Genomic DNA, 115343 nt, shown 5'->3' with positions numbered 1-115343 from the left:
GTCAGCAATTCCGTATGGCTACCCTGCTCCACCAGCTGCCCCCTGTCCATAGCAACAATTTTATCCGCGCCTCGGACGGCGCTTAGCCTGTGGGCAATAATCAGCACCGTCCGGCCTTGGCAGATGCTGTGCATATTGTTTTGGATAATGCGTTCAGATTCATAATCCAAAGCGCTGGTGGCTTCATCAAAAATCAGAATCCGTGGGTTACTTAATAGTGCGCGGGCGATGGCGATGCGTTGTTTTTGCCCACCGGATAAACCCGTGCCATGCTCGCCAACCATAGTGTCGTAGCCTTCAGGAAGCTCGACAATAAATTCATGAGCACCGGCTTGTTTTGCCACTGCAATCACTAATTCCATACTGGCCCCAGGCTCTGCCAGTGCAATATTGTCCCTAATGCTGCGGTTAAACAGCAGATTTTCTTGTAAGACCACGCCAATTTGCCGCCTTAGCCATGTGGGATCGGCAAGTCCTAAATCAATTCCATCAATGAGTACGCGACCTCGTTCTGGCACATATAGTCTTTGTAGTAATTTGGTCAGCGTGCTTTTACCTGAACCAGATCGCCCCACAATGCCAATCACTTGTCCTGCCTGTATGCTTAGGCTTACGCCACGCAAAATTTCTGCGCCATCGGGGCGATATCTGAAATGCACTTGGTCAAACTCAATCAATCCTTGAATCGGCGGCAGTTGCGCACGGCTTTGTTTGGCTTCGCTGCGGGTGTTTAATATATCGCCCAAGCGCTGCATCGAAATCCCCACCTGCTGAAAATCCTGCCAAAGCTGTGCCAAACGCATCACAGGGCTGGCGACTCGCCCCGCCAACATATTAAAAGCAATCAACTGCCCCACACTTAAATCGCCCTGAATCACGAGTTTTGCACCCAGCCACATCGTGGCCACGGTAACCATTTTTTGAATCAGGCTCACGCCTTGACTGCCGATATTTGCCAGATTGGCCACTTTAAAACTAGCCGCCACATAAGCTGCCAATTGATTGTCCCAACGCCGTGTTAGCTGAGGCTCCACCGCCATCGATTTAAGCGTTTCAATACCACTGACGGCCTCCACCAAAAAGGATTGATTCTCTGCACCACGGACAAACTTCTCTTCCAGACGCGCTTTCAACAAGGGGGTAATTGAGGCGAAAACGGCGATATAGCAAGGCAGGGAAACCAAGACAATTAAAGTCAGCCAACCGCTATAAAACGCCATCACGGAGAGGAAAACGATTGAAAAGAATAAATCCAGCACCGAAGTCAGCGCCTGGCCAGTCAGAAAATTACGGATGTTTTCTAACTCCCGCACCCTTGCCACCGAATCGCCTACGCGCCGCGCTTGAAAGTAAGCCAAGGGCAGAGCCAGCAAATGCCGGAATAATTTTGACCCCAGCTCAACATCGATGCGATTAGTGGTGTGGCTAAATACATAAGTACGCAGCGCGGTCATCGCCACTTCAAAAATAGAAATGACCAGCAAACCAATTGCCAGCACGTCGAGCGTGGTGAGCCCCCTATGGACTAACACCTTATCCATCACCACCTGAAAAAACAGCGGCGTTGCCAGCCCTATCAATTGCAAGACAAAAGAAAGCAGCAATACCTCGCCCAGCAAATGCCGGTATTTCACCACCGATGGAATAAACCAAGAAAAATCAAACCGCGCCAAATCGCCCGCTAAGCTTGCGCGAGAAGTAAATAAAATCAAACGCCCAGACCACATGCTTAACCATTCCTGCCGACTACATTGCAGTGGCCTGCCCTGCGCAGGCTGATAAAGCACCGTATCGCCCTCTACCTTTGCCAGAATCACCCAATCCCCATTCAGCGTTCTTGCCATGGCTGGCAAAGGCGTGCGCTCCAGCTTATCCATGCGAGTGTTGATTGCTTTAACCTTTAAACCCGCCTGCTTAGCCGCCAGCAAAGTATCCGCCTCAGCCAATACCCCGCCTGCATCGGCATATTGATGTTTGATTTGTTCTGGCTCGATGGCAATTTGATGAAAACGGGCGAGTAAGACCAGGCAAATTAAGGCGCTATCAATTGGGGGAGGGGAATTGTTTAAATTATTAAGCTTCATTACGGGGACTCAAATAAAAACCCAGCCAAGGCTGGCTGGGTGTTGATTTCTGATTCAACAATAAATTCAGGCTGGCTGCGTAAACGGGCTGTAGCAATTCTACATTTTGCGGATTTAGGCTAAGTGGGGCAGAGCCTGAAACTTTCATACCGGCCATGGATGAGATTAAGGAATCTAGATTAGCATCCACCTTGTTATCGCTAAAATTTGATGGCTCCATCTGTGAGCTAGGCGCAGAGAGATACCCCTTTTGCACTTCATTCTCAGCAGGAGAAGGTAAGGAACGCGGCGTCTCAGGAGGTCTTTTTCTCTTGGGTGGTTCGCCAAATTCACCGCCGCTTCCACCGCCACCGCCACCGCCACCGCCACCGCCACCGCCACCAATTATAATAATTGGCCCAACAATAACAGTGCCTGGGTGATCAATTCCACGCCCAGGCCCTACCTCAACAGCTGGCACTCCTCCAGGAATTTCAATATAACCAGTGTTGGTGTCACCATTGTTGCCGCCGCCTCCCCCTGTATTTGGGTCCTTACCAAAATCAGCATCTCGCGGCAAACGTCCCCAAGCATCCGTACTTGGACGCAATGCAATTTCTAACTCCTGCTTTAATACATTCCTTACCGCAGCTAATGGATCATATCCATTAATATGTTCACCACTTTCATAATAAGAGGCAACTTGTGAATAAGGGATTAATAGTTGTGCCAATTTATTGGCAGCATCTTTTCTGTCTGATTCTAAATTTGAATTTATTTGTTTTTCTATATCTTCAAATTCTTTACGATGCTCTTTTAACAAATTTATTACTGGCAAGACATTCTTTAATGATTCAGACAACTCATCAATATTTTTCGGAACATTAATATCCAGCTCTTTTTTACCTAAAACAATAGTTTTACCAAACACATTAACTGCAATATGCCCTTCAGCAACCCACTTTCCATTGTCTCTTGAGAGACTGACTGCACCACTCAATACTTTATCCGCTGAAATACTAACTCCTGTTACCCGGTTAAATCACCAACTTCTAATGTTCCAGTAATCATGCCATTGGTAAATGAAATACTCCCGCTTTTATCTGTCGATTGAGTAAAAGTAAATACACCAAGTTTCATGCTTCCAGTGAATTTACCATTTAAGTTTCCAACAATATAGCCAGTCGGGCCTTTAATGGAAAGTTGTCCATCATTTGATAGCTCAACAGTTCCACCAGTGCCATCCTCAATGGTGATTTTTTCAGCATCTCTGTATATTTTAGCCATATTTTTCTCTTCATATTAAAAGAATTTAATTAAAAATTAAATACATGAAAATCGATCAAGTCATGCCTTTCAATCCGATAAATTTCATCCCCTCCAACATCAACTAAATGCATTACATCATTGCGATCAAAAACAACAAAAACTCCTCCAGATTTTAATTTCTTACCTAAAAGTGTATTGAATGATATAGAAGTTACAAATCCATTTTTTGTGATTTTTTTTAATCTATTTTGATCAGAAACATAAGAGTTACCATGCATATCAACCGCAACCCTCATAGGCAAACCTAGTTTTGGTTTTTCTCCATCCACATTTCCATATTTACCCGATTCACCAGCCAAATTACTTGGTGAACCAGCTACATCTATTTTTATCACTCTATTCTTAGCAGATGACAAATAAATTTCATCGTTTTTTGAAATTGCAATATCAGTTATATTCTCCTTAAAAAAATCATTCTCATCCACATAATCATTATATGTACCTGCAATGGTGACTACATTACCATCCGTTAATAATTTTCGTACTACACCTAAATCAATAATATAAAGATTGCCTTGTTTATCTATTCTTACTCTGTCAGGTGCTACAAACAGCGCAGACAAAGCAGGTCCATCCCAACCACCATGAATATTTACGAGTTTTTTATCATCGCCAGCAATTGCACTAACTTGACCATCCTTAGATATTTTCCGAATACGCCGATTCCCGCTATCTGCGATATAAATATTTCCACCATCATCCATTGCTAAGCCATTAACATTATTAAAGAGTGCTGTTTTTATTGGCCCATCACGATAGGCGCAAACTCCCCTCTTTCCAGCAAACACCGACATTTTCCCTTTTACGTTTAGTTTTAATATATTGCAATGGCCCGTGTTAGATATATACATATCACCATTTAAATCAAACAAAATATCATTTGGCATATCAATGGGTACGTCACTATTTTTAGCAATCAAACTTTTAACTATCACTCTGCCATAATCAGTACGATCAATTGTATTGATCGCGGTAAAAGAACAATCAATTAAAAATATAGACATTAATAAAAAACGAACAAAAGCCATAAAGCACCAGTTGTATTTAAATGAATTTTTACAGGTAACGGTTAATTTATTTAGTTATTTTCTCTAACTATGGTCCGTCATCATATTTCTTCTCTAATTAAACCGCCTTTCAAAGCTCAAACTCAATGGGAATTGCATAGCGCAGGGTTGGCCATTACAAATGGCGGGTTTAAATTGAGTGATAAATAAAATTGAAATAACTAATTGAGTAAATTTCGGATCTGGCGAGCTAATGATTTCTACATTTTCACCTTCACCATTGGCATTTACGGTTAGCAGTAACTCTAAATTCCCTGTTACTAATATTTTCTTCGTAATTTTATTAACAGGATCAATAATAGCGCGCATACCTTTTAGTGGATAAGGTGGCTCATCGCCCGCTTTGATGTCTTGGTATAGGGCATGAATAGACAATTTTTCCTGCTCACTGAGTTCAGCATAGCTTTTATTTAATGGCAGGCCATTCCAGCGTTGTTTTTTCGCGATATTGGAACCAGTTACACTTTCTGCAGAAATTTCGTTATCTGCTAATCCAGCATGTGCATGAACCGATGCGCCCAGAACAAAACATAATAATAATAGTGAACGTATCATTTTTATTTTTCACTTTATAGTTTATAAAAAAATACTCTTATTTAATTTTGTTTTTTACATCCGGCGGGAATCCAAAATTTGTACTGAATCCCCGACAAAAAAACTCTGGGATGAAGATTTAATCAGCGCCCCCTAAAAAAACGTTTATTGCTGTATTCATTAAGTATCACCGCTCCCGCACACTCTCACTGACATGTGCAATCAATGGCGATAAAAAGTATTCAATAATTCGTCGATTGCCGGTTTTAATTTCCACCGTAATCGCCATACCTGGTGCAAGCGCTATGTTTTTTCCATCAACATTCATGCTGTTTTTATTCATTTTAATTCTTGCCTGATAAATCAATCCGCGTTTTTCATCGCTAATTGCGTCTAAGCTAATGTTTTTAACTATGCCATCTAAAAGACCGTATTTTGTGTAGTTAAAGGTTTCTATTTTAATGGCAGCGTTTTGCCCAGCATTCACAAAGCCAATATCTTTATTTTCTAAAATAGCTTCGGCTTCTAATTGCTCGGCTTTCGGCACAATCACCATTAGGGCTTGGTGGGCAGGGGTAACTACACCGCCCAAGGTATGCACGGCCAGTTGTTGCACCACACCGTCTACCGGCGAAATGAGGCGCGTTTGCTCTTGATAGCGCTCGCTTTTAATCACGTCCTGGCTTAAAGCGGCTGATTTTTCACTAGCTTGATTTAATACATCATTTTGCATGCGGCGAAATTCGGCGCGGGTGGCATCCGCTTGTAATTGCGTGCTTTTAATAGCGGCATCTAATTCTTTAATTTTATTGCTAAGCGTGGCGTAATCCTGCTCTGCCTCGATACGGGCCTGTTGTTTTTCTAACAGACCGTGCTTAGAAATAAAATTTTTATCGGCTAAATCTTTGAAATCACTTTCTCGTTGACGAACGATGGGTAGAGTGGCTTGTAATTTTTTGAACTGATCCAAACTACCCGCACACTCGGCCTGCTTACGGGCGTGCTCGCTATCCAACATGGCTAGTTTTGCTTGTAGCTCCTGCCAGATCGCATTGATTTCTTGCTGGGCACTGGCTCTGCGGGTGGCGATAATGGCGCTGCTATTAAGCTGAGGGTCTTCAGCCAAGACAGGCAGATGCTGCTCAGCTAATGCACTAAGCAGGGCTTGTGCTTTGAGTTGCGCCAGCCTTGCATCCAGCCAAGCACTGTGATTCTTAGTGCTATCTGCATCGCTAAGGGTGTTATCTAACTCAATCAGCAATTGGCCCGCTTTAACCTGCTGGCCGTCGCGCACATGGATGGCTTTGACCACGGCGGTATCGAGCACTTGTACGATTTTGCTTTGATTCGATACGACTAATTTGCTAGGTGCAACCGCCACAATATCAATCTGCCCAAGACAGGCCCAAATCAGCGCTAATAAGAAAAAGCTGATCAAAACCCACACGGTCCAACGTGCTGCTGGGTGCTGGGTGCGGCGGAGTTTCTTGTAGCTCTAAGGCGGCAGGCAAAAAAGCCAGCTCATGCTTATAGCCAGCCACACGCTCAAGCTGCCAAGCAGCCCTAAACACGGCAAAATAACGCTGAAACAAGGCAAATAAAGGTTGCAAAAACATAATTACATGCTATATGGATATTTATTCCATTGTAATATTTATGAAAAACAAAGAAAAGAAAAATCATGATTTAAATCAACAATTAGTCAGAAAGCAACAGCCATGTGTAATATTTAAACAAAGTGGTGAGCACTCGCCCAGCTTTAAGTTGGTAGCAATAAAACTGTATTCCTTTTTCCATAAAACCACGGTGCGGATCAAAAGAAACGAATTTAAATTCAATTTAATCAATATTATAGGTATTTATATAATGCGAAAAATGTACTGAGTTATAGGCTTTTATCCCAAGAAAAAGGACGATTTTTGACCATTCTTTGGCTAAAAACCCCCAATGAGTAGCAAAATTTTTCAAAAAAGTATTTTAAGAGTCTAAACCTTAAGCCACAGAGTAAAACGAGACACAGAGCCTGATACTTGGTGTCTGTATTCCTTTACACGCCCTGCAAAGCATCAGAAATATTTCCCCCTCTACTTAAGCATCGACTTGGCAGGAAGAAGTATTTATTACATGGCTTACACCGCATCATCTTTCTGCCAATAACCACTGGCCAGAAGTTGCTCGCGCACTTGAGCCCTGGCTCGGTGCAAGCGGCTTTTGACGGCCTCTAGGCTCAGGCCCAGTTCAGCGGCCACTTCCGGTGCGGTCAGCTCGTGTACATCGCGCAGCAGCAAAACCTCGCGATAAATGGGCGTGAGCTGTAGCAATGCGCGGGTTAAATCCATTCTCAGATCGGTGGGAACAAGCGGTGAATGGGGCATTTCACCTGCTATCAGCTCATCCAGTGATTCAGTAGATTGATGGCGGCGAAACAAGCGATAGCACTCGCGCTCAACAATACGAAACAACCAGCTTGCAAAGGTCGCCACGGTGCGCAGCGCACCGATCTGGCGATAAAGTTGCCAAAGCGCAATCTGCACCGCATCTTCAACGTCCTCGGTGCTTGAGCAGGTGCGACGGGCAAACCGCTTTAAGTCGGGCTGACAGGCGGTAAGCAAATCAGCAATTGCTTCCGAATCGCCCATACGGGCGGCTTCAATCAATTGTGCTTTGGCATGGATCATGTTTATTTTTCCAGGTAGCGACGGCCAGCAAGGGCGCAGGCAGGGCAAAAACCCACAAAGGCGGTAAGTAACATCGTTGCGGCTGTTGCCCCGGCAATCCAGCTGACGATCCCCATAGTCAGCCCCGCCCATACAGCCCAGACCATCCCTAAGCCAATGGTAATACGAAGGGCCCGTTCCCACTGAGGAAGATTGCGTTTAATAAAGAACATGGTGAATTCCTGTTTTGAAATGGATGACACTTAGCAAGAGTCGGCAAAATTCAAAAAGGATTCAGCGATCATCAAAAAAACAGCGGGCGCTTGCTCTTTGGCAGCGCATTAGATAATTGGCAAAGAAACGACAGCTTAGCAAGCTTATCCCTGTATATATTACGCCATCGCTTACAATAAACCTTGCCTGCACTTATTCCCTCCAGTAATCTCGATCAAAGCCGAAGTTTTCTGCCAAATCAGCGACATAAGAGAATATTGAATGAGAGACCAAATCCAGCAGGGAAATATATCCGCGGCCAGGCCTTTAAACAGGGAAGACTGCAAAATCTTAGGATTAGCATCGCTGGGTGGCGCTTTAGAGTTTTACGATTTTATTATTTTTGTGTTTTTCACCGTGGTTTTAGGCAAGCTTTTTTTCCCGCCAGATATTCCCGATGCGCTCAGACAAATCCAAACTTTCAGTATTTTTGCCGCAGGCTATCTGGCCCGCCCGCTGGGAGGGATTGCAATGGCGCATTTTGGTGATTTGCTGGGCCGCAAAAAAATGTTCACGCTCAGTATTTTAATGATGGCCCTGCCCACGCTGATGATTGGCCTCCTGCCCACCTATCAGCAAATCGGCATCTGGGCCCCGCTGTGCCTGCTTGCTTTACGTATTTTGCAAGGCGCGGCCATTGGTGGCGAAGTGCCCGGTGCATGGGTATTTGTTGCAGAGCATGCGCCCGAACGCCACACTGGGCTGGCCTGCAGCATCATTACTTCCGGGCTGACTCTGGGCATTTTATTAGGCGCATTAATTGCTATGGCGATTAACAGCCTCTTCAGCCCTGCGGAGCTGGAAGCGTGGGCATGGCGTGTACCCTTTTTAATTGGCGGTATATTCGGCCTAATCGCCATGTATTTGCGTAAATGGCTGCATGAAACCCCGGTTTTTTTAGAGCTGCAGGCTAAAAAGCATCTTGCCGACGAGCTGCCACTCAAAAAAGTATTGCGGGATCACCGCCTGAGTATTGTGATTTCAATGCTTGGCACTTGCTTGCTGGCAGTAGCTATTGTGGTTGCTATTCTGATGACGCCTGCCTACTTGCAAAAACAGTTTTCAGTGCTGCCGGTTGATTCTCTGCGTGCCAATTGCTACGCCATCGTGGCACTAAGTATGGGCTGTATTGTAGCTGGCTGGTCTGCCGATAAGCTGGGCAGCGGCCTTACCCTGCTGATTGGCAGTGTCTTGCTGGGCAGCAGCAGCTACGCCTTTTATCACACCATGAGCCATGACACGAGCCAGCTCACTCTGCTTTACCCGCTGATGGGCTTTACCGTTGGGATTGTGGGTGCAGTGCCACTTTTAATGATCAAGGCCTTCCCCGCTGCGATTCGCTTCAGCGGTTTGTCCTTTTCTTATAATGTGGCCTACGCCTTTGCAGGCGGGCTGACGCCCGTTGTTTTATCGCTCTGGATTAAATCCGATGTGCTGGCACCAAGCTACTATCTTTTACTGCTCAGCGCAGTTGGCGCGGGCTTAGGCGGCTATCTGCTACTTAATCAGCGTCGACACCTTTGCCACAGTATCCGCTGATCAAAAAGCCGTCCCTGCTAGGCAAGGGACGGCTTTTTTAAAGTAATTTTCAATTTAAAACAGCAGCGCTTAAATCTTGGCCTGTAAACCCAATCTCATCCACAACTCGGCCACGCCACTGGGCACTGGCTCGCTAAAGTAAAAGCCCTGCATGCATTGCACACCCAGTCCTTGCAGAAAGCGGGCGGTTTCTAGGTTTTCTACCCCTTCCACAATAATCTCTAAGCCCAGGCCCAAGCCAAGCTGGACGATGGCCTGCATAATACGGCGGCCATCTTCTGTGTGCAGACGCAGGGCAAATGAGACATCAATTTTAATAATTTGTGCAGGCATTTCGTGCAGCTGAGACAGCGATGAATAGCCGGTGCCAAAATCATCAATGGCGATTTCAAAGCCCGAAGCATTAAGCTGACGTAAATGACGCAGCTGGCGCGAGTAATCTGTCAGCGCAACCGATTCAGTGATTTCCAGCACCACATCTTCGGCCCGCAGGCGGTGCTGCATCAGTTTCTCATTCAGTTGAGTCACAAATTGCGGCTGAAACAACTGGCTGCGCGAAATATTGATCATCAATCTTTGCTTAAGGCCTGCATCCCGCCATTCGCGTAGCTTAATAAAGCTTTGCTCTATCACCAGCTCGGACAATTCCTGAATCAGACCTACTTTTTCAGCCATGGGGATAAATAATTCAGGGCTGATCCAGCCGCTTTGCTCATCCTGCCAGCGTGCTAGGGCCTCAACCATCAGCACCTCTCCCGTTCTAGCATCCACCACAGGCTGGTAAAACACTTGCAGGCGCTGATTGCGGATTGCGGTTGAAAGGCGGGATTGAATGGCAACATGTTCGCGGCCCAGTGCCTTTAAATGCACTATATCGCTGTAGAAACAGACATTATTACGCCCAGTATGCTTGGCGTGATACATGGTGTGATCGGCCGCAGAAAGAAGCTCTTCGCCCGATTCTGCGTTATCCGGAAATACAGCAAAGCCCAGCGAAATAGTCGGCTGGGTTTCCATGCCGTTAATGGTGACGCCTTTTCTGGCAGCGTTTTTCAGGCGCTCAGATAATTCCCGCATCACATTTAAATCGTTTAAATCGGGGATTAAAACAACAAACTCATCCCCGCCCCAGCGGGCGATCACATCATTTTCACGTAAAACACTTTCCAGCTGCCGCGCCACATTAACAAGCAGCTCATCGCCAACCTGATGACCAAATGCATCATTAATCTGCTTAAAGTGATCCAGATCGATAAAACCAAGCGCAACTTTGGTGTTTTGAATACGGGCTCTGTCGATCGCGCTGTGAATCTCGCTATCGAGCATCAGACGATTGGGTAGCTTGGTCAGCGTGTCGTAAAGCGCCAGCTGGGTAATATGCTGCTCATTTAAATGGCTGACAGTGACATCGCGTAATACCCCGCGAATTGCCGACAGCAAGCCATCAGGAGAGCGGTGGGCAATCAGGCGAGCCTCAACCCACAGATATTCGCCACTGCCCTGAACCAGTCTGAAGCGCTGGCTAACAGGCTCGGTTGTTTTGAGTATTTTTGAGAGTGCCTCAACCATCAGCATTCCATCGCCAGAATGCACCCAAGCAAATAGTGGCTGCCCTAGGTCTTTGGCCATTTCTCGCACATCCAGACCACGCAGCTTTGCCCATGCAGGCGTGGTGCGCACCAGCTCGCCGGTCGGCGCCAGATCGATCACCGCTTCTTCAAGTAAATTCAGCGTATCCAGCATGGTCTTGCGCTGCGCGTCTTCCAGCATTAGCGCCGTTACATCATGCACCAGTGCCACCGCGTGATTTTGCCCGTTTGGTGCTTGCACAGGCTGCAAACGAACCAATAAATACACGGGGCCGTTGATGGTTTGTACCGTGCAGTTAAATTGGGCGGTTTCTTTATTTTGCAAAATACGCGGCAAATAATGCACCAGCTCTGATGCCAGCTCGTAGGGCAAGACACTAATAATCGCCCGCCCCTGTAGCATTTCAGCAGAAGGCAAATCCGGATGCCCGGACCATACGCTGACAATCACGCTTTGCTGATTGCACTCAAACACCATATCTTGCAGCACGCCAACCAAGGCACGTAAGCGCTGCTGATTGCACAACAGCTCCTGCTCTACCCGTTTTTTAACCAGCGCCTGCGCCACATGATTACTCAGCATCGCCAGCAGGCGTAATTCACTGCGGCTGCGCTGAATTTCTGCATCATTTAAAAAACACAGAAAACCAAATGGCTCGCCTTTTTCAAGCAGGGGAATGCACAACAGCTGACGGACACCAATTTGTGCCATCAGCATTTGTTCAGCAAGGGGTAACTCTAAAAGAGATTTACTCAGCATCATGCCCACAGCCAGCGTGTCTGCCAGCAGCGGATAACTGCTGTAATCAAGCGAGCGGCAGGGGTCCGGTGTGAAATCAGCAAGGCGGGTCTCGGGGGAGCGCCATGCAGAAGTCAGATGCGAAACCTGATTATCAGGGGTATTCAGGTACAGGCAAGCCGCGCTGCTTTTAGAGGCTTCGGCCAAAATTTGCAAAGCCTCCAGCATGTCTTGCTTGCTGGTATCGAGCAAAGCCGCTACGGTGCTGTCAAAAGCTTCAAAGTAAGTTTGCAACAGCCCAAGTTCGCTCCGAAGTTCGAAATCAGGATCAGATAATACATTGCGCTGCACGGCAAACCTCTTTTGAAGAGTGCCCCAAAGTGCTGATTCGGGGCCTCTGAAACTAAGCATTGCGGATGATTTCCGCCCTACAAAGGTAATGAGGGTGAGCATTCAGCTCACCCTTGCACCTTACTCCGCCTCGGCTTTTTCAGCTTTTGGCGCAGGCCCTTCGATTACTTCCACATAACCACATTCTTTCTGTGGGCACACTTTTTCTGTACCACGACGCTTGGTTACCTTAATGGTCATCACTGGCCATTTACACTGCGGGCAACATTCGGCAATCGGCGGATTCCAAGTAGCGTATTTGCAATCCGGATAGGTATTACACGAATAAAAGAGCTTGCCGTAGCGGCTCTTTCTTTCGATCAGGCTACCCTTTTTGCATTCCGGACACTCAACACCCGTATCACGTGGTTTTTCAAGTGGCTCGATATGCTTACACTTTGGATAAGCCGAGCAGCCAATAAACTTACCATAACGCCCTACCTTGATATGCAGTGCCGATTCACATTTCGGGCAGGTGCGATCAGGTACAACTTCAGGCTCGGTCGGCGCGGTATCGGCGTCATCACCCAGATTGCGGGTGTAATCACATTCCGGATACGTGGTGCAGCCAATAAAACGACCGCGCTTACCTAAGCGGATCGCCAGTTTTGCCACGCCACATTTTGGACAATCTTCGTCCATTTCTTCCTGGGTGACTTCTTTACGCGATAAGCCGGCTTTTTCTTCGCATTGCTTGTGAAAGCCTTTCCAGAAATCTGCCAGCACCGGAATCCAATCCCGTTTACCGGTAGAGATCTCATCCAGCTTGTCTTCCAGCTTGGCAGTAAAGTTGTAATCCACATACTGGGTAAAATGCTCAGTGAGGAATTTATTCACCACTTCGCCGGTATCGGTCGGGGTAAAACGCTTTTTATCGAGGATCACATACTCGCGATCTTTCAGCGTTTTAATTGTCGATGCGTAAGTAGACGGACGGCCAATACCAAATTCTTCCAGCGATTTAACTAAGGAAGCTTCAGTAAAGCGCGGTGGCGGCTGCGTAAAGTGTTGCTCACCGGATAACTTATCTACCGGCAGCTTATCACCCACATTCAGTACCGGCAGACGCGCTTCGTCTTCTTCTTCCTCATCATCGGTGTCTTCTTGGTAAACAGCGATGAAGCCGGGGAACACCAAAGTCTGGCCAGTGGCGCGGAAAATAGCATCCGGGCCAACAGCAATATCAACCGCTACCGTATCAAACTTCGCCGCAGCAATCTGGCTGGCTAAGGTGCGCTTCCAGATCATTTGGTAAAGCTTGAACTGATCGGCTGTTAAATAGGCTTTAACCGCATCTGGCGAGCGATAAATCGAAGTTGGGCGAATCGCTTCGTGCGCTTCTTGTGCGTTTTTAGCTTTGTTTTTGAAAATAACCGGCGCATTAGGCAGGTATTCTTTCTCAAATTTTTCGCCAATATACGCACGGATTTCATCTAGCGCATCGTTGGCCAAGGCCACCGAGTCAGTACGCATATAGGTAATCAAACCGACGGTTTCACCACCGATGCTCATCCCTTCATAGAGCTGCTGAGCTGTGCGCATAGCGCGATCAGTGGTCATACCCAGCTTACGCACGGCTTCTTGTTGCAAGGTAGATGTTGTAAATGGCGCAGCAGCACTGCGCGATTTCTTTTTCTTGTCTACCGATTGAATCTCGGCAGTCTGGCCACTGAGCGCCGCAAGAATGCTTTCTTGCGAGCCGGTATCAGGGATATCAAACTGCTCGAGCTTCTTACCCTGCCATTGGGTCAGTTTTGCACCAAACTTGCTCCGGCCCTGATGGGTATCGAGGTGAACCGACCAGTATTCTTGCGATGTAAACGCACGAATCTCGATCTCACGCTCGCAAATCAGGCGCAGCGCAGGGCTTTGCACACGGCCAGCCGACAGGCCGGAGCGCACTTTTCGCCAAAGCAACGGAGATAAATTAAATCCAACCAAATAATCCAAAGCACTGCGTGCCTGCTGAGCATTTACCAGATCGCTGTCAATATCACGCGGGTTTGCCACGGCATTGAGTACGGCGGTTTCGGTAATTTCATGGAACACCACGCGCTTAAAAGTGCGACTGGCAGTCAGCAGCTTTTTAGAACGTAAAATTTCCATGATATGCCAAGAAATCGCTTCACCTTCGCGGTCCGGGTCAGTTGCCAGAAAGATATTGGTGGATTCTTTCACAGCGGCAACCAGAGCATCGACGTGTTTTTTATTCCGTTCGATCACCTGGTATTTCATTTTAAAGTCATTCTCGGGATCAACCGAGCCGTCCTTTCTGACCAATCCACGGACGTGACCATAGGAAGCAAGGATCTGGAAATCCTTACCAAGATATTTAAGCAGCGTTTTCGCCTTAGACGGCGATTCGACAATCAATAGATTTGCGGGCATGGGTCCCCGGCACGTTTATATATAATTAAAGGACTGACTAACAGTCTGGTTGCGTATTAATGACGGCAAACCCTTTTTTTACAAGAGCATACCTGAGCAAAAAAAACACATCCCTTACTATAAGCAGCGCATCTCACAACATTTTGCATACACATCCAAAGCAATCAGCTCTATGGATATAGCAGGAAATCGGGCGGGGCAAGCAAGCATCCAAAATGGACAGAGCAAATACTTACGCCCTGCTCAGGCAATCCGCTGATAGCGGCTACCGGGCAGGGCGACAATGCAACCTTCAAGCTCCAAGGTCAACAGCATCGCGGATAGCCTGTCTGTCGTCAAGCCGCTGCGTTGTGACAATGTTTCAATATCGACGGGATCGAAACCCATATTTTGTAAAAAAGGACTGCTTTTTGATGCTTTTTGCTTGCCAGGTTCTTGCACGGGGCTAGCCCAAGCCAGCTCGGATAATACATCCTCAGCTGACTCAACCAGCTTGGCTCCCTGCTTGATCAGCTGATGGCAACCTCTTGCCATGGGTGAGTGAATAGAGCCTGGAATGGCAAAAACGTCTCTCCCTATATCTGCGGCCTGTTTCGCCGTTATCAAGGAGCCGCTGCCGACGGTGGCCTCAACCACCAGACATCCCAGCCCCAAGGCGGCAATGATTCGGTTGCGTCGGGGAAAATGCTCTGCTTTGGGAGGACTGCCTAAGGCTAACTCAGAAAGGATCACGCCATCAGTGGCAATTTGATGTGCCAATTCACGATTGCTGGCCGGGTAAACCCGATCAAGCCCCGTCCCCACCACCGCAATGGTTGATGATGGAGCTGCAAGTGCTCCCTGATGGGCTGCTGCATCTATTCCTGCAGCAAGACCGCTCACCACACTCAGCCCGGCCCCACTAAAAGATTGAGCAAATTCTCTTGCATTCATGATGCCTTGCGGGCTGGCATTCCGGCTGCCCACAATGGCCAAAGCTGGCGCAGACAATAAATCTGTGCGGCCTTTTATATACAAGAGCACAGGCGCATCGGGTAAATCTAGGAGGCTGGGCGGGTAATCTGCGTCGCCAAGGCACAGCAGACGATTGCCTTCTTCTGCCTGCCAAGCAAGGGTTTGCTGAACAGTTTCTTCAATATCCGGGCTATCCAGCCAGGCTTTTAATACTAAGGGGCTCAGAACTTCAGCCAGCTCGGCCGGTTTGGCTGCAAACACGGCCTCTGGCGTACCAAAGCGGCTTAAAAGCGCAATTTGCTTTCTTGGCCCCACTTTGGTCACGGTGGTGAAGCGCAGCCAAAGCCGCACTTCATCCTCGCTCATCAAGGCGTTTTCACCTCGTCGCCCACATTCACCGCTCGAGTACTATCCAGCACCAAACCATAGGAAAACGCTGGGAAAACACGGTAAATAAATAAATTACCGTTTTTTTCTATCGGAGTATAACGATCAGGCTCGCTGCGATTTTCCTTGCGAATCAAACGGCCAGCCTTGTAGTTAAAAAACACACTCCCCACATCCACGCCCTGATCTGAGCCACGGTTAATCACAACCGTTGTCAGAGGTCCCGCTTCAGCCACGCCACCATAAGATGAAACCACACGGCCACTCACCGGAGTTTCCGGCACATGTGGTACAAAATTAAGGAAAGGCGCTTCATTGGCCCGAATCAGGCGGTTGCCCACCAGAATTTCTTCTTTTGAAGAAGTCAGGCGTAATGTTGCCACATCACCGGTGACTTCCAGACGGGCGTCCCCGAGATATTCAACCTGATGCCCGATCACCCGTTTTCTTTCAGGATCATCAGGATCAATCAGATTTTTACCATCACGGAAAACCTGCCAGTTATCACCCACTTCACCAGTCAGACCAACCGCATAGACCTTATCGCCACTGGCAAAAATCACACGCTCATCCGGACCAGCGGCAACGCGCGGTGCGGCGGCGAAGGTTTCGTTATCGATCACCAGCGGTTTATTCAGGAAGGGGCTGATTGCGGATAAAGGGATACTTGGTGTTGCGCCATCGGCCAGTGAGGTCGAGCGAATACGCGGAGACACCTTGCCCGAAACTGGAGCAGATGCAGGTGATTTTTCGTTCTTAAGCAAGCGCAGACGCGGCTCACCGCTGCTCTTATCCAGCAGCACCACATCACCTGGATAAATCCAATGTGGATTTTTAATATCCGCTTTATTAAGCTGCCAAATTTCCGGCCAGCGCCATGGTTGTTTCAAAAAATGACCCGATATACCCCAGAGGGTATCGCCTTTTACCACCACATAACGATCAGGCGCGTTATCCTGCATGGCAAGAGTATCTGCAACTGCAGACCCAGATAAAAGTACGCCTACCCAAAGTAGCGATATAATTGTTTTTCGCATGATGGCGATTTCTCTCCGCCGAAAAAGATGTTAGCCGAGTGCTTACATCAGTTTTTCGGAACATGTTTATTTGACTACTACTTATTTTACAGCCACAAGCAAGAAATTTGCTTGTAGCAATCACCGCTCTTACTTGCACAGACTAAAATGGCCATTCTAAATATTCTGCACTACCCCGACGACAGGCTGTACACCATTGCCAAGCCTGTTACTGTATTCGATGATCGCTTACAGCAGCTGGTTCGCGACATGAGTGAAACCATGTACACCGCTCCAGGCATCGGTTTAGCAGCCACACAAGTGAACGTTCACCAGCGTGTTGTTGTGATCGATATCTCTGAAGAGAAAAATAGCCTAATGGCGCTAATTAATCCTGAAATCGTGACGATGGATGGAAAAACCATGTGGGAAGAAGGCTGTCTTTCTGTTCCTGGCATCTACGAAGAAGTAGAACGCGCCGAACGGGTTAAAGTCCGCGCCCTTGATATTAAAGGCGAAATCTTTGAATTAGAAGCCGACGGTTTACTCGCCATTTGCATTCAGCATGAATTAGATCATCTGGATGGTAAAGTTTTTGTAGAAAAGCTCTCCAAGCTAAAATTGAGCCGTATCGTGCAAAAACTTAAAAAAAATCAGCGTAAAACCATGTAACTCATCGCCGCCCTCTGGCCTTGATTGCGGTATTTTCACCACAATCAAGGCCAGACAGCTGCCCACAGTGGCTCATACAAAATGAAAATAATCTTTGCCGGCACGCCGGATTTTGCCGCTTGTGCGCTACAAGCACTGATTGCGGCAGGTCATGACATTGCTCTTGTGTTAACACAACCTGATCGCCCCGCCGGGCGTGGAATGAAACTCACAGCATCCCCGGTCAAAGTACTGGCAGAGCAGCATGGCATCCGCGTTTATCAGCCGGAAAAGCTGCGTACTCCGGAGCAGCAGGCTCCATTAGCCGAAATAGAAGCAGACGTAATGATTGTTGCTGCATACGGCCTTATTCTGCCGCAGGCCGTGCTTAATTTACCAAAGCTTGGCTGCCTGAATATCCACGGCTCACTACTGCCCCGCTGGCGTGGCGCAGCCCCCATTCACCGGGCGATTCTGGCAGGGGACACCGAGACTGGCATTACCATTATGCAAATGGATGCAGGCCTTGATACGGGTGATATGTTATCCATCCACCGTACAGCTATCGAAGCGGATGACACCACGGCTAGCCTGCACGATAAGCTGGCTGACCAAGGGGCAAAGGCCCTTGTTGAAGCACTGGAAAATCTGCCCGAACTGCAGCAAACACGCCAGGTTCAGCCTGAAGCGGGTGTAACTTACGCCGATAAACTAAAGCGTGAAGAATCACAAATCGACTGGCATAAATCAGCAGCCGAGCTCGATCAGATGATTCGTGCTTTTAATCCTTTTCCATCGGCTCAAACCCTGCTAACAGGGCAAGCACTGAAGATCTGGCAAGCCACGGTTTGCCCGCAAAGCGGGGCACCCGGCACGGTGCTGGCTGCTGATAAAGACGGGCTGCTCGTAGCCTGTGGCAGCGGCTCGCTCAGAATTACCGAGCTGCAAAAAGCAGGCAGCAAACGGGTAACTGCGGCCGCATTTTTATCGGGCAATAGCATAGAGGCAGGCTTAAAATTAGGGGAATAAGGAAGCGCTTTGGGTGCAGCCAACGAGTAAAAGTCTGCCCCAAACGTGTTTAACATTCTCTTTCGGTGGCCATTTGGGCTGTCTGGAAAAACCTGAGGGAATGGTAGTTTAAGCAGCGCGAGCCCTGACTAACCTTGGTTTTAATTGGCATAAAAACAGAGATTGAATTTTTCTAAAAAAAAAGCATCTGATGGAAATCAATCTGATTTTCCGGGTAGAAAATGAATAACTGGCTAAAAACAAGCATTCTGATGGCGGGCATTATTGCCCTCTTTGCGATGATAGGCGCAATGCTCGGCGGCAAGAGCGGCATGCTGCTGGCCCTGCTTTTTGGGGGGGGAATGAATGTCTGGGCCTATTGGAATTCAGACAAGATGGTGTTGCGTATGTACAACGCTCACCCTGTTGATGCCCATAGCGCGCCCGAACTTTATGCAATGGTGGAAGAGCTTTCCAGAAATGCAGGCCTGCCCATGCCAAAAGTTTATGTTATCGATGAAGACCAGCCCAACGCTTTTGCTACCGGCCGCAACCCGGAAAATGCCGCCGTTGCCGCCACCACCGGCATTATGCGGGTGCTTTCTTACCGAGAATTACGCGGAGTGATGGCTCACGAGCTGGCACACGTTCAGCACCGCGATATTTTAATCTCAACCATTTCGGCCACCATGGCCGGAGCCATTTCTGCACTGGCGAACTTTGCCATGTTTTTTGGCGGCCGCGATGAAAATGGCAGGCCAATGAATCCGATTGTCAGCATTGCTTTGGCCATTTTGGCCCCGATTGCTGCCTCACTGATTCAAATGGCAATTTCCCGTGCACGGGAATTTGAAGCCGATGCCGGTGGCGCGCGTATTTCAGGCGATCCGCTGGCTTTAGCCGATGCTTTACAAAAAATTGAGGCTTACGCACGGGGCATTCCCATGCACGCTGCCGATGCCCATCCGGAAACCGCGCAAATGATGATTATCAACCCGCTGATTGGCGGTGGATTATCAGATTTATTTCGCACCCATCCACAAACAGCAGAACGCGTTGCAAGATTGCACGCCATTGCACGCGGTTAATTGTTAATTTAAACACACACAGTCACAGACGCTTCTGCCTTGCAGATCCAGCGTTTGAGCTGGCGGCCATTTCACAGAAAGAGAATATTTTGCTTGCTACTCAAAAATTTGCCAGCCGCATTGTCGCCGGTGTACTCGCCGGCCAAAACCTGACCGAAGCCTTAAATAAGGTCTGGCGCGAAGACCCTAGTCTGCTGCCGCGCCAAAAAGGCGCAATTCAGGATGTAAGTTACGGCACCCTGCGTCAGCTGGGCTTAATCGAAAGTATTTTAAAACAGCTATTGCAAAAGCCCTTGCACGAGCCAGAGCTGAAAGCACTGCTGCTGGTTGCAATTTACCAGCTGCAATTCAGCCGCTCTGCCCCGCATGCCATTGTGGATCACGCCGTTAAAGTGGCTATGCAAACAGGCGCGGGCCACGGTAAGGGCCTAGTAAATGGCGTGCTGCGTAACTTTCTTCGCCAGAAAGACGATCTCTTCAAAATGGCGCAAAACAGCGAATACGGCCAGTACTCGCACCCTGCATGGTGGATTTCGGCCATGCGCAAAACCTATCCAAAACAATGGCGGAATATCCTGCTGGCCAATAATCAGCATCCGCCAATGACCCTGCGGGTTAATCTGAACAAAACCACCAGTGATGCCTATATCGCCCTTTTAGCTCAGGATGAAATAGCCGCCAGCTCAAGCGACGGGCTGTCCATTCAGCTGCAAAACCCGGTTGGTGTTGATCGTTTACCACACTTTTTTGATGGCTGGGTTTCAGTACAGGATCTGGGCGCGCAATATGCCGCAAGGATTTTAGATGTAGCCGATGGCCAGCGTGTGCTGGATTCTTGTGCTGCGCCAGGCGGGAAAAGTGGCCATATTTTAGAGCTGGCCAAAGTCAGCTTAACCGCAATCGATAACGATGCAGCCCGACTTCGCCGTGTACAAGAAAACGTAGACCGGCTGGGCCAAACCGCCAACTTACAGCTGGGCGATGCCAGCCAGCCTGATACTTGGTGGGATGGCAAACAATTTGACCGGATTCTGGCCGATGTACCCTGCTCTGCAACAGGGGTAGTGCGCCGCCACCCGGATATCAAGTGGCTGCGCCGTCCTGAAGACTTTGCAGGTTTCGCGCGCCAGCAAGCCCAAATGCTCGATGCACTCTGGCCACTCGTAGCGCCCGGCGGCAAACTCCTGTACGCTACCTGCTCAGTTTTTGCGGCGGAAAATACCGAGGCAGCGAGCGCATTTTCGGCTCGGCATGCCAACGCAGAACGACTGCCTTTACCCGATTTTATTCCCGCAGATGGTCAACTCCTGCCGACACCGGAACATGATGGCTTTTTCTACGCCCTTTTTGCCAAAACGGCATAATCGTCACGAATTGCGATTATCTTCATGCTGAAATCCAGCATGACGCCCCGCCATGCACAAAGCCAGCCTCGTCTTATCAAGCTGGCTTTGTTTTGCATAGCCAGCCTGCTTTGCGCATGGGTCTGGGCCGATGCAGGTGATATTAAGGCACAAAAGGCCGAGGCGAGCTTTGCGGACAATCGCATTGAGATTGCTGCCCGCTTTGATGTATCGCTTTCTAATGATTTACAGGAAGCGCTCAAAAATGGTTTGTCTCTGACCTTTGTGTATGAATTTCAGCTAACCCGCCCCCGGATTTACTCATGGTATCGCCAGCTTTCAGATGGCTTTGGCCCCAATGCCATGCTGAGCTACCAGCTTTCTTATCATTCGCTGTCCCGGCAATACCGCCTGCACATTGGCAGCTTTTACCGTAATTTTCCCAATGTAAATGATGCATTGGCCGCCTTGGGCATCGTGCGTAACTGGGGTGTACTCACAGACAGCAATATTGCACGCGACCGCAGTCCTGATTTTGCGGGCAAAGTACGTTTAAAACTTGATCGCTCCCGCCTTCCCAAAACCTATCAGCTCACCGCCTTTGGCCACGAAGAGTGGCAATTAGAATCGCCATGGGTCGATCTGGCCAAGGTACGCACCGAAGACGCCGTCAGTAATGAGTAAACCTAAGCTGCTGTTTTTTGCCTCTCTGGGCGCAATTCTGATTTTCTTACTGGCCACCGCCAGTGGTAACACTTCGGCCTTTGCCGAGTATTACAGCCTGCTGCTGGTACTGAACTTGCTGCTACTGGCCGGCCTGCTGGTTTTAGTCAGCATTCGCTTAATCAGCCTTATTAAAAAAGTACGGGCCAAAGTATTTGGCTCCCGGCTCACGCTGAGAATGGTACTGATGTTTGCCCTTGTTGCCGTACTACCCGGCACGCTGGTTTATACACTGTCGGTGCAGTTTTTAAACCGCAGTATTGAAAACTGGTTTGATGTGCGCGTCGATCATGCTTTAGATCGCGGCCTGAACCTAGGGCATAACGCCATCGATTATCAATTGAGCGATCTGGCCAGAAAAGCCAGCGTCATTGCACTCGATATCAGCGAAGACAGCAGCTCAGGAATGCTGCTGAGGCTAGGGCGTTTGCGCGAGCAAACAGGCGTGCAAGAGTTATCACTCTTTAACGAATCAGGCCAGACGCTTGCCCATATCGGTGGCGAGAACGCCAGCCTTTTCCCCATACAGCCCGATCGCACCCAGCTGCGCTTGGCGATGCGTACCCCCTTTAAAATCATTGAGCCACTCAATGATCAGGGGCTGTCCATGCGTGTACTTGTGCCAGTGCGCGCCAGCAATTTCGGTGAAAAAATACGGTTGTTGCAGCTGGTCCAGCCTGTGCCTAAGCAGCTTGCAGCCGATGCAGAATTAGTTGAAAAAGTACGAAACGATTACAAACAATTATCGCAATCAAGGCGCGGGCTGAAACTAATTTACAGCCTGACCCTGACGCTTGCCCTGTTAATGGCCCTGTTGGGCGCGCTGGCCTTGGCCATTTACTTATCAGACCGACTTGCAGCCCCGCTCTCGGTGCTGGCAGAAGGCACCCGTGCCGTTGCTGCTGGCGACTACTCACAAATGCAGCCGGTGATCAGCAGGGATGAGCTGGGGATACTCACGCATTCGTTTAACCGCATGACCAGACAGCTGTCAGAGGCGCGCAGCACGCTGGAAATGCATCAGGCCGAACAAGCCGCAGGGCGGGCACATCTGGGTGCTATTTTGGGTTCTCTCTCTGCTGGCGTATTATCTTTTGATAACGCATGGCAACTGCGCTCATCCAACCAGAGCGCCTTAAGAATACTGGGAATAGACCCGGAAAGAATCGGTTCAGAGCCTCTTTCTAACTGGCATTTATTCTATCCGGCACTTACACCCTTTTGTGCTCAGATCGCAGATAGATTACTATCTGAGCAAGACCGTTGGCAGCATCAGTTAGAACTTGCTAATACAAAGCGCGTTTTGCATATCCGGGGCACGCATTTACTGGATCCGCAAGATGACAGTCATACCGGTTTTGTAGTGGTATTTGATGATGTCACCGATTTACTATCTGCTCAGCGTGATGCAGCATGGGGGGAAGTAGCGAGGCGTTTAGCACATGAAATTAAAAATCCGCTCACGCCGATACAATTAGCGGCAGAACGGATGGAGCATAAGCTGGCAGATAAGTTGGATCAAGCCAGCGCTGAGCTACTGGCAAGAAACACCCAGACGATTGTGCGGCAGGTGGGTGCCTTAAAAGATATGGTTGATGCGTTCAGAGATTATGCACGCCAGCCTAGCGGCAAAAAAAAGCCGCTGGATTTACAGCAGCTGCTAACTGAAATTTTAGTGCTGTATGAAGCTTCTCCGCTGATTTTAAATCAGGTCAGCGAGGAGCCTTTAATCGTGCTTGGCGACGCCACCCAGCTGCGCCAGGTGATCCATAACCTCTTGCAAAATGCTCAGGATGCCATCACGGGGCTGGAAAATTCCTCAAGTCCCAAGCTGATTTACCTTAAGATGGAAAAAAACGAACGTTTTGCAAGCCTAACCGTTACAGACAGTGGCAGTGGATTTCCAAATGAACTTTTATCTCGGATTTTTGAGCCCTATGTCACCACTAAAATTAAAGGGACAGGCTTAGGTTTAGCGATCGTAAAAAAAATAATCGAAGAACATCAGGGCCGAATACAGGCCGGCAACAGGGATGAAGGCGGCGCTTGGGTAAGAATCGAGCTGCCCCTCGCGGAGGAAGCAATTGGCTAGTCAGGATATTTTGATCGTCGACGATGAAGTCGGCATTCGCGAATTATTATCGGAAATTCTGCAAGACGAAGGCTATGGCATCGTGCTGGCCGAAAATGCAGAAGCCGCCCGTAAAATCAGAAATCAATCCCAGCCACGTCTGGTGCTGCTTGATATCTGGATGCCGGATACGGATGGTATTACTCTGCTGAAAGAATGGTCGCGTAATGGTCAGCTCACCATGCCTGTGGTGATGATGTCCGGCCACGCCACCATCGATACGGCAGTAGAAGCCACCCGCATCGGAGCGCTTGATTTCCTTGAAAAACCCATTGGTTTGCAAAAACTATTGGCTACGGTCAAGCGCGCCCTGTCGCTGCCCGCCGAGACATCTGTACGCGCCCCGACTTTAGAGCGTTTAGGCGCAGGGATTGCAATTCAGGAATTGCAATCCACCCTCAGCCCGCTGCGTGGCAGGCCGGGCCCAGTCCTGCTGCTAGGCTTACCGGGAGTAGGGTTTGAGCATTGCGCGCGCTTTTTAAATTTACCCAATGCACCCTTTGTTTCGCCGCCATCCAATGAAGATTTGGCTCAGGCACCGCAAGAGCTGCTGAATAAAGCCACCGGCGGTATTTTATTTTTGCGCGATTTAGCTTGGCTGGATCGCCGTGCTCAGCTGGGCCTGAAAAGCATTCTGCCTAAGCTGGAAAAACAACGTGTACGCCTTGTGTGTGCATCCAGCAAGCCATTAAGTGTTCTGGCTGGGCAGCTTGAGCCTGAGTTATTAAATTATATTTCCCAGCTCAGCATTGCCATTCCATCTTTGGCAGAGCACCGCGAAGATATTCCTCAGCTGGCTGAAAAACTGCTTGCTGATGCAATCAGCGTACATAAACTGGGGCCCCGCTACTTCAGCCCGCTAGCCTTGCAGCTGCTATCGCGCCAAGTATGGGCCGGTAATCTGGATGAATTAGCCAATGTGGTTAAAAGCGTCGCCATAACCAGCCGCGATGGCGAAATTGATAGCGCACCACTGGCGCGTCTTTTGTCTCAGTTTGCTCCAAATGGCAGCATCAGCGCTGAAAGCCACAGCCAGCATGTATCGGGCCTGCCCAATATTGATCTGAGCCTGCCCCTGCGTGAAGCGCGTGATCAGTTTGAAAAACTCTATATTGAGCGCCAAATTGATTTATCAAACGGCAATATGAGCCGCGTGGCCGAAAAAGTGGGCCTAGAACGCACCCATCTTTACCGCAAGCTCAAGCAGCTGGGTATTGCTGTACCTAAAAAACAGCGCAGCACCGAGGAAGAATAATGCTGGCAAGGCCCAAAGCCCTTCCCTCTGATATTGATCGCTTAATTGCCAGCGCAGATGAAATCCTTGCCACGCAGGCCAATGAAGGCCTGCAGCTGGCAGGGCATGCACTCTCACAGGCGCAGGCAACGGGCTATATCAAAGGTGAAGTGCTGGCGGGCCTCGTGCAGGGTAAAGCACAGCTGATGCTTGGCAAGCATCAGAGTGCTCTGGCAACCTTCGGCCAGGCTTTAGCGCTGGCTCAGTCATCTCCAAACGAAAAAGCACTGCTGCTTGAACAACTGGGCCGCTGCCATCTGGATTTAGGTGAGGCAACAGAAGCGGCCCGAATCTGGACAGAGTGTGCAGCGCTTGCGCTCCAGAACAATAACTTCACCACGTTTATTCTGGCCCAAATCGGGCTTGGGCAAGTGCATTTTGGCTTTGAAGAATATGCAGCAGCACTACAATGCCACTACAAGGCTTTTGATTTTTTGCACACCAGCCATGATCCGGTCTTGCGCTCTCAGGTGTATATCAATATTGCCGTTGATCTTTACAGTCTTGAGCGCTTGGATGAAGCAAAAACCATGCTGCAAAGCGCGAAAGACATGTCGCTATCCGTTCGCCTTTTAGATCACGAAACCGAAATTTACCGTGTCAGCGGTTTATTGCTTTTAAAGCAAGGTGATCTGGAAAACGCCAGAACCCAGCTTAATATCGCTTTAAAAATCAGCCTATTGCAAGACAATCCGTGGCATAAAGCCAGCAGCTTGCTGGGGCTGGGCCAGTGCGATCTGGCTGAGCAACGCTGGGATCATGCACGGGCTCAGCTGGATCAGGCTTTAGCCCTCGCAACAAAGCTGGCAAACCCACATTTACTCTGCAAAATCCACCGCGCGCTGTCTGAAGCCCATATCAACCTAGATGCAGATACTGCTGCCACGCATCATTTTGCATATACCCGGCATCAGCATTCACTGCAACGCCCGCTCTGAGCCCCTGAATCGTCTGCAAGTCTGCTGCCATCAATCCGGCACTATCAATATTTTTTCACTTGCTAAGATATAACAATCAAAGCAAGCTCTTTCCCCCGAAGGCTTGGCAAGTATTCTGGCCGCGTGCATTGTTCAGACTGCTTTTTTAAAGCCAGCCTTAACGATTTTAAGGCTGATGTCTGCATGTTTTGCTCATCAGATGGAAAAACACTGTGTCTAATATTTTGATCCTAGGTGCCGGCCGTGTAGGTGCCTCTGTTGCTGAACAGCTTGTTCACGAACGCTATAACGTCACCATTGTGGATGAAAACCCGGAAAGCTTAAAACCATTGGCAGACCGGCTGGACCTTCGTACCGTTGTTGGCCATGCAGCCAGCCCAGCGGTACTTGCTGCTGCCGGAGCGGCAGATGCAGATCTCTTGCTTGCGGTTACACCGCTGGATGAGCTCAATATGGTGGCGTGCAAAATTGCCTATGAGCTATTCAATATTCCTACCCGGCTGGCACGGATTCGTGACCCCGATTTGTTGGCTCACCCGGAGTTATTTATCGATAGCAACTTTGCAATCGATCATGTGATTACCCCCGCGCAAATTGTGACCGATTACTTAGTCAGCCTAGTTGAAACGCCTGAAGCCTTACAGGTACTGGATTTTGCTGATGGGAAAGCCCAGCTGGTGGCCACAAGGGTTGAAGCAGGCGCACATATGGATGGTCAGGATCTGGCCTCACTCAACCGGCTGCTCCCTAAAATTGATCGCCGTGTGGTTTCAATTTACCGTAAGGGCCACCGTGTTCACCCGGACGGCAATACCATTTTGCAAGTTGGGGATGAAGTTTTTTTTCTCGCTTCAACCGAACATATCCGAGATGTCATCAAGGAAATGCGCGGCACAGAAATCCCAATCAAGCGCATTACCCTCTCAGGCGGTGGCAATGTGGGCTTCAGACTGGCGAAGGCATTAGAAAAAGACTACCAGGTTAAAATCATTGAAGCCAATCGCGAGCGTGCCAACTGGCTGGCCGAAGCATTGCCCAATACACTGGTACTCAGGGGCGATGCAACCGATGAAGCACTACTGGAAAGCGAGCAGATTGAGCGCTGTGATCTCTATTTTGCCCTCACCTCAGATGATGAAGACAATATTATGTCCAGCCTCCTGGCCAAGCAGATGGGGGCACGTAAAACCATCGCCATTATTAATCGCTCTCGCTATGTGGATTTACTGCAAGGCGGAAAAATTGATGTCGCCATTTCGCCAGCCATTGCCACCATCGGCTCCTTACTTGCTCATGTCAGAAGCGGCGATGTCGTTGCGGTACACAGCCTGCGCCGTGGCGCTGCCGAAGCCATGGAGCTTATCGTGCACGGCACACCCGCCACCTCTCGGGTGATTGGCAAAAAACTGGACGATATTAAATTACCATCCGGCGCAGATTTAGCCGCCATTGTGCGCGGAGAAAAAGTGCTGATTGCCCATGGTGACACCATGATTGAAGCGGAAGATCACGTGATCTTATTTGTTGATAACAAGGCGCATATCAGAGAAGTAGAAAAACTCTTCGCCGTTAAAATGGGGTTTTTCTAATGTCGCTGGCCCAACGTATTTTCCCCACCGTCAATATTCTGGCGCGTGTATCGGGCATGTTCTCGCTGTGGATTACGCTGCCAATTGCAGTGGCATGGTTTGGCAATGATGATGGCCTAGCGCCCTTTATCACCTCGCTCACCTTTCTGCTGCTTGGCAGCGTGCTACTTGCCATTCTGACCCACGGCTATAAACGGGAGATGAAAGCAAGAGATGGCTTTGTTCTGGTGGTCGGCCTATGGACCGTGCTGCCCGCCGTTTCTGCCCTGCCCCTGCTGCTGTTTAACCCATCGCTCTCTTTTACCCACGCCTACTTTGAAACCATGTCGGCGCTCACCACCACAGGGGCAACGGTGCTGACTGGGCTGGATCAACTCCCCCCTTCAATTAATTTGTGGCGGCATTTACTCAACTGGCTGGGCGGCATGGGGATTATCGTGCTGGCCGTCGCCATCTTGCCCATGCTGGGCGTGGGTGGCTTGCAGCTGTTTAAAGCCGAAACCCCCGGCCCGATCAAGGACGCCAAGCTCACGCCGCGCATCAGGGAAACGGCCCGTAATCTATGGATTGTCTACGCAGGGCTGACACTGGCTTGCACCCTGCTGCTTAAATTTGCAGGGGAAATGAGCTGGCTAGATGCAGTGTGCCATGCCTTTGCTGCAATGTGTTTGGGTGGGTTTTCTACCCATGATGCAAGTGTGGGTTATTTTAATTCCCCCATCATCGAAGCCATCTTGATTGTGTTTATGCTGCTTGCCGCCACCAACTTTGCCACGCACTATGTGGCGCTTACTGGCCGCAAGCTGTCTGCCTACTTAAAAGACTCTGAATTTAAGGCTATGTTGCTGCTGATTTTGGTCAGTACGCTGGGCTGCGCAGCTTATTTACTTAAACAAAACACCTATCCGGATTACCTGACCGCATTAAGGCATGTGGCTTTTAATCTGGTATCAATTGCCACCGACTCAGGTTTCGCCAGCGTAGACTTTGGCATGTGGCCCATTTTTGTACCGCTTCTGATGCTATTTTTATCCTGCATCACTGCCTGCTCTGGCTCTACAGGTGGCGGAATTAAAATGATTCGCACCCTGATTATGGTGCGCGAATCTGGCCGGCAAATGTCCAGCTTGCTGCATCCCAATGCCGTGCACCCGCTGCGGGTCAATGGCATGGCGATTCCAAATCAAATTATTTTTGCGGTAATGGGTTTTGTCTTTTTATATGCCATGAGTATCGTTGGTCTTACTTTTTTACTACTGCTCTCTGGCCTTGATTTTCTCTCCAGCTTTACCGCCATTATTGCCTGCATTAATAATGCGGGCCCCGGCCTTGGCATCGTTGGCCCAGCATCTAACTATGGTGTTCTTAGCGATATTCAAATCTGGATTTGCAACTTTGCCATGCTGCTTGGCCGCTTAGAAGTCTTTTCTCTGCTGATCTTATTTAGCGTCGCCTTTTGGAAATCCTGAACACCTTTATCCGGATATGGCTGCACTGCTAAGGTAATACGTCATTTTAAGGCGCTGATGTAAGCTGTTAAACTGCATTAAGATTGGCTCACCCTGAGACCATAAAGTACATAACAGCGATCTGCAGAGTCTTAAAATGGATGTATTTGTCACCGGTTTTTTATTATCTATTTCTCTTTGCCTAGACCTAGGCATTGTCAATGTAGCCCTGATCGACACCAGCCTGAAACACGGCCCACGCCCCGCACTCTGGATGGGGCTGGGCTCTTGTTTTGGCGATATGGTATGGGCCGTGATATCCCTGCTTGGGATGAGTGTATTACTGCAATTTACCGCAGTAAGATGGATCACTTGGCTAGGGGGTGGCTCGGTCTTGCTCTACCTTGCCGTAAAAATGGCTCGCCAAGCTTGGCAAGATGCCAAACAAATCGAAAGTACAAGCCTGCCGCAAGCAGGCCGCCGGGGCATGTTTGGCCGCGGCATGATGCTCGCCATGGCCTCGCCTTCATCCATTCTTTGGTTTGCAGCCGTTGGTGGTAGCTTAATCGCCCAAGCCACCGATGGCAGCCTACTCTCTACCGCACGGTTTCTCTCAGGATTTTTTGCCGGTGGCATGGCTTGGACTTTACTCATGGTTTACAGCGCCACCCACGGTGCCAAGCTATTTGGTCAGCGCTTTACCCAAGGCTGCCTGTTGCTGTCCGCCCTGCTTTATCTGTGGTTTGCGGGCCTCGTTTTGTTTAATGGCTATCGTAATTTGCTATAAGTACGCCGACCAAAGCCGTCCTTCGGCTGGTCAACCGCTTATACCGAACTCGGCTTCATCGTTGTTGCAGTGCACACACTTTTAAATGATAACGATTATTGTAATTTCTGCGAATGAAATTGCCAGATATCCCATTTAAATATCAAAGAATTAAGTAATTTATTGCAGGGCTAACCTGAATAAATCTTACTTAAAAAAAGGTGCCCTGCCATGACGCTGATACGCCACGACTCTCTCATCGTCCGCCTAAATCTAATATTACTGGCGCTGCTGATTATCTTGTTTGGCGGCCTGTTCTGGGTGCTATCCACAGGGCTGGAACAACGCCTCACCCACACCGCCAGAGCCAATCTGCATACAACAAACCAGTCGATTGTTGATCTCTTAACCGCTTATCGTACCAATCTGGATCGATCGGCTTCTAGCCTCAATGCGGTTTGGGCTAATAATTTCAGCCCCGATTGGGATTTAAGCGATGGCAAGCTTTTGAATGATGGCAAAGTGATACTTGATGGGAATGAGCGTGCAGATCGCTTCACCCAAATCACCGGCTCAGTGGCCACCATTTTTATTCGGGAGGGACAGGATTTTCGCCGCTTAGCCACCTCACTCACCAAAACAGACGGTACACGCTCGGTTAACACCCTGCTTGGTGACGCCCATCCAGCCCGGCAAGGCTTACTCAGTGGCAAGTCCTATGTGGGTGTGGCCAATCTTTTTGGCCACGACTATATGACGGTCTACCGCCCCATCAAAAACAAGCAGGGCGAAATCGTTGGCAGTCTGTTTATTGGCTTTGATTTCTCGCTAGGCATGGCCGATTTAAAAAAGAAAATCGCCGCCATCAGGCTAGGTGAAAGTGGTTATTTGCTGGTTATTGATGCCGGTAAAAACGCAGGTAAAGCGCTGGTCCACCCCACCATGGCCAATAAAGATCTGCTTAAAGATCCTGATGCCCAAAGCTATATCAAGAGCATGCTCAAACAGGGTGAAGGGCAAATGGTTTATAGAGACCATGGTGAAACCAGAGAAGCTACTTTTGCCAAGTTAAGCGACCCCAACTGGCTAATTGTCAGCACGCAAAGCCAAAAAGAAGTATTGGCCGATGCCAAATGGACCCATGATTTAATTTTGATTGCCTGTATTGCAGGCGCACTTTTGCTCTCTGTTTCATTACATCTGGCTTTATCCCGCTGGTTAAAGCAGCCGCTCTTAATTGCCATACGCCATATTGAAAGATTATCAAATGGTGATTTCAGCGGTCATATTCCTCATCCCCGCAATGATGAAATTGGTGATTTGCTCAATGCTTTTGAAAAAATGCAAGAGCAGCTACTCAAGCTCTTTATGGATACCAAGGAAAGCGCCGATCATCTATTAAAGGGTGCCGAGCAAATCAGCAGCAGCTCCGAGCAAGTTTCAGGCGGCGCTAAAGAGCAAAGCGAAGCCGCAGCCAGCATGGCAGCAGCAGTGCAAGAGCTAACTGTCAGCATTAATCTTGTCGCCAATAATGCCCGGGATGCCCATCTCACCTCCACCGAATCAGGCCGCGTTTCCAATGAAGGCGGCGAAGTCATCCAGCAAACGGTAGCGGGTATTCAGGCGATTGCCTCCACTGTACGCATTGCCTCTGATAGCGTGGCCGAGCTAAATGAATACTCTCAGCAAATTGCTGGCATCGCTAATGTCATTAAGGAAATTGCCGATCAGACTAATTTACTGGCGCTGAATGCCGCCATTGAAGCGGCAAGAGCAGGCGATACAGGACGCGGTTTTGCCGTGGTGGCCGATGAAGTGCGTAAATTGGCCGAGCGCACCACCTCCAGCACTTTGGAAATTGGCAAAATGATAGAGAAAATCCAAACCGGCACCAGCAACGCCGTCCAAAATATGAGCCAAGGCGTGATTGAAGTAGAAAAAGGCATGGTATTAGCCAATCAGGCTGGAGAAGCCATCAGGAAAATTCGCGAAGGATCGGTAAAAGTGATGAATGTGGTGATGGAAATCAGCCAAGCACTTAAAACACAAACCAGCATGGCCAATAGCGTGGCAGGTAATGTAGACCGCATCGCGCAAATGAGCGTGGAAAACAGCCGCGCAGTAGAAGAATCGGCGCATACCGCGCATTCATTAAGAGATCTCGCCAGCCGCATGGATTTAGCCGTGGCGCATTTTAAATTAAGTTAATGCACTTGTAGCTTGGGTTACGCTGATTATCACCGCTAAAAACTGCGATGATAATCAGCTAAGCCATGCTACGCAGACCTACACACAATTAAAACGCTGGAACAACCGCGCCTGCGTATTTGCCTTCAATAAAGGTTTTAACCTGCTGGCTAGTTAATGCAGCTGCCAGTTTTTTAATGGCGGCGCTGTCTTTATTATCCGGGCGGGCAACCAGGTAATTCACATAAGGCGAGCTGCGATCTTCCAGAGCCAATGAATCTTTAACCGGATTAAGCTTGGCTTCCAATGCGTAATTGGTATTGATCAGTGCTAAATCAACCTGATCTAATACCCGGGCCAGCATTGCCGCATCCAGCTCTTTAAACTTTAATTGCTTTGGATTTTCGCTGATGTCTTTAGGTGTAGACAAAGCATTTGTCGGGTCTTTCAGCTTTAATAAACCTGCTTTTTGTAGCAATAGTAAAGCACGGCCACTATTGCTGCCTTCATTTGGGATTGCAACGGTTGCGCCGTTTGGTAAATCTTTTAATGATTTATATTTACGTGAATAAGCGCCAAATGGCTCTACGTGCACACCTGCCACAATCACTAAATGAGTGCCCTTACCTTTATTAAAATTATCTAAATAAGGCTTAGTCTGAAAGTAATTGGCATCAATATTTTTTTGATCGACTTGCAGATTAGGCTGCACATAATCGGTAAATACTTTGATCTGTAAATCCACGCCTTCTTTGGCTAATTGGGGTTTTACCAATTCCAGGATTTCTGCATGAGGCACAGCCGTTGCAGCAATAGTGAGTTTTTCTGCGGCTTGTGCAAAGCCAGTTGCCAATAAAGCCGCCAAAGCGCTAAGAACCAGAGTTTTTTTCATTTTAATTCCTTCAATATAGTGTGGGGCTAAAGCTAAATGTCTTGATCTGTCTGAAGTCTAACAAGCATTATTCACACAAAGAAGAAATATTAAATAACTTATATATAACAAAACAAACTATAAATTCATTTTAGCCGCAAATCATGGTGGCCTCTCAATAGAGCAGCAAAGGCTTGCAAGGGTAATGTTGGCAACATGGCAGGGGCATGAAGGCGAGTACAATTGCAGCACCAAAAGCACATAAAATAAAATCCGACATGCCCCTTCACTACCTGCGCACCCTTACCGCGCCAGAGCGCACCGATCGCAATAATCTTCACCTTGGGATTACCCTATGTTTTGTGGCGGGCGCGACCAATGCAGGGGGCTTTTTGGCCGTGGGCCAGTACACATCGCATATGACGGGGATTTTATCGGGGCTGGCAGATAACTGGGTACTGGGTAATTCCAAGCTGATCATCGCTGCAGTGGCCAGCTTGCTGATGTTTATGGCAGGGGCTATCACCTCTACCCTACTGATAAACTGGGCGCGCCGCCGTGGCAGCCGCAGCTTATATGCCGAACCGCTGATGCTGGAAGCCTTGCTTCTGCTGTGCTTTGGCCTGCTGGGCGGGCAGCTTGATTCTCACTCCCCTGGCCTTGTTTCGCTGACTATGCTGCTGCTGTGTTTTATTATGGGCCTGCAAAACGCCATCATTACCAAGATTTCTAAAGCCGTGATCCGCACCACCCACCTGACAGGCTTAATCACCGATATCAGCATCGAGCTTGGGCGTTTGTTTTACTGGAACCGCAACCCAAGCACGCCAGAGCATATCAAGGTGCTTTGCGACCGTACGCATTTAAAAGTGCAAGCCAGTTTGGTCATGGCATTTTTTTGTGGTGCGGTGCTGGGCGCTTATGGCTTCAGCCATCTTGGCTTTAGCTCAACCATATTCTTGGCGCTGATTCTGGCGATTCTTTCTATTGGGCCGCTGATTGAAGATTTTTAAATCAGCCTGAGCCAAGCTCCAGAACAGGGTGATTTGGCCAGCTTAAGCAGCTTGTCCCAGAATCGCCCGCGACATTTGTGCCCCTGATAAGCAGCCCACCATCTTGCCATCTTGTGCCAGAATCAGCTCGCAGCCTGTCTGGGCATAAACCGCAAAAGCCTCGCGTAGCCGGATATCCGCATCCACCACGGTAGGTTTGGCACGCAGTAAGGATAAAGGCTCTGGCGCATGCCAGTATTGCACAGCAGAGTGGGCGTTCTGAGCAGCAGACATAATCTGCTCCAGTCCCGGAAAATGACCGGGCCGCATCAGGCTGGCGGCAGACAGCACATTCAGCGGATTACTATGTTTTACAAACTGGCGGACATAATCATCAGCCGGCTGAAACATAATCGCTTGCGGCGTGCCATTTTGCACAATCTGCCCATCACGTAGGATGGCAATATGCGAGCCCAGCTTTAATGCTTCGTCCATATCATGGCTGACAAAAACAATGGTTTTACGTAGTGTTTTTTGCAAGCTGAGTAATTCATCCTGCAGCTGATTACGAATCAGCGGATCGAGCGCCGAAAAGGGCTCGTCCATCAGTAAAATATCGCTATCCACTGCCAGCGCCCGCGCTAATCCCACCCTTTGCTGCATACCGCCGGATAGCTCGGCAGGCAGTGCATAACGCCTGCGCCCCAGCCCTACCTGCTCCAGCACCGTATCCACCCGGCGCTTGCTTTCTTTGGCGCTCAGTTGTAAAGCATGCAGGCCAAAAGCCACGTTTTCTTCCACATTTAGCCAGGGCATCAGCGCAAAATTTTGAAACACCATGGCAATGCCACGGGTACGCACCTCCCGCAGCTGCCGTGCAGAGCAATTGGCCATATCAACCTCTGCCCCGGCACAGCGCACGGTAAGCTGGCCGCGGCTGATTGGATTTAAACCATTAATCGCTCTGAGCAGGCTGGATTTTCCTGAGCCAGACAAGCCCATCAGCACGCACATTTCGCCCTCTTCTACCCGCAGGCAGGCGTCGCGCACCGCAACTAACTGGCAGGTACGGTCAAAAATATCATCGCGCGACAGCGCCTGATCTATCAGCGGGAAAGCGGCTTCAGGCCGCTGGCCGAATACTTCATCAACATGGTCAAAACAAATGGCGCTCATCGTTGCTCTCTTGATAAAGAATTGGACTGACAGAGGCGATCGAGCATGATCGCTAATAAAACGATCGCTAAACCCGCCTCAAACCCCAAGGCCATGTCGGCGGTATTTAAGGCACGCACAACAGGCTGGCCTAATCCTTCCGCCCCCACTAAGGCTGCAATCACCACCATAGAGAGCGATAACATAATGCACTGCGTTAAGCCGGCAGCAATACCAGGCATGGCAGCGGGCAGCTCCACACGCCACAGCCGGGCTAAAGGCGAATAGCCAAAGGCCTTAGCCGCTTCTAATAGTGGAGGGGGAATATCTCGCAGGCCCAGATAAGTCAGCCGCACAGGAGCAGGCAGGGCAAAAATAATGGTAGAGACCATCGCAGGCACAATGCCCAAGCCAAATAACATTAAGGTAGGAATCAGATACACAAAGGTAGGGATGGTCTGCATCAAATCCAGCAGAGGGTGAAGCACCCGATAAACCCAGGGCCGGTGCGCCGCCGCAATACCTAAGGGCACACCGATCAGCATACAGATTGCAGAAGCCAGAGCGACTTGCACCAGCGTTTGCAAAGTGGCCTCACGATAAGCCAGATTGTCGATCAGAATCAGGGCGAACGCAGAAAACAGCGTTAGGCCCCAACTTCGTCGTAAGCGATAAATCAAAAATGTGGCGATAAAAAGCAGGAGCAGCGGCGGGCAAGCGACCAACACACGCGTCATTGCCTGCACCGCACTTTCAAGCCCATCACTAAAAAAGGCTACTCCACCGGCTGCATGCTCGGTCAGCTGGGACACGCCGGCCGCAACCCACTGACCTATTGGCAATTTATCCACGATGCTCTCCCACATCATCAGCAGGCTGGCTGCAAAACCAAAACTTTTGCCCAGCAGCTGCGGTGGATTGCCCCCTTAAATACGCCCTCATCCTAGCGAGCATCCGACACCACGGCAGATTGATTCAACCAGGCTTTTAATACCGGAACAGCAGGCTGGCCGTTAAAACTATTTACCCCGCTTAACCAAGGCGTCCAGATGGCCGGATTTTGGCTCAGCCACTGACGGGCCGCTACTTTAGCGTCCTGCTTCTGATCCAGAATCTGCCCCATCAGCTTGTTTTCAATATCAGTGCTGAATGAGATATTTTTCAGCAGACGGCCAACATTAGGGCATTGCTTTGCGTAAGTAGAGCGGGTGGTGGTATGCACGGTCGCGCCGCCCAGATTAGGCCCGAAATAAGCATCGCCGCCTTCCAGATAGCGCAATTTTAAATTGCGGTTCATCGGGTGCGGCTCCCAGCCCAAAAACACCACCCATTGCTGCTTCATGGCCGCGCGTTTAACCTGGGTAAGCATGCCCGCTTCGCTGGATTCCACCAATTTGAAATCCTGCAAACCAAAGGCTTTATCTTTAATCATGCTGCTGATCAGGCGATTACCATCGTTGCCCGCTTCAATGCCATAAATGCGTTTGGCAAAGCGATCAGAAAACTTGGCGATATCACTAAAACGACGCACCCCAGCCTGATACACGTATTCAGGCACAGCCAGTGTGTATTTAGCGCCCGTCAGATTGGTGCGAAGCACTTCTACACTGCCATTTTTTAAATATGGATCGATGTCGTTTTTCATCGTGGGCATCCAATTGCCCAGAAAAACGTCGATATCCTGCGTTTGCATCGCGTGAAAGGTAACGGGCACAGAGAGCATTTTAATTTCGGACTGATAGCCCAGCGCGGCAAGCATCTCGCTGGTGAGTGCTGTCGTTGCAGTGACATCTGTCCAGCCCACATCAGAAAAACGCACCGTTTTACAGGCAGCGGGCTCAGCGGCATAGCCTGCAACGCTGGTAAATAAGAGAGTAGATAAAAGTAAGCGCGGCTTAATCATAATTGGCGCAACTTTGCCACGATAAAGCGGCATAACTTTTGCAAAACCGGCTTTAGTTCAGGAGCAGCACCCGCCGAGCCAGCGCTAAAGCGCGAAACCAGCATAAAACGCACTGGTGCAGCTTGGGGAACGTCTTCACGACGCGTATTGACCATCGAACCATAAAGCAGACTCATCGCACTCATCCTTCCAGAAGGAAAATGTATGTATGAATGCTAAAGGTCTGCTTGTAAAAATGAGGTAAATAAATGGAGTGGCCGTATAAAGACGCTATAAAAACGGCTGAATAACTAAAAACATCTCACCCGGTTTACCAGGATTCTTCTCGCGGTGCGCGAATTGACAACCACAGCAGCAAAGCAATTGCGCCATAGGGCCACAGATCACTGATAACCGCCGACAGGCCATTGAAATGCAGCAAATGCCCGTAATGCCAGCGGAACAGCGGCAAGGTGGCCGATAGCTGAGGGGTCAGCGGCCAAAACCAGCCAATTACCAAGGTAGCGATCAGCGCCAGCGCCCCCACTAAGGCCCTCAGTCGCCGGTTTAATCGCCACAGCAGTACTAAGGCCAGCGTGCCCAGCAGGCCTCCCACCACGATATTGATATTAATCCACGCAAAAAACTGAGCGGGTTTGAGCAAGAGCCCGGCAAAACCCAGCTTAAGCAGTAAAGCAGTCAGCAGGGTAAAGCGGATCGCCTTCGGGCTTTGCCAAGTGTGGCGCACCAGGACCGAAACAAACAAAGCCACGCCCAAAAAGTGCAACATCATGCCACCGCCTTCCAGCAGCCTTAAAAACAGCTTGGCATTTTGCATCGGCGATTCAAAAGGCTGGGGCAGGCCGGGAGATTCAACCACTACGCCCAAAAAAGGCTGGGATGGATCCAGCTGGGTAATAAACCACAGTACCAACCAAGTTGTGCCCCACTCCACTGCTGGCCCAGGTGCAAACCAAGCGTGGCGGGCAGCCAGCCAGCGGTTTTGCCAGTAACGGTTTCCTAAAATCAGCGCCAGCAGCACGCCCAGCAGTGCGCCAAAGCTATTACTTAGAATATCCAGATTAGAAGCCACACGGCCAGGCAGAAATTGCTGAATAAACTCGACTGTTGACGACAAAGCCAGCCCCGACAATGCCGCTAAAAAGCTGCCATAGCGAAGGTGGCGAAAAGAAATAGCGAGGCTAAAACCCAGAGGCAAATAGGCCAGCACATTAATGCTGTTATCAAAAAAGGTGAAATAGTAAGGCAGAGGATAGGCATAAAAAGCCCAGATAGGCTCCCCTGTAAAACGCCAGCCACTAAAGGGATAGAGGCTAACCACCAGAATCACCAAAACCAAGCAGAATGCAATGTAACGAGGCACTCTGGTCGGGGCAATCTGCCGGGCGAGATAACTGATGGTGAGGGAATGTCTCATTCAAAGAAAGGGAGAGCCGCATCATTGCAGCTCTCCTTATTGCCCCTTATTTAGAGGTTTTAACTTGAGTCCACAAACGGCTTAAATCGCGGCGTTGCTTGGCATCAAGCGGTTTAAGCTGCTGCAGTTTCTTTAATGCAGCTTCATCCGGGAATACGGCCGTATTCTTTTTCATTTCCGCATTCACAAAAGGCGCAGCTGCGCTATTTGGATTGCCCGTACCCACCATATTCGTCAGCTCACTCGAATTTTTACCTTCCAGCATAAAGTTAACAAACTTATGCGCGAGATCTGGGCGAGGCGCTGATTTGAGCACCATCATATTATCCACAGATAGGGTGTTACCTTCTTTTTGCAGACCGTAGCTGACGGCAAAGGCACGCTTGGCTGTTTTAGCGTCTGTGGCTGCTTGGAACATATCGCTAGAATAACCATGGGCTACCCAGATATTGCCCAGCGTTAATTCCTTGATATAGCTTTGTGAATTAAACGCGGCCCAGAATGGCTTGGCTTTAATAATGGTTTCTTGCGCTTTTTTCCATTCTTCCGGCTTGGTAGAGTTTGGAGAAAAACCGTTATACATCAGGGATGCGGCAAATAACTCATTCGCATCATCCAGTACCGTAACCTTGCCTTTAATTTTTGCCAAGATCGCCGGATCAAAAATCACTGACCAAGAGTTTGGCTCAATACCCAGTTCTTTTAACTTGGTTTGATTAAAACCCAGCAAGGTGGTGGTAAAGGAATAAGGCAGAGAGAATTGATTGCCCGGATCAAACTGACTATTTAAAAATGTTGGATTCACATTTTTGATATTAGTAAGCTTAGATTTATCCAGCGGCTGCACCATGCTCTGCTTAATCAAAGGCGGCATTGCAAAACCAGTAGGCACGACCACGTCGTAGCCTTTAGCACCTGCGCTAAGCTTGGCCAGCATTTCTTCCATAGCACCGTAATAATCCTGCACTACGCGGCATTTACATTCTGCCTGGAAGCGTTTGACCGTTTCTGGCGCAATATAATTGTTCCAGTTGTAAACGTGGAGCACTTCTTCGGCATTAGCCATATTGGCTGCCAGTAAAAGCGTGAATAATAATTTCTTCATGTCTCAAACACTCCAAAGCAGTTGAATAAAAAGACCCGCTGATTATGCCTTATTTTGTACAATTCATTTCAAGCGCCAGTGCAAATGTTGCTGATCTGCCATAGGCATAAAAAACCAGAACATCCGCACATAACATGGCACTGAAAGAGCGAAGGCAGGCAATACGCGCCCACCCTACTCAAATATAAATTACTTCGCCCTCAAAGCGCCTGGCGCTAATTTACCAGCAATCAGAATCAAAGCCAGAGTGAGTAACATTAGTAAAGTAGAAATCGCATTTACTTCTGGTGTAACGGCAATTCTGATCATCGAATAAATTTGCAACGGTAAGGTAGAAGCACCTGCCCCGGCAGTAAAGAAGGTAATCACAAAATCATCAATCGATAAAGTGAATGCCATCAGGGCTCCGGCAATAATCCCCGGCATAATTAAAGGCATGGTAATTAAGCGAAATGCTTGTAATGGCGTTGCACCCAGATCACGTGCAGCCTCTACCAAGGCTTCATCCATACCCTGCAAACGGGAACGCACCACAATCGCCACAAAACCAATGCAAAAAGCAATATGCGCCAGCGTGACCGAAAACAAACCCAGCGTCATATTCAGCATCACAAAAAACATTAACAGCGATACGCCCATTAATATTTCAGGGATTGCGATCGGCGTGAGCACTAACACAGGTAAAAGACGCAGCTTGTATTTATACATTGCCATGCCCGCTAAAGTGCCAAAAATAGTGGCAAAGAAGCTGGTAATCACCCCAATTAATAAGGAGTTACGCGCAGCAAGCAGCATTTGCTCATCATTAAATAAAATCTGATACCACTTAAATGTAAAACCTACCCATTCCGCATTTAAGCGTGAATCATTAAAGGAATACATCACCACAATTACAAGCGGTAAATACAAAAAACCATAGGTTAATAGGGCCACGGCCCATAGCCATTTACTTTGCTTAGTCATGTTGTTTTTTCCTTCCACGACTAATCAAGGTCGCCAATACCGCCAGCAGTAACACCCCACCCGTGAGCATAATTGACAAGGTCGAGCCAAATGGCCAGTCACGGCTATCTAAAAACTGCTGTTTAATTAAATTACCCACCATAATGCCATCGGTGCCGCCCACCAGATCAGGCACGGCAAACATGCCCAGAGCCGGAATAAACACTAAAGCCGCGCCTGCCCAAACACCCGGCAGGGATAATGGCCAGGTAATCCGCCAGAAACGCTGCCATGCCGATGCGCCCAAATCTTGCGCAGCATCTAATAGCGCCATATCGTGCTTTTCTAAATTGGCATAGAGCGGTAAAACCATAAACGGTAAATGCACATACACCAGCACCACAATCACCGCAAAATGGGTAAACAGAAACTGCTGCGGTCCAATGCCAAACCAGGCTAATACGCTATTTACCGTCATGGCAAAATAGCCCTGCGGCCCCAGAATAATCATCCACGCATAGACGCGAATTAAGAAATTACTCCAGAATGGCAAAATCACCAGCAATACTAATAAATCACGGTATTTCTTTGGGCTGCGCGCAATCAGCCACGCCAGCGGATAAGCCAGAATGATACAAAACAGCGTAGTTAAGCCTGCGTACCAGAATGATTTAATAAATAATTCAACATAAACCCCGTCTTCAAAAAAACGACTGAAGTTTTCCAGCGTTAAAAAATCACGCCAGTTCTGTGAATTAATTAAAAGCTCGCGTGCGCCGGTATCCGGGTTGATATCCACCAGCGGCATCAGCCCGCCATATTCACCCGGAAAGCGAAACGCTGAAAAAATCATCATCAGCGTAGGCACGGCAAAAAAGATCAGCAGATATAAGAGCGGCGGGCCAGAAATCAGCCACTTCGCCAAGCCTGGCGATTTTACTTTGGACATCTCGCCCCCTTAAGACAGCAAAAAGTGGCCAGCGTCATAACGCCATGCCAGCTCTACTGCATCATTGTCATCAAAGAATTTGGCGCGGCCCGCTGCAGAGTTAGGCAGCATGGCCTCAACCAAGATGCCATTATCTAATTTCACGATATAAATAGTGACGTCTCCAAGGTAAAGGCAGTTTTCAACCGTTCCCTTAAAGTGCACTTCATCTGCATCTGTATTATCTAGGCTGGCAGCCAGTTTGATTTTCTCAGGGCGCAAGCTCAGTGTGCCTTTCTGGCCAACCACGGCGCCTGCCACCGGCAGGGTTTCAGCAATGCCCACGCCCGCAATTTCAACCTGCATCCGCTCACTGGAAACAGATTTAATCGTGGCATCCAATAAATTGCACTGGCCAATAAAATCAGCCACAAAACGGCTTTTTGGATAGCTGTAGATGGTTTCAGGCGCATCCAGCTGCTCTACCTGGCCCTTATTCATCACGGCAATCCGGTGCGATAAAGCCAGCGCTTCGCCCTGATCGTGCGTGACATACACAAAGGTCACGCCCACTTCTTTTTGCAGGGTGATCAGCTCCATCTGCATCTGCTCGCGCAATTTGGCATCCAGCGCAGATAAGGGCTCATCCAGCAGCAAGAGGCGTGGACGATTCACCAAAGAGCGGGCAATGGCCACGCGCTGACGCTGGCCACCGGATAATTCATGCGGAAAACGATGGGCGAATTCTTGCAAGCGCACGTCTTCCAGAATTTCTGCCACACGAAATTTAATTTCAGCGGCTTCAGCCTTCGCCATTTTTAGCGGAAAGGCGATATTGTCTGCCACGCTCATATGCGGAAACAGCGCGTAATTTTGAAATACAGTATGTACCGGGCGCTTTTCAGGCGGCACCATGGACATATCTTGCCCATCAAGCAAAATAGCGCCTGAATCCGGCTGTTCAAAACCGGCCAGCATCCGCAATAAAGTGGTTTTGCCGCAGCCCGATGGGCCCAGCAAAGTAAAGAATTCACCGGCTTCCACCGACAAGCTCACATGATTTACGGCAGTGAAATCGCCGAATGTTTTTACGACGTCACGGATCTCCAGCAGGGCCATAGTCTTCTCACAAAAAAACGGTCGCCATTTTAACAAAAACTTACCCCGGGGGGAGTTTTTCTAAGCGCAAAAACCAGCCTTCATCATAGAAAATGAAAACATCTTATTGGGTTAAAATAATACCGATTGCCCATAATGCCCCTCAATCGGCGCCTAAGGGCGATAACACGAATTCAGGGCGCTTTTTTTCACCCTTTCAAACCAGGAAAACAGGCATTATTTACAGGGAAAATAAGCTCGGGCAGCATGCAAAAAAGTACGCCATATCGCTCCGCACGCCCGATAAAGCGCGCGATGCCAGCCTGAGCGGCCTTGAAATACTGAAAAGTAATACAATAAATTTATTAATTACGATTAATATTAAATCTGCTTTTACTATATTTACTTATCCACACAATAGGGCACTTCAATACTTTGATAGCGAATATCTGTATGCCAAAAATAATAGCCGGATATCGCTGCAAGTATTCCATACTGCTATGAATCATTTACAATCACTCAAATGACGCATTTGAAACAAGGGCAAGTGCTTGCTTACAATCGGCAAATAGCGCTTTGCAAGCAAATACTTAGCTTTGCTCCAGACGACTGGCTCAGGCCTGGTCAGCAAAAGCCAAATATGCAGCCCTAAACCCTTAGCACAGACCTATACAATTGGAAACACGCCTCCCCGTCTCAGCTTTGCAAGCTGGTTTATTTATCAGCGAACTCGATCGCCCGTGGCTGGACACGCCTTTTTTGCTGGAAGGCTTTCTGCTTGAAACCCCTGAGCAACTCTCACAGCTCCAAGAATACTGCAAGTTTGTTATGGTTAACCTAGATCGCTCGGTGGGTGGCAAAGAGCGCTGGGCATTTTTAAGCGATCAAAAATTCAATTCTGAGCCGCTTGTCCCTCACCTCCAATACCAGACCATAGAAATTAAAGAACAAATCACCCTGCTTAAAGAATTACGTCAGCGCTTTGCACTTTGGTCCCAGGGCAAAAACAGCAAGGCAGACACGGCCTATGTTGAGCCTAAAATTATTATTTATGCGGACAGCACGCCAATTAAGCGGGAAATTCCCCATGCTCAGGCCGTACATCGTCTGGCCAGCGATGTGATTGAAGCGGCGATGGAGGCCATCAGCAAAGATCTGCAACCTAGGGTAGAAGCCATCAATGATGTTGTTTCCGAAATGGTGGATTCTATTATCCGTAATCCCAGCGCCCTGCTCTGGCTATCGCAACTCAAAGCCACCGACAACTATGCTTACGGGCATGCCCTCGACACCGCCGTTTATATGCTGGCCTTTGGCCGGCACCTTGGCTATCCACAGGAAGACCTGCATAAGCTGGGGTTTGCTGGCTTAATGCTGGATATTGGCAAAATGAAACTGCCAGAAAACCTGCTTAAACACAGCGGCTCATATTCACCGGGCGAGTTTTCCATGATGAAAACGCATGTCTGGCACAGCCTGGATATTCTGAACCAAATTAAAGAAGTACCCCTCGATGTCTACGATATGGTGGCGCGCCACCACGAGCGCATCGATGGCAGCGGCTACCCGGCCGGATTAAAAGGCGAAAGCATCGGTTTGTTTTCCTGTATGGCGGGCATTGTGGATTGCTATACCGCCCTGACGAGTGATCGCAATCACGCCGAAACAAAAAACAATCACTCCGCCTTACAGCTCTTATATAAATGGAGCGATAAATACTTTCACCACGCACTGGTGGAGCAATTTGCCCAGTGCATCGGTATTTTCCCTGTCGGTACACTGGTTGAACTAAGTAGTGGCGATATCGGCATTGTGGCCGGGCAAAATCGCAGCAGAAGGCTCAAACCCAAAGTCCTTTTAATTTTAGGCCCAGATAAGCAGCCCCATGCCCGGCCCAATTTATTAGATTTAATGATTAATCCGGCAATGAATGCCGGGCAGGAAATCTGCATTCGCAGAGAATGGCCACAGGGCAGCTTTAATATCGATCCTAAGGAGTATTTCTTGGGATGAAAGCTCCCCTCAATATCGACCTTGCTATGCTCGCCAGCTATCAGCTTAAAGAGCCGGATGTACTGATCCCCAAGCTTGAAGCCATGGTGCAAGCGCACTGCCAGCCCGCAGATGAAGCGCTGTACAATGAATATTTTCAGGCCCTGATTCAGGGAGAAGCCATTGCTCCATGGCCTCTGCTCAGCCCCCATGGTTTAAACCAGTCGACTCTGCTTTTATTAGGCTGGCGCGAGCTGATTTTGCACCATATTCCCACAGAAGCCGATGCACTAATTAACCGGTTGTGTTTTGCCGAGCTTGAGAAAACGCAGCAGCATATACAGGCCCTCACCCCTTTACAAACCAGCACGCCCGCTCATGGCTTAGAGCATGCAAAATTGCATTCCCAGCCCGAGCGTCATATTGCCCTGCTCTATATCGAGCTTGGCCATATTGAATCTTTGCGCCTAAACGCAAGCCAGCGGCTCAATGAAATGCTGCGTCAGGAAGACAAACTGTATCCACTGGAAGGTGGCCTGCTGATGATTCTGCCCAATATGGCAGGCGAAGGGCATTCCTTGCTGGCGGCGGACAGGGCACAAAAACTGCTAAAGCAATCATTGACGGAGTGGGCCATCAGCCCGCGCATTGGCATCGCTTTATGGCCGGATCATGGCCAAACAGCCAAACAACTGATACTGGCAGCACAAACAGCCGCAAAGCTATGCAGCAATGAAGAGCCATCTATTTATCAGGCTAAACGGGATATTCAGGGCAGTCTACTGAATAAGCTGGAAAAACCACTCAGGGATGCGCTGGCACAAAACCGCTTTCATCTGGCCTTTCAGCCGCAGATTCAACCCGGCCCCAATGGCCCTGTTTACAAAGGTGCCGAAGCGCTGCTGCGCTGGCAGGATGCAGAGCTTGGTGCAATCCGTCCTGATGAGGCGGTGCTGGTTGCCGAGCTGCTTGGCCTGATGCCGCAACTGACCCGCTGGGTGATCCATACTGCATTGCGGGAGTTTTCCAAATTAAGCAAGATGGGGCTCAAGGGAAGTTTGAGCATCAATCTCACCCCTTCCAATCTGCTCGATTCCCGGCTTGTGCATGAAGTTGAAAATGCGCTGCAGCTGTGGAATATTCCCGGTGAGCGGATTATTTTCGAAATCACAGAATCGGCAGCCATCGAAGATCTAGAAGCCACGATCAGCAGCCTGTGCGCGCTGAAAGCGCTGGGCTGTCAATTAGCACTGGATGACTTTGGCACAGGCTATGCATCACTGTCTTACTTAAAACGCCTACCCATTGATGAATTAAAAATTGATCAAAGCTTTATCCGTACCATTACACAGAACAATATAGATTCACATATTGTTGAAAGCGTCATTAAGCTTTCCCATACCCTAGGCCTGAGCGTGGTAGCAGAAGGGGTTGAAGACAAAGCAACTCTTGAGCTACTGGTTTCCTACGATTGCAATTTAATCCAAGGATATTACTTCAGCCGCCCTCTGGCCCCCCGCGATTTAATGCAGTTTTACCGGCTGTTACAGCACTCCGGGCCTGCATAAGCAGGCCTGAGCTCAGCCTCATTCACACGAGATCAAGAGAATAATGAACTGGCAACAGCTGCTCAATGCCGAGCGACTCGGCGCGGTACGCAATGATTTATTTCCCCAGGAATCGGGGCGCAGTGATTTTCATAAAGATCATGACCGGATTGTTTTTTCCTCACCATTTCGTCGCTTGGGCCGTAAAACACAAGTTCATCCGCTGACCGAAAATGATCATGTACACACCCGCCTCACCCATTCAATTGAAGTCAGCTGCGTAGGCCGCAGCTTAGGGGTGATTGTCGGGCAAAGGCTGCAATACGCTCTGCCCCAACACATTACCCCTTACGATATTGGAGCCATTGTGCAGGCCGCATGTCTGGCCCACGATATTGGCAACCCGCCCTTTGGCCATGCCGGTGAATATGCGATTCGTGATTGGTTTTGCCGTGATCAGCATGCTTATTTACTTCAAAACCTGAGTGCAAATGAGCGACTGGATTTAATGACCTTCGAAGGTAACGCTCAGGGCTTCAGAGTAGTCACCCAGCTTGAAAACCATCGCTTTGAAGGCGGCATGCGCCTCACTTACGCCACACTGGGCACCACACTAAAATACCCCTGGACCTCCAGTGATGCGACGCCCTGCGGCAAATTCAGCTGCTACCAGTCTGAACAAAACATACTGGAAGAAATCGCCACCGAGCTGGGGCTGCCCATGCTGGGTAAAAATCGCTGGGCCCGTCATCCGCTCTCCTATCTGATGGAGGCTGCCGATGATATTTGCTACGCCATTCTTGATTTGGAAGACGGAATAGAAATCGGCATGCTGGCATACGAGCAGGTTGAGCCGCTGCTGATTAAAATTTGTGGTGGTAAACAAGATCTGCTTGAGCTGGAAATTGCCGCAGCCCCATCTGCCCGGCGCAAAATATCGCTGCTGCGTGGTAAAGCCATAGAGCGCTGCATCCATGATGTGAGTGAAACATTTATGCAGCACTACACGGCCATTATGGAAGGCAAATTTCAGGGTGATTTACTCAACGTCACCCCCAGTAGTATGCGCGATGGGATTAACGCCGCCAAACAGCTGGCCCGGGACCGCATTTTTAACGAAAGACGCAAAATTGAAATCGAAGTGGGCTCCTTTACCTGCCTCGATATTCTGCTCAACGCCTTTTGCAACGCAGCCTACCAGCAGAAAGTATCGCCACAAATGAGTTTCAGAATGAAACGGATACTCGATCTGATGGAATACAACGCGCCCAAAAAAGAATGGTCTCTCTACGACAGCTACAGCCGTGTACTCGACTTTATCGGTGGCATGACCGATAACTACGCCACCTATCTGGCGCAGCAAGTCGGTGGAATGGGTCGATAAGCATGGCGGGCTGAAATACCGCCCCACTTTTGAGACTCCTAATTTAAATAATGACTGATCCAGCGGGTCTGCCTTAGGAAAAAGAACGATGAAAACTTTAATACTGACCATTGCTTGCGCCCTTAGCCTGAGCGGCTGTGCCGTTGTAGCAGTGGGTGCTGCTGCAGTCAGCGTCACCAGCACCGCCGTAGGCGTGGCATGGGATGTGGGTAAAGCGGGCGTTTCCGGAGTAGCCGCCGTGGGCGGAGCGGCGGCTGATGCTTTAAGCAGCACGCCCAAACCCAGCCCGCAAGCTACAGTGCCAACAACTGCTTCTGTCACCCCTGCTCCCATTCCCCCGCTTACAAATGAAGCAGAAGTTCGGGCATTTAAACCCGAATAAGCAGTCAGAAAGGGCATATCGATATGCCCTTTTTTTGATCCAATTTCTGCCAGTAAAATAAAAAAATGCCGTGTACCGATATTCCGGCACACGGCATAAACTTGAAAAATGTATTAATTGATCAGCCCGATTTAAATACATTTTTTAATTTGTCATTGATAAAAATGACTTATTCTCAGAATTTTGTACCTACACCAAAACCAAAGACCCATGGATCAATTTTTAAAGTACCCAAATCAGTGCCATTCAGGCTCACATCCGTTTTAATCCAGAGTTTTTTTACATCGACATTAATAAATACGTTTTTGCTGACGGCAAAATCGGCACCAATTTGTAATGCACCGCCAAAGCTGTTGTTATCAATACTTAAGCCCTGATTGCCCACTTTCAAATCATTATTATAAAAACGGGTGTAATTCAAACCGGCCCCTACATATGGGCGAAAAAAACTATCCGGGGTAAAGTGATATTGCACAGTGACGGTAGGCGGTAAAACAGAAACCTTGCCTAAGCTGCCTAGGCTGGATGTGACTTCGTGGCGGGTTGTGCCTAAAATTAATTCAGCACCAATGTTATTAGTGATCATATAAGTAAAATCAAGCTCACCCGTTGTTGCTGAATTTGCCCCCACATTTAATGTGCTTAATGCGCCGTCGGTGCTGTCTGCAGGTGCTACATTAATGACTCGCACACGGGTCAGGATATCGCCTTGGGCCGCAAAAGAAGCGGCAGAAACCAAGCTTAATACAGCGGCTGCAATGAATGTCTTTTTCATACTCTTCTCCGGATTATATCCACAATCAAATCGGTATCTGAATGGATGCGGGCAGGGCTTTTTTGATTATTAATGCCATGCCGCGCAAATAAGGGAGTGGAATGTAGCAAACAAAAAACGACTACATTTTGAGCCAGATCAGAAAAATAACACTCAATTGCAATTTGATATTTACTTACAAAAAAATAACGATAATCCGAAATATTGTTTAAAACAAAAAAAACCGCAATATAGCGGCGTAGTATGTTTTAAACGGCAATGATATAACTTCAGATAATTAAGACATTAATCCGGAAGAAGTGATTCGCCAGCGCACACAATTACGCCCTGCCGCTTTGGCCTCATACAAAGCCGCATCGGCCTCCAGAGCGAGCGTTCGGCAAGGCAGCCAGTGCCCGTTGTTGCTGGCAAGACCAATGCTCACCGTGGCATGCAAACCCCTAGCAATACTATCCCAATCGTGGTTCTCCACCATGGCGCAAAGCCGCTCTGCAATTTGCCTTGCATCTGCAAACAAAACTTGCGGCAATAAGATATAAAACTCCTCCCCTCCATAACGGGCAATCAGCTCATTATTCCGGCAGGCAAATTGCAGCACCGATGCCATACGCTGCAAGACTAAATCGCCAATTGCATGGCCATAAGCATCATTGACCTGCTTAAAATAATCGATATCCACAATCAGTAGCGACATCGGTAACCGGGCCTGCTGATCCAGGCGGTCTAACTGCTGCTCCAGATGGCGGCGATTGGCTAATCCTGTGAGAGGATCACTTAAAGCGGCTCTGCTTAAAGAATCAAGCTGAGCGCTCTGCTGATTGAGGGTCTGGCACAGCAGTGCATTTTCTTGCTTACGCTGCGTCAGCTCGATACGGTTTTCCAGCCGCTGCAAACGCCTTGCCGTAGATTGGGCCAGACGTGGCAAACAAGCCCTGCCGTGGTTTTGTTCGTAATACTCTAAATAAATCCGGTAATACTTCAGCGCCTCCCGGCTGTCTCCCTGCGCCTTATGCTGCTGATAGGTGCCAAAGGCAAAGCGCTCCAGCAAAGATGTTGCCTGAATGGCTTTAGCCTGCGCTTCAGCATTAGCCAGATGCTGTGCGGCCTCCTGCCCGTCTTGGCGCAGGCAATAGAGCTTAAACAATTGAAACTCCACCTGGCTGGCCACCCAGCTGAAGCTTAGTGCAGTGGATTGCAGCAGGGCGACCGTTAAATCGGCTTCAGCAAGTGCCAGCTGCCTCTGCTCCAGATAAACACGGCCACGAAATAATAAATATTCGGCCTGCCAATGGCGGTTTTTACAATCGAGCACAGAAAGATGCGCAAGGCGAAGAGCAATACCTGCCTCGGTATAGCGATCCGCAGCCAGCATATCGGCAATCAGGCAAAGATACGCGCCAGCCAAGCTGGCTTTATCCTGCAAAGGCAGTGCAAATTCCAATGCAAGACAGTGATAATGATGAGCCGATTTAAAATCATTTAAAACCCAAAAAGCTTTGCCGATACCCAGTAGGGCCTGTACCGCAAAAAAACCATTCTGCAGCACCATGGCTTCTTCAAGGCAAGCCGACCACTGGTGAATCGCCTCATTCACATTGCCCTGCACCATCGCGTGGCCGCCGCATTCATCAAGCGCCGCTAAATACTCATCCCATAGCTGATAGCGCCGCAAGGCGGGCAAAAGACGCTGATACTCCTGCGTTGAAGCCACTGTATCGCGCCGCCCTAAGGCTTTGGCCGCCAGATGCCTCGCCTTCAGAGCTCGGGGTTTATCCGCAGCGGCACACTGCGCCGCCAGCGCTAAAGCCGCTTCACGGGTATCAAAGGGGGATAAATCAAGCGATTCAAGCAATTGCTCAAGTTGCATATTCAGGCGCCAGGCTTGATTGCAATTGAGAGCGCAAATTTTTATTCTCGTCTTTAAGCTGCATCACTTGCAGCAATAAAGACAGCTGCCGGAGTAAACCCGGCGCAATACGGCGTTTATGCTCATGCCGGGCCAAAAGATCAGCACGATGCCTGATATGCCATTGCTCAAGTGTGGCTAAAGCATCATCCAACAGGCCACATTCTTCCTGCCAGCGGCCAAGCTTAAGCATAAAGTCATGGGGGATAAAATGGCTGCCATTGGCCTCTCGTGCGGCATTTAAGACGCAATGCCCGGCCATTATGGCCACATCAAGCTGGCCGCGTGTGGCCGCTAAGTCGGCAGCAATTAACTGAGCCTGCAGGCTACCCCAAAGATAGCGACAGGCATGAGCCCTAGCTGTTGCGGCCTGCAATACGGGCCCGGCGGCTTGGGTATCATTTTGTAAGCAAAGTAAACGGGCGCGGGTGTTTTCAATATCAATCAGCAGGGTTTCTTCGATGTCATCGACCGGCAGCTGCTTCAGCCATGCTAGGCACTGAGCCAGCCCCTGCAAATCATTTTGCTGCGCCAGAAAATTGGCGGTGTAGAGGCCTGCTTTAAACGACAATCGATTTAAGCCCGAGCGCATGGCCTGATTACACGCCAGCTCCAGTACTTGCCGTGCCTCCTGATACTGCTGATCTGCCAGCAGGATATTACTCATCCCAAGGCACGCCTCGCAAAGCGCGGCGTAATGATCACTTTTTTGTGCCAGCTCCAAAGAGCTGACCCAGCAGGCAAGCGACTGATCATAGCGGCGCTGGTCATAATGAGCATTCGCAAGCAGTTGCTGCGCCTCAATCTGCCAGGCCAGCTCGCCCGAGCTTACGGCAAGCTTTTCTAAAATACGCGCATGACGCAGCATTAATGGGAAACGCAACTCTGCCCAGGCGGCCCGGCAAATCAACTCGTGTAGCACCATTTCATCCTGCAATGAAGCGGCCTGAGGCGCATCACGCAATAAAATGCGCGCTGCAGGCAGCGCATCGGGAGATGCAAGCCAAACCAGCTGACGCACAGCCAGCAAGCGCTCGCCCCACATTGCAGGCTTACACCTAGTCGATTTATCTACTTTACTATTCACAAGTTATGTGTCAGAAAAATGATTGTAATAGTATGACTTAATTTTCAATAAAAGGCGCAACTAAACTCTCAGCATTCACCTTAGTGCAGCAAATTTGTACTTTAAAAACCCGTCACTACTTTTTATCCTGCTTTAAAGCGCCGGCGGTACAGAGTGCTGCGTGCCACGCCCAAGGCTGCTGCCGCCTTGCTTAAATTTCCTTCAAAGCGGGCAATGGTGTTTTCAATCAGCTCATGGCTGCTGCTTGCCAAAGAGCTGGCTTCACTCAGAACCGGCATTTGGTATTCTTCAGGCAAATCTGCATAAGTAAGACATGCGCCATCATCAGCCAAAGCCAGCAGTGTTTTCAGCAGGCTTAATAATTGCCTTACATTACCTGGCCAAGGATAGCGGACCAGCGATGCCATTAAATCATCGCCCAAAAGTACGCCCCGTGCAGAGCCACCAGACTCCTGCCACAGGCGGGCAATAAAACCTAGCAAATCTGCATACTCCCGCAGCGGAGGCAAATGAACGATAAAATCCTGCAGGCGATAAAACAAATCCGCCCGAAACTCCCCCGCGGCCACCATCTTGGGCAAATCACGATGGCTGGCGCAGACCACGGCAAAATCCACCCTATAAGGCTGGCTGCCTCCCAGCGGCGTGACTTCCCGCTCCTGTAATACGCGTAATAGCCGCGCCTGCATCAGCAGCGGCATATCGCCGATTTCATCCAGCAGCAGCACGCCGCCATTGGCTTCGCGCAATTTACCCATGCTGCCCTTACGCTTGGCACCGGTAAATGCGCCTTCTTCATAGCCAAATAACTCGGCTTCAATTAAGGATTCGGGCAAGGCGGCGCAATTAATCGCCACAAACGCCCCCTTGCGGCGCTGACTGGCGGCATGTAAAGCCCGGGCAAAGACTTCTTTTCCACTGCCCGTTTCGCCTTGCAATAACACCGCCACGCCCGCATTCAGCACCCTCACTGCTTTATCTAGCTGCTTTTGAAATGGCAGCTCGCTTTTATTGGCAGCCACAGACGAGGCTGCAGGCGGGGTTGCAAGGGCCACTTTCGGTGGCGTGATGGTTAGATAAAAACGTTGCCCTCGCTGGCTATAGATCGCTTGCGGCAGCGGCTGCGCTTGCAAAATGCCGTCGAATAAATCAGAAAAGCTGCACTGACCTAAATTTTGCCAACTCAAGCCTAGCCACTGTAAAGCCACACGATTGGCCGCAATCAGCATGTCCCCGGCAAAGCTCAGCACGCCTTCACGGGGCGAGCCCAGTAATTCGGCGCGCGGATGTAAACGCATCAGCCAGTGCGCATCACCCGCCAAGCCTAGCCAACGGTGCTCAATCTGTTGTGCCGCCAAACGCACCAAGCCCAGCGCATGCAAATGATGCAGGCGGGCATCACCCGAAACATTCAGCACGCCCGCAAGTCGGCCATTGGGTGCAAAGATGGGCGCAGCCGAACAGGAAATACCGATATTTTGCATCAGAAAATGCTCACCACCGCGCACCTCAACCGACTCCCGCAAAGCCAGCGCCGTGCCGATGGCATTGGTGCCCTTAGTGGCCTCATCCCAGCTCACCCCCGGTAACAGCGCCACTTGTTCAGCCTTTTTCATAAACTGCGGGTTACCTGTGGTATTTAAAATCAGCCCGCTAGCATCAGTAAGTAACACCACGCTTTGCGTACCCAAAACCTGCTCGTATAAGCCATCCAGCTCCGGCAGCGCCACCCGCAGCATCTGCGCGTTCTCGGCCAGTGCACCTTGCAAAGCCGCCTTACCCAAACGCTCAATCGCCCCTACAGCGCTGCCCTGCTGCTGACAACGCAGCCAAGACTCCACAATTTGCGGTGGCAAATCAACAGGACAAATCCCCTCCTCAAAAAACTGGCGGCGGGCAGTGGTGTGCACAATGCTCATGGGAGGCTCCTTTAAGTGCTCACAGAGAAAACCAAAGATCTGCTGAGTAAAAAAACAAAAGATCTGTAGACACAAAGAACACGGAGTTAAAAGCAGAACACAGAAAAAATATGCTAATCATCTGGGGCTAGGTTCGCCCAAAACCCGATAAGCAATACTTTTTTGTAGCAAACAAAGAAATATCATAATAACCACGCTCTTAGCATTGGGCTTTTACCTTCCCCTGAAAACACGCCGAGCGAGGAACAAGCGGGGTGGGGCCGTCGTCAATTCGTGTTTGAGCGAAGCGAGTTGACACAACGCCACTGTCCGCAGCGAGGGGCTTTCGTGTTTTGCTGTTGTCGCTTGGCTTCGTTTCTTGGCGACGCAAGAAAGGAAGGTCCAGCGGGACGCCCGCACCAAAATCAACGTGCCGAAGGCACTAACAAGGTCTTTTTGACTTTGCTTAGCGCACATGGGATGAAACCCGCCGTTTATTTGCATTGGGGGAGTAAATCTGGCGGACTTCACCCGCCCTACAAATAAGCTTCATCGCATGAAATGCTGTTGCACCACTCCCGCCCCACTGTTGCAAATTGCAACAATCGTAAGCAAACAAACTAAGTAAAATATACCCTAAGTGCTTGTAAAAAAGAAAAATAATGCCTCTAGTCTATCTCGCACTGCAATATACAAACTATTTACACCAGCTTTCACCATGATTTCACCCATATTGCACCGCATCATCAAACTCACCCGGCACGCTTTCTGCTCATATCCTGGTACGCGGGCAAAATCGCCCCATACCATCAGGAGATAAGCATGAGTGCACTGATTCCAGGCCAGTATGGTTTTCCACTGCAATTAAAATCGCGCTACGCCAACTACATCAATGGCGAATGGCATGCTCCGCTTGCAGGGCAATACTTTGAAAACATCAGCCCGGTTACCGGTAAGGTGATTTGCGAAATTCCGCGCTCTGATTCATCTGATATCGAAATGGCGCTCGATGCCGCCCATGCCGCCAAAAGCGCATGGGGTAAAACATCAACCACTGAACGCGCCAATATTCTGAATAAAATTGCCGACCGCATCGAAACCAATCTGGACATGCTAGCCACAGTAGAAACATGGGATAACGGTAAGCCGATTCGCGAAACCCGCGCTGCCGATTTGCCGCTGGCCATCGATCACTTCCGCTACTTTGCCGGGGCGATTCGGGCGCAGGAAGGCAGCATCGGCCAGATTGATAACGACACCGTGGCCTATCATTTTCATGAGCCGCTGGGCGTGGTCGGGCAGATTATTCCCTGGAATTTCCCGTTGCTGATGGCCACATGGAAACTGGCGCCGGCACTGGCGGCCGGTAATTGCGTGGTACTTAAACCGGCCGAACAAACACCGCTGAGTATTTTAGTGCTGATGGAAGTGATCGGCGATTTGCTGCCCAAAGGCGTACTCAATATTGTTAACGGCTTTGGCTTAGAGGCAGGCAAGCCACTTGCATCGAGCTCACGTATCGCCAAAATCGCCTTTACGGGCGAGACCACCACCGGCCGCTTAATCATGCAATATGCGGCGCAAAACCTGATTCCGGTGACGCTGGAGCTGGGTGGAAAATCGCCCAATATCTTTATGCCGGATGTAATGAAGCACGACGATGCTTTCTTTAATAAAGCCATCGAAGGCTTTGTGATGTTTGCGCTTAACCAAGGAGAAGTCTGCACTTGCCCCAGCCGCGCGCTGATTCATGAATCCATTTACGACGCCTTTATGGACCGCGCACTGACCCGCGTTGCCGCCATTAAGCAGGGTAATCCGCTGGATGCCAGCACCATGCTGGGCGCACAATCGTCTATGGAGCAAATGGAAAAAATCAGCGCTTACCTAGATATCGGTAAGCAAGAAGGCGCTAAAGTATTGGCAGGCGGAGCACGCGCCACCCTCGCGGGCGAATTGGCGGGCGGCTATTACATCCAGCCAACCGTCTTCCAAGGCCATAATAAGATGCGGGTTTTTCAAGAAGAAATCTTCGGCCCCGTAGTGTCTGTGACCACCTTTAAAGACGAAAACGAAGCTTTAGAAATCGCCAACGATTCACTCTATGGCCTAGGTGCAGGTCTTTGGACGAGGGACACCCACGCGGCTTATCGCATGGGGCGGGAGATTCAGGCTGGCCGTGTCTGGACCAACTGCTACCACGCCTATCCTGCCCACGCCGCTTTTGGTGGCTACAAGCAATCGGGTATTGGCCGTGAAAACCACAAAATGATGCTTGATCACTACCAGCAAACCAAAAATCTGCTGGTGAGCTACAGCCCGGATGCGCTGGGCTTTTTCTAAAGTCGTGCCAGAAAAAATCAAACACTCGCACCACCTAACGCGGGGCTGGAGAGCGTAAGTCTCTGCATATGTTTGATGTATTCCCCCTTTTGAAAAAGGGGGGCCAGGGGGGATTTGGCATTGCATACATAAAAATGCAGTGCTGATGCAAAAAGAATCCCCCTCACTCCCCCTTGGCCAAAAGGGGAAGCTGCAGCACTGAGTAGCTAGCTAAAATGACGCAAATACTCAGAATTGGTGAGGATGCATTCATGAATAATCAAGTCACCGCCACCCCAGCGGCACAGGCCTTAATTAAAACACTGGCTGCAAAATATGGACCGCTGATGTTTCATCAATCGGGTGGCTGCTGCGATGGCAGCTCGCCCATGTGCTTTCAGGCCGGTGAGCTGATCATTGGCGACAGCGATGTGCTGCTGGGTGAAATCGGCGGTATGCCGTTCTATATTGGCGCGGCGCAATTTGCTTACTGGCAGCATACGCAGCTCATCATTGATGTGGTGGAAGGGCGAGGCGGCATGTTTTCTTTAGAGGGTGCAACAGGCTTACGGTTTTTAACCCGCTCAGTACTCTGCCCAATTTAAGCAGAATAACTTACGTCTTATTTTAATTTTATAAGATGATAAATACCCCAAAGAACAATGCAGTTGCTAAAATCCCGTGATCAATCACAATTTCCCTCACGAGATTATAAATGCTCTCTAATCTTCGCTTTTTTAAAAGCTCGTTCATTGTTACGCTGATTGGTTTAGCGGCAGCATTCTGGCTGGGTGGCCCCAAAGCCATGTTTATTGCTGCTATTTTATCGGTTTTAGAAGTTTCTCTCTCTTTTGATAATGCAGTAGTCAATGCAACCGTGCTTAAAGATATGGATGCCGTCTGGCGTAAGCGCTTTATGACCTGGGGTATGCTGATTGCCGTATTTGGAATGCGGGTTATATTCCCTGTGCTTATTGTGGCCGTTATTGCACACCTGACTCCATGGGCCGCTTTAATGATGGCGGTCAGCCAGCCTGAGCAATATGCAGCGGCTTTAATCTCATCCCATATTATTGTGGCCGGGTTTGGTGGTGCATTTTTAATGATGGTGTTTTTAAAGTTCTTTTTTGATCAGGACAAAGATGTGCACTGGCTGCATGTTATTGAATCGCCTTTAGTTAAAATGGGCAAAATGGGTGGAATTGAAATTGGCCTTTGCCTTATCCTTGCCTATGCTTTTTCTACTCAGCTCAATACTGCTGAACAACTTAGTTTTATTCTTTCTTCAATTACCGGTATTGTGACTTATATCGTTGTTGATGGTTTTGGTTCACTATTAGGCGGTGAAGAAGGACACGATCAGACCGTCGTTGTTCGTACCGGCCTTTCAGCCTTTTTATATTTAGAAGTACTGGATGCCAGCTTTAGTTTTGATGGTGTCATTGGCGCATTTGCACTCTCCAATAATATTTTCATTATTGCAATTGGCCTGGGTATTGGTGCTATGTTTGTTCGCTCACTCACTATTATGTTTGTAGAAAAAGAAACGCTGGATCAATTCAGATTCCTAGAGCATGGTGCTTTTTACGCAATTGGCGCACTGGCCTTTATTATGTTCATTGGCACTTTCCATGAAATACCAGAAGTGGTAACCGGCTTAATTGGCGCAGGTTTAATTGGTGTTTCATTACTTGCTTCTCTGCATTATAAAAAACACAATTAAAACAATTAAAATACAAAAAGGGCGATCTTGGGATCGCCCTTTTTTTTAAGCAAAACAAGCCGCTTCCGCCGCCGATTTTGCTAAACAATCAGCAAAAAAGCCTTACGTAAAAAATTCAAAAACTTTCAAAAAAACACAATAAAAACAATATCCGCTTATCAGCTAAATTTAACAAAAGGTTTTAAATACGCATAAACAGTCATACATTTTAAAGGTCATTCTGACCTATTTTGAGACAATCATGAAAGTTAAGAATAAGCTAATATTACTATCAGGAAGTCTGATCAGTATTATTCTCATGCTGACTGCGCTGAGCCTATCTTGCTTAGAAAACGGCTCCAGAAACTTCCAAACCACAATTGCTGATCGGGTGATGCCACTGGTGCAGTTAAAAAATGTATCCGACATGTATGCCATCAATATTGTCGACACCGTGCATAAAATCACCAATGGCAGCCTGACACCGGCACAGGGGCTTAAAAATGTTAAAACAGCCAGAAAAACCATTGAGAAAGAATGGCAAGTTTATAAAGCGACTGAACTGACCACGACTGAAAATGAGCTGGTCCAGACGGCAGATAAAAGCATGGGGCCTGCAGCAAAGAGCTTTGATGAACTGGAAAAACTCTTAGAAACAAGCAATTTTGCGGCCATCAATGAATATGCAGCCACCACACTCTATCAGCGTGTAGATCCGATTACAGATGCAGTAGATAAGCTGATTCAGCTGCAGCTGAATGTGGCAAGAGAAAACCTGGAATCATTTAAACAAAGCCATCATCAGGCTATTGTTGGCGGTGCCATGTTTGTGATTATCGCCACGCTTTCCGGCCTTATTCTTACTTTATGGATTATGCGGTCGTTGTTAAATGATCTGGGCGGCGAGCCCAGCGATATGCGCTCGGCAGCAACACGTATTTCAGAAGGCGATTTAGCCTCGCCCGTGCATGTACCCAGCAATATGCGGGACAGCCTAGCCGGTGCTATGGAATCGATGCGCACCCAATTGGCTGCTTTGGTAGAAAACATTCAAAATTCATCGACCCAGCTGGCCACTGACGCCGCACAAACCCGCAGCAGCAGCCAGGAAGTACACGAATCAGCCGGGGAGCAAAGCGATGCAGCGGCCAGAATGGCGGCGGCGGTAGAAGAATTATCCACTGGGATGTCCCACCTTAAAGACTATTCCAGCTATGCCTTTGAAGTAGCCAGTAACTCGGGCCTGCAAGCTGAGCAGGGTGCCCAAGCGCTGCAAGAGCTGACCAAAGAAATGCAAATCGTCTCTGATAGCGCGCATATCGTTACAGATACGGTTAACAATTTGGAAGAACACAGCGCCAGCATTGGCCGGGTAGCCCGTGTAATTCAGGATATTGCCGAACAAACCAATCTGCTGGCCCTGAATGCTGCTATTGAAGCCGCCCGGGCAGGCGAGCAAGGGCGCGGCTTTGCCGTTGTAGCCGATGAAGTTCGCAAACTGGCCGAGCGCACCACCCAAGCCACCCGGGAAATCCAGGAAACACTGGGCACCATCACCAACACCACCCACGATGCCGCCACCAATATGCGTAATAGCCTAAGCCAAACAGAGCTGGCTTTAGAGCATGCAAACCGCAGCAGCAATATGCTGGAGCTCATCAAAAAAAGCGCAGTAGAAACCAAAGAAGCCATGGCCAAAATCACCGATGCCCTTGCCGAGCAAAACACCGCTGGCCAGGAAATTGCCGTAAATGTGCAATTGATTGCCGTAATGACCGAGCGCTCATTCTCTGCGTCAAAAGAAATTAATATCGCCGTAGACAACAACGCCCAGCTGGCACAAACACTAAGGCAGGCAGCGGTGCGGTTTAGTTGCTGAGCGTAAAATAGCCCCCCCCCCCAAATCCTGATGTGTTTCAAGATTTTGGGGGGATGGAGATCAGACAGCACGATCAGAACAATGCCCCTGAAACATCCTAATCTTTAGAGCCCTTTTTAAACCGCAAACCAAATCCAAATTTATCATTCACCTGCTCGTGTGCGCTTTTACCGTTGCTTTGGGCAAAGTATTCCACCAGCTTAGTCACTTGCAGATTACCGCCGATGTTTTCAATCATGGCAATCGCGCACATGGATGCGTTGCTGCCCTGATCTAAACGCACTTCAACCGGCGCTCTACCGGGTACTTCGATAGTGACTACACCATCGGTTGCGGCCCAGTCCGGCGCTCCTTCGTAAATAAAGGTAAAAATCAAAAGGCGTTTAATCTGACTGAACTGATCGCCATTAATAAAGATATTTTCACCGCCCGCATTACTGCCAGTGCGGTCATCACCTTCCAGATGCACAAAGGGCGGCTGGGTAAAGCTGCCCCAGCTATTGCCCAAAGCTTGCACGCCACCGGGTGTGCCGTCGGCCATTTGAAACAAACAAGCTAAATCAAGATCGATCCGATTACTGGATGCGGGTTTATTGATCAGCTTATTAAAAAAGCCGCTAGGCTCGGCCGGCTGGGCCGATTGATTCCAGTTTAAATTGACCCTAATACGGCCAAAGCCACCGCTGGTGTTTTTTTCTAAGGAAACCTTATCGCCGCGTTTTTCTAAGGTAATTTTTGATAGGGAAACCGGTTTTGCCGGAGGCGGAGCAGGTGCTGGCGCAGAGGCTTCAGCTTCAGTGCCACCAAAATGCTTAAGCAAGGCGGATAAACCACCGTTAAACCCCTGACCTACTGCGCCAAAACGCCATAAACCGTCACGCCGGTACAGCTCGCCAACAATCACCGCTTTTTCGTCCTGAAAATCAGCGCCAGAAAATGCAAACACCGCGTCGCCCAAGCTCATTGAGCTGGCTTTCAACTGGCGCATCGCACCTTCCCCACTCACTGAGGCCGCAAACACCAGCTTATGAATGCTGTCCGGCAAACTAGCCAAATCGGTCATAAAACTTGCACTGCCTGCCCCCAACTCCAGCACCACCGCGTTATTGGGGCAGGCTTTCTGGTTAAAAAACACCATATAGCGATCATCAGACAGCTGATCATTGGCATCCAGACCAAAACAAGCGATATCCACTTCAATACCTGCCATATTCAGCAGCACGGGAAACGCTCCTGTGCAGCCCAAATCAGCCAGCTTAGCCTTCTGCCCACGCGCAAAATTTGTCATGATTCTCGATTCTTTAAATAAATGAGTAAGTGATATAACGAAGAAAAACCCAAATCTTGAAACACAGAGGGAACAGAGAACACGGAGTTTCACGGAGAAAACCATGAGATCAATAAAGCTCTGCTCTTTAAGTTGTCAGCATTCTCAAACCTGAAAATCTAGGTTTTCATCACGGCTCGCAGCATGGAGATCCACCTTTGAAAAGGGGGCCAGGGGGATTTTGCACGGCATGAAGAATAAAAAGGCAGCAAACAATGCAAATCCCCCTCAATCCCCCTTTAACAAAGGGGGAAGCGAAAAAAGGACACCTGAGCTTGTTTAAATCCTGATGCCAGCAGGGGCACCCGCTCCAAAATCAACATGCCGAAGGCACTAAAAAGATCTTTTTAAGCTTGCTTTACTTAATTCCTGGCAGGTAAAACCCGCGTATTTCTACATTAAAAAGAACAAATCCGGGGGGGCACCCACCCTGCAAGAGCCGGGGGCCAACACTCCTCACACCATCGAATGCACCCCAAACACCCTTGCCTGCTCCAGTACCCCATGCGCCCAAGCACGGTGAGTGGCTACTTCGCACATGGAATCATGCATTCTAAATACGGCGGGGCTGGATTCATCGATAATCCTCATCGCCACATCCACATCCCGGTGCTGCACCCGATAATGCTGCTCAATCAGAGCCACCTGGCTGGGGTGAATCGCGGTTTTTCCTATCATGCCGTGGGCTAAGTCTTCTTCTACTTCCAGAGCCAGCAGGCTTGGGTTATCTAAATGCTCAAACACAGGCGCAGTCAGCACAAAGCCGTAGGGGCGAAAAATCGTCACCAGCTTTGAAATCACCGCACCCAGCGGGGTTCGGTAAATAGTCAGATGCCGTGGCCTGCGAATACCTAATAGCGCCAGTAAATCATTGCCGCCAATCCGCAGCGCCTGAATATGATCCCGCACACCGGGCCGCTCTAGGCAAAGCCGCAGCTGCTTCATCTCGGCATCATCAAATACTTCCACCGTTTCCAACGTCGGCATCAGCATAAAATGTGTTTTGCGGATCTGCTTAAAATAGGCGTCAAAATTATGCTGAGTAATTTTGGGCAGCACAAAGCCGGTCAGTTTTTCCACACCAGGCATTTCCAACACGCGCTTCAGCACTTCCGGGTTTCTGACCCGCACAAAACGCTCAGTTGTTGGCCGCTCAATCATCTGCTGCAATACCAGCGACAGGCTGAACAAGGCATAGCTCAGCTCGCTTTCTGCCACCGCGTCTTCGGTACAAAAAATAACTGAGCGCAGCTCCCCCAGCAATTCACCATCCGCAATCTGCTGCAAATCCTTATGCGTGGCAGGCACATAGAGCGACGCACCCATAACTTTGTGATTAGCCATCTAAAACACTCCCAATCAGAGATACCGCTTGATAAGGCAGGCCCGCATCCACAATCAGCGGAACGTTTTTTTCTATTGCTAATAGTTTTAAATGCGCCACATCGGCCACGGCCGGATCGCGTAAAATCAGCAACCTTGGCACTCTGCGCAGCAAGACACGGGTGGCTTCGCCAATACCAGGCTTGATCAGATTAACGTCTTCAATCCCATACCGCTCTTGGGTGGTTTGTAAAAAATCAGCAGAAATCCGGGCCATGTTTATTCGATCAATCGCCACCGCGGCAGGCACACCATGCTCAGCCGCTAGCCGTATCGCATCGGCCACCAAACCATCAGCAAACACTTGCGACTGATCTTGTGACTCAAATTCATCGTAATAAACGCAGCCATGAAAATCATCCGGCCCGATTAAATCATTCAGCACCGAGCGGCTGACCAGCCCTGAAACGGTGGCATTTAAAATGCTCGACGGAATCAGATAGTCCTCGGCCGAGGCTGCACAGGCCGCTGTACCCGCCAGATCAGATAAAACATAGAGGCCATGATCAATAGCTAAGCCGTGCTGCAGATTAAAAGCATTCACTGCCTGCTCTAACACGTGTGAAATCACGCCTTTGCCGGTCCAGCCATCAATAAACACAATAGATTCTGGTTTGTGTCCCTGCTTCAAAATATGCTGCAACGCAACAATATCGATACCACGATCGCGAATAATCGATACCGAGTAATGCGCCACTTCCCGCCCCAATACGCGCTGTAAAAGGTGCTTTAAAATAACGCCAACGGGCGTTCCTGCACGTACCAGAGAAACCAGCGTAATCGGCCCGCTGCGTCTTGCTGCAATCAGCGCCGCCAGCCTCAGGCAATCGCCAGCCATTTGCTGGCGGTTAGCCGCGAGCGCATCCTTAAAAACCTGCAAATAACGCGGTGAAGGCAGGGATTCGGGCGAGAGCATTTCGCTGTAATGCCTTGCGCCGGATTGAATCAACAACTCTTTATTTGCCACATCAATAAACGGCTGTTGCGATAAGCGTTTAAGCAAAAAGCGCACATCATCCGGACGATAACTACCGCAAAAACCACGGTTATTCATAATGCAGCAACAGTCAGCCTAGCAAGCTGAGTGCCGTTTGGAATCAGGGCGTAATCGCAGCTGGCCATAAAACGCGCATCCGATTGGCTATCACCCATACCGATGGTCATGATTTCACCGTGCTCTTTTTGCAGCAGTGAGCGCACATAATCCACCGCGCGGGCTTTATTCAGCGTTTTGGGCAGCACGGCTAAATTATTGCCATTGCGGTGAATAAAGAAATCTTTGCCCTCGCCCGCCACCCATGGCGCAACGGCTTCACGCTCGATTTGCTCCAGATGGGCATCGATTTTATCGGGGTCTTTAATCAGCGCATAAAACGGCGTATTGCAATCCTCAACCAAACGGGCACGGCCCTTTAAACCCACTTTTTCGCAATAATCGTCAATCACGGCCATCACCGCATGCAGGCCTGGCAATGCCTGCTCCATATCCGCACGCATCGTTTCCAGCCAAAATTCATCCACACCGCCACAGGGCTTGAGCACCACGCCGCCGTAATCAATGATGGAATAACTATTAAAAGGTAAATCAACCCGGCGCAAGGCATCTAAATTGCGCGCCGTGCTTGGAATCATGGTCATGGAAGCGCTCATCATCTCGAAGAACGCACGCTGACGCGGTGTTGTATATGAAATAGCAACACCATCTTTCAGATAGCCAACTGGACGTAAATCATCCACCCCGGCGCATTTACCCAACGTTTGGAACAGGGTGTCATCTAAATCAACGAACAGATATTTCTTCAATATGATTCTCGGATAAGAAATGGAATAAACGCCCGCCTACAGCCTGCGCAATGCTTTGCAGAGCTTCATTTGGCGGGGTTTCATGACAAACATAAACATGATCGTACTGGCCGATTGTGACGTTATAAATATAGTTTTCTACGCCTTCGCCATAGTTATCAGCAAAGCACAGCGCATGGCTGACCGCCCCCCATTTCAGGATGGGTGAGCGTGTGGTCGATTGCACCTGCACATCACAGCCTAAGGCTTCCAAAGCGCTGCCCAAGAGATAAGCCGGGTGCATAAACTCACCCGTACCTAAAACCAAAACCCGCTCATCCGCCCCTATAGCCGCGGCTAATTTTTTGGCCAGCGCATCTGGCGCAGCGAGCGCACGATCCAGCCCCAGGCGGCCAAAACTGCCGTTTGCGCCGCGATCAGCGTGCGCCTCAAATATCTGTGCCGCAGCGGGTGAAGGCTGCAAATCGCCAGCCGTGAACACATATTCGCCACTTAAGCTGGCGGCAATCGATACGGGAAGACCAAAACGCTGCGATAAAGCCTCGTTCGCAGCCTTGCCCATAAAATTGGTAATGGTGGCGAGGTGAACGTGCCCGATTTGTGGATTGAGTACCCGGCAGGCATTGCTTAAGTTTAAAAAGGTATTGCCGGTGCTGGCTTCATCGTCCACCAGCACTAGGGACTTGGCATTCAGTAATAACGCCCGCAGCTGGGCATCTTGCGGCATATGCAAAAACTGCCGTGGCGCATGGCTGTGTGCTTCGGCAAATTCGATAATGTCTGCGCCGCCTACGTGATAGCGCGAGGTGTGTAAAAACAGCGCTTCTGTATCCGGATGAGCGTTTTTATAAGCCTCAAAAACGCCCTGCCCCAGACCAATTGCCGTTTCGGCCATGGCGATAAACACTACCGGGCCAGGTACGCCGGCGGGCACTTGCCCAGCTAAATTTTCATGGATTTTGCGCATCAGCGCAGGGCGCACCGGCCAGTGTTTACCCAGCACCTTGCTTAAAAACAAAAATCCCCGCTTGGCGTTAGCACGCGCGGCAAAGCCCATCAGCTCGTCCACGCTGAATGCGCCCGCATCTACATTCAGCTCCATCAGCCCCGTGGGTAATTCAATTTTAATGGTTTGCGGGCTAATCATTGCAAGGCCGCACACGGTACTTCAACGGCCAGCTCTTCTGCATCAAGCAGCACAGCAGCACGGCCTAGCTCGGCCACGCGAATGCCATGCGGCACTTCTGGGATATGCAGATGACCAAAACCACGATCAAAACCAGCCAAAGCAAGATAAGGTAAATTAGGCCCGCCAAGGCAGGCCATGGCGATGCCGCCAGACATACGCGGATTAATTTCTAAGAGGCCAAGGCCGCCGGCTCTTTCTTTAAATTGCACATTAAAATTGCCATTCAGGCCAAAAGCTTCGGCCAGCTGGCGCACGCTGTCTAAAATATCGCTGCGCATCTCGATCATCTGGCCACGGCCTGCCTGCTTCATTTTTTTGCGCGGCACAGCGCAAACCAAGCGGCCATGGTCGCCCACGCAATCCACGCTGTATTCATGACCATCGAGATATTCCATCACAATCATGGTTTTAAACGTGCCCATGGCAGCAAAACCCCGGCGCAAGTCATCAAGGCCAATATAATATTGCACGCCTTCTACCAAGAGCTGCGCGCTGGAGCGCTCCTCATCAATAATGGCAAAACCTAGGCCAAATACCGATTTGGCCGGCTTAATACATAGCCTAGCGTGATCTTGCCTGAGCGTCTGATAAGCCGCCTCAAACTGCGCGGCGGTTTCTACCACCCTAAATGCTGCCGGCGGCGTGTGTGGCAAATCAACAGCCTGATAAAACGCCGCCTTATCGTGCAGCAGCGCCAGCATCTCAGCAGAAGCCACAGATAACACGCGCGTGCCCTGCTGCTCAAAACGCTCACACTCCGCGCTAATTAACACGGCTTCCTTGCCCGGAATAAAAATAGTGATGCCGTAATCAAGGCAAAATTGTAAACACCATGCCAAATACGCTTCGCCCTGCAGACCAGAGGGCTCTACCGCAAATTGATGCGCTGTTTGAAACGATGCTGCATAGGGGTTGGTATGGCTGGAGACGATGTGATAATCGCCTGCAAGATCGGCCTCGCGAATCAGGCTGATTGCTGCGGCAACAGAGGAGAATGTTTTATTAAACCAGACGTGCTGCATAAATGCCTTCAGGAAATGAGCCAGCAAACAGGCCGGGCTAAATTCCTTACTAAAAAGAGCCCGATTGATTGCTACCCCCGAGCTTTCAATAGCGATTCGCCTTTAAAAACTCAAACATAAACTTTAACCAGACGGCTCTTTACCAGAGGCACTCAAACCCGACACACAGCTAGCGCGGGGCTTGCTTCCAACAAGATTGTGGAAACAAGCCACCACGCGAGAGAGAACTAAAATGCTTCTTTTTACAGGTGAGGCGTGATTTGTGGCATCAGCTCATCAAAGGTACGGCCATTGCCAATTTCACCGATGGCGTGCATTTTCCACTCATTATTATGGCGGTACAGCTTGGCCATAATTTGCGCATTGTGTGAGCCCAGTGCAGACAAGTTAAAACGCGCCACTTCTTTGTTATCACTAGCGTTCAAAATACGGCAAGTGGCATTGGCAATTTGCGAGAAGTTCTGACCGGTGAAGCTGTTTACTGTGAAGACTAGGCTTTTCACATTGGCTGGCACACGCGTCAGATCAACCACGATTTGCTCATCATCGCCATCGCCTTCACCGGTACGATTGTCACCCGTGTGGGTGATTGAGCCATCTTTAGATTTCAGCTGACGGAACCAAACCGCATCCACAGGATGGCCTTGCTCGTCAAACAAAATGCACGATGCATCCAGATCAATATCGGGTGCGCTGCCACCAAAGCCTAGGAAGCCCTTGGATTTCACGGCATCCCAAGCCAGGCCCATGATGACTTTACTTAATGCAACACCAGCTTCTTTCTCGAGGGAAATCTTCTGGCCTTTCTCTAGGTTAATCGCCATGCTGTACTCCTTGATGGTAAGTATTTTAGGACGGGAGGAACCCGATCCTGTCAACCGAAGAACAATCTGCAGCCTGGCTTAGCAGTCTGCGTATGAGGCGTGCCTCACTCTGTGTATATCGCGTAACCCAACATTCTTTTTCACCTGCTTACGCTGGTTTGCATCGCCCAAACGGCTACAAAAACCAGCTGAGCCAGGCCGCTCAATGCGGATATTTAACCGCCGTTTTTTTTCTTCAGCCACTCGGCAAAAGAATCACGGTTTCTGGAGCAAATAAAGACCTTACCTGTGCCGCTGAAGCGCAGCACAATACCTTCGCCGCTGGTCACACTATTGACTAAATTACCCAGCATGCCGCCGAGGCCGCCGCCAGAGTTACCTGTAGTTACAGAGATCTCATAGCGCAGGCTATTGTCCCAACACACCACATGCGAATTATCGATAATCACGTCTTTGCCCGGGGCCACATCCAGCTCAAACATCGAGCCAAAGCCGGACACCACCACCTGCCCCGTACCTGAGGTTTCCATCACAAAAAAACCACCAGACTGGGCAAACAGCGCGTTACCGATATTTTGCGTACGCACTTTCATTTCTGTGCCCGATGTCGCCGCAACAAAAGCGCCATCGTTTAATAAATATTGTTTTGCGCCCACATCAACAATTTGCATGGCTCCGGGCAGAGTGGGTGACAGCAGGCAATCGCCCTCGCCCCTGACCGCTTCAATTTGCTGCTGAAAGAAAGACTCACCATTGGCAAAGCGTCGCATAATTGCCCCGCCTATGCCGCCATTCATGCTGCCTTTCAGATCCAGATTGGCTTCCATCATCACCATTGCGTCAGATTCGCAATAGATCTTGTCGCCCTTTTGTAAGGACACATGCAAAAACGGATCAACATCACCGGTCGCAGTAAACACTGTCATGCTTATAAATTCCCGCAATTGCAAACAGCCGGGGCTGGTTTAAACCCCTGCCGCTTTACGATCATCAAATACACCTTACCTCAAGGGGAGAAATCCCCCTGAGGCACAAACATCAGCTTATTAAGCGCTAATACCGAAAGAGCGTGCCAGCGGTGCTAAGCCACCTGCAAAGCCCTGACCCACTGCTTTGAATTTCCACTCTGCACCAGCACGGTAGATTTCACCGAAAACCATGGCCGTTTCTGTGGAGCTGTCTTCAGACAGATCATAACGCGCGATTTCTTTATCGCCATTGGCATCAAGGCAACGGATATACGCTTTGCCTACCATGCCAAAGTTTTGCTTACGTGCTTCAGCATCATGGATGGTTACACCAACGGTGATTTTATCGATGTCAGCTGGCACTAAAGCCAGATCAATCACGATTTTTTCATCGTCACCGTCACCCTGGCCGCTGGTATTGTCCCCGGCATGGGTAACAGAGCCATCGGTCGATTTCAGGTTGTTGTAAAAAATGAAATCAGAATCAGCACGAACCTTGCCGTCGGCTTTAAGCATAAAAGCACTGCCATCCAGATCAAAAGCAGAGCCGTCTGTAACGCGTGGATCCCAACCTAAACCAATCACCAACTTTTTGAGGGAAGGCGCTTCTTTACTTAAATTGACGTTGCCGCCTTTTTGCAGACTGATAGCCATAAACGAAATTCCTTTAAAAAATTAACGACACGCCTGACTAAACCCGGCGACACCCAAAAAAACTGCTCTTGCTTAAATCATCATCCCCGGGCATTTTTATCCGGGCTCAGATCATTCAAGTTATACCAAACCATAATTAAGCTTTATAGATTTGTTCGCCTTCCATCATTTTCAAGCGAAGCAAGCTAAGTAATTATATTTATTAATAATTTCTTGCAGGCAAACTCAGCAACAAAAGCCGCATAACCGGCGCTCTATTCAGCTTAAAATGCCCTAGGCTTACAGAAGACAGGACAAAGACATATAAGTTTCATCCACTTCAATTTTTATCGTCGATTTTTTTCCAAAATCCTTCAAACTATCTGCGCGCCTCTCCCACCATCTGCACCACCACCAGTCGCCCCCCTTCTGCTTTATCGAGCAATATTTGTTGCCCATCTTTCAGCTCCAGCTTGCCGCCAACAGCTACCGTTTTCTTGCTTGCCACATCCATTAAATCAGGCAGGCCAACGTTAAAAATCCACCACACATTATGATAGAAAATAAAATAAGCCACGCGCAGCTTATGTTCATCCGCCAGCTTTTCATTCGGGGCCAGCAAATAATTAGCATGCCAGGGATATAGCGATTGTCCTTCCCACACCATCAGCCTATGGTTATCAGGCCGGAACTGCCCTTCCTGGCGGGATGAATACAGATTTAGCACCGGCAGCTGGCCGTGGTAGGCCGAGCCGCAAAACGGGCAGGCGGGCTGGGTGGAGTTATCAAACACAAACCATTTCTGCTCGCAGCGGCAAGGGAGCGTTAGATCAATGGTTTTAAGCAGCGCCGTTTCCCAATCATTGGCCGAAGGGCGCTGATTAGGCTGATGCAGGCCATCAACAAAAGCTTGTTTAAATAGCGGAGTCAGATAAGGGCCAGTCAGGGTATAAGGCAGCTTGCTACTATCTGCCCACGGCAGCTCGGCGGGTCTGGCCTCTGCCAGATTAATGCGATTGCTTGTATCTGTGGGATGCTCAACAAACAGGGCCCGCTCGCCCATAGACAGCGACTCGTCCCGCTGCTCATCATTCATATCGTGCACTTTGCCGCCGCGCAATGGGTGGCGGTACAGCAGATACATATAAATCAGCACGGCCAGCGCATGCTGGTCTGTTTCGCGGCGCGGCAGATTACGCTGCGGATCTCCCTTGGCTAAATGGCTGGTACGAACCACTTCGGGCGCAATAAAATCAGGCGTGCCGACCACATCTGGCGGATAGCGGCCCGGCACCACCAGGCCATCCACATCAATCACGCAGGCAAAGCCCCCTGACGGATCGACCAGCACGTTTTTATACGACAAATCAGAATGCGCCAGCCCCGCCATATGCATACGACGCACCGCACGGGCAATCAGCACACAGATTTTTAAATGGCTCAGCCAATCGCCCAGCTCGCGCTGATCAACAAAGCGCTGACGCAAATTGGCCGCAGCAAACCATTTTCCTTCTTTTTCCTTGCCCCTAATCTCGAGCATGTCATGGTTTTTGGAACCAAACTCAAAGAAAAAATGTGCAGGATAAGTTGGGGCAATCAGCCCATGCCTGCCCTCGTACTCCAAAAGCGCAGTGGGCCAGCAAAACAAGTTTTTCCAGTAATCTCCGCCCGCCTGATTAAAAATCCCCTCGCGGTATTTGCCAATAATCATCTGCAACCGCTCCAGCGCCTGAGCGTCTTGCTTATTCTTATAAAACGCCACCACATAAGACTTATCCGGCGAGAAATAGACCTCTTTCATCGCACCGGAAGCAATCATCTCATCCACAAACTCGACGGTTTGCCCATCCAATGTGCGGCACTGAATTACCTTCGCCATGCTTAACTCCAGATTGCCTGCTGCAAGTCAAATTGTGAAGAAACCCAACTCAAGCCCAAATCAGCGCCATGCTTCGGTCATCATGATGGCCTGGGATGAAAAAACCCATCCAATCCAGCAAACTTTGCTCAGGCTGATCCGCCGCCAAGCAAGGCGCGATCTCATCCCATAGAGCATCCCATTTATCGCCGCTGGCGAGGCCTTTATCGGTTTCAAATTTAGGGTCCGAAATCCCATCGCTCATCAAAACAACCGCCGAAATATCTGTATACCGGCCGATCTTTACCCGCTCTGCAAAGCGATCAGAAGTAAGAGCGGCACGGTCTAAAAAGCGGGTTTGCCCAGCAAATTCGCCACTATCGGGCAGGCCCATCAGCCGCACTTTGCCGCGTGGCCCATAAGCGGCAATTGCCCCGTCGCCGATCCAGAATGTTGCTAAAAAGAGTTGCCCGCCTTCCCGCTTAACCGCGGCAGCTAAAAGGGTCGTTGCGTAATCCCTGGCTTCACTTTGCTGTGATATTGCGGCTTGCTCTATGGCATCCACCGCCACAGCAGCAGCATCATAAAACAGAGCGTGAAACTGCTTGCCGATTTGCCCGCTGATAGATGCAGGATCTGCATCCCAGCCTTGCAGGGCATGGTTAATGCTGGCCCCCAAATCCCCTTTTAATGCCGCCAGCAAATGCTCACCCGCCGTCTCTACCGCCCGCTTTGAGCCACAGCGGGAATACTTGGCGCTGCCTGCGCCATCGGCCACCAACAGCACGCTCCAGCCTGATGAGGCATCGTGCTGCACATAAAAATCATCATCTCTAAAGAGGCCGGCATGCTCATGCGAGCGGCCACGGCGGCTGGCGGCGGCAATCTTTAAATCGCCAGCATCAAGTGCCTGCGCCGCGCTATGCGGCTTGGGGTAAATCGCATCGCTGGCTGGCTCATTGATCTGCCACAGGCTGCGTGGATCGGGGTTCACCAGCAGCACGCATTGGCTAGCGTTCCACGATAAGCCATCAATCGACCACTGAAAGGTAATAAGATGATCGCCCGCTACGCCTGGCACGCCCAGCAATTCACCTTCCTCACTCAAAATCAGTGCCAGATTTTCGGGTAAGCCTATCTCTTTGAATTGCAATACTCGGCCATTACCCGCCACTTCACGCAAGCTGCCGCGATAATCCTGCCCTGCCCTGGCATTAGGTGCTTGAAAAACCACCTTGGGGCTAAGCGGCGGACGTGCCACAGTACCAGCAGGCGGTATTGCACCGGGCTTGTTGGATAAATGAAGAGGAGCAGATTCAGGCGGGGAGTTTGAATCAGAAGGAAGATGCATCGCAGTCTCGTGTATTCCCCGTGGAAGACTCAGTTTCGGGAATGTGTCATTTAGAAGCAGTGGGCCTTGGGTTGCCCCCCATACGTGCTAAGCAAAATCAAAAAGATCTTTTTAGTGCCTTCGGCACGTTGATTTAGGTGCGGGCGTCCCGCGGGACCTTCCTTTCTTGTGTGGCCAAGAAAGGAAGCGAAAGAAGGCCACCCCACGAAACACGAAGGCCCCTGCGCTGCGGACAATCGAGTCGGCGGCGGGCGGGATTGGCTCGCTGCCTCGCTCCCTGGCCGAAACCCCGCCCCGCTTGTTCCTCGCTCCGGCGTGTTTCAAGGGGAGATTTAAGCCCAGTATCGAGGGCGTAGTCGTCATCTTTTTTCTTTGTTTGCTACTTAGAATAAAATTGCTTAACACACATGGGGTTGCCCCCTCTCCCAAATTCCCCCTAGATGACGAGAGACTTTAAAAGCAATCATCCTCTCCCGCGCCCTACATCAAAACCACCGTCGTTGCCGGAAAAGCTGAACGAGACTAATTTTTTGCACCATGGGCAGAAGGCTTCTTCTGGGCCATTGATACACATTAGCTTTCCACAGCCGCAAGCGGCAAAGGCGGTGTAATTGCCGCAGTGCGGGCAGCCTGGCGTGCCAATTAAATCTTCGCTGTTTACTTTTAAATCCATCGCACGCGGGTCAGACCAAATAAAATAATCTTCTTCCAGCGGGTAGCAGCCCGCAATCTCAAAGCGCGATACTTGCAGCTTAAAATCCTGGGTTGCTACGTTTTGAATGGCCCGGTCGTACTTCATCAGATAAGGTTTGCGGGTCTTTTGGCAGCGGCCAACCAAGGTGATACAGGCTTCATCGGCTTGTTTGGAAGGTGGATTTTTGAAAATACGCATCAGGCTGGCATCAATATTAGCCAAAGATTGCGCATCGCTCTCGCCCACGCTTTTGCTTTGCGCCACCACCGAGGCCGTCACCCAGTTAATAAACTTTTTGAAGTCGCCTTCCTGCGAGTCTTCAAACATCATGGCGTTTTCAGTCAGCCTGCCCAGCGTTTCAAAGTCGACCGACTGCCCCAGGCCCACTGCAATCAGCGTGGCTTTTTTGGCATATTTGGCATTCCAGCGATCAATCGCCGTATTGGGATTATCGGTTGGGCGGCCATCTGTAAAAAGATAAACAATCGGCTTCCAATCGCCTTTGCGATCAGGCGTGGTTTTCACAACGCTGCTATCCAACTCTGCCATCAGCGTTTCTAAAGCCACGCCCAAGCTGGTGCCCCCACCCAGTGGCAATTTAGGTGGGTAAAAAGAAACCAACTCAACTAGGGGCGCAATGGTTTTAGCCACGCCAGCAAAGGCAATCACCGAGATATAAACGGTTTCTAAGGCATGCGGATCGGTTCTAAGCGCACGAACGATGGCCTGCAAGCCGTCTTCCATTTTCTGCAGGCTGTCGCCCACCATGGATTCGGAACAATCCAAAACAAAAAACACCGGCAATCTACGCATGGTTTTGCTCGTTTAATAACAGGCCTTACTACGAATAGCTCGTATGGTGGGTTTCACCCAATCCTATCGATTTAAGAAAAAACGCGATGTTTTTGTAGGAGCGGCTTTAGCCGCTCCTACGGTACAAATCCTTAATGTGATAAGACTGGGGTTTCACCCGTCCTACAGAACCAAATGAATTTCCGGTGGTGGAGGCGGCAAAGCCACATCGCTGCTAACACCTGCACTACTGCTGCCCACGGCCACGCTGGCAGAAACCCATTTAAAAAAGCCAGAAAACGCCGAAGCATCCATGGTATCCAGCGTCACCACGCGATCGGTCAGCTCCAGCAAATACTCTTGCTTGGCTTTGGGGCCAGCAGCGCAAGCAATCATGGCCCCAAACTGGCACTGCTTAATCGCAGGGATGGCTTGCCTGTAAGCATGCAGATCAGAGGGGCTGCCATCGGTCATTAGAAACATCAGTGGCCGCCAGTCGCCTTTTTCATCTTCGCTGCTCTTTTTAACATCGCGCTCCACACACTCAAGCAGTAGCTCCAATGCCGCGCCCATAAAGGTGGCACCGGCATCGGGGGAGCTCACTTCCTGCAGCTGAACATCGGCCAGCGGTGTTAAAGGCAGATATTCGCGCGCTTCTAAATCAAACGTAATAATCGACAGCGCTACACTTTCTAAAGCGTAGGGGTCCTGCCGAAGTGCACTGAGCATGGCTTGCAGCCCCACATTCACCGAGTGAATGGGCTCGCCACGCATAGAGCCGGAGGTATCAAGAAGGATATAAACGGGAAGACGTCGGCTCATGATTTTCTCTTATGGGAAGCACGGATTGGATCGTCATTCCCGATCAGCCCGGCACAAATACAGGACGACAGGCATTGCAGGAATGACGCTACCGAATCAATCAGCACATCCTCAGCTGTATTGTTTAAGCCACTCTACAAATGAATCTGATTGCGATGGCGCGCCGATGGCGTTGAATTTCCAGCCGCCCGCTTCGCGGACTAATTCTGCAAACAGCATAGAGCGGCAGTTTTCATATTGCGCGCCACCAGATAAATCAAAACGCGCCATTTCCTGGCCCTTGCCATCTTCAGCGCGAATAAAAGCATTTTGTACTTTGCCAAAGCTTTGGCCGTTTTCCTGACCATTATAAATTTGTACTACAAACACCACTTTTGCATATTGCTCAGGCAAATCATTCAGCTTAACGATCACCTGCTCATCATCACCCTCGCCTGCGCCAGTACGGTTATCACCCGTCATCCAGATCTGGCCGGAATGATGGCGCATCGAGTTAAAAAAGATGATATCACCGCCAACCAGAGTAGAACGCCCGCCTTCTGTACTGCCAAAATTCTGCACTTTGCCATCAGCACCACAGAGAAAAGCGACCACATCCAAATCGTACTCAGCTTCTTTTTTAGCAAACAAACCGCCTAAAAAGCCTTTCTTTTCTTCCCGAATATCCCAGCCCAAACCAATGGTTACCATAGAGAGATCGTTCTCGTTTTTTTTGAGACTAATCCCCTGGCCTTTTTTGAGGGTCACTGCCATAAGTTTATCCTTACAAAAATCGCCATTAGCAGGCGGAAAAACAAGAAAAGCATGCAAAGCCAATCCAGCAATCACCTGGCCTTACTCTATAAATCAGTAAAGCCAGGCAAGCCGTAAATTAGCTGGCTGAAATACCAAACTGTGCACACAGAGGACCAAGACCACCCGCAAAACCCTGACCTACCGCTTTGAACTTCCACTCGGCATTGTGGCGATACACTTCACCAAAAATCATGGCGGTTTCGGTACTGTAGTCTTCTGATAAATCAAAGCGCACGATTTCTACATTATTATCCAGATTAACTACCCGCATAAATGCGTCTTTCACCTGACCAAAGTTTTGCTTACGCTTATCTGCCTCGTGAATGGTGACGCACACGGCAATACGTGTGACATCTGCAGGCACTTTTTCCAGATTAATTTTAAGCGCCTCATCATCGCCGTCCCCTGCACCCGTGCGATTATCGCCAGTGTGCTCTACTGAGCCGCAGCTTGATTTCAGCTGATTGTAAAAAATGAAATCAGCATCGCTGCGCACTTTGCCATTGTCGGCCAGCAAAAATGCGGTAGCATCCAGATCGAAATCAGCGCCATCGGTAGAGCGAGCATCCCAACCCAGGCCCAGCAGAATCGACTTCAGGCCCGGCTCGGTTTTAGACAGAGAAACATTGCCGCCTTTGTTTAATGAAATAGCCATTTTTGATCCTTTTTGATTAAAAAAAACATTGCATCTCACAGGGCATAGCCGGCCCTTTTTGAGCAATAAAACCTTCACTTAAAAATAATCTGTTCCATACTGCCTGGCACGTTTTATACAGTCAATATTTTTACAAGCAAAGAAATATAGCACCAAATTTATTACCTTTTAAAGCTTACAAAAACCCTAATAAAATATTGTAAACCTTAGAAATGACAGCGTCTTATATAAAACACGGAATAAGCGCTCATCTTCAAATTTTTGATCGTGAATAGATTGATAAGACGAAATTTCACCTAGCTGGCTAATAACAAAGCGAAATAAACCAGCGCATCCATCCCACACGGCTCTATTTCGTTTGTAAAACCTGCTCTAACTGGTCTAAAAACACCCTTGTTTTAGCAGGCATCAACCGGCGCTCAGGAAAAACCGCCCACGCGGGCACGGCTGGTAAACACCAATCAGGCAAAATGCGCACTAATTTGCCCTCCTGCAAATAGGGCCTAGCAAACGATTCAGTCACCGCCAGCACGCCCATACCCTGACACGCCAAGCGCACCAGTAGCTGAGGCGAATTAATACTGAATTTGGCCACAGGCTGAAAGTGATGCTGTGTTTTACCCTGCTGCAATACCCAGGGCATGGCGCCCCCTTGGCGGCTGAGTACAGCCAGCGTGTCATGCTCGGCAAGTTGCCCTGGATGCTCGGGCAAACCACGCTGAGCAATATATTGTGGCGAGGCATAAAGGCCCGAGCCAAACAAAGCCAGCCGCCGCGCAGACAAATGAGCATCGCTGGGCAGCTCGCCGATTCTGATCGCCAGATCAAAGTTTTCGCCTAGGATATCCACCCTGCGCGGCGAGATATCAATCTCAAAGCGGATCAGCGGATAACGCTTGCTGAAGTCGCTTAAAAAACTATTCATATCCCAGCCCCCCATATCCCCCGGCAAAGAGATCCGCAGTAAGCCGCTTGGCTCTGCCTGCCTGTGCTCTACCAAAGCAACTGCCGCATCCACTTCGCTGGCAATTTGCTGAGCATGATCCAGCACATGCTGGCCAAACTCGGTGAGCATCAGCTTGCGCGTGCTGCGGGTTAACAGCCGCTCGCCCAGTACTGTTTCCATATTGGCAATCCGCCGCGATACGGTTGATTTTGGCAGGCCGATACGCCCGGCCGCTTTGCTAAAACTACCGCACTCCACCACACGGGCAAAAAGCACTAAATCATTTGCTTCAATCTTCATCATCTCTGCCATTGTTCCACCTATGGAACAATACTATCCATTTTATGGTCTTCTGCCCATTTATTGAGGAGGTTACATTAGCGTCATTCCAACGCAGCACAGAAGAGATCAAGCCATGAACATCTTACAAATCAACTCCAGCGCACGCAGCAACGGTGCTTTTTCTACTCAGCTTGCCAATGTGCTGGCTGAAAAACTGCTCGCTGGCAATGCAGGCTCCAAACTGGTGCTGCGTGATTTAGCCACCAACCCGCATCCGGTGCTGGATGAAGCCACATTAGGCGCCTTAATGACCGCCGCTGAAGCACGTAGCACAGAGCAAGCAGCCAGCGTTGCCAAGAACGATGCCCTGATCGCTGAAGTGCAAGCTGCCGACACTTTAATCATCGCCGCGCCGATGTATAACTTTGGCATTACCGCCCAGCTTAAAAACTGGATCGACGCCATTGCCCGCGCTGGCGTCACCTTTAAATATGGCGCCAATGGCCCGGAAGGCTTACTAACAGGCAAACAAGTTTATGTCGTGCTTACCCGTGGCGGCGTACATCGCGGCACCGCAGGCGACACCATCGCCGACTATATGCGCACCGTTTTAGGTTTTTTAGGCATGAAAGATGTGGAATTTATCTACGCCGAAGGCCTGAATATGGGCGATGAAATGCAAAGCAAAGGCATCAGCCAGGCCCATAGCGAGATTGAGCTGGCTGTGGCTTAAGGCTCAGCTCTGAGAAAAAGATTGGGTTTTGTTTGCACACAAATAAATGGAGAGACACCATGAACACCGAACGAGTAAGCCGTCCACGCAGTTTAGAAAAAATCGTACAGGGCCGCGCCGTGATGGAAGGTGCCGGGGTCAAAATTAACCGTGCGCTCACCCAATCTTTGCAACAAAGACTCGACCCCTTTTTAATGCTGGACGCCTTTAAAAGCGACGATCCGCAAGATTATCTAGCCGGTTTTCCAGAGCATCCCCACCGTGGCTTTGAAACTGTCACCTATATGATCGCAGGCAAAATGCGCCACAAAGACAGCGCGGGTCATGAAGGCCTGTTAGAAAACGGCGGGGTGCAATGGATGAGCGCCGCCAGCGGCGTGGTGCATTCCGAAATGCCCGAGCAGGAAAACGGCCGCATGGAAGGCTTTCAGCTGTGGCTTAACCTGCCCGCAACAGAAAAAATGTGCGCACCCTGGTACCAGGATTTTAAAACCGTGCCCAGTGTCATCACCGATGCCGGTGTGGCGGTGCATGTGATCGCAGGCCAAAGCCACGGCACCAAAGGCCTAGTGGAAAAAGCAGCCACCCAGGCACTGTATTTAGATGTGCATCTGCCCGCAGGCAGCGAATTTAGCCAAGCCATCCCGGCCGGACACAATGCCTTTATCTATATTTATCGCGGCGATGTGGCGGTTGAAGGCCGTGCGGTTGGTAGCGAGCAACTGGCCATCTTTGCCAACGATGCGGAGAGCGACGGCATCCGCATCCAAAGCCCCGCCGCCAGCCGCGTATTGCTATTTGCTGGCCAGCCGCTCAAAGAGCCTATCGTGCAATACGGGCCATTTGTGATGAATACGCAGGAGGAGATCTCGCAGGCGGTGATGGATTTTAGGGCGGGGAGATTGGGGCGGTTGTAAGGACAAAGCTGGGCTCTAAAAATGAATAGACCGGCTTAGCCTTGAAGTGAGCTTCAAGGCTAAGCCAATTTTTTCCTAGCTCACCTGCAACGCATCAGTGCTGGCATAGCCATTACGCTGCTCTGCTAACTGCGATGTATATTCAACAAACTCAAACTGAAGATCCTCCCCCAGCATAAAGTAAGCGCTATCCCGATAAGTATCGCGCCCTCCCGCGTGATCCAGCCTAAAACCCGCGTTTTCCAGGTTTTGCATGGTCTGTTTTAAATTCGGTACCACAAAGCCGAGGTGCTTTACGCCGACCAAATGGGTTTTCCAGCTTGGCCCTTCCCCGGTTCCACCACTTTGCAAGGCGATATAGGCAAAATCATCGCCGATATGCAGCCAGTCGATTTCCGCCCCAAACCAGTCCATTTTGCCTCTGCCGCGGATTTTCCAACTGGGGATAGCGATTTGTATAAAACGCACGGCCCTGTCCAGATCACTCACGGTGATATTGGCATGCTCCAGATACGCTTGTTCCATGATGCTCACTCCTGATTAATTTAAATGCCATACCACTATGCAAGTTAAAGTAAACTTTAAGTCAAGCCTGTTTTGGAGCATTTTTCATGACCACTCTGATTTCTATCGGCACTCTGGCTAAACGCTCAGGTGTGAAAGCCAGTGCACTGCGTTTTTACGAGAGCAAGGGCTTAATCAGCAGCGTGCGCAGCAATGGGCAAACCCGGCAGTTTCCAAGAGAAGTGCTGCGCAGGGTCGCTTTTATTCGCGTCGCGCAAAATGTGGGGCTAAGTCTTGAGGACATCGCCACCGCTCTCGCCTCTCTGCCGCAGCAAAGAACACCAACGCTTGAGGACTGGGCGCAGCTTTCAGAATCCTGGCGACCGATGCTGCAAGCAAAGATAGACGCGCTAAGCGCACTGCAAACACAATTAGATTCATGCATAGGCTGTGGCTGTTTATCACTACAAAAATGCAAGCTTTATAACCACGACGACCAAGCCCGCCATCTTGGCACCGGGCCACGATTTTTAATGGGAGATCATGCTGCTGATTTGGCTCTGAAGGAGTAAAGGCATTTTAGCTTACGGATAACACTCTGTTTTTTAACATTTCCAACAAATTCTCCGGAAAAACAATCTCGTCTGTCAGCGCTAGCTCCTCTGGCGTCCACCAGCGGTGTTGCTTCATCACTTCCATTTCCAATTCACTCCAAAGCGCACGACTAGGAGCAACTTTATCCATTCGCACAATAAAATATCGCTCATCCGAAACCACAGATTCGCCATCCGGCAATTTCATCATAAATTCCAGCTGGGCAATTTCCTGGCTAATTGAGTACTTGTGCGGACCAATTTCTTCAGCAAATTCCCGCGCAGCAGCTTCTGCAAAACTCTCATTATCTTCAACGCCCCCTCCAGGGGTGGCCCAATAGGACTTCCCTGCCAAAGCTCCCTTTGTAAAAACAAAGTGAAATAATAAAATATGATTTTCTGGTGACAACACCAGTAAACGTGCAGATGGGCGACGCCGCATTGGGTAAATCCAAATAGTGGTATGTTGATTAACTCAATTCACTGCAGATTAAACAGCCCATTGGGGCTGTAATGATGCGCTGAGTCCCCGTATTCCATTCAAATGTCTTTATTCGCAGGGCAATCATAAAACGAATCACATCATCAAACTGAAACCCCTCGCTGGCAAATCCGCCCAATTTACATTTCACCTCAGCACGCCCAGCTATAAAACCCGCTAAAATAGCGCCCTCACTTTGCACAAAGCGCTTCGATGAACCGCACGGCCTTACTTATTCCGCACTTTAATAATCCACAGGGCCTTGCTGCGTCTTTGGCCTCTATCGGGGCACACGAGCAGATTGATGCATTTATTGTGGACGATGGCAGTAGCAGGCAGCGTATTGATGAAGCGGCTTGTGCAAAAGTCTGGCGGGCGGATGGCGAGTTGCACTTTATTTATTTGCCGCACAATCAGGGCATCGAGCATGCGCTCAATACCGGCCTGCAAGCGATTATTGAAGCGGAATATGAATATATTGCCCGCTTAGATTGCGATGACCTGTGCGCGCCGGAGCGCTTTGCCAAACAAATCGCTTTTTTAGACAGCCACCCGGATCTGTATTTATTAGGCAGCGCGGTGATGTTTTTTGATGCCAGCGGCGATCGTTTTACGATTAATCAGCCTCAGAAGCACAATGAAATCCTGCGCCAGATGCACGACGACAATGCCTTTACTCACCCCTCAGTGATGTTCAGAGCGGCGGGAGTAAAAGCGCTGGGGCTTTATCCAACTGACTGTAAAGCTGCAGAAGACTTTGCGTATTTCTGGCGCTTTGTGGCGCATTATCAAACGGCTAATCTGGCCGAGGTGCTGACCCGCAGCGAGTACAACGACGCGGGCATTTCCATGAGCCGCCGCCGCCAGCAGCAGGCGATGCGCATCAAGCTGCTGTGGCGTTATTTTGATTACACCCCACGATCTTTGGTAAAAATCAGCAAAGCCTGCTTATCATTTGCCCTACCCGTCAGCTTCACCCGTAAAATCAAACGCCTGCTGGGAATGGGGAAGTGGGATTAAACAGCAAGAAAATCCCCCTCAATCCCCCTTTTACAAAGGGGGAAGCTACAGCGTTAATGCCACGCTAAATGGCCAAAGCGCCCCACTCGGGACATTAGCATTTGCATTAGTTTGATGTACCAGTTCCCCCCTTTGAAAAAGGGGGGCTAGGGGGGATTTAGCAAGCTCCACCCGCCCTACAATGGTTAATTTAAACGCGAAGCCGCACTCGCAAAAAACAGAAGCACACATGACACGCCTTATTTTACTGATACCGCATTTTAATAATCCTGCCGGGCTGATTAAATCCTTAGCCTCCATCGGCCCCAATGAACAATGCGATGTGCTGGTGGTGGACGATGGCAGCACGCGTGCGCCAATTGAGCATACGGCGGCCAGAAATGCGTTTAAGGCACAGGGCGAGCTGCGGTTTTTAAATTTGCCGGTCAATCGGGGGATTGAGCATGCACTTAATTCTGGCCTGAGTTGGATTAGCGCCCGTGGCTACGAGCTGATTGCACGTCTCGATTGTGGAGATGAAAACCTGCCCGATCGCCTAGCAAAACAAATCGCTTTTTTAGACAGTCACCCCGATGTGATGCTGGTCGGCGGCGCGGCCAGTTTTGTCGATCAGGCAGGGGCCGAGCAATTTGTGCTGCGCCACCCCAGTGAGCACGCGGCCATTACCCAGACAATGCGTAATAACTCAGCTTTTATTCATCCGGCTGTGATGTTCAGAACGGCCGCTTTGGACAGCACTGGCCTCTATCCACTGGATATGCCAGCCGCAGAAGACTACGCCTTGTTTAGCGAATTCACTCGCCAGTTTAAAGTGGCCAACCTGCCCGATGTGATGATCCGCTACGAGCTAGACCCGAATGGCATTTCGCTGAGTAAACGCCGCCAGCAGCTCACATCCCGCCTAGCGGTGCAAAAAAAATACAACGATAACAGCCTAGCCGCCTTAGTTGGTATGGGCAGAACGCAGCTTTTACTCTTATTGCCCTACTCTCTGGTGTTTAAGCTCAAATCAATATTAAGAGCAAAAAAAGCATGAGCCTAATCCCCGTACAACCCACCGCTAAAATTGTGCATATCGTCGAAGCCTTTGGCGCAGGCACGCTGTCTATGGTGTCGGCAATGGCCAATGCGCAGGCCAAAGATGGCCATAGCGTCACCATTATTCATTCGGTACGTGAAGAAACGCCGGACAACTGGCGCGCGCTGTTTGTCGATGCCATCCGCTTTATTCAACTGCCTATGGTGCGCGCCATTAACCCCGCCGCCGACTGGCGAGCTGGCCGAGCGCTTTATCATTGGCTGCGTGAGTTAAAGCCAGATGTGGTGCATATGCATTCATCCAAGGCCGGTGCGCTGGGGCGGATTGTTAGTTTATTTATTCGTGGGAAATCTGCGCCAAAGTGGTTTTTCTCACCCCATGGTTTATCGTTTTTGCAGCGGGCTGAAGGGCGATTAAAAAACACCATTTTTCTGACCGTCGAAAAAATCCTCTCGGAAATCCCCACCACCTTTATCGCCTGCTCACCTTCCGAAGGCGCAGAAATTCGCCGTTATCTCAGCCGTAATGTGATGGTGGTGAATAACGCGGTTGATCTGGCAGCCATCCACCCCGCTAAGGGGAATCAAGATATCGTGCGCATTGGCACCGTAGGCCGAGTCACCCTGGCCCGTAACCCTGAGCTATTTGCAAAGATTGCCAGCCAAGTGGCCCAGCCCGGCGTCGAATTTGTGTGGATAGGCGGCGGTGATGTGGCTTCAGAAAAAAACCTGAAAAATGCCAATGTAAAACTCAGTGGTTGGGTAGATCGCAGCCAAGCTTTAGAGCAGTTGGCCAGCCTAGATATTTATATCCAAACCTCTCGCTGGGAAGGCCTGCCCGTCGCCGTGATCGAAGCCATGGCCGCCGGCCTGCCCGTATTAGCAACCAATGTGGTCGGCAATAAAGATTTAGTGATTGATGGTGAAAATGGCTATCTCTGCGAAAACAGCAGCGATTTTGTAAAACACCTCAATACACTGATCGAAGACCGCAGCGCCCGCCAAAAACTTGGCGCGCAGGCAAGGCAGTTTGCCGAGGCGAATTACTCGCTGGATAAGATGATGGCGAGTCTTTATAAGGCTTATGGAATTTCACCTTAGATGTTATGTAGAAACCATTTTAGTGCCTTCGGCACATTGTCTTTGGTGCGGGAGCCCCCGCGTGGGCCTTCCTTTCTTGCGTGGCCAAGAAACGAAGCCAAAGAAGGCCACCCCGGCGTCTGCGCCCCGCTGCGCGGGGTTCCCTCTCTGCGGACAACCGGCATGGCGTCGATTCAACTCGCTTCGCTCAAACACGAATCGACGACTTCCCCATGCCCCTTGTTCCTCGATCGGCTGGTCTCAGGGGGGAGACAACACCAACGCCACGATTTTTCAAACGAGCAAAATACTCTGAAACCTTAAAGAATCGATACCCCCTAAGAAAAACGAGTCAAACTGTGTTCCACGTGTACTCTAAAGGCTCTGTGCCTACAGATCTTTGCTTTAAACATCAGGAAGTAAAATGAATAAGCATTTACAAGCCGAAAGAGCCAAGCCCTTACTGGCGCTGGCCGATTTTGCTGCGCTCACCGCGTCTTTTTGTGCGGCGCTGGCCATGCTGAGTTTTTTCCGTCACCAAAGAATTGGTGGCGATTTTGCCGCCTGGTGGTGGTGGGAAGGCTCGCAGCAAAGCACGGCCTTTTTGTTTTTAGCCGTACTCACCGTCGGTAATTTCTGGTGGCGGGGCCATTACAGCCTGCGCCTGCCGTTTTGGGATGAGCTACTGGAAATCCTGCGCGCCCTGCTGCTGGCTGCGCTGTTAAACGGCATGCTGGTACTACTAGGTAAATTCACGGTATCGCGCTTTTTATGGCCAATGTCTTGGAGCCTAGCGCTGCTGCTCTTGCCGCTTTTACGCTCGCAAATGAAAAACTGGCTGCTGTCTAAAAAACTCTGGCAGCTGCCAACGGTCATTATCGGTGCCAGCAGCAATGCCATCGATGCCTGCCGCGCCATGCATAGCGAGCGTCAGCTGGGTTTTGAAGTACAAGCCTTTTTATCCATCAATAAAAACGATCCTGCCGAACTGACGATTGATGGCCAAGCCCGGCCAGTGATTCAGCTCGAGGAAACCGGGCTGCTTTCATGGCTGGATAATAATAATCGCCCCCATGTGGTAGTGGCCGTGGATGAAGACGAGCTACGCCGCCTTGGCCCACAAATTGAGCTGCTCTCGCTTAAATATAAAGATATGCACATCATTCCGCCGATTGCTGGCTTGCCGCTGTTTGGCGTAGTGCCGCACCATTTTTTTAGTCATGAAGTGCTGTTGCTGCGCGTGCGCAATAATCTGTCGGTTAAATCACTCACCACCTTAAAACGCGCTTTCGATTTATTTGGTGCCAGCGTGGGCCTGCTGCTGCTTTCGCCTCTCTTAGCCTATGTGGCGATTCAGATTAAACGCCAGGGCGGCCCTGGCAGCATCTTTTTTGGCCATGTCCGTGTCGGCATTAACGGCAAGCCGTTTAAGTGCTGGAAATTCCGCACCATGGTTTCCAACAGCCAAGAGGTATTGGAAAAGCTGCTTGCCAGCAGCAGCGAGGCACGTGCCGAGTGGGATAAAGACTTTAAGCTTAAAAATGATCCGCGCATCACACCAATAGGCGAGTTTTTAAGAAAAACCAGCCTCGATGAAATCCCGCAGCTGTGGAATGTGATCAAAGGTGAAATGAGCTTAGTCGGCCCGCGCCCTATTATTACTGCTGAACTAGAGCGCTATGGCGATCACGTTGATTTCTATCTAGAAGCGCGCCCCGGCCTGACGGGGCTGTGGCAGGTATCGGGCCGCAACGACACCACTTATGCCGAACGCGTGGCGCTGGATGCTTGGTATGTAAAAAACTGGAATCTTTGGTACGACGTGGCAATTGTCTGCAAAACCATCAAAACCGTGGCGACCGGGCGCGGGGCTTATTAAAAAAACCCAAGGGCGTGCCCTGATTGCTGAGTGGTAAAAGACCGTCACACGCAGCACTTAGAAGTACGCCCCACTGCTCTTTCTACATTTTAAATCCATACCTCAACACCAGAAAATCAGCACCATAATTAGGCGTTTTAATATCACCATTTGAGTGGTGCTGATACAACAATGTTAAATCTTGTGACCTGCGCTCGCCAAAACGCACCCCAGCCCCCAGCTGTTCGCCAAATTGAAAAGCCGTGCTGAAGGGCCCCCGTTTGGCGTAATCTGTGCGCGAAAACACATGCCCGCCCACCCCTGCCTCTACAAACCACTGTAAGCCCTGATCAGCAGCAGCCCACTCATAGCGCAGCTCGGGTGTAATAAATAATTCACCGGTATTTAGATCATCACCGCGCCATAAACCCGCCCCCAAAGCCAATCCGGAGCTCAGCTTCCCGGTTTTTGTCTCATACCATGACCATGGTAAATCCGTGCGCCACGCCACTCTGAATAAATGGTGCTGCTCCACATGCTTAGGTTGCATGCCCTGCCCGGCGCTAACTTGCCACTCAAACGCCTCTGCACCAGCCACTGCAAACAAAATGCAGGTCAGGCAAAACCGGATGACAAATGCAAACATAGCGAGGCTCCTTATCGGTGGCGTCTTTACAATATAGACACAGCAATCCTTTTATATTTTTCTAGCTGACGTTATCCTTTGTGCAAAGCACATCATTTTTTTAGGAATACCATGCAAGCCGATGAGTTCGTCCAGTCATTCCGCCTGGCCGCCCCTTATATTCACGCCTTCCGTGGCCGCACATTTGTTATTGCCTTAGGGGGAGAAGTCGTCCGGGATGGCAAATTTGCCACCATTACCCATGACATCAATTTGCTGACCAGCCTTGGCGTGCGCCTAGTTGTAGTGCATGGCGCAAGGCCGCAAATTGAAGCCCGCACTGCAGAGCGTGGTTTAGAAACACGTTATCATCACGGCTTACGCGTAACCGATTTACCCACACTGGAATGTGTTATTCAGGCGGTAGGCCAGGTCAGAGTAGAAATCGAATCATGGTTATCTATGGGTCTGGCGAACTCTCCCATGGCCAATGCAGATATCCGCGTTTCTGCGGGTAACTTTATTACCGCGCAGCCTATGGGTATCCGTGATGGCTTAGACCTGATGTATACCGGCGAAGTGCGCAAGGTGGACACCACGGCCATCCGCTATCGCCTTGATGATGGTGAGCTGGTCTTGCTGTCTACCTTAGGCTACTCACCAACAGGCGAAGTTTTCAATGTGCCGCTCGAAGATGTGGCCACCAGCGCGGCCATTGCCTTGCGCGCCGACAAGCTGATCTTTTTATTGGGCCAGCAGGGTGTGGAAGATTTAGCCGGCGAGCTGCTTACAGAGCTAACCGCTTTACAGGCCGATCAGTTTCTCAGCACCCATCCGCATCCACATGAAGACATCCGGCTTTATCTGCCCTGTGCCATTAAGGCAGTAAGAAGCGGGGTAGCGCGGGCGCATCTGGTCAGCCATCATGTAGATGGCGCTTTGCTGAAAGAATTGTTTACCCATGATGGGATAGGCACCATGGTTTCCCGTGATTCGCTGGAAACCATGCGAGAGGCCACGATTGATGATGTAGGCGGTGTATTGGCGCTGATCGAGCCACTGGAAGACGATGGTGTGCTGGTTAAACGAGGGCGTGAGCTGCTGGAGCGTGAAATCCACCGCTATTCGGTACTGGAGCACGACAGCAAAATTGTCGGTTGCGTAGCGATGTATCCATTTCCTAAAAGCCATATGGCAGAAATGGCTTGCCTGGTGATTCATCCGGACTATCGTGATGCCAATCGGGGTGAACAATTATTGAAGCATATAGAGCAACACGCTAGAAGCCTAGGCGTACGCGAATTATTTGTATTAACAACACGCACCGCACATTGGTTTGTAGAACGGGGATTTGCACTGGCTACCGTTGATGCATTACCAATAGAAAGAAAGCAGCTCTACAATTACCAAAGAAGATCTAAAGTATTTATTAAACAGCTGCGTAACTAAACGCTATTGTGTAAATTAAATATACGATATTTCTATTACTGATTATTATTGATCATGTGACACTGCCAAAAACACCTCTTTTTGGCAGTGTTTAATTTGATAAAGATGCTTTAGCAAAGAAAGCGATCAGACGTCATCTTCGGTACGACGCGTCTGACCCTAAATTAAGCAATCATTTCACGACAGGTTTGCATGGCATCGCTTCCGTTTTTTAATTCGCTTCGCACACGTTTAATCGTGGTCAGCACGCTGGTGCAATGTACGATTTTAGCCATTCTTCTACTCAATACCTCGAGAATATGGTCAGAAATGGCCACACACGCCACCGAAGTGCGTGTTCAAGAATTATCCCGCCTGCTAAATGCAGCTTTTGCCACGCCTTTATCCACAGGCAATCTGGCCCAGGCCGCTGATTTACTGGAAGGTATTCGCACGGCAGAAGGCATTGATTACATTATTCTGCTCAATAATAAAAAACAAATCATTGCCGCAAGAGGCTGGGATATTGCTCACCCGCTGCCCCCTGTTGATAAACTATCACTGGAAAAAAACCTGCCTGCGCTCATCCATGCGGCCACCCCGATTGAATTTGCTGGCGAGCCCTATGGCGAATTGCGCTTTGGTATTTCCACCGAGATTATGCGCGGTGGAGTCAATCAATTACTGATGCAAAACGCCATTACCATGGTGGTGGGCATTTTACTTTCCGCACTGATGATGGGGCTTTTTGGCATTTGGCTCAGCCGCCATATTCACCGGCTGATTAAAGCCGCAGAAAACGCAGCCCAAGGTAATTACAATAATGTTGCCCCCATCCCGCACGGGCAAGACGAAATCAGCCAGCTTACCCGTCGCTTTAATGAAATGACCAGTTTAATTAAAGAGCGGATCGATTCGCTGGTCATGAATGAAGAGAAATTCCATACCATTGCCAACTACACCCACAGTACCGAGCTATGGCTATCCCCCGAGGAAGGCCGGCTGGTATGGATTAATGATTCGGTGACCCGGCTTTCCGGCTACTCAGTGAATGAATGCATGCTGCTGGGTGATTTTCCTTTATCGCTCACCATGCCGGAAGAGCGCTCCCGCGTTACAGAAACGCTTAAACAGGCACTTGAGCACCGCAGCGTGATCCAAGATTTTGAATTCAGAGCCGTTCGCCGGGATGGCCAGCCATTCTGGGCCTCGGTATCCTGGCAGCCGATTTACGATTCCAATGAAAATTATTTAGGCCTGCGCGCCAGTATCCGTGATAACAGCGAGCTAAAAGAAGACCGGTTGTCACTGCGCAAAGCCGTGATCGAACTGCGCCAGATTCAATCACTAGGGCAAAGCTATTTATCCCGTGCGGAGTCTGAGCGTGCACGGCTGACCGCCTTACTCTCCGCCATGCGCTTTGGTGTGCTGTTTGTCGATAACGACAACCGTGTGGTGTTTCATAACCCGGCTTTCTGTGATTTATGGGGGCTGGGGCCCGGTAATCAGCTGCCCGGCAAGCCCATTGGGCAGATTCTGCAAATCGCAGAAAACCGCCCTGCACTTGGCGATATTATTGCCAATTATCTGGAAGAGCTGGCGCTATCAGACGATAAAGTCGATTTTGGCGAGCTCAGCATGAACGATGGCCGGGTCATTACCCAGCATGGCTTCAGGGTACTGGACAGCCAAGGCACGGCGAATGGCCGGATGTGGATTTACGAAGATGTGACCCAGCAGCGCGAGCTGTCCGAGCATATGATCAAGCTGGCCGAGCGCGACGCCCTCACTGGCCTCTATAACCGCCATCGCTTTCAGCAGGAGCTGGATCGCATGGTATCCGAAGCCGATCGCAAACAAAGCGCCATGGCCTTGGTTTTCTTTGATCTGGACGAGTTTAAACACGTCAACGACACCTTTGGACACGGCGTGGGTGATGATTTACTGAAATGTATCGCCCAAACCATCGGCACTCAAGTGCGCCGCCATGAAGTGTTTTCGCGTCTTGGCGGTGATGAATTTGCGATATTAGTGCCCGATTGCAATGAGTTTGAAGTCAGTAAGCTAGCCGAGCGCATTGTCAGCTCCATCTCGCAGATTCCGTTTACGGTTGAAGGCCACGTATTGCGCCCTTCTTCATCGGTGGGCGTGGCGTTGTTCCCCAATCACGCCAGCAACTCACTGGAGCTGGTCGCCCATGCGGATTCGGCCATGTATCAGGCCAAGTCGGCAGGTAAATCCACTTGGCGCATGTATCGCCAGGATGCTGATCCATCCAGATCAGCCATTACCCGGCTTTCATGGAAAGACCGTATTACTGAGGCATTGGAAAACAATGGCTTAGAGCTGCATTTCCAGGGAATTTACTATCCCAGAACCCGTAAACTTGCGCATTTAGAAGCGCTGGTCCGGATGAAGGATATGCAAAAACCTGATGAAATCATTATGCCAGGGCTGTTTATTCCCCATGCAGAAAAAACCGGTAAGATTATTGATATTGATCGCTGGGTGATACGCACCACCATTGAACTGCTCGGCAAAAAAGCCAATATTCCATCTATTGCCATTAATATCTCCGGCCGCTCTTTTGACGAGCCGGAAATGCCGGAATACATCAGTCAGCAGCTCAAGCTGCATAAAGTAAACCCAGCCCGATTATTAGTTGAATTAACCGAAACAGCCGCCGTTTCAGACATCCGCGATGCAGAGCGTTTTATTGATGCATTGCGCGCCACCGGCTGCACCGTATGCCTTGATGACTTTGGTACGGGTTTTGCGTCCTTTGCCTATTTAAAACAGCTGAAAGCCGACGTGCTTAAAATTGACGGCTTTTTTATTAAAGACTTAATCAGCGATCACGACAGCCAGGTCTTTGTGCGCGGCATGGTGAGTATGGCCCATGAAATGGGCAAAACAACCATTGCCGAGTTTGTAGAAAACGAAGCCATTTTTAATATGCTGATTGAATTGGGAATTGATCAGGTGCAAGGCTATTACCTGGATAAACCGATGAAAGATCATCCGGGATTGAATATTATTTAACGAATGTTATGCAGAGATCTTCTTTTTAGTGCCTTCGGCACGTTGATTTAGGTGCGGCATCCCGCAAACTATATGATTTTTGTGTGGCCAAGAAACGAAGCCAAGCCACAACCCCAATAACACGAAGGCCCCTCCTACGGTCCAATCGAGTCGGCGGCGGGTGGGATTGGCTCGCTCCCAAGCGATCCCCCGCCCCGCTTGTTCGGAGCTTCAGTGTTTCAATGGGAAATTTAAGCCCCGTGCTACTTACTGCGATACGAATCATAATTGCGGAGTTTTAAAAATCCTTAAACGATGCAAAATAACTTAATTCACAATTTGTTTTGCTCCGTGAAACGCCGTGTTCTCTGTGACCTCCGTGTTTCAAGATTTAGGTTTGGCTAAGTAATATCAGTGAATTATTTAATGAGTCTTCCGTACAAGGAATAACCCCATGAGTATGCCCATCTGGCTCACCTTTATTGCCACCACTTTTTTTATTTCGGCCACACCCGGCCCGAATATGCTGCTGATGCTGTCGCACGGCACACGTTATGGCTGGCAGGCGACGCTGGCGACCATGAGTGGTGCACTAGCAGGTTTGTGTTTATTGTTTGCGCTCTCGGCCTTTGGTATGGCCACTATTCTGGCGACATCTGCCACGCTGTTTTTGATTTTTAAATTAGCCGGTGCGGTGTATTTAATTTATTTGGGCTGGCAATGTTTTAAAGCCGGAAACAACTTAGAAATGCCCAATGCTTCTGCCGATTCTGCAGCAAGGCGCTTTCGTCTGGGATTAACTGTGGCGCTATCAAACCCTAAGGCTATTTTATTTGCCGGTGCTTTTTTGCCGCAATTTATCAACACCGCACAACCGCAAGCGGGGCAATGGGCTATTTTGCTGGGCAGCTTTTTTATCATCGAAGCAGGCTGGCAAGTGGCCTACGCAGCAGGCGGCGCAAGGCTGGGCAACTGGCTGCAAGGCCCAAACCGCATCAAGCGCTTTAACCAAGGCTGCGGTGCGGCTTTCTTTGCCGTGGGTGGATTACTGGCAACGGCGCAGCGCTGATCAGCGGTCAGGAGCCAGGAGTCAGGAGTCAGGAGTCAGAACGGTGCGCAAGAAAACCACCTTGCGCACCCTGTATAGACCGGAGACATAGGTAACACACGTGCGGACACATGGGTAACACATTTTAGTTGTTTAACTGCAAGGTATTCAAATCGATTCTTCCGAAGTGCTGATGGCAAAAATAGAGGTCAAACACCCCGTCGTTCAGACTATCTGCACGCAGTGCAATAGGTAAACGATGTAAGGCACTAGACACTTTAAATTTATGATTTTGTAATTTTACTTCGCCGCCCCAACCCACAGTAATGACTTGATCGTTGGGGCCGTATTCAATTTCAGGCAAAGCAGAAGGCATGGCAATTAAGCTCGGTTTATAGCGGGTAATCGGTGTGGCTAGCCCTAAGGCTTCATGCGGGCGCTGCTCGTTATAGACCGTGCGCCAGTCGTTAAATGCATGCTGAACATGGGCTAAATCGCGAAATGCCCGGCCATTTAATACTTCTGCTTTTAGCGTGCGATGAAAGCGCTCTTCTTTGCCATTGGTTTGCGGATGCCCTGGGCGGCTATGGCTAACATGGATACCCAAGCGGATCAGCCAGATAGATAACTGGCTGATGCCATGGCTGGCATCACTGGGGCTTCCCCATGGAGAACCGTTGTCAGCGTTGATACGAGCAGGCAAGCCATAGCGAAGAAATACATCCGTTAAGTGAGTCTGGACAATGGCTGCCGTGGTTTGACCACAAGCAGTTAAGGTGAGATTAAAGCGAGAATGGTCGTCCAATAAAGTGAGGGGAAAGCACATTTGCTGAGCCGTATTGAAGTTCCCTTTGAAGTCGATCTGCCATAAAGCATTCGGCTGATCATGCTCAAAACGTAGCCAGTGTTGGGCTTGCTCACTCGCCTTGGCGCAAATTAAGCCATGGCGATGCAGAATATTGGTGATGGTGCTTGGCGCAGGAACATCCACATGCCCCAGCTCCAACAGCCTTCGATGGCGTTTGCGCCCTCCCCAAACAGGGTGCTTCTGGCGCAGGTCTACAACGAGGGCTTCAATCTCTGCGGTGGTCAGTGTTGGCGATGATTTGGGGCGGCGAGATCGATCTTGAAAACCTTCTTGGGGGGTATCCAGATAGCGCTGCCGCCACTTGTAACCTGTTTTAGTTGAGATGCCGAAACGCTGGCAAAGCGCTTTAAAATTACAGTTATCTTGCAGTGTAAGGAGTACAAATTCTGAGCGAATAGACATGATATTCACGGGCATCCAAGGCATGGTAAGTAGGCATCCCAAGCGGTTAAAAACACCGCCAAAGTGTTACCTATGTCCTCGTACAAGTGTTACCCATGTCTATGGTCTATACAGCACCCTATAAAAACTAAACCCCGTAACGCTCGCTCACCACACGCTCAAAGTCCGCAAACATTTGCGTGTCTGATTGCGTGTTATCTGCCAATAGCTCCGCACCGTGCACAATGCGAATATGTGCATCCAGATTGTTAAGCGGTGATTCCGGGTAAACCCGACTTGCTGCTGAATTAATCTGCGCCAGCGCATCAGCCCATGCCGCTTCCACCGTTTGATTGCATGCATCGGCTAAATACTTGGCATTAAAAGCTTCACCCGTCAGGCTGACTAAAGTGGCATTGTGATTGATGCTGTTACCCGGTGCCCAGTAATGCTTAGCCAGTAAGGGGCCAATTTCAGGGTTATCGGTAAGATAGCCATACTCACGCTCAAAGAATGCGCGGGTCTGATAAACCGCCATATTGGCCAGTAAATAGCCGTGATAAGCCGCTGCAGATTCCTGGTTTAACAGATGAGGAATCGCCAAGAGTGGTCGGCCAGCCAGCTCAAAGCCCAAGATTTGCATTTCAAACTTACGCGCCAATGCCAGCGCATTCTCTGCGGTCAGATCGCTATCGCTGAGCAGATACAAGGCGCGTTCAAAATAAGGCACGACCAGAATATTGCGCTCGTTCAGCGCAGCAAAGGGCTGGCTTTTTTCGATTCGCGCTTTAATCAAATCATCCGGTACGGCTTCACCAGCCGCATTTTTAGCGTAGCGCTTCAGCCAGTCTGCATCTTCCAGCAGGCTGTCGCAAAACATGGATTGCGTTTCAGCATATGCCATGGAAGTCGGTGCGAATTCTTGTGAAAAACAAGGTGAATTTTGTGTCACATTGGCAAAGTGTGCCGCATGACCACCTTCGTGGAACAGCGTATTGATTGCGCGGGCACCGCTCCCTACCTGATCGGGTTTGGCTTCGGCTGTAAAGTTAATCTGCCCGGCTACCCAACGGCCATCCGCTTCAAAAAAAGATGGAATCGGGCCATGGCAAAAGCCATTTTGGTACTTACCCTTACGCTCCAGCAAATCCAACTGCATGGTAGCACCACGGTAAGAGATACCCAGCTTGCGAAAGCTTTCTACCCAGCGCTCAAGCCCTTTCGCAAAAGGCAGGTAAGGATCCATCTGACGGGCAACATCACCACTGATGGTGTAACGGAAATTCCAAGGCAACAGCGCGTTTTTACCATGCTGCTGTGCCAGCTCCTGTAAGCCACGCTGATTGGCTTCGCGGGTACGCAGTTCAAAATCATCCAGAATGGCAAATAATTCTTCAACCGACATCTGCTCATTCTTACGCACTTTATACGCAAAATAATCAGGAAAACCCTGTGCACGGGCAAAGGCATTGCGCTGCTTCACAATCTCTAAAAAGCCGTTTTCCAGCACCCAGTGCTCAAGCCCTGCCATTGCATCAAACGAGCTTTTACGCGCCGCTTCAGATGGATTAGTCGACATATTGGTCGCCAGCGTGCTTTGTGTGGCCTCCTCGCGCTCGCCTTTCTCGTTGATATGCGTTTGCACATAATCGCGCTTTTTCGCAAATAATGCGGCTTCCTGAGCAATCAGCTGGCTCATTAAAGTGCGTGCTTCATCGCTATCGATAATATTGCTTTCAAACAATGCCAGCCAGCCTTGCAGGCCATGCTTCAGCTCAGCAGCATCGGTCGTTTTTAAACGTGCCAGTGCATCACGCACTTCAGCCAGCTTTACCGGATCAGAAATAAAATTCTTATACGCTTCTTCTGCCCTAGCAAAGCCATCATGGTCGTCAGAAACGGCCATATAGGTATCCCAAAACAAATCTTCTTTGGTTTTATGAACGGCAAGATAATCGCGATTGAGTGCGGCAAATAGCTGACGTGCTGCTTCCAAGGTGCTCTCCGGTGACTTATATAAGTTGGCAAATGCCTTATGCCAAGTAAATTACATGAGGCAGAAGAAGTGTGCAAATTTACTATTTTTCACAGCATTTAATTTCAGCACTTCGCAACACTTGATCATTTTCCTGCGTAAAGCCAGCGCCCGCGCTTTGCAAGATCGCCCAGCTTGGAAATACTTAAATCAACCACGCCTGCCCCATAGCTGCGCGGGTTAATCCAGACTGTTTTCATGCCCAGCTGTTTCGCCGTTTTAAGATTTTCTAGGGTGTCTTCCACCAGAATGCAGCGGCGCGGGTCCAGCTTAAAACGTGCAAGTAACTTGCGATAAGCTGAAATCTGCGGCTTGGGAATCAGATCAACATCTTCTACGCTCACCACGGCACTGAAACAATCATCGATTCCCAACGCCAGTAGCATCGCCATCGCGTAATGCCGAGGGCCATTTGTAAAAAGCAGCTTCTCGCCTGGCAGACTTCTTATCGCTACGGATAAACCAGGCATGGGATGCACGATTCTCAGCAGCTCATTAAGGGGATGAGATAAAAGCAAAAAATGCCGTGGATTAATGTGCGGGTGGTGACGACGCAGCCCCAGCATTGTCGCTCCATAACGCAACCAATAATCAACACGTAAATCTGTAGCCGCCTGCTCACTCAATTGTAAGTGGTGGGCAAGATAAGCCGTCATGGCCCGGTTGATCACCGGGAAAGCATGCAAATCGGCATTGTGTAAGGTGTTATCGAGGTCAAAAATCCAGACGGGTTTCATTATTTCAGCGTAAAAAAAGACCAGCCTTGCTGGTCTTGCGGGTGGCTGAGCAGGCCGCTCAGGAATGGATATAGTGCTCCAGCTGGGCAATCGTAAATTTTTGCTCTTCGATAATTTCCCGGACCAGATCACCAATCGATAACACACCTAATACTTTGTCACCATCTAAAACGGGTAAGTGGCGAATACGCTTTTCACTCATGATGGCCATACATTCGTCAACGGTAGCCGTTGGCGGCACACAGAGTAATTTACGCGTCATAATTTCTGATACCGGCGTTCCTGCCGACGTTTTACCCATCAAAATCACTTTTCTGGCGTAATCACGCTCTGAAAAGATCCCAACCAGATGGTTTTCTTCCATCACCAGCAATGCACCAATATTTTTTTCTGCAAGCACCTGTAAAGCCTGATAGACCGAAGCTTGCGGAGTAACTGACAAAATATTATCTATGGCTTTTTCTGCGAGCAGCTGGCGTGCTGTTTTCATACGAGCATCTCCCTGATGGCTTTGAACTCTAACTTTAGTAGGCCAAACGTAACATGCAAGGAAGACGTAGATTACTTTTCACAATAAAACAAGATCAACAAACATAAAGCCCAGCCGGGACAGCAGAGTGCACAAAAAACCTCTCTGCTCCGGCCGGGTTGATCACCAACGTTTATTTAGCGCGAATCATCGTGCCCACGCCCTGCTCGGTCAGCACTTCCAACAGCAGTGCATGTTTTACACGGCCATCAATAATATGCACCGCGTTCACGCCACTCTTGGCCGCATCCAGCGCAGAAGAGATTTTTGGCAACATACCACCAGAAATCGTACCATCTGCAAACAGCTCGTCGATACGTTGAGCAGATAGCTTCGTAAGCAGATTGCCTTCCTTATCGAGTACGCCAGGGGTATTGGTCATCATGATCAGTTTTTCAGCGTGCAGCACTTCTGCCAGCTTGCCTGCCACCAGATCAGCATTGATATTATAGCTTTCGCCATTTCTGTCCACGCCAATCGGCGCGATCACAGGGATAAAATCGCCCGCATCAAGGTGGGCCACGATGGTTGGATCGATCGATTCGATTTCCCCTACCTGGCCAATATCCAGCAGCTCATCCGTACTGTCTTTCAAAAACATTTTGCGGGCTTTAATAAAGTGCCCGTCCTGGCCGGTTAAACCAACAGCCTTACCGCCATGCTTATTAATCAGGGAAACAATTTCTTTGTTGACGTGGCCACCCAAGACCATTTCAACCACATCCATGGTTTCGGCATCGGTGACACGCATGCCTTGGATGAACTCCCCTTTTTTGCCGATACGATCAAGCAATTCATTAATTTGCGGGCCACCACCGTGTACCACAACGGGGTTCATGCCCACTAATTTAAGCAGCACCACATCGCTGGCAAACCCTTCTTTTAACTCGGGTTCGGTCATCGCATTACCACCGTATTTGATGACGATGGTCTTATCAAAAAAACGCTGAATATAAGGCAAGGCTTCCGAAAGAATTTCGGCTTTTTCTTGCGGGGTAATCGTGGTCATGGCGTGTCCAAAAGCTTGCAGCCTGTCGGGCTTAGGCGGCTCGTAGAAAAATTGCATGATTGAGCACAGATTTTGCCGGATTTGCAGCCAATAAGGATTTATTGGCCGAAAACCCAGTGAAATATGAGCCAACCAGGTGATTTTGCAGCCAACCGATACTAAGCCCGGCGGGCTGCTCTGGAGTTTGAGCAGAATTCTAACAGTCTCAAGCCTGCCCGCGCTTTATTTTTGACAAAAATAGCCAGCCCTCCAATAATAAATGAATATTTATTTATTAATTGCAGGTTCGCCATGTTATGTAAACGCTGGACCCGTAGGAAAGAAGCCCGCCCGCAGGAAATTTTAGAAGCGGCATTGGGGCTGTTTGTCAGCAAAGGTTTTGCCGCAACTAAAATGACAGATATTGCAAAAGCGGCAGGTGTAACCAGTGGCACGCCATATATTTACTTTGCAGGCAAAGAAGAGATATTCGAAGCGGTAATGCGTAAGATATTATTACCTCAGCTTACTATTGGCCATGAGTTGCTTGCAAGCTTTCAAGGCAGTTCGGCCGACTTACTTCAGGCCATGCTTAAAACATGGTGGCAGGCGATGGGGGAAAGCCAGCTTTCCGCTTTTCCTAAACTGATGATTGCAGAGGGCAGCAACTTCCCTCAAATCGCCAAAATATACCGGGAAGAATTTGTCACCCCCGGCAATAAAATTTTGCGCCACATTCTGGAGCGTGGAATGGCCAGTGGCGAATTCAAAGTAGCCGATATTGATTACGCCATCGAGGTGATTTCATCCCCTATTATCGTTGCCATGCTGATGAAACACTCACTCATCAACTGCCTGCCTGACACTTTAGAACCCGAAAGATTTCTGAAAACCACAATTGACCTCCTCCTTAACGGCCTGCTGGCCTCACCCAAGGATCAAGCACATGAATAAAGCAATTCCGCTGCTGCTAATGAGTGCAGCACTCTTAAGCGCCTGCAAGGAAGAAGCCAAGCCTCAGGAAGAAGTTCGCCCCGTCCGTACCATTACCCTCGCCACCAGCGCTGCAAACAGCCATGCGGAGTTCTCTGGTGAGCTGCATGCCCGCCAAGAAAGCGCCCTTGGGTTTAGGATTCCAGGCAAGCTAATCAGCCGTTTAGTCGATATTGGTGCAGAAGTAAAAACGGGCACGCCACTGGCCAGAATTGATGCACAAGATATGGTGCTCAATGCCGCCGCCGCAAAAGCACAAACTGAATCGGCACAAAGCCAGCTCGATCAACTCAAGCTTGACCTTAGCCGCTCACAAGAGCTGCTGGCCAAAAAATTTGTAAGCCAAGCTGATGTCGACCGCCGTCAAACCGCCGTCATAGCCGCGCAAAAACAATTAGTTCAGGCGCAATCACAGCAGCAAGTTGCCCAAAATCAGGCAGGCTATACCACGCTGCTAGCCACCAGCGATGGCGTCATTACGGCCACACTCGCAGAGCCTGGCCAGGTATTGGCAGCCGGGCAGCCAGTCGTGCAACTGGCCAAAGCAGGCGAAAAAGAGGTCTTTATTGATTTGCCAGAAGCCCGCAGCATGGATTTAAAACCCGGCCAAAAAACAGAAATCAGCTTCTGGGCTCTGCCGGGAAAAACCTTTAACGGCAAGGTGCGTGAAGTCTCACCCGCTGCCGATCCGCTTAGCCGTACTTACCGCGCCAAAGTGTCATTAGAAAATCCGTCAGCGGAAATTCGTTTAGGCATGAGCGCCACAGTAAAAAGCAGCCAAAACAGCCATACCGAAAACACAAGCACCCTGCCTCTCACTGCCATCTATGGAAAAAACAAAGAGCAGCGAGTCTGGCTGGTGGAAAACAAGCGTGTAAAAAGCAAGCCGATTGAAGCGCAAATCGATGCTCAGCACAAAAATAATGAGCAAGTTCAGGTGAAGGGGCTAAAAGCAGGTGATGTTGTGGTCACAGCGGGTGTGCACCTCTTGCGTGAAGGGCAAGCAGTCAGACTGCTGCCTGCTCAGGGAGAATAATATCGTGCAAAAACCCGATCTTACTAAGCAACGCTTTAACCTGTCGGCCTGGGCACTCAAGCATCAATCGCTTGTGCTGTATCTGATGGTCGTACTGACGCTTGGCGGTATTCTGGCTTATGGCAAGCTGGGTATGAAAGAAGACCCCGAATTCACCTTTAAAGCCATGGTGGTCAGAAGCTTCTGGCCAGGTGCCAGTGCGCCAGAAATGGAGCAACAGGTAACCGATAAGCTGGAAGAAGCGCTGCAGGGTATCGCTTATATTCACTTCACCAAAAGCTACTCCCGCAGCGGCGAATCACTGATCACGATTATGTTGCACGAAGATCAGAAAAATAATGTGGCCGATGCTTGGTATCAGGTCAGAAAGCGCATTAACGACGCAAAAGGAAAACTCCCACCCGGAGTATCGGGCCCCTTCTTTAATGACGAGTTTGGCGATACCTACGGCAATCTCTATGCATTTACAGGTGATGGATTTACCTATCCTGAGCTGAAGAAATATATCGAGCTGGCCCGCACTGAACTGCTGCGTATTCCTGATGTAAACAAGGCACTGCTCATTGGCCAGCAAGATGAAAAAATCTATGTTGAATACTCCAATGCCAAGCTGGCCAGCCTGGGTATTTCGCCTTTTCAAATTAATAAAGTCATCGCAGCCACCAATACCGTTACCCCGGCAGGGGCCATTGAGGGCAAAGATGAACACGTCTATTTACGCGTAAGCGGCGGCTTTAATGCCGTAGATCATCTGCGCAGCCTTCCCATTACCGTGGCCGGCAAAACCTTCCTGCTGGGCGATATTGCACAGATATTCCGGGCCACAATTGACCCACCCCAAACCAAAATGCGCTATCAGGGGCAGGATGCGGTTGGCCTGGGAATCTCCATGCGTAAAGGTGGCGATGTCGTGAAGATGGGCCAGCAAATTGACGCTTCATTAGCCAAAATCAGAAGCAATCTGCCTGTAGGAATTGAAATTCATACCATATCTGACCAGCCTGCCGTGGTAAAAAACGCCATTCATATCTTTATGAAATCGCTGCTGGAAGCGGTGGTGATTGTGCTGGCGGTGAGCTTTTTAAGCTTGGGCTGGCGTACCGGCATTGTGGTGGCATTGTCTATCCCGCTGGTTTTGTTGCTCACCTTCCTTGGTATGAATATTTTCAATCTGGAGCTGCAAAGAATTTCGCTGGGCGCACTGGTGATCGCGCTGGGCTTATTGGTGGACGACGCCATTATTGCAGTGGAAATGATGGCATTGAAGCTGGAGCAGGGTTGGAGCCGTTTTGATGCTGCCACTTTTGCCTATACTTCCACCGCTTTCCCCATGCTGACGGGTACTCTAATTACAGCAGCAGGCTTCTTGCCTGTGGGGCTGGCCAAATCAGATGCGGGTGAATATACCTTCTCGATTTTTGCCGTGATTGGTATTGCCCTTGTACTTTCTTGGATTGTGGCCGTGGTGTTTACCCCCTATATGGGCTATCACCTGTTGCCAGAAACCCCGCGCCATGAAGAGCACGATGTTTATCAGGGCGGTTTTTACGCGCGTTTTCGCAAGCTGGTCACATGGTGCGTGACCTGGCGCAAAACAGTGATTGCAGCCACCTTGGGTGCGTTTCTGGTGGCCGTGGCTACCTTTGCCCTCTTTATCCCTCAGCAGTTCTTTCCGGCCTCTGCACGGCCCGAGCTGATGGTAGATATGTGGCTGCCCTACACCGCCTCGTATGAAGCCACCGAGCGCGAAGTGAAGCGCATGGAAGCCATTGCAATGAAAGACCCCGATGTGGCCCATGTCACCAGCTATATCGGTGTGGGCTCTCCACGCTACTATCTGCCGCTTGACGAGCAAATGCCCAACTTAAACTTTGGCCAGCTCACCGTCATGACCAAGGATGAAAAAGTACGCGAAAATGTTTACAAACGTCTGAGCCAGAAATTTGCTGACGACTTCCCGCTGGTGCGTGGACGAGTCACCCGGCTAGAAAACGGCCCTCCCGTAGGGTACCCGGTGCAGTTTCGTATCAGCGGAGAAAACCCTGCCGAGCTGAACCGTATCGCAGCCCGGGTGGCAGATGCAATGCGCCAGAATCCGCATACCCGGCAAGTTCATACCGATTGGGGTGAGAAAGTAAAAATTGTCCGGCTGCAAACTAAGCAAGATCGTTTACGTCAGCTGGGTTTAACTTCGCAAGAGCTGGCTACCTACCTGCAAATGGCCGTATCTGGCATTACGGCCACGCAGTACCGTGAAGCGGATCAGAGTATTGATGTGGTCACCCGCCTGACAGAGAGTGAGCGCACTCGCCTCGACTTTCTGAAAGATTTACGTGTGCCTCTTCCTTCAGGGCAATTTGTACCGCTTTCCCAACTTGCAACCTTGCAGCTGGAAAACGAAGAAAGCCTGATCTGGCGGCGTAACCGGGTCGCTACACTCACCGTCCGTGCGGATGTGGCTGGTACTGCCCAAGCCCCTGATGTAAGCAATGCGCTCATGCCTGAGGTACGTAAAATCGAAGCCGGGCTGCCTCAGGGTTACCATATTGAAACCGGCGGCACGCTGGAGTCATCAGCAACGGGCCAGGAATCAATCAATAAAGTCATGCCATTGATGCTGCTAGTCGTCATGACCTTGTTAATGCTACAGCTGCAAAGTATTCAAAGAATGATTATGGTGCTGCTCACCGCACCGCTGGGACTGATTGGCGTGGCGATTTCCCTGCTGCTGTTCCAGGCACCATTCGGGTTTGTGGCGATGTTGGGTGTCATCGCACTTTCAGGCATGATTATGCGCAACTCAGTTATTCTGATGGATCAGATTGAGCAAGACCGCGCAGCAGGCGAAGACGCATGGACCGCCGTGATTGAATCCGCTGTAAGGCGTTTCAGGCCAATTATGCTGACTGCTGCTGCCGCCATTCTGGCCATGATTCCGCTCACTCGTGACACTTTCTGGGGGCCAATGGCAATTGCAATTATGGGTGGCTTATTTGTAGCTACCGTTTTAACCCTATTATTTTTGCCCGCATTATATGCCGCATGGTTCAGGCTAAGCCCGCCAGAGAACAAAAAAGTGTAATTCCAGCTACATAATTTATACGAAATTAAGACAATTCTTAAAAAAAGAAAGGGGATATTATTTTGCTTAGGCAAATTCCCCTTTTTTCGGTCAGACAGCCGTAAAACTTCATTACTAGGGCAATACCCAGCGCATAAAAGCCCTGGCTGCCCTGATAAAAAATTTAACAGCCTATTTAACAGACACCTGAGACGCTAAAGATGAACAAAACTTTAATTGCCCTGAGCATCGCCCTGCTTTCACAACCGCTCTTTGCTGCAGATTTACTTGAATCATGGCATGCCGCTCAAAAATACGACGCTAATTTTGCTGCTGCCCGTGCAGGGCTTGATGCAGGTAGAGAAAAAGCCGAGCAAGGTAAAGCCTTATTACTTCCGCATATTACTTTATCTGGCAACGCCAATCGGGAGCAAACAAGCTACAGCCCTGAAAACTATGACAGCACCACCCAAAATGGCAATAGCTACGGCTATAAATTGGGCCTTCTCCAGCCCATTTACCGTGCAGAAGCATTTGCAGGCGCTGATCAGCTAAAAAAACAAACCGAGCAGGCCGAAGTTATTTTCAGGGTAGCGGAACAAGACTTAATTCTGCGTGTGGCAAAAGCCTATTTTGAAGTTTTGGGTGCAGAAGAAAAAGTAAAACAAACGACGGCGCAAAAAGAAGCGGTAGCCCAGCAACTTGCTCAGGCAAAAAAATCTTTTGAAGTGGGCGTTTCTACCATTACCGATACAGATGAAGCGCAAGCCCGCTTTGATGCCATCAACTCAGCTGAAATTGCCGCACATAATGATATGGCAATTAAGCGCAATGCCTATGAGCAGCTCACCCAGCTCAGCCCGCTTAATCTGAAGCCAATCAGCAATCGTCAGCAGCCTGTACCACCGCAGCCTAATGATATGAATTCATGGCTACAACGTAGTGAAAATGGCAGTTTAGTGATTGCAGGTCAACAATTAGGTTTGGATATTGCCAGCCGCGAAATTGATAAATACCGCTTAGAAAGCTCTCCTACACTCGATTTAACTGCTGGTTATGGTAATACTTGGAATTCAGCCGGCATATCCAAATCGGGTGGATTAGACCGTGCCGGCTCGGGTCAAATTGGTTTGCAATTATCAATTCCTTTGTATACGGGAGGGGATCGTTCATCCAAATTACGCGAAGCGCTCGCTAAAAAAGAACAACAACGTCAAACAGTAGAAGCCAGCCGCCGTGATACGGCTCAATTTACAAAACAAGCATTTTTAGGCGTGAGTTCTGGTGCGGCACAAATTGTCGCTTTACAGCAGGCGCTTAAATCAAGTGAATCATCATTAGCATCAACTAAATTAGGCAGAGAAGTTGGAGTACGTACAACTATTGATGTACTTAATGCCGAACAAACTTATTTCTCCACTCGTTATGACCTTACCGTAGCGCGTTACACCTATTTGTATGCCCGCCTACAATTGGCTGCAACCAGCGGAGAATTGTCTGAAAAAGATCTAAATTCAGTAAATCTTTGGCTAGGTAATTAAGAAAGCTTGAATTGTGGAGAATAGATATCCATAATCCGTTCGGTGGAGTACCCCAATTCAAAGACCCAAGGAGAATTACCATGATTGATCTATCCCCACTGAGCTATAGCGAGTTAGTTGAACTCAAGAAAAACCTAGAAGTTGAAATTGTTCGCCGCAAAGAATCAGAAAAGCAAAATCTGATTGCTGAACTGCAAAACCTGGTTGCTTCTAAAGGCTTCTCATTGTCTGACGTATTAGGCACAAGCAGCGACAAAAAAGCAGCTAAAAAAGCAGCTTCTACAGCTAAAGCACAATTCCGTAATCCAGCTGATGCAGAACAAACATGGACTGGCCGTGGCCGTAAGCCACAATGGGCAATTGAATTCCTGGCAACAGGCCGCTCATTAGAAGAATTGCGCATTGCTTAATTGACTGCGTTTTTTATGAAATGACGAATAGACCCGTAGTGCCTTGATCTGTAAGAGATCCTGACGCAATAAGAAATCAGATATCAATCTGATTTCTCCTGCTAAAGACCTTTTAAAAAGAAAAAGAAACCGTAAATATCCGTGTAATTTTATAAAAAATTGAAGCTATGCACGTAAGACCAAACAAGGCAGCCCAGGCTGCCTTGTTTGTATTGAGCCGTACAAAATCCCTTCCTTACCTGTGAATCATTGCCATGTCGCATCCCCTCACCGCAAAACTGAATCCTGAACAAGCCGCAGCCGTTGAATTACCGCCGGAACATGCGCTCATTCTTGCGGGTGCCGGCAGTGGTAAAACCAGTGTGCTCACCACCCGTATTGCTTGGCTTTTATCAACCGGGCAATGCAGCCCTGCCGGTTTATTGTCTGTTACTTTTACCAATAAAGCCGCCAAAGAAATGCTGATGCGTATTACCGCCATGATGCCGCTTAATCCGCGCGGATTATGGATCGGCACATTTCATGGTTTATGTAATCGTATGCTGCGTTTGCACTGGCGCGATGCTGGCTTACCCGAAACTTTTGCAATTTTGGATTCTGCCGAACAACTGTCGTTAATTAAACGCATATTGAAAGCTTTAAATATAGATGATGAAAAGTATCCGGCAAAAGTAGTCCAACAATATATTAATGGCCATAAAGAAAATGGCCGCCGGGCTGGTGATACAGATGCATGGGATGATTATTCGCGCATGCTGCGATTAATTTATGAAGAATACGAGAAACAATGCCAGCGGGAAGGTGTCGCTGATTTCTCAGAATTATTACTACGCTGTTACGAATTACTTTCTAAAAATGAATCTTTACGTGAACACTATCAAAGCCGTTTTCGCCACATTTTAGTCGATGAATTTCAGGATACAAATAAGCTGCAATATGCTTGGTTAAAACTTTTAGCCGGCCAGAATAATGCGCTCTTTGCTGTAGGTGATGATGATCAGTCGATTTACGCATTTCGCGGTGCAAATGTAGGAAATATGCATGATTTTCAAAGCGATTTTTCTGTAAAACATGTGATTCGATTAGAGCAAAATTACCGCTCCCAAGGCAATATCTTAGATGCTGCCAATGCAGTAATTAGTAATAACCAAAATCGTTTAGGTAAAGAATTATGGACAAGCGAGCCAGCTGGCGAGCCAATTCGTGTTTTTGAAGCTGCAACTGATTTTGAAGAAGCGGCATTTATTGTTGAAGAAGCTCAAACCCTGATGAGGGAAGGCACGGCAGCCAACGATATTGCAATTCTCTACCGTGCCAATGCCCAATCCCGCGTAATTGAGCATGCTTTATTTACAGCAGGCGTACCTTACCGAGTGTATGGCGGTTTACGCTTTTTTGAACGTCAAGAAATCAAACACGCACTCGCTTATTTACGGCTGATTGCCAACCCGGGGGATGATAATGCCCTGCTGCGCGTAATCAACTTCCCCACCCGGGGCATCGGTGCCCGCACAATCGAAAGCATTCAGGAAACCGCTCAGCACAGCGGCACCACGCTTTGGCAAGCGGCCTGCTCGGGGGCAGCCGGACGCGGCGCCGCTGCGGTCAGAAAATTCGCTGAAATCATTGAAACCATGCGCTCGCAGGCAACAGGCCTTGCCATGCCTGAGCTGGTCGATATGATGCTGGATCTATCCGGCTTGCGCGCCCATTATCAGGCAGATAAAGAAGGTGAAGAGCGGCTGGCCAACTTGGGCGAGCTGATTAATGCAGCCACCAATTTTGTACAGGAAGACGAAAACAATCTGATCGCCTTCTTATCTCATGCCAGCCTTGAGGCTGGAGACCATCAGGCGGGCGCACACGAAGAAGCCTTGCAGCTGATGACCGTGCATGCATCTAAAGGGCTTGAGTTTCATGCCGTGTTTTTATGCGGCCTTGAAGAGGGGCTTTTCCCCCACGACAACAGCATGAATGATGCAAGGGCTGTGGAAGAAGAACGCCGTCTGATGTACGTTGCAATTACACGGGCACGCCGCCGTCTTTACATTACCCTTGCACAAAGTCGTATGCTGCATGGGCAAACTCGATATGCAGTAGCCAGCCGCTTTATGCAGGAGATTCCTCAGCAGCTGCTAAAATTTCTGAATCGTGGTTATGCGCCGCAAGGTTATTCGGGGCCGGCCACTGTTGCCAGCAAAATCAAAGCCCCCACACCAGAGCATGGTCTTTCGATCGGCACAAATGTAGAGCATCCAAAATTTGGTCAGGGCGTAGTGACCGATCATGAAGGCGGAGCCAATGGCAATGTGCAGGTCAATTTTGCAACGGCAGGATCTAAATGGCTGGCCGTGGCTTACGCCAAGTTAAAAGTAATCTAATACCAGATGCTCAGCCAGCAGCACAGGAAGGAGTCTGTATGCGGGCTGACTCAACAGAAATTCTGCGCCCTGCCCGATTAATCTATGGCAGGATTGATACGTTTTTAAACGGACAATACGCCTTAAATCATGGCTGAAAAAATAAGTGCCTTCTCGGTTATCTCCTCTGCCACAGCCAAACGTAAAGCGGCCAATGGAATCCCCGATGTAGCCTCTTTGCGCGTGCTGATTATTGATCCGCTGGCGGAAGTCAGACGCAGCATTGGGATGATACTAGGCCAGTACGGCACTAGCCATATTGATCATGCCAGCAATAGTACTGAAGCCTTAGCCAGTATGAAAAAGCTTAAATACGAGCTGATTCTTTGCGAGTATGACTTAGGCAAAGGCCAGGATGGATTGTTTTTATTTGATGAAGCAAGGCGGCTGGATTTACTTAAAGCATCTTCAATTTTTATCATCACTACTGCCGAACGGCAGGCGCAAAAAGTACTTGGCGCTGCCGAGCAATCCCCCGACGCTATTTTGCTCAAGCCCTTCACTGGCGAAATGCTCTACAGCCGAGTACTCAGTGCTTTACAAAAAAAAGTACGTTTTAAATTAGTTGATGAAGCCATCATGGCGCACGATTTCTTAAGTGCGATCCAGCTCTGCAGTAAGGCGGCCAATACCAGCGCCGAATACACCCAAGATTTTTTACGCCTTAAAATTCATCTTCTGCTGCGCATTGGCGATTGGGTCAGTGTGCGGGATCAGTGCAGGCAGCTATTGGTAGAACAAGAATTACCATGGGCAAAAATGGCTCTGGGCAAAGCTCTCTACCAGCTAAAAAACTACCCGGAAGCACTGGCGGTCTTTAAGGCGATCATCAGCGCGCATAAACACGCACTGGAAGCCTACGACTGGCTGGCTCGTGCACAGCAAGCCATAGGTGAAGATAACGCCGCCCAAGAAACGCTGAAAAGGGCAATTCATAAATCCCCTTTTGTGGTCAACAGGCAACGTCAGCTGGGTGAAGCCGCGCTTAAAAGCGGAGATCTGGCCACGGCCGAAAACGCTCTGCTTGAAACCGTAAAAATCTCCAGACACTCTTTTTTGCGTAACCCTGCTGATTACGGCCAGCTAGCCGACGTACAGATCAGCCGGGGTGATGTAGCCGCTGCTAGGCTCACCGTAGAAGAAATTCGTAAAGACTTTAAAGACCCTCAGGTTAGCGTGCTGGCCGATGCGCTGGATGCAGACATTTATATGCATCAGGGTGATGTAGAAAAAGCTCAGAATCAGCTCAGAACAGCGCTGGGGCAGCTGGTTCAGCTTACCCTGCCGCCTTCAGCCATGGTGGGCATGGCGCTGGCTAAAGCCTGCTTTAATCAGAAGCAGGAAGCCCTAGCCGAGATCGTGGTTCGGAATCTGCTGAAAAACAGCCATGATGATCTGAGCCTTGCCAGCAAAATCACCACGCTTTACCGCCAGCATGGTCATCAGGATCAGGCAGAACAACTCATTAAAGAAAACAGCGCCAGTATTGTGGCTCTCAATAATGAGGCCGTAAAAATGGCACGCAGTGGCGATCTGGCAGGCGCAGCAGAATTGTTTATCCGCGCAGCCACCGATATGCCGGGAAATATACAAGTGCTGCTGAATACCGTGAACGCCCTTCTCGCCTATACCAATCAACATGGCTGGCATCAGGAATGGATGCAGCTCAGCAATGATTACCTGCTACGCATCCATGATCTGGATCCTAGCAATGGACGGGGTTTACAACTGCAAGAGTTTTTTCGTAAAACAAAACAGCGTTACGGCATCAGCGAGTAAACCAGCGGGCAAATCGATCAATCCCCAGCAAAAACCCAAATGCAACTCTACAATAAGGAAGAAGTCAAAGTACTGCTTGCTTACAAAATGCAACAGCAAGAGACAGAGTCGAGATCAACGAGGAACAAAATCATGCAAACCAGCACCAAGATTGACGATCATAAAGGCCGAATTATGCTGAATGGCAATTTTACGTTTGAATCGCACCGCGAGTTTAAACAAGCCACAACAGCTGCACTTGAGACCCCTGGTCTTACTGAACTTGAAATGGATTTCAGCGCCGTCGACTATATGGACTCCGCGGCCTTGGGCATGTTGCTGCTCCTGAACGAGCGAGCAAATGGCCGCAAAGTGACCTTGATTAACTGTAGAGGCACAGTGAAAGCCGTGTTGGAAATCGCTAATTTTGGCAAAATATTTGAAATCAAATAATAAAAAAAGAGCACCGTCTATTTGAATACGGTGCTCTTTTTAAAATGCCAATCAGCACTGACCGGCTTTGGCACTTCCTTTTACCCAGCTTCCCAGCAGGGCGTAGCATACTGCTAATAACGTTGGGCCTAAAAAGACACCCAATAAACCAAATGACAAAGCCCCACCCAATACGCCAAATAAAATCAAAATAAATGGCAAATCACTTTCTTTACCTATAAAGAGCGGCTTCACCACATTGTCAGCAGTACCCACTACAAAAATCATCCAAAGCGCTAAGAAAACCGCCCAGCCCGTATGCCCCTGATAATAAAGCCAAGCCGCAGCAGGTAAACCAATCAGCCCAGGCCCGCCCGGTAAAATTGAAAGAAAACAACTGGCAAAACCCAATGTCAGAGAATTAGGCACACCGGAAATAAAGAAACTAAACCAGGCTAAAACACCCTGCACTAAAGCGGTTCCTAAAAAGCCATAGACCACGCCTCTGATCGTACCTGCTGCAACCTGTAAGAGTGATTCTGCTTTCTCACCGGCAATACGCCACATCATGCCTTTCAGCCATGCCGCAGCGCGCTCCCCGTGTAAATAAAAGAAAAAGGCCACAATCAGACTTAAGGCCAGTAATAAAAAGCCACCGCCTACAATACCGCCAAAACGTAACAGGCCCGATGCCACAGGCCCGCTTAATCCACGAATGCGTTCTAATAGCGCAGGATCACCTTGGCCAAGCTTGATCCAGAATCCATTGATCCACTCGCCTAAATAGGGAAACGTGCTTACCCAAGCAGGTAAATCCGGCCAGCCCAGCTGAAATTGCAAACTCACCGTTTTAATCAATGAACCCGCCTGACTGGCAAATTCAAACCCGGCAAGCAGCAAAGGCAAAACTAAAAACGTCAGTAAAGCAGTAATAAAGAGCAGAGCTGCAGTAAAGCGACTGCCTCTGCAAAGTCTTACTAAATATTGATAAGGCTTCCAGGTGGTATAAACCAGAATAGCGGCCCAAATAACTGAAGCAAGGAATGGGGCCATAATCATTAAACCCAACCAAATTAAAGCGCCGACAGCCATAATTGCGGCCAGAGGTTCAATCAAATCAGAACTACGTATACGCATATCAGCTCGCTTTTAGCATCCAGAATGGGCGCTGTTAGCATACCCTTAAATAAGCGTTCTGACCGTTACATATTGCCTCAGAATATCCCTTTTTTTTACTTTTAGTATTTTTAATCAAAGCGGATTATGCAGAAGTCAGCACGATCAAATACTCGCCTTTTTTTCAGTATAAAAACTGACTTTTCTTAAGTGACATGTTCATATACAACGCACAGCCTTCCCTTAAGGCTGCGTTTTACCCTGTTTTAAATAAGGTCTTTTACGATTTAAATCAGCATATAAAAATAGTCTGATTTAGTCATGATATAGGTGAGAAAAACGCTTGGTCTGGGCAATTAAGCCCGAAACGATTACAGCAGCCTCATGACGGCCAGCGATCGTATTGATTTTTTCATCGCATTCTTCCAATGCCAAATGAATCTCACAAGCCAAATGAAACAATAAGGTTTCTTCCTTTAAAGGAGCCATAGGGAGGTAGTAATTAATTTCATCAACGATATGATCCGCTAATTCATTAGAATACTGTGCTGGAGATGTCAAAATACGTTCATATAAACGCACGCCGATCACACCAAGCGCAAGCAGCTGGGTGGGCATGATTAAACTCCTATTCCATAAACATTAATCCACTCTAGTCTTTACTAAACCCCATAATTGCCCCTCCCGTCGGATGGTGATTTTGAGTGGGCCCCCACTCACTTTTTGTAATTAATTAAAAAACAACCCACGCCTGCTGAAAAAAATATGCAATGAAACCATGCTTGTAAGCAATGCTCCGACCTCCCTGAAGCCTTCAGCAACTTGACAGGCATACTCCGATCAAGAATAAACGAGCAGGTAGCAATCGCTCAGCCCATGCCATCAAACTCGGTAGAGAAAGGCACTTCCCCATGACCAGCCCGTCACAGCGGAAGCCGGTAAGCACAATGTTAATAGTCAGCTTATGTCTGAGGAACGGCTTACTGCTTAACCCAACACGCAAACCTCTGGTGCTTATCGTTACGCTACAGCGCGCATTTCTTCCGCGCAAAGCAAAACCCCCGCCTCTTTCGAGTACGGGGGTCTTGGTACGGCTTAGGGTGTCTGGCAATGACCTACTTTCACACAGGTAATCTGCACTATCATCGGCGCTAAGGTGTTTCACTGTCCTGTTCGGGATGGGAAGGAGTGGGACCACCTCGCTATGGTCGCCAGACTTTAACGGGTTAACTCGTTGCACTTACTACTCTGCAACGCGTTCAGTTCAATAGAAGAAGTAATATATTACTTTGTACTGCTTGTTTCTCAAATTCAGCTCTAATCTTGGGTAGATTATACCGTCGCACACACGCGCTTCAGGTTATAGGATCAAGCCTTACGGGCAATTAGTATCGGTTAGCTTAACGCATTACTGCGCTTCCACACCCGACCTATCAACGTCCTGGTCTCGAACGACCCTTTAAAAGGCTTAAAGCCTTGGGGAAATCTCATCTTGAGGCGAGTTTCGCGCTTAGATGCTTTCAGCGCTTATCTCTTCCAGATTTAGCTACCCGGCGATGCCACTGGCGTGACAACCGGTACACCAGAGATCTGTCCACTCCGGTCCTCTCGTACTAGGAGCAGCCCCCCTCAAATTTCCAACGCCCACTGCAGATAGGGACCAAACTGTCTCACGACGTTTTGAACCCAGCTCACGTACCACTTTAAATGGCGAACAGCCATACCCTTGGGACCGGCTACAGCCCCAGGATGTGATGAGCCGACATCGAGGTGCCAAACTCCGCCGTCGATGTGAACTCTTGGGCGGAATCAGCCTGTTATCCCCGGAGTACCTTTTATCCGTTGAGCGATGGCCCTTCCATTCAGAACCACCGGATCACTATGTCCTGCTTTCGCACCTGCTCGACTTGTCTGTCTCGCAGTTAAGCCGCCTTATGCCATTACACTATCAGTACGATGTCCGACCGTACCTAGGCGACCTTCGAGCTCCTCCGTTACAATTTGGGAGGAGACCGCCCCAGTCAAACTGCCTACCATGCACGGTCCCCGATCCGGATAACGGACCAAGGTTAGAACCTCAAAGGGGTCAGGGTGGTATTTCAAGGACGACTCCACACAGACTAGCGTCCATGCTTCAATGTCTCCCACCTATCCTACACAAACCACTTCAAAGTCCAATGCAAAGCTACAGTAAAGGTTCACGGGGTCTTTCCGTCTAGCAGCGGGGAGATTGCATCTTCACAAACATTTCAACTTCGCTGAGTCTCAGGAGGAGACAGTAGGGCCATCGTTACGCCATTCGTGCGGGTCGGAACTTACCCGACAAGGAATTTCGCTACCTTAGGACCGTTATAGTTACGGCCGCCGTTTACTGGGACTTCAGTCAAGAGCTTGCACCCCATCATTTAATCTTCCAGCACCGGGCAGGCGTCACACCCTATACGTCGTCTTTCGACTTTGCAGAGTGCTGTGTTTTTGATAAACAGTCGCAGCCCCCATTTCTCTGCGACCCATGTCAGCTCCAGCCGCAAGGGCCTTCACCTAATATGGGCTCACCTTCTCCCGAAGTTACGGTGATAATTTGCCGAGTTCCTTCTCCTGAGTTCTCTCAAGCACCTTAGAATTCTCTTCCTACCCACCTGTGTCGGTTTGCGGTACGGTCAATATAAAGCTGAAGCTTAGAGGCTTTTCTTGGAAGCATAGGATCAATCACTTCAGTCCGAAGACTTCGTCGTCACGTCTCAGCGTTAAAGCAGCCCGGATTTGCCTAAGCCACACGCCTACTCGCTTAAACCCACTATTCCAACAGTGGGCTGACCTACCTTTCTCCGTCCCCCCATCGCACTTTATATCGGTACGGGAATATTAACCCGTTGTCCATCGACTACGCATTTCTGCCTCGCCTTAGGGGCCGACTCACCCTGCGCCGATGAACGTTGCGCAGGAAACCTTGGGTTTTCGGTGTGCGGGCTTTTCACCCGCATTATCGCTACTCATGTCAGCATTCGCACTTCCGATACCTCCAGCATCCTTCTCAAGACACCTTCGCAGGCCTACGGAACGCTCCTCTACCATATGCACATCGTGCATATTCGCGTCTTCGGTTATCAGTTTGAGCCCCGTTACATCTTCCGCGCAGGACGACTCGACCAGTGAGCTATTACGCTTTCTTTAAATGATGGCTGCTTCTAAGCCAACATCCTGGCTGTCTATGCCTTCCCACCTCGTTTTCCACTTAACTGATTATTTGGGACCTTAGACGGCGATCTGGGTTGTTTCCCTCTTGACCATGGACGTTAGCACCCACAGTCTGTCTCCCATGCTCGCACTTGACGGTATTCAGAGTTTGCCATGGTTTGGTAAGTCGCGATGACCCCCTAGCCATAACAGTGCTTTACCCCCGTCAGTGATACATGAGGCACTACCTAAATAGTTTTCGAGGAGAACCAGCTATTTCCAAGTTTGTTTAGCCTTTCACCCCTATCCACAGCTCATCCCCTAATTTTGCAACATTAGTGGGTTCGGACCTCCAGTGCGTGTTACCGCACCTTCATCCTGGCCATGGATAGATCACTTGGTTTCGGGTCTACGCCCAGCAACTATGCGCCCTATTCGGACTCGGTTTCCTACGCCTCCCCTACTCGGTTAAGCTTGCTACTGAACGTAAGTCGCTGACCCATTATACAAAAGGTACGCAGTCACCCCATTTTGCAAGGGCTCCCACTGTTTGTATGCATCCGGTTTCAGGTTCTATTTCACTCCCCTCCCGGGGTTCTTTTCGCCTTTCCCTCACGGTACTGGTTCACTATCGGTCGATGATGAGTATTTAGCCTTGGAGGATGGTCCCCCATCTTCAAACAGGATTTCTCGTGTCCCGCCCTACTTGTCGCATGCTTAGTACCAACCAATCTTTTTCGTGTACGGGGCTATCACCCACTGTCGCCAGACTTTCCAGACTGTTCCACTAAAGTTTGATTTATCACATGCAGGCTCTTCCCATTTCGTCGCCACTACTTTGGGAATCTCGGTTGATTTCTTTTCCTTCGGCTACTTAGATGTTTCAGTTCGCCGAGTTCGCTTCTCATGACCTATGTATTCAGTCATGGATGACCCAAAAGGGCCGGGTTTCCCCATTCGGATATCACGGGATCAATGCTTATTTGCCAGCTCCCCCGTGCTTTTCGCAGGCTAACGCGTCCTTCTTCGCCTATCATCGCCAAGGCATCCACCAGATGCACTTAGTCGCTTGATCCTATAACCTCAAACACGTATCAACAAAGTTAATACAATTCGAAGTATCTGATTTCGCTTTGTTGCGACATCGATTATTCAGTTCTGACTTCGAACAATCGATTTTGATACAATCTACCTTATTTATTTCTAAATTGAGTATTACTTCTTCTATTTTTTAAGATCAAGTTACTGTCTTGCTGATTTTAGAAACCAGAATAAATGTGACTTTATTAAATCACATCAATTCTGATCCTAATCAACAATCCCTAAACCTACAGTCGATGAGTGTGAGTACTCAATCCAAAAGTCTTCTCTTGAAAGGAGGTGATCCAGCCGCAGGTTCCCCTACGGCTACCTTGTTACGACTTCACCCCAGTCATGAATCCCACCGTGGTAAGCGGCCTCCTTACGGTTAGCCTACCTACTTCTGGTGAAACCCATTCCCATGGTGTGACGGGCGGTGTGTACAAGGCCCGGGAACGTATTCACCGCGACATGCTGATCCGCGATTACTAGCGATTCCGACTTCATGGAGTCGAGTTGCAGACTCCAATCCGGACTACGATCGGTTTTATGAGATTAGCTCCACCTCGCGGCTTGGCAACCCTCTGTACCGACCATTGTATGACGTGTGAAGCCCTAGCCATAAGGGCCATGAGGACTTGACGTCATCCCCACCTTCCTCCGGTTTGTCACCGGCAGTCTCCTTAAAGTGCCCAACTAAATGGTAGCAACTAAGGACAAGGGTTGCGCTCGTTGCGGGACTTAAACCCAACATCTCACGACACGAGCTGACGACAGCCATGCAGCACCTGTGTTCAAGTTCCTTGCGGCACTCCCCAATCTTCAGGGATTCTTGACATGTCAAGGCTAGGTAAGGTTTTTCGCGTTGCATCGAATTAATCCACATCATCCACCGCTTGTGCGGGCCCCCGTCAATCCTTTGAGTTTTAGCCTTGCGGCCGTACTCCCCAGGCGGTCTACTTCACGCGTTAGCTGCGTTACTAAGGAACGAATTCCCCAACAACTAGTAGACATCGTTTAGGGCGTGGACTACCAGGGTATCTAATCCTGTTTGCTCCCCACGCTTTCGTGCATGAGTGTCAGTATTAGCCCAGGGGGTTGCCTTCGCCATCGGTGTTCCTCCGCATCTCTACGCATTTCACTGCTACACGCGGAATTCCACCCCCCTCTGCCATACTCTAGTTGACCAGTTTGCAATGCAATTCCCAGGTTGAGCCCGGGGCTTTCACATCACACTTAATCAACCACCTGCGCACCCTTTACGCCCAGTAATTCCGATTAACGCTTGGACCCTACGTATTACCGCGGCTGCTGGCACGTAGTTAGCCGGTCCTTATTCTTCCGGTACTGTCATCCCCATGGATATTAGCCACTAGGATTTCCTCCCGAACAAAGCGCTTTACAACCCGAAGGCCTTCTTCACGCACGCGGCATTGCTGGATCAGGCTTGCGCCCATTGTCCAAGATTCCCCACTGCTGCCTCCCGTAGGAGTCTGGACCGTGTCTCAGTTCCAGTGTGGCGGATCGTCCTCTAAGACCCGCTACAGATCGTTGCCTTGGTGAGCCTTTACCTCACCAACTAGCTAATCTGATATCGGCCGCTCTAATAACGAGAGGTCTTGCGATCCCCTCTTTCCCCCTCAGGGCGTATGCGGTATTAGCTATCCTTTCGGATAGTTATCCCCCATTACTAGGTACGTTCCGATATATTACTC

Annotated in this window: 94 protein-coding genes and 3 rRNA genes (1 of these 97 running past the window's edge); 41 read left to right on the top strand and 56 right to left on the bottom strand. The window is 49.4% G+C overall.

The window, feature by feature from the left end; translation table 11 throughout:
• The 9 genes from DYD62_RS00495 to DYD62_RS00450 form a co-directional block, all read right to left on the bottom strand.
• Positions 1-2084 carry the 5' portion of a type I secretion system permease/ATPase gene (locus tag DYD62_RS00495; protein ID WP_115225580.1) on the bottom strand. 49 nt of this gene lie to the left of the window's left edge, so only the first 2084 of its 2133 coding nucleotides appear in the window; the start codon lies at positions 2082-2084; the stop codon falls past the left edge of the window.
• Complete coding sequence (locus DYD62_RS00490; RefSeq protein WP_132038584.1) at positions 2074-3063, bottom strand: hypothetical protein; 990 nt, start codon at positions 3061-3063, stop codon at positions 2074-2076. Before DYD62_RS00490 ends, DYD62_RS00495 begins: the two co-directional genes overlap by 11 nt.
• Before the next feature lie 29 nt (positions 3064-3092).
• Positions 3093-3350: a hypothetical protein gene (locus DYD62_RS00485; RefSeq protein ID WP_115225578.1), complete on the bottom strand. Its 258-nt coding sequence runs from the start codon at positions 3348-3350 to the stop codon at positions 3093-3095.
• Between the two features lie 29 nt (positions 3351-3379).
• Positions 3380-4420: an NHL repeat-containing protein gene (locus DYD62_RS00480; protein ID WP_115225577.1), complete on the bottom strand. Its 1041-nt coding sequence runs from the start codon at positions 4418-4420 to the stop codon at positions 3380-3382.
• 93 nt (positions 4421-4513) lie between these two features.
• Positions 4514-5014 carry an energy transducer TonB gene (locus DYD62_RS00475; protein WP_115225576.1) on the bottom strand — a complete coding sequence of 167 codons (501 nt, stop codon included), beginning with the start codon at positions 5012-5014 and terminating at the stop codon, positions 4514-4516.
• Positions 5015-5180: 166 nt separating this feature from the next.
• Entirely contained in the window at positions 5181-6440 is a 1260-nt protein-coding gene (locus tag DYD62_RS00470) for an HlyD family type I secretion periplasmic adaptor subunit (protein ID WP_115225575.1), read from the bottom strand.
• Entirely contained in the window at positions 6379-6609 is a 231-nt protein-coding gene (locus DYD62_RS00465; RefSeq protein ID WP_115225574.1) for a hypothetical protein, read from the bottom strand. Before DYD62_RS00465 ends, DYD62_RS00470 begins: the two co-directional genes overlap by 62 nt.
• Positions 6610-7122: 513 nt before the next feature.
• Positions 7123-7671 carry an RNA polymerase sigma factor gene (locus tag DYD62_RS00455; RefSeq protein WP_115225572.1) on the bottom strand — a complete coding sequence of 183 codons (549 nt, stop codon included), beginning with the start codon at positions 7669-7671 and terminating at the stop codon, positions 7123-7125.
• Positions 7672-7673: 2 nt separating this feature from the next.
• Positions 7674-7883, bottom strand: a complete 210-nt coding sequence (locus tag DYD62_RS00450; RefSeq protein ID WP_115225571.1) for a YgaP family membrane protein — start codon at positions 7881-7883, stop codon at positions 7674-7676.
• 262 nt (positions 7884-8145) lie between these two features.
• Here DYD62_RS00450 and DYD62_RS00445 point away from each other — a divergent pair, with 262 nt between their 5' ends.
• Entirely contained in the window at positions 8146-9462 is a 1317-nt protein-coding gene (locus DYD62_RS00445) for an MFS transporter (RefSeq protein ID WP_115225570.1), read from the top strand.
• 69 nt (positions 9463-9531) lie between these two features.
• Here the strand turns inward: DYD62_RS00445 and DYD62_RS00440 are convergent, their stop codons facing one another.
• From DYD62_RS00440 to DYD62_RS00425, 4 genes are all read right to left on the bottom strand, one after another.
• Positions 9532-12141, bottom strand: coding sequence for a bifunctional diguanylate cyclase/phosphodiesterase (locus DYD62_RS00440; RefSeq protein WP_165928567.1), 2610 nt, complete (start codon positions 12139-12141; stop codon positions 9532-9534).
• Positions 12142-12261: 120 nt separating this feature from the next.
• Positions 12262-14568, bottom strand: a complete 2307-nt coding sequence (topA, locus tag DYD62_RS00435) for a type I DNA topoisomerase (protein WP_115225568.1) — start codon at positions 14566-14568, stop codon at positions 12262-12264.
• Positions 14569-14811: 243 nt separating this feature from the next.
• Positions 14812-15888 (bottom strand): DNA-processing protein DprA, encoded by a 1077-nt coding sequence (gene dprA / locus DYD62_RS00430; protein ID WP_115225567.1) that lies wholly within the window; start codon positions 15886-15888, stop codon positions 14812-14814.
• Positions 15888-16946 carry a LysM peptidoglycan-binding domain-containing protein gene (locus tag DYD62_RS00425; RefSeq protein ID WP_115225566.1) on the bottom strand — a complete coding sequence of 353 codons (1059 nt, stop codon included), beginning with the start codon at positions 16944-16946 and terminating at the stop codon, positions 15888-15890. The genes dprA and DYD62_RS00425 overlap by 1 nt, the downstream gene beginning before the upstream one ends.
• 147 nt (positions 16947-17093) lie before the next feature.
• Here DYD62_RS00425 and def point away from each other — a divergent pair, with 147 nt between their 5' ends.
• The 12 genes from def (at position 17094) to DYD62_RS23525 (ending at position 32112) form a co-directional block, all read left to right on the top strand.
• A complete protein-coding gene (def, locus tag DYD62_RS00420) occupies positions 17094-17597 on the top strand; it encodes a peptide deformylase (protein WP_115225565.1) in 504 nt (167 codons plus the stop codon).
• Positions 17598-17678: 81 nt separating this feature from the next.
• Positions 17679-18605 carry a methionyl-tRNA formyltransferase gene (gene fmt, locus DYD62_RS00415; RefSeq protein ID WP_115225564.1) on the top strand — a complete coding sequence of 309 codons (927 nt, stop codon included), beginning with the start codon at positions 17679-17681 and terminating at the stop codon, positions 18603-18605.
• Positions 18606-18826: 221 nt separating this feature from the next.
• The gene (gene htpX / locus DYD62_RS00410; protein WP_115225563.1) at positions 18827-19672 is read left to right on the top strand and encodes a zinc metalloprotease HtpX; all 846 of its coding nucleotides are present in this window, start codon (positions 18827-18829) and stop codon (positions 19670-19672) included.
• Positions 19673-19761: 89 nt separating this feature from the next.
• Positions 19762-21036, top strand: a complete 1275-nt coding sequence (gene rsmB, locus DYD62_RS00405) for a 16S rRNA (cytosine(967)-C(5))-methyltransferase RsmB (RefSeq protein WP_115225562.1) — start codon at positions 19762-19764, stop codon at positions 21034-21036.
• 24 nt (positions 21037-21060) lie between these two features.
• Positions 21061-21699 carry a DUF4390 domain-containing protein gene (locus tag DYD62_RS00400; RefSeq protein ID WP_115225561.1) on the top strand — a complete coding sequence of 213 codons (639 nt, stop codon included), beginning with the start codon at positions 21061-21063 and terminating at the stop codon, positions 21697-21699.
• Positions 21692-23830, top strand: coding sequence for a sensor histidine kinase (locus DYD62_RS00395; protein ID WP_115225560.1), 2139 nt, complete (start codon positions 21692-21694; stop codon positions 23828-23830). The genes DYD62_RS00400 and DYD62_RS00395 overlap by 8 nt, the downstream gene beginning before the upstream one ends.
• Positions 23823-25124, top strand: a complete 1302-nt coding sequence (locus tag DYD62_RS00390) for a sigma-54-dependent transcriptional regulator (protein ID WP_115225559.1) — start codon at positions 23823-23825, stop codon at positions 25122-25124. The genes DYD62_RS00395 and DYD62_RS00390 overlap by 8 nt, the downstream gene beginning before the upstream one ends.
• On the top strand, positions 25124-26101 hold the full coding sequence (locus DYD62_RS00385) for a tetratricopeptide repeat protein (protein ID WP_115225558.1): 978 nt from the start codon (positions 25124-25126) through the stop codon (positions 26099-26101). Before DYD62_RS00390 ends, DYD62_RS00385 begins: the two co-directional genes overlap by 1 nt.
• A 212-nt stretch (positions 26102-26313) precedes the next feature.
• Positions 26314-27690, top strand: coding sequence for a Trk system potassium transporter TrkA (gene trkA / locus DYD62_RS00380; RefSeq protein ID WP_115225557.1), 1377 nt, complete (start codon positions 26314-26316; stop codon positions 27688-27690).
• Positions 27690-29159: a TrkH family potassium uptake protein gene (locus DYD62_RS00375; RefSeq protein WP_207916247.1), complete on the top strand. Its 1470-nt coding sequence runs from the start codon at positions 27690-27692 to the stop codon at positions 29157-29159. Before trkA ends, DYD62_RS00375 begins: the two co-directional genes overlap by 1 nt.
• 136 nt (positions 29160-29295) lie before the next feature.
• Positions 29296-29925, top strand: coding sequence for a LysE family translocator (locus DYD62_RS00370; RefSeq protein WP_115225556.1), 630 nt, complete (start codon positions 29296-29298; stop codon positions 29923-29925).
• A gap of 210 nt (positions 29926-30135) precedes the next feature.
• Positions 30136-32112, top strand: a complete 1977-nt coding sequence (locus DYD62_RS23525) for a methyl-accepting chemotaxis protein (protein ID WP_115225555.1) — start codon at positions 30136-30138, stop codon at positions 32110-32112.
• Positions 32113-32200: 88 nt separating this feature from the next.
• Here DYD62_RS23525 and DYD62_RS00360 read toward each other — a convergent pair whose 3' ends face one another.
• Entirely contained in the window at positions 32201-32983 is a 783-nt protein-coding gene (locus DYD62_RS00360; protein ID WP_099396701.1) for a MetQ/NlpA family ABC transporter substrate-binding protein, read from the bottom strand.
• Between the two features lie 257 nt (positions 32984-33240).
• Here DYD62_RS00360 and DYD62_RS00355 point away from each other — a divergent pair, with 257 nt between their 5' ends.
• Entirely contained in the window at positions 33241-33975 is a 735-nt protein-coding gene (locus tag DYD62_RS00355) for a YoaK family protein (RefSeq protein ID WP_115228157.1), read from the top strand.
• 42 nt (positions 33976-34017) lie between these two features.
• Here DYD62_RS00355 and DYD62_RS00350 read toward each other — a convergent pair whose 3' ends face one another.
• The 9 genes from DYD62_RS00350 to DYD62_RS00310 form a co-directional block, all read right to left on the bottom strand.
• Positions 34018-35130: a quaternary amine ABC transporter ATP-binding protein gene (locus tag DYD62_RS00350; protein WP_115225554.1), complete on the bottom strand. Its 1113-nt coding sequence runs from the start codon at positions 35128-35130 to the stop codon at positions 34018-34020.
• A complete protein-coding gene (locus DYD62_RS00345) occupies positions 35127-35960 on the bottom strand; it encodes an ABC transporter permease (RefSeq protein WP_207916245.1) in 834 nt (277 codons plus the stop codon). The genes DYD62_RS00350 and DYD62_RS00345 overlap by 4 nt, the downstream gene beginning before the upstream one ends.
• 92 nt (positions 35961-36052) lie before the next feature.
• On the bottom strand, positions 36053-37012 hold the full coding sequence (locus tag DYD62_RS00340; RefSeq protein ID WP_115225552.1) for a choline ABC transporter substrate-binding protein: 960 nt from the start codon (positions 37010-37012) through the stop codon (positions 36053-36055).
• Positions 37009-37188 (bottom strand): hypothetical protein, encoded by a 180-nt coding sequence (locus tag DYD62_RS00335; RefSeq protein ID WP_115225551.1) that lies wholly within the window; start codon positions 37186-37188, stop codon positions 37009-37011. The genes DYD62_RS00340 and DYD62_RS00335 overlap by 4 nt, the downstream gene beginning before the upstream one ends.
• 134 nt (positions 37189-37322) lie before the next feature.
• Entirely contained in the window at positions 37323-38429 is a 1107-nt protein-coding gene (locus tag DYD62_RS00330; RefSeq protein ID WP_115225550.1) for a VanZ family protein, read from the bottom strand.
• A 46-nt stretch (positions 38430-38475) separates the two neighbouring features.
• Positions 38476-39534 (bottom strand): ABC transporter substrate-binding protein, encoded by a 1059-nt coding sequence (locus DYD62_RS00325; RefSeq protein ID WP_115225549.1) that lies wholly within the window; start codon positions 39532-39534, stop codon positions 38476-38478.
• Positions 39535-39723: 189 nt separating this feature from the next.
• The gene (locus tag DYD62_RS00320; RefSeq protein ID WP_115225548.1) at positions 39724-40497 is read right to left on the bottom strand and encodes an ABC transporter permease; all 774 of its coding nucleotides are present in this window, start codon (positions 40495-40497) and stop codon (positions 39724-39726) included.
• Positions 40490-41425, bottom strand: a complete 936-nt coding sequence (locus tag DYD62_RS00315) for an ABC transporter permease (protein ID WP_115225547.1) — start codon at positions 41423-41425, stop codon at positions 40490-40492. Before DYD62_RS00315 ends, DYD62_RS00320 begins: the two co-directional genes overlap by 8 nt.
• 9 nt (positions 41426-41434) lie before the next feature.
• Positions 41435-42523 carry an ABC transporter ATP-binding protein gene (locus DYD62_RS00310; protein WP_115225546.1) on the bottom strand — a complete coding sequence of 363 codons (1089 nt, stop codon included), beginning with the start codon at positions 42521-42523 and terminating at the stop codon, positions 41435-41437.
• A 92-nt stretch (positions 42524-42615) separates the two neighbouring features.
• Between DYD62_RS00310 and DYD62_RS00305 the strand changes: the two genes are divergently transcribed.
• The 5 genes from DYD62_RS00305 (at position 42616) to DYD62_RS00285 (ending at position 47807) form a co-directional block, all read left to right on the top strand.
• The gene (locus DYD62_RS00305) at positions 42616-43029 is read left to right on the top strand and encodes a hypothetical protein (RefSeq protein ID WP_115225545.1); all 414 of its coding nucleotides are present in this window, start codon (positions 42616-42618) and stop codon (positions 43027-43029) included.
• A gap of 148 nt (positions 43030-43177) precedes the next feature.
• On the top strand, positions 43178-44515 hold the full coding sequence (locus DYD62_RS00300; RefSeq protein WP_115225544.1) for an HD-GYP domain-containing protein: 1338 nt from the start codon (positions 43178-43180) through the stop codon (positions 44513-44515).
• A complete protein-coding gene (locus tag DYD62_RS00295; protein ID WP_115225543.1) occupies positions 44512-46062 on the top strand; it encodes a putative bifunctional diguanylate cyclase/phosphodiesterase in 1551 nt (516 codons plus the stop codon). The genes DYD62_RS00300 and DYD62_RS00295 overlap by 4 nt, the downstream gene beginning before the upstream one ends.
• Before the next feature lie 43 nt (positions 46063-46105).
• Entirely contained in the window at positions 46106-47425 is a 1320-nt protein-coding gene (locus DYD62_RS00290) for a deoxyguanosinetriphosphate triphosphohydrolase (RefSeq protein WP_115225542.1), read from the top strand.
• Positions 47426-47513: 88 nt separating this feature from the next.
• Positions 47514-47807, top strand: a complete 294-nt coding sequence (locus DYD62_RS00285; RefSeq protein WP_115225541.1) for a hypothetical protein — start codon at positions 47514-47516, stop codon at positions 47805-47807.
• Between the two features lie 175 nt (positions 47808-47982).
• Here the strand turns inward: DYD62_RS00285 and DYD62_RS00280 are convergent, their stop codons facing one another.
• From DYD62_RS00280 to DYD62_RS00265, 4 genes are all read right to left on the bottom strand, one after another.
• Positions 47983-48582, bottom strand: coding sequence for an OmpW/AlkL family protein (locus tag DYD62_RS00280; RefSeq protein ID WP_115225540.1), 600 nt, complete (start codon positions 48580-48582; stop codon positions 47983-47985).
• 277 nt (positions 48583-48859) lie between these two features.
• Complete coding sequence (locus DYD62_RS00275; protein ID WP_115225539.1) at positions 48860-50449, bottom strand: GGDEF domain-containing protein; 1590 nt, start codon at positions 50447-50449, stop codon at positions 48860-48862.
• Positions 50439-51575, bottom strand: coding sequence for a tetratricopeptide repeat protein (locus DYD62_RS00270; protein WP_132038583.1), 1137 nt, complete (start codon positions 51573-51575; stop codon positions 50439-50441). Before DYD62_RS00270 ends, DYD62_RS00275 begins: the two co-directional genes overlap by 11 nt.
• A gap of 122 nt (positions 51576-51697) precedes the next feature.
• Positions 51698-53494 (bottom strand): sigma-54-dependent Fis family transcriptional regulator, encoded by a 1797-nt coding sequence (locus DYD62_RS00265; RefSeq protein ID WP_115225537.1) that lies wholly within the window; start codon positions 53492-53494, stop codon positions 51698-51700.
• A gap of 801 nt (positions 53495-54295) precedes the next feature.
• Here DYD62_RS00265 and adh point away from each other — a divergent pair.
• From adh to DYD62_RS00245, 4 genes are all read left to right on the top strand, one after another.
• Positions 54296-55816: an aldehyde dehydrogenase gene (adh, locus tag DYD62_RS00260; protein ID WP_115225536.1), complete on the top strand. Its 1521-nt coding sequence runs from the start codon at positions 54296-54298 to the stop codon at positions 55814-55816.
• Between the two features lie 251 nt (positions 55817-56067).
• On the top strand, positions 56068-56400 hold the full coding sequence (locus DYD62_RS00255; RefSeq protein WP_115225535.1) for a DUF779 domain-containing protein: 333 nt from the start codon (positions 56068-56070) through the stop codon (positions 56398-56400).
• A gap of 110 nt (positions 56401-56510) precedes the next feature.
• Complete coding sequence (locus tag DYD62_RS00250; protein WP_115225534.1) at positions 56511-57518, top strand: DUF475 domain-containing protein; 1008 nt, start codon at positions 56511-56513, stop codon at positions 57516-57518.
• 241 nt (positions 57519-57759) lie between these two features.
• Complete coding sequence (locus DYD62_RS00245; RefSeq protein WP_115225533.1) at positions 57760-59376, top strand: methyl-accepting chemotaxis protein; 1617 nt, start codon at positions 57760-57762, stop codon at positions 59374-59376.
• A 97-nt stretch (positions 59377-59473) separates the two neighbouring features.
• Here DYD62_RS00245 and DYD62_RS00240 read toward each other — a convergent pair whose 3' ends face one another.
• The 16 genes from DYD62_RS00240 to DYD62_RS00165 form a co-directional block, all read right to left on the bottom strand.
• The gene (locus DYD62_RS00240; RefSeq protein WP_115225532.1) at positions 59474-60664 is read right to left on the bottom strand and encodes a TerD family protein; all 1191 of its coding nucleotides are present in this window, start codon (positions 60662-60664) and stop codon (positions 59474-59476) included.
• A 495-nt stretch (positions 60665-61159) separates the two neighbouring features.
• A complete protein-coding gene (locus DYD62_RS00235) occupies positions 61160-62047 on the bottom strand; it encodes an HpcH/HpaI aldolase/citrate lyase family protein (RefSeq protein ID WP_115225531.1) in 888 nt (295 codons plus the stop codon).
• Positions 62040-63140, bottom strand: a complete 1101-nt coding sequence (locus DYD62_RS00230; protein WP_115225530.1) for a cysteine protease StiP family protein — start codon at positions 63138-63140, stop codon at positions 62040-62042. Before DYD62_RS00230 ends, DYD62_RS00235 begins: the two co-directional genes overlap by 8 nt.
• On the bottom strand, positions 63137-63889 hold the full coding sequence (locus DYD62_RS00225) for an HAD family hydrolase (RefSeq protein WP_115225529.1): 753 nt from the start codon (positions 63887-63889) through the stop codon (positions 63137-63139). Before DYD62_RS00225 ends, DYD62_RS00230 begins: the two co-directional genes overlap by 4 nt.
• Entirely contained in the window at positions 63867-65036 is a 1170-nt protein-coding gene (locus tag DYD62_RS00220; protein ID WP_115225528.1) for a phosphoribosyltransferase domain-containing protein, read from the bottom strand. Before DYD62_RS00220 ends, DYD62_RS00225 begins: the two co-directional genes overlap by 23 nt.
• Positions 65033-66100 (bottom strand): ATP-grasp domain-containing protein, encoded by a 1068-nt coding sequence (locus tag DYD62_RS00215; protein WP_115225527.1) that lies wholly within the window; start codon positions 66098-66100, stop codon positions 65033-65035. Before DYD62_RS00215 ends, DYD62_RS00220 begins: the two co-directional genes overlap by 4 nt.
• A 242-nt stretch (positions 66101-66342) precedes the next feature.
• On the bottom strand, positions 66343-66924 hold the full coding sequence (locus tag DYD62_RS00210; protein ID WP_099396674.1) for a TerD family protein: 582 nt from the start codon (positions 66922-66924) through the stop codon (positions 66343-66345).
• Between the two features lie 215 nt (positions 66925-67139).
• Complete coding sequence (locus DYD62_RS00205) at positions 67140-67850, bottom strand: TIGR00266 family protein (RefSeq protein ID WP_115225526.1); 711 nt, start codon at positions 67848-67850, stop codon at positions 67140-67142.
• A gap of 120 nt (positions 67851-67970) precedes the next feature.
• Positions 67971-68546, bottom strand: coding sequence for a TerD family protein (locus DYD62_RS00200; RefSeq protein ID WP_099396672.1), 576 nt, complete (start codon positions 68544-68546; stop codon positions 67971-67973).
• A 358-nt stretch (positions 68547-68904) separates the two neighbouring features.
• Complete coding sequence (locus DYD62_RS00195) at positions 68905-70404, bottom strand: helix-hairpin-helix domain-containing protein (protein ID WP_115225525.1); 1500 nt, start codon at positions 70402-70404, stop codon at positions 68905-68907.
• A 49-nt stretch (positions 70405-70453) separates the two neighbouring features.
• A complete protein-coding gene (locus DYD62_RS00190; RefSeq protein WP_115225524.1) occupies positions 70454-71734 on the bottom strand; it encodes a PP2C family serine/threonine-protein phosphatase in 1281 nt (426 codons plus the stop codon).
• Between the two features lie 463 nt (positions 71735-72197).
• Positions 72198-73241 carry a TerY-C metal binding domain-containing protein gene (locus DYD62_RS00185; protein WP_115225523.1) on the bottom strand — a complete coding sequence of 348 codons (1044 nt, stop codon included), beginning with the start codon at positions 73239-73241 and terminating at the stop codon, positions 72198-72200.
• A gap of 162 nt (positions 73242-73403) precedes the next feature.
• Positions 73404-74042 (bottom strand): vWA domain-containing protein, encoded by a 639-nt coding sequence (locus DYD62_RS00180; protein ID WP_115225522.1) that lies wholly within the window; start codon positions 74040-74042, stop codon positions 73404-73406.
• 111 nt (positions 74043-74153) lie between these two features.
• Positions 74154-74795 carry a TerD family protein gene (locus tag DYD62_RS00175; RefSeq protein ID WP_099396668.1) on the bottom strand — a complete coding sequence of 214 codons (642 nt, stop codon included), beginning with the start codon at positions 74793-74795 and terminating at the stop codon, positions 74154-74156.
• Between the two features lie 118 nt (positions 74796-74913).
• Positions 74914-75492, bottom strand: coding sequence for a TerD family protein (locus DYD62_RS00170; protein WP_099396667.1), 579 nt, complete (start codon positions 75490-75492; stop codon positions 74914-74916).
• Positions 75493-75841: 349 nt separating this feature from the next.
• Positions 75842-76750, bottom strand: coding sequence for a LysR family transcriptional regulator (locus tag DYD62_RS00165; RefSeq protein ID WP_233702849.1), 909 nt, complete (start codon positions 76748-76750; stop codon positions 75842-75844).
• A gap of 103 nt (positions 76751-76853) precedes the next feature.
• Here DYD62_RS00165 and DYD62_RS00160 point away from each other — a divergent pair, with 103 nt between their 5' ends.
• Complete coding sequence (locus tag DYD62_RS00160) at positions 76854-77453, top strand: FMN-dependent NADH-azoreductase (RefSeq protein ID WP_115225520.1); 600 nt, start codon at positions 76854-76856, stop codon at positions 77451-77453.
• Positions 77454-77512: 59 nt separating this feature from the next.
• Entirely contained in the window at positions 77513-78370 is an 858-nt protein-coding gene (locus DYD62_RS00155; protein ID WP_115225519.1) for a pirin family protein, read from the top strand.
• A 75-nt stretch (positions 78371-78445) separates the two neighbouring features.
• On the opposite strand, the gene DYD62_RS00150 is transcribed toward DYD62_RS00155, so the two are convergent.
• Entirely contained in the window at positions 78446-78895 is a 450-nt protein-coding gene (locus DYD62_RS00150) for a VOC family protein (protein WP_115225518.1), read from the bottom strand.
• 86 nt (positions 78896-78981) lie between these two features.
• Between DYD62_RS00150 and soxR the strand changes: the two genes are divergently transcribed.
• The gene (soxR, locus tag DYD62_RS00145; protein WP_115225517.1) at positions 78982-79446 is read left to right on the top strand and encodes a redox-sensitive transcriptional activator SoxR; all 465 of its coding nucleotides are present in this window, start codon (positions 78982-78984) and stop codon (positions 79444-79446) included.
• 7 nt (positions 79447-79453) lie between these two features.
• On the opposite strand, the gene DYD62_RS00140 is transcribed toward soxR, so the two are convergent.
• Positions 79454-79909 carry an NUDIX hydrolase gene (locus tag DYD62_RS00140; protein ID WP_115225516.1) on the bottom strand — a complete coding sequence of 152 codons (456 nt, stop codon included), beginning with the start codon at positions 79907-79909 and terminating at the stop codon, positions 79454-79456.
• 252 nt (positions 79910-80161) lie between these two features.
• On the opposite strand from DYD62_RS00140, the gene DYD62_RS00130 reads away from it, so the two are divergent.
• From DYD62_RS00130 to wbaP, 4 genes are all read left to right on the top strand, one after another.
• Positions 80162-80968, top strand: a complete 807-nt coding sequence (locus DYD62_RS00130) for a glycosyltransferase (protein WP_115225514.1) — start codon at positions 80162-80164, stop codon at positions 80966-80968.
• A 229-nt stretch (positions 80969-81197) separates the two neighbouring features.
• Entirely contained in the window at positions 81198-82004 is an 807-nt protein-coding gene (locus tag DYD62_RS00125) for a glycosyltransferase (RefSeq protein ID WP_165928566.1), read from the top strand.
• Positions 82001-83107 carry a glycosyltransferase family 4 protein gene (locus tag DYD62_RS00120; RefSeq protein WP_115225512.1) on the top strand — a complete coding sequence of 369 codons (1107 nt, stop codon included), beginning with the start codon at positions 82001-82003 and terminating at the stop codon, positions 83105-83107. The genes DYD62_RS00125 and DYD62_RS00120 overlap by 4 nt, the downstream gene beginning before the upstream one ends.
• Positions 83108-83510: 403 nt before the next feature.
• A complete protein-coding gene (gene wbaP, locus DYD62_RS00115) occupies positions 83511-84965 on the top strand; it encodes an undecaprenyl-phosphate galactose phosphotransferase WbaP (protein ID WP_115225511.1) in 1455 nt (484 codons plus the stop codon).
• 82 nt (positions 84966-85047) lie between these two features.
• On the opposite strand, the gene DYD62_RS00110 is transcribed toward wbaP, so the two are convergent.
• Entirely contained in the window at positions 85048-85590 is a 543-nt protein-coding gene (locus DYD62_RS00110) for an acyloxyacyl hydrolase (RefSeq protein WP_115225510.1), read from the bottom strand.
• Positions 85591-85701: 111 nt separating this feature from the next.
• Here DYD62_RS00110 and argA point away from each other — a divergent pair, with 111 nt between their 5' ends.
• From argA to DYD62_RS00095, 3 genes are all read left to right on the top strand, one after another.
• Positions 85702-87018 carry an amino-acid N-acetyltransferase gene (gene argA / locus DYD62_RS00105; RefSeq protein WP_099396656.1) on the top strand — a complete coding sequence of 439 codons (1317 nt, stop codon included), beginning with the start codon at positions 85702-85704 and terminating at the stop codon, positions 87016-87018.
• Between the two features lie 192 nt (positions 87019-87210).
• Positions 87211-90039 (top strand): EAL domain-containing protein, encoded by a 2829-nt coding sequence (locus DYD62_RS00100; RefSeq protein ID WP_115225509.1) that lies wholly within the window; start codon positions 87211-87213, stop codon positions 90037-90039.
• Positions 90040-90472: 433 nt separating this feature from the next.
• Positions 90473-91087, top strand: a complete 615-nt coding sequence (locus DYD62_RS00095) for a LysE family translocator (RefSeq protein WP_115225508.1) — start codon at positions 90473-90475, stop codon at positions 91085-91087.
• Between the two features lie 124 nt (positions 91088-91211).
• Here the strand turns inward: DYD62_RS00095 and DYD62_RS00090 are convergent, their stop codons facing one another.
• The 5 genes from DYD62_RS00090 to argB all read right to left on the bottom strand — a co-directional run bounded on the left by DYD62_RS00090 (position 91212) and on the right by argB (position 96625).
• Positions 91212-92360 carry an IS481 family transposase gene (locus tag DYD62_RS00090; protein ID WP_115225507.1) on the bottom strand — a complete coding sequence of 383 codons (1149 nt, stop codon included), beginning with the start codon at positions 92358-92360 and terminating at the stop codon, positions 91212-91214.
• Between the two features lie 103 nt (positions 92361-92463).
• Positions 92464-94311, bottom strand: coding sequence for a M3 family metallopeptidase (locus DYD62_RS00085; protein WP_233702848.1), 1848 nt, complete (start codon positions 94309-94311; stop codon positions 92464-92466).
• A gap of 125 nt (positions 94312-94436) precedes the next feature.
• Positions 94437-95087, bottom strand: coding sequence for a pyrimidine 5'-nucleotidase (locus DYD62_RS00080; protein ID WP_115225506.1), 651 nt, complete (start codon positions 95085-95087; stop codon positions 94437-94439).
• A 58-nt stretch (positions 95088-95145) separates the two neighbouring features.
• A complete protein-coding gene (locus tag DYD62_RS00075; RefSeq protein WP_115225505.1) occupies positions 95146-95577 on the bottom strand; it encodes a CBS domain-containing protein in 432 nt (143 codons plus the stop codon).
• 172 nt (positions 95578-95749) lie between these two features.
• Positions 95750-96625 carry an acetylglutamate kinase gene (gene argB / locus DYD62_RS00070; RefSeq protein ID WP_115228155.1) on the bottom strand — a complete coding sequence of 292 codons (876 nt, stop codon included), beginning with the start codon at positions 96623-96625 and terminating at the stop codon, positions 95750-95752.
• A 291-nt stretch (positions 96626-96916) separates the two neighbouring features.
• Here argB and DYD62_RS00065 point away from each other — a divergent pair, with 291 nt between their 5' ends.
• The 8 genes from DYD62_RS00065 (at position 96917) to DYD62_RS00030 (ending at position 108276) form a co-directional block, all read left to right on the top strand.
• The gene (locus DYD62_RS00065) at positions 96917-97558 is read left to right on the top strand and encodes a TetR/AcrR family transcriptional regulator (protein WP_115225504.1); all 642 of its coding nucleotides are present in this window, start codon (positions 96917-96919) and stop codon (positions 97556-97558) included.
• A complete protein-coding gene (locus DYD62_RS00060) occupies positions 97551-98633 on the top strand; it encodes an efflux RND transporter periplasmic adaptor subunit (RefSeq protein ID WP_115225503.1) in 1083 nt (360 codons plus the stop codon). The genes DYD62_RS00065 and DYD62_RS00060 overlap by 8 nt, the downstream gene beginning before the upstream one ends.
• Before the next feature lie 4 nt (positions 98634-98637).
• Positions 98638-101715 (top strand): efflux RND transporter permease subunit, encoded by a 3078-nt coding sequence (locus DYD62_RS00055; protein WP_267896102.1) that lies wholly within the window; start codon positions 98638-98640, stop codon positions 101713-101715.
• A 200-nt stretch (positions 101716-101915) separates the two neighbouring features.
• Positions 101916-103235, top strand: a complete 1320-nt coding sequence (locus DYD62_RS00050) for a TolC family outer membrane protein (RefSeq protein ID WP_115225501.1) — start codon at positions 101916-101918, stop codon at positions 103233-103235.
• Between the two features lie 80 nt (positions 103236-103315).
• Positions 103316-103645 (top strand): H-NS histone family protein, encoded by a 330-nt coding sequence (locus DYD62_RS00045; protein ID WP_099396647.1) that lies wholly within the window; start codon positions 103316-103318, stop codon positions 103643-103645.
• Between the two features lie 254 nt (positions 103646-103899).
• Positions 103900-106026 (top strand): UvrD-helicase domain-containing protein, encoded by a 2127-nt coding sequence (locus tag DYD62_RS00040; protein ID WP_115225500.1) that lies wholly within the window; start codon positions 103900-103902, stop codon positions 106024-106026.
• A 129-nt stretch (positions 106027-106155) separates the two neighbouring features.
• Complete coding sequence (locus tag DYD62_RS00035) at positions 106156-107844, top strand: response regulator (protein WP_115225499.1); 1689 nt, start codon at positions 106156-106158, stop codon at positions 107842-107844.
• 39 nt (positions 107845-107883) lie between these two features.
• Positions 107884-108276, top strand: coding sequence for an STAS domain-containing protein (locus DYD62_RS00030; protein ID WP_233702847.1), 393 nt, complete (start codon positions 107884-107886; stop codon positions 108274-108276).
• A 51-nt stretch (positions 108277-108327) separates the two neighbouring features.
• Here the strand turns inward: DYD62_RS00030 and DYD62_RS00025 are convergent, their stop codons facing one another.
• From DYD62_RS00025 to DYD62_RS00005, 5 genes are all read right to left on the bottom strand, one after another.
• A complete protein-coding gene (locus tag DYD62_RS00025) occupies positions 108328-109392 on the bottom strand; it encodes an AI-2E family transporter (RefSeq protein WP_115225498.1) in 1065 nt (354 codons plus the stop codon).
• Positions 109393-109686: 294 nt separating this feature from the next.
• Entirely contained in the window at positions 109687-109989 is a 303-nt protein-coding gene (locus tag DYD62_RS00020) for a hypothetical protein (protein WP_099396643.1), read from the bottom strand.
• A gap of 484 nt (positions 109990-110473) precedes the next feature.
• A 5S ribosomal RNA gene (gene rrf, locus DYD62_RS00015) occupies positions 110474-110587 on the bottom strand.
• Positions 110588-110735: 148 nt separating this feature from the next.
• Positions 110736-113623: ribosomal RNA gene (locus tag DYD62_RS00010) — 23S ribosomal RNA — on the bottom strand.
• 298 nt (positions 113624-113921) lie between these two features.
• Positions 113922-115343 (bottom strand): 16S ribosomal RNA (locus tag DYD62_RS00005); the annotation flags it as partial.

This window comes from Iodobacter fluviatilis, assembly GCF_900451195.1.
GTDB classification, from domain to species: Bacteria; Pseudomonadota; Gammaproteobacteria; order Burkholderiales; family Chitinibacteraceae; genus Iodobacter; species Iodobacter fluviatilis.
Note: the sequence above shows the minus strand (reverse complement) of the source record. Positions and strands in the feature narration are given on the sequence as shown.

Excerpts from the sequence above, each read along its gene's own strand:
- DYD62_RS00485 (WP_115225578.1), bottom strand. The coding sequence starts at position 3,350 with ATGGCTAAAATATACAGAGATGCTGAAAAAATCACCATTGAGGATGGC.
- DYD62_RS00480 (WP_115225577.1), bottom strand. The coding sequence starts at position 4,420 with ATGGCTTTTGTTCGTTTTTTATTAATGTCTATATTTTTAATTGATTGT.
- DYD62_RS00475 (WP_115225576.1), bottom strand. The coding sequence starts at position 5,014 with ATGATACGTTCACTATTATTATTATGTTTTGTTCTGGGCGCATCGGTT.
- DYD62_RS00465 (WP_115225574.1), bottom strand. The coding sequence starts at position 6,609 with ATGTTTTTGCAACCTTTATTTGCCTTGTTTCAGCGTTATTTTGCCGTG.
- DYD62_RS00455 (WP_115225572.1), bottom strand. The coding sequence starts at position 7,671 with ATGATCCATGCCAAAGCACAATTGATTGAAGCCGCCCGTATGGGCGAT.
- DYD62_RS00450 (WP_115225571.1), bottom strand. The coding sequence starts at position 7,883 with ATGTTCTTTATTAAACGCAATCTTCCTCAGTGGGAACGGGCCCTTCGT.
- DYD62_RS00445 (WP_115225570.1), top strand. The coding sequence starts at position 8,146 with ATGAGAGACCAAATCCAGCAGGGAAATATATCCGCGGCCAGGCCTTTA.
- topA (WP_115225568.1), bottom strand. The coding sequence starts at position 14,568 with ATGCCCGCAAATCTATTGATTGTCGAATCGCCGTCTAAGGCGAAAACG.
- dprA (WP_115225567.1), bottom strand. The coding sequence starts at position 15,888 with ATGAGCGAGGATGAAGTGCGGCTTTGGCTGCGCTTCACCACCGTGACC.
- DYD62_RS00425 (WP_115225566.1), bottom strand. The coding sequence starts at position 16,946 with ATGCGAAAAACAATTATATCGCTACTTTGGGTAGGCGTACTTTTATCT.
- def (WP_115225565.1), top strand. The coding sequence starts at position 17,094 with ATGGCCATTCTAAATATTCTGCACTACCCCGACGACAGGCTGTACACC.
- fmt (WP_115225564.1), top strand. The coding sequence starts at position 17,679 with ATGAAAATAATCTTTGCCGGCACGCCGGATTTTGCCGCTTGTGCGCTA.
- htpX (WP_115225563.1), top strand. The coding sequence starts at position 18,827 with ATGAATAACTGGCTAAAAACAAGCATTCTGATGGCGGGCATTATTGCC.
- DYD62_RS00400 (WP_115225561.1), top strand. The coding sequence starts at position 21,061 with ATGCTGAAATCCAGCATGACGCCCCGCCATGCACAAAGCCAGCCTCGT.
- DYD62_RS00395 (WP_115225560.1), top strand. The coding sequence starts at position 21,692 with ATGAGTAAACCTAAGCTGCTGTTTTTTGCCTCTCTGGGCGCAATTCTG.
- DYD62_RS00385 (WP_115225558.1), top strand. The coding sequence starts at position 25,124 with ATGCTGGCAAGGCCCAAAGCCCTTCCCTCTGATATTGATCGCTTAATT.
- DYD62_RS00375 (WP_207916247.1), top strand. The coding sequence starts at position 27,690 with ATGTCGCTGGCCCAACGTATTTTCCCCACCGTCAATATTCTGGCGCGT.
- DYD62_RS00370 (WP_115225556.1), top strand. The coding sequence starts at position 29,296 with ATGGATGTATTTGTCACCGGTTTTTTATTATCTATTTCTCTTTGCCTA.
- DYD62_RS23525 (WP_115225555.1), top strand. The coding sequence starts at position 30,136 with ATGACGCTGATACGCCACGACTCTCTCATCGTCCGCCTAAATCTAATA.
- DYD62_RS00360 (WP_099396701.1), bottom strand. The coding sequence starts at position 32,983 with ATGAAAAAAACTCTGGTTCTTAGCGCTTTGGCGGCTTTATTGGCAACT.
- DYD62_RS00355 (WP_115228157.1), top strand. The coding sequence starts at position 33,241 with ATGCCCCTTCACTACCTGCGCACCCTTACCGCGCCAGAGCGCACCGAT.
- DYD62_RS00350 (WP_115225554.1), bottom strand. The coding sequence starts at position 35,130 with ATGAGCGCCATTTGTTTTGACCATGTTGATGAAGTATTCGGCCAGCGG.
- DYD62_RS00340 (WP_115225552.1), bottom strand. The coding sequence starts at position 37,012 with ATGATTAAGCCGCGCTTACTTTTATCTACTCTCTTATTTACCAGCGTT.
- DYD62_RS00335 (WP_115225551.1), bottom strand. The coding sequence starts at position 37,188 with ATGAGTCTGCTTTATGGTTCGATGGTCAATACGCGTCGTGAAGACGTT.
- DYD62_RS00330 (WP_115225550.1), bottom strand. The coding sequence starts at position 38,429 with ATGAGACATTCCCTCACCATCAGTTATCTCGCCCGGCAGATTGCCCCG.
- DYD62_RS00325 (WP_115225549.1), bottom strand. The coding sequence starts at position 39,534 with ATGAAGAAATTATTATTCACGCTTTTACTGGCAGCCAATATGGCTAAT.
- DYD62_RS00320 (WP_115225548.1), bottom strand. The coding sequence starts at position 40,497 with ATGACTAAGCAAAGTAAATGGCTATGGGCCGTGGCCCTATTAACCTAT.
- DYD62_RS00315 (WP_115225547.1), bottom strand. The coding sequence starts at position 41,425 with ATGTCCAAAGTAAAATCGCCAGGCTTGGCGAAGTGGCTGATTTCTGGC.
- DYD62_RS00310 (WP_115225546.1), bottom strand. The coding sequence starts at position 42,523 with ATGGCCCTGCTGGAGATCCGTGACGTCGTAAAAACATTCGGCGATTTC.
- DYD62_RS00305 (WP_115225545.1), top strand. The coding sequence starts at position 42,616 with ATGAAAACATCTTATTGGGTTAAAATAATACCGATTGCCCATAATGCC.
- DYD62_RS00295 (WP_115225543.1), top strand. The coding sequence starts at position 44,512 with ATGAAAGCTCCCCTCAATATCGACCTTGCTATGCTCGCCAGCTATCAG.
- DYD62_RS00290 (WP_115225542.1), top strand. The coding sequence starts at position 46,106 with ATGAACTGGCAACAGCTGCTCAATGCCGAGCGACTCGGCGCGGTACGC.
- DYD62_RS00285 (WP_115225541.1), top strand. The coding sequence starts at position 47,514 with ATGAAAACTTTAATACTGACCATTGCTTGCGCCCTTAGCCTGAGCGGC.
- DYD62_RS00280 (WP_115225540.1), bottom strand. The coding sequence starts at position 48,582 with ATGAAAAAGACATTCATTGCAGCCGCTGTATTAAGCTTGGTTTCTGCC.
- DYD62_RS00275 (WP_115225539.1), bottom strand. The coding sequence starts at position 50,449 with ATGCAACTTGAGCAATTGCTTGAATCGCTTGATTTATCCCCCTTTGAT.
- DYD62_RS00265 (WP_115225537.1), bottom strand. The coding sequence starts at position 53,494 with ATGAGCATTGTGCACACCACTGCCCGCCGCCAGTTTTTTGAGGAGGGG.
- adh (WP_115225536.1), top strand. The coding sequence starts at position 54,296 with ATGAGTGCACTGATTCCAGGCCAGTATGGTTTTCCACTGCAATTAAAA.
- DYD62_RS00255 (WP_115225535.1), top strand. The coding sequence starts at position 56,068 with ATGAATAATCAAGTCACCGCCACCCCAGCGGCACAGGCCTTAATTAAA.
- DYD62_RS00250 (WP_115225534.1), top strand. The coding sequence starts at position 56,511 with ATGCTCTCTAATCTTCGCTTTTTTAAAAGCTCGTTCATTGTTACGCTG.
- DYD62_RS00245 (WP_115225533.1), top strand. The coding sequence starts at position 57,760 with ATGAAAGTTAAGAATAAGCTAATATTACTATCAGGAAGTCTGATCAGT.
- DYD62_RS00240 (WP_115225532.1), bottom strand. The coding sequence starts at position 60,664 with ATGACAAATTTTGCGCGTGGGCAGAAGGCTAAGCTGGCTGATTTGGGC.
- DYD62_RS00235 (WP_115225531.1), bottom strand. The coding sequence starts at position 62,047 with ATGGCTAATCACAAAGTTATGGGTGCGTCGCTCTATGTGCCTGCCACG.
- DYD62_RS00230 (WP_115225530.1), bottom strand. The coding sequence starts at position 63,140 with ATGAATAACCGTGGTTTTTGCGGTAGTTATCGTCCGGATGATGTGCGC.
- DYD62_RS00220 (WP_115225528.1), bottom strand. The coding sequence starts at position 65,036 with ATGATTAGCCCGCAAACCATTAAAATTGAATTACCCACGGGGCTGATG.
- DYD62_RS00215 (WP_115225527.1), bottom strand. The coding sequence starts at position 66,100 with ATGCAGCACGTCTGGTTTAATAAAACATTCTCCTCTGTTGCCGCAGCA.
- DYD62_RS00210 (WP_099396674.1), bottom strand. The coding sequence starts at position 66,924 with ATGGCGATTAACCTAGAGAAAGGCCAGAAGATTTCCCTCGAGAAAGAA.
- DYD62_RS00205 (WP_115225526.1), bottom strand. The coding sequence starts at position 67,850 with ATGACAGTGTTTACTGCGACCGGTGATGTTGATCCGTTTTTGCATGTG.
- DYD62_RS00200 (WP_099396672.1), bottom strand. The coding sequence starts at position 68,546 with ATGGCTATCAGTCTGCAAAAAGGCGGCAACGTCAATTTAAGTAAAGAA.
- DYD62_RS00195 (WP_115225525.1), bottom strand. The coding sequence starts at position 70,404 with ATGGCGAAGGTAATTCAGTGCCGCACATTGGATGGGCAAACCGTCGAG.
- DYD62_RS00190 (WP_115225524.1), bottom strand. The coding sequence starts at position 71,734 with ATGCATCTTCCTTCTGATTCAAACTCCCCGCCTGAATCTGCTCCTCTT.
- DYD62_RS00185 (WP_115225523.1), bottom strand. The coding sequence starts at position 73,241 with ATGCGTAGATTGCCGGTGTTTTTTGTTTTGGATTGTTCCGAATCCATG.
- DYD62_RS00180 (WP_115225522.1), bottom strand. The coding sequence starts at position 74,042 with ATGAGCCGACGTCTTCCCGTTTATATCCTTCTTGATACCTCCGGCTCT.
- DYD62_RS00175 (WP_099396668.1), bottom strand. The coding sequence starts at position 74,795 with ATGGCAGTGACCCTCAAAAAAGGCCAGGGGATTAGTCTCAAAAAAAAC.
- DYD62_RS00170 (WP_099396667.1), bottom strand. The coding sequence starts at position 75,492 with ATGGCTATTTCATTAAACAAAGGCGGCAATGTTTCTCTGTCTAAAACC.
- DYD62_RS00165 (WP_233702849.1), bottom strand. The coding sequence starts at position 76,750 with ATGGCAGAGATGATGAAGATTGAAGCAAATGATTTAGTGCTTTTTGCC.
- DYD62_RS00160 (WP_115225520.1), top strand. The coding sequence starts at position 76,854 with ATGAACATCTTACAAATCAACTCCAGCGCACGCAGCAACGGTGCTTTT.
- DYD62_RS00155 (WP_115225519.1), top strand. The coding sequence starts at position 77,513 with ATGAACACCGAACGAGTAAGCCGTCCACGCAGTTTAGAAAAAATCGTA.
- DYD62_RS00150 (WP_115225518.1), bottom strand. The coding sequence starts at position 78,895 with ATGGAACAAGCGTATCTGGAGCATGCCAATATCACCGTGAGTGATCTG.
- soxR (WP_115225517.1), top strand. The coding sequence starts at position 78,982 with ATGACCACTCTGATTTCTATCGGCACTCTGGCTAAACGCTCAGGTGTG.
- DYD62_RS00140 (WP_115225516.1), bottom strand. The coding sequence starts at position 79,909 with ATGCGGCGTCGCCCATCTGCACGTTTACTGGTGTTGTCACCAGAAAAT.
- DYD62_RS00130 (WP_115225514.1), top strand. The coding sequence starts at position 80,162 with ATGAACCGCACGGCCTTACTTATTCCGCACTTTAATAATCCACAGGGC.
- DYD62_RS00125 (WP_165928566.1), top strand. The coding sequence starts at position 81,198 with ATGACACGCCTTATTTTACTGATACCGCATTTTAATAATCCTGCCGGG.
- DYD62_RS00120 (WP_115225512.1), top strand. The coding sequence starts at position 82,001 with ATGAGCCTAATCCCCGTACAACCCACCGCTAAAATTGTGCATATCGTC.
- wbaP (WP_115225511.1), top strand. The coding sequence starts at position 83,511 with ATGAATAAGCATTTACAAGCCGAAAGAGCCAAGCCCTTACTGGCGCTG.
- DYD62_RS00110 (WP_115225510.1), bottom strand. The coding sequence starts at position 85,590 with ATGTTTGCATTTGTCATCCGGTTTTGCCTGACCTGCATTTTGTTTGCA.
- argA (WP_099396656.1), top strand. The coding sequence starts at position 85,702 with ATGCAAGCCGATGAGTTCGTCCAGTCATTCCGCCTGGCCGCCCCTTAT.
- DYD62_RS00100 (WP_115225509.1), top strand. The coding sequence starts at position 87,211 with ATGGCATCGCTTCCGTTTTTTAATTCGCTTCGCACACGTTTAATCGTG.
- DYD62_RS00095 (WP_115225508.1), top strand. The coding sequence starts at position 90,473 with ATGAGTATGCCCATCTGGCTCACCTTTATTGCCACCACTTTTTTTATT.
- DYD62_RS00090 (WP_115225507.1), bottom strand. The coding sequence starts at position 92,360 with ATGCCTTGGATGCCCGTGAATATCATGTCTATTCGCTCAGAATTTGTA.
- DYD62_RS00080 (WP_115225506.1), bottom strand. The coding sequence starts at position 95,087 with ATGAAACCCGTCTGGATTTTTGACCTCGATAACACCTTACACAATGCC.
- DYD62_RS00075 (WP_115225505.1), bottom strand. The coding sequence starts at position 95,577 with ATGAAAACAGCACGCCAGCTGCTCGCAGAAAAAGCCATAGATAATATT.
- argB (WP_115228155.1), bottom strand. The coding sequence starts at position 96,625 with ATGACCACGATTACCCCGCAAGAAAAAGCCGAAATTCTTTCGGAAGCC.
- DYD62_RS00065 (WP_115225504.1), top strand. The coding sequence starts at position 96,917 with ATGTTATGTAAACGCTGGACCCGTAGGAAAGAAGCCCGCCCGCAGGAA.
- DYD62_RS00060 (WP_115225503.1), top strand. The coding sequence starts at position 97,551 with ATGAATAAAGCAATTCCGCTGCTGCTAATGAGTGCAGCACTCTTAAGC.
- DYD62_RS00050 (WP_115225501.1), top strand. The coding sequence starts at position 101,916 with ATGAACAAAACTTTAATTGCCCTGAGCATCGCCCTGCTTTCACAACCG.
- DYD62_RS00045 (WP_099396647.1), top strand. The coding sequence starts at position 103,316 with ATGATTGATCTATCCCCACTGAGCTATAGCGAGTTAGTTGAACTCAAG.
- DYD62_RS00040 (WP_115225500.1), top strand. The coding sequence starts at position 103,900 with ATGTCGCATCCCCTCACCGCAAAACTGAATCCTGAACAAGCCGCAGCC.
- DYD62_RS00035 (WP_115225499.1), top strand. The coding sequence starts at position 106,156 with ATGGCTGAAAAAATAAGTGCCTTCTCGGTTATCTCCTCTGCCACAGCC.
- DYD62_RS00030 (WP_233702847.1), top strand. The coding sequence starts at position 107,884 with ATGCAACTCTACAATAAGGAAGAAGTCAAAGTACTGCTTGCTTACAAA.
- DYD62_RS00025 (WP_115225498.1), bottom strand. The coding sequence starts at position 109,392 with ATGCGTATACGTAGTTCTGATTTGATTGAACCTCTGGCCGCAATTATG.
- DYD62_RS00020 (WP_099396643.1), bottom strand. The coding sequence starts at position 109,989 with ATGCCCACCCAGCTGCTTGCGCTTGGTGTGATCGGCGTGCGTTTATAT.